The 110,274-nt window shown below is 72.2% G+C and carries 103 protein-coding genes and 1 pseudogene (1 of these 104 only partly in view); 50 read left to right on the forward strand and 54 right to left on the reverse strand.

Annotated elements, in window-relative coordinates; translation table 11 throughout:
- Window positions 1-186 precede the first annotated feature (186 nt).
- From ACLBYG_RS21150 to mscL, 3 genes are all read left to right on the forward strand, one after another.
- Window positions 187-897 carry a phosphatidylserine decarboxylase gene (locus tag ACLBYG_RS21150; protein WP_020092368.1) on the forward strand — a complete coding sequence of 237 codons (711 nt, stop codon included), beginning with the start codon at window positions 187-189 and terminating at the stop codon, window positions 895-897.
- A gap of 7 nt (window positions 898-904) precedes the next feature.
- Window positions 905-1,780, forward strand: a complete 876-nt coding sequence (locus ACLBYG_RS21155; protein WP_020092369.1) for a CDP-alcohol phosphatidyltransferase family protein — start codon at window positions 905-907, stop codon at window positions 1,778-1,780.
- Window positions 1,781-1,849: 69 nt separating this feature from the next.
- Window positions 1,850-2,269: a large conductance mechanosensitive channel protein MscL gene (gene mscL, locus ACLBYG_RS21160; RefSeq protein WP_100252875.1), complete on the forward strand. Its 420-nt coding sequence runs from the start codon at window positions 1,850-1,852 to the stop codon at window positions 2,267-2,269.
- Window positions 2,270-2,273: 4 nt separating this feature from the next.
- Here the strand turns inward: mscL and ACLBYG_RS21165 are convergent, their stop codons facing one another.
- The 14 genes from ACLBYG_RS21165 to ACLBYG_RS21230 form a co-directional block, all read right to left on the reverse strand.
- Window positions 2,274-2,549, reverse strand: coding sequence for a hypothetical protein (locus tag ACLBYG_RS21165; RefSeq protein ID WP_020092371.1), 276 nt, complete (start codon window positions 2,547-2,549; stop codon window positions 2,274-2,276).
- A 132-nt stretch (window positions 2,550-2,681) separates the two neighbouring features.
- Window positions 2,682-3,095 carry a DUF1236 domain-containing protein gene (locus ACLBYG_RS21170; protein WP_020092372.1) on the reverse strand — a complete coding sequence of 138 codons (414 nt, stop codon included), beginning with the start codon at window positions 3,093-3,095 and terminating at the stop codon, window positions 2,682-2,684.
- A gap of 126 nt (window positions 3,096-3,221) precedes the next feature.
- Window positions 3,222-3,962 (reverse strand): NepR family anti-sigma factor, encoded by a 741-nt coding sequence (locus ACLBYG_RS21175; protein WP_020092373.1) that lies wholly within the window; start codon window positions 3,960-3,962, stop codon window positions 3,222-3,224.
- A gap of 163 nt (window positions 3,963-4,125) precedes the next feature.
- Window positions 4,126-4,911, reverse strand: a complete 786-nt coding sequence (locus tag ACLBYG_RS21180) for a class II glutamine amidotransferase (RefSeq protein ID WP_020092374.1) — start codon at window positions 4,909-4,911, stop codon at window positions 4,126-4,128.
- A gap of 78 nt (window positions 4,912-4,989) precedes the next feature.
- Window positions 4,990-5,301, reverse strand: coding sequence for a hypothetical protein (locus ACLBYG_RS21185; RefSeq protein WP_020092375.1), 312 nt, complete (start codon window positions 5,299-5,301; stop codon window positions 4,990-4,992).
- Between the two features lies 1 nt (window position 5,302).
- A complete protein-coding gene (locus ACLBYG_RS21190) occupies window positions 5,303-5,962 on the reverse strand; it encodes a cytochrome c oxidase subunit 3 (protein ID WP_056523414.1) in 660 nt (219 codons plus the stop codon).
- The gene (locus ACLBYG_RS21195) at window positions 5,959-7,635 is read right to left on the reverse strand and encodes a cytochrome c oxidase subunit I (RefSeq protein ID WP_447682746.1); all 1,677 of its coding nucleotides are present in this window, start codon (window positions 7,633-7,635) and stop codon (window positions 5,959-5,961) included. The genes ACLBYG_RS21190 and ACLBYG_RS21195 overlap by 4 nt, the downstream gene beginning before the upstream one ends.
- Complete coding sequence (gene coxB / locus ACLBYG_RS21200) at window positions 7,632-8,621, reverse strand: cytochrome c oxidase subunit II (RefSeq protein ID WP_447682747.1); 990 nt, start codon at window positions 8,619-8,621, stop codon at window positions 7,632-7,634. Before coxB ends, ACLBYG_RS21195 begins: the two co-directional genes overlap by 4 nt.
- Window positions 8,618-9,106 (reverse strand): hypothetical protein, encoded by a 489-nt coding sequence (locus ACLBYG_RS21205; protein ID WP_447682748.1) that lies wholly within the window; start codon window positions 9,104-9,106, stop codon window positions 8,618-8,620. Before ACLBYG_RS21205 ends, coxB begins: the two co-directional genes overlap by 4 nt.
- Window positions 9,103-10,164: a hypothetical protein gene (locus ACLBYG_RS21210; RefSeq protein ID WP_447682749.1), complete on the reverse strand. Its 1,062-nt coding sequence runs from the start codon at window positions 10,162-10,164 to the stop codon at window positions 9,103-9,105. Before ACLBYG_RS21210 ends, ACLBYG_RS21205 begins: the two co-directional genes overlap by 4 nt.
- A complete protein-coding gene (locus tag ACLBYG_RS21215) occupies window positions 10,161-10,691 on the reverse strand; it encodes a c-type cytochrome (protein WP_447682750.1) in 531 nt (176 codons plus the stop codon). The genes ACLBYG_RS21210 and ACLBYG_RS21215 overlap by 4 nt, the downstream gene beginning before the upstream one ends.
- Window positions 10,688-12,685 carry a DUF3341 domain-containing protein gene (locus ACLBYG_RS21220; RefSeq protein WP_020092382.1) on the reverse strand — a complete coding sequence of 666 codons (1,998 nt, stop codon included), beginning with the start codon at window positions 12,683-12,685 and terminating at the stop codon, window positions 10,688-10,690. Before ACLBYG_RS21220 ends, ACLBYG_RS21215 begins: the two co-directional genes overlap by 4 nt.
- A gap of 2 nt (window positions 12,686-12,687) precedes the next feature.
- Window positions 12,688-15,660, reverse strand: coding sequence for a TAT-variant-translocated molybdopterin oxidoreductase (locus ACLBYG_RS21225; RefSeq protein WP_447682751.1), 2,973 nt, complete (start codon window positions 15,658-15,660; stop codon window positions 12,688-12,690).
- Window positions 15,657-16,316: a cytochrome c3 family protein gene (locus ACLBYG_RS21230; protein WP_020092384.1), complete on the reverse strand. Its 660-nt coding sequence runs from the start codon at window positions 16,314-16,316 to the stop codon at window positions 15,657-15,659. Before ACLBYG_RS21230 ends, ACLBYG_RS21225 begins: the two co-directional genes overlap by 4 nt.
- A 354-nt stretch (window positions 16,317-16,670) precedes the next feature.
- On the opposite strand from ACLBYG_RS21230, the gene ACLBYG_RS21235 reads away from it, so the two are divergent.
- The 3 genes from ACLBYG_RS21235 (at window position 16,671) to ACLBYG_RS21245 (ending at window position 21,779) form a co-directional block, all read left to right on the forward strand.
- Window positions 16,671-19,256: an ABC transporter ATP-binding protein gene (locus tag ACLBYG_RS21235; protein ID WP_447682752.1), complete on the forward strand. Its 2,586-nt coding sequence runs from the start codon at window positions 16,671-16,673 to the stop codon at window positions 19,254-19,256.
- A gap of 182 nt (window positions 19,257-19,438) precedes the next feature.
- Window positions 19,439-20,632: a L,D-transpeptidase family protein gene (locus ACLBYG_RS21240; protein ID WP_447682753.1), complete on the forward strand. Its 1,194-nt coding sequence runs from the start codon at window positions 19,439-19,441 to the stop codon at window positions 20,630-20,632.
- A 205-nt stretch (window positions 20,633-20,837) separates the two neighbouring features.
- Entirely contained in the window at window positions 20,838-21,779 is a 942-nt protein-coding gene (locus tag ACLBYG_RS21245; protein ID WP_020092387.1) for an MBL fold metallo-hydrolase, read from the forward strand.
- 9 nt (window positions 21,780-21,788) lie between these two features.
- Here the strand turns inward: ACLBYG_RS21245 and ACLBYG_RS21250 are convergent, their stop codons facing one another.
- Window positions 21,789-21,971 carry a hypothetical protein gene (locus ACLBYG_RS21250; RefSeq protein WP_447682754.1) on the reverse strand — a complete coding sequence of 61 codons (183 nt, stop codon included), beginning with the start codon at window positions 21,969-21,971 and terminating at the stop codon, window positions 21,789-21,791.
- Window positions 21,972-22,242: 271 nt separating this feature from the next.
- Here ACLBYG_RS21250 and ACLBYG_RS21255 point away from each other — a divergent pair, with 271 nt between their 5' ends.
- Window positions 22,243-23,481 (forward strand): complex I NDUFA9 subunit family protein, encoded by a 1,239-nt coding sequence (locus ACLBYG_RS21255; protein WP_020092389.1) that lies wholly within the window; start codon window positions 22,243-22,245, stop codon window positions 23,479-23,481.
- Window positions 23,482-23,507: 26 nt separating this feature from the next.
- On the forward strand, window positions 23,508-24,536 hold the full coding sequence (locus tag ACLBYG_RS21260; RefSeq protein WP_447682755.1) for an NAD-dependent epimerase/dehydratase family protein: 1,029 nt from the start codon (window positions 23,508-23,510) through the stop codon (window positions 24,534-24,536).
- Between the two features lie 27 nt (window positions 24,537-24,563).
- Here ACLBYG_RS21260 and ACLBYG_RS21265 read toward each other — a convergent pair whose 3' ends face one another.
- Window positions 24,564-25,343, reverse strand: a complete 780-nt coding sequence (locus ACLBYG_RS21265; protein WP_447682756.1) for a class I SAM-dependent methyltransferase — start codon at window positions 25,341-25,343, stop codon at window positions 24,564-24,566.
- An 88-nt stretch (window positions 25,344-25,431) separates the two neighbouring features.
- Here ACLBYG_RS21265 and ACLBYG_RS21270 point away from each other — a divergent pair, with 88 nt between their 5' ends.
- Both ACLBYG_RS21270 and ACLBYG_RS21275 read left to right on the forward strand, forming a co-directional pair.
- Entirely contained in the window at window positions 25,432-25,887 is a 456-nt protein-coding gene (locus ACLBYG_RS21270) for an Rrf2 family transcriptional regulator (RefSeq protein WP_210186896.1), read from the forward strand.
- Between the two features lie 74 nt (window positions 25,888-25,961).
- Window positions 25,962-26,339: a PH domain-containing protein gene (locus ACLBYG_RS21275; protein ID WP_020092393.1), complete on the forward strand. Its 378-nt coding sequence runs from the start codon at window positions 25,962-25,964 to the stop codon at window positions 26,337-26,339.
- 31 nt (window positions 26,340-26,370) lie between these two features.
- Here the strand turns inward: ACLBYG_RS21275 and ACLBYG_RS21280 are convergent, their stop codons facing one another.
- Genes ACLBYG_RS21280 through ACLBYG_RS21295 form a run of 4 tightly spaced genes read right to left on the reverse strand, consistent with a single transcriptional unit; the run spans window position 26,371 to window position 30,231 of the window.
- Window positions 26,371-27,579, reverse strand: coding sequence for a CaiB/BaiF CoA transferase family protein (locus tag ACLBYG_RS21280; RefSeq protein ID WP_447682757.1), 1,209 nt, complete (start codon window positions 27,577-27,579; stop codon window positions 26,371-26,373).
- An 11-nt stretch (window positions 27,580-27,590) separates the two neighbouring features.
- Window positions 27,591-28,460 carry an IclR family transcriptional regulator gene (locus tag ACLBYG_RS21285; RefSeq protein ID WP_447682758.1) on the reverse strand — a complete coding sequence of 290 codons (870 nt, stop codon included), beginning with the start codon at window positions 28,458-28,460 and terminating at the stop codon, window positions 27,591-27,593.
- Window positions 28,457-29,194: an enoyl-CoA hydratase-related protein gene (locus tag ACLBYG_RS21290; RefSeq protein ID WP_447682759.1), complete on the reverse strand. Its 738-nt coding sequence runs from the start codon at window positions 29,192-29,194 to the stop codon at window positions 28,457-28,459. The genes ACLBYG_RS21285 and ACLBYG_RS21290 overlap by 4 nt, the downstream gene beginning before the upstream one ends.
- Window positions 29,191-30,231: an NAD(P)H-dependent flavin oxidoreductase gene (locus ACLBYG_RS21295; RefSeq protein WP_447682760.1), complete on the reverse strand. Its 1,041-nt coding sequence runs from the start codon at window positions 30,229-30,231 to the stop codon at window positions 29,191-29,193. The genes ACLBYG_RS21290 and ACLBYG_RS21295 overlap by 4 nt, the downstream gene beginning before the upstream one ends.
- A gap of 337 nt (window positions 30,232-30,568) precedes the next feature.
- Here ACLBYG_RS21295 and ACLBYG_RS21300 point away from each other — a divergent pair, with 337 nt between their 5' ends.
- From ACLBYG_RS21300 to ACLBYG_RS21315, 4 genes are all read left to right on the forward strand, one after another.
- Window positions 30,569-32,638 (forward strand): 3-hydroxyacyl-CoA dehydrogenase NAD-binding domain-containing protein, encoded by a 2,070-nt coding sequence (locus ACLBYG_RS21300; RefSeq protein WP_447682761.1) that lies wholly within the window; start codon window positions 30,569-30,571, stop codon window positions 32,636-32,638.
- Between the two features lie 14 nt (window positions 32,639-32,652).
- Window positions 32,653-33,837, forward strand: coding sequence for an acetyl-CoA C-acyltransferase (locus tag ACLBYG_RS21305; protein ID WP_447682762.1), 1,185 nt, complete (start codon window positions 32,653-32,655; stop codon window positions 33,835-33,837).
- A 2-nt stretch (window positions 33,838-33,839) separates the two neighbouring features.
- A complete protein-coding gene (locus ACLBYG_RS21310) occupies window positions 33,840-35,036 on the forward strand; it encodes an acyl-CoA dehydrogenase family protein (protein ID WP_447682763.1) in 1,197 nt (398 codons plus the stop codon).
- Window positions 35,037-35,110: 74 nt separating this feature from the next.
- Window positions 35,111-36,265: an acyl-CoA dehydrogenase family protein gene (locus ACLBYG_RS21315; RefSeq protein ID WP_447682764.1), complete on the forward strand. Its 1,155-nt coding sequence runs from the start codon at window positions 35,111-35,113 to the stop codon at window positions 36,263-36,265.
- Window positions 36,266-36,381: 116 nt separating this feature from the next.
- Here the strand turns inward: ACLBYG_RS21315 and ACLBYG_RS21320 are convergent, their stop codons facing one another.
- The 4 genes from ACLBYG_RS21320 to ACLBYG_RS21335 form a co-directional block, all read right to left on the reverse strand.
- Complete coding sequence (locus tag ACLBYG_RS21320) at window positions 36,382-37,254, reverse strand: tetratricopeptide repeat protein (protein WP_020092402.1); 873 nt, start codon at window positions 37,252-37,254, stop codon at window positions 36,382-36,384.
- 332 nt (window positions 37,255-37,586) lie between these two features.
- Window positions 37,587-38,699, reverse strand: coding sequence for a 5-(carboxyamino)imidazole ribonucleotide synthase (locus tag ACLBYG_RS21325; protein WP_447682765.1), 1,113 nt, complete (start codon window positions 38,697-38,699; stop codon window positions 37,587-37,589).
- The gene (gene purE, locus ACLBYG_RS21330; RefSeq protein WP_020092404.1) at window positions 38,696-39,196 is read right to left on the reverse strand and encodes a 5-(carboxyamino)imidazole ribonucleotide mutase; all 501 of its coding nucleotides are present in this window, start codon (window positions 39,194-39,196) and stop codon (window positions 38,696-38,698) included. The genes ACLBYG_RS21325 and purE overlap by 4 nt, the downstream gene beginning before the upstream one ends.
- Window positions 39,197-39,274: 78 nt before the next feature.
- Complete coding sequence (locus ACLBYG_RS21335) at window positions 39,275-39,535, reverse strand: YdcH family protein (RefSeq protein WP_447682766.1); 261 nt, start codon at window positions 39,533-39,535, stop codon at window positions 39,275-39,277.
- Window positions 39,536-39,666: 131 nt separating this feature from the next.
- Between ACLBYG_RS21335 and ACLBYG_RS21340 the strand changes: the two genes are divergently transcribed.
- Window positions 39,667-39,849 carry a YdcH family protein gene (locus ACLBYG_RS21340; RefSeq protein WP_012318068.1) on the forward strand — a complete coding sequence of 61 codons (183 nt, stop codon included), beginning with the start codon at window positions 39,667-39,669 and terminating at the stop codon, window positions 39,847-39,849.
- 188 nt (window positions 39,850-40,037) lie between these two features.
- The gene (locus ACLBYG_RS21345) at window positions 40,038-41,966 is read left to right on the forward strand and encodes a propionyl-CoA synthetase (RefSeq protein WP_447682767.1); all 1,929 of its coding nucleotides are present in this window, start codon (window positions 40,038-40,040) and stop codon (window positions 41,964-41,966) included.
- 58 nt (window positions 41,967-42,024) lie between these two features.
- Here the strand turns inward: ACLBYG_RS21345 and ACLBYG_RS21350 are convergent, their stop codons facing one another.
- A complete protein-coding gene (locus ACLBYG_RS21350) occupies window positions 42,025-42,498 on the reverse strand; it encodes a hypothetical protein (protein WP_447682768.1) in 474 nt (157 codons plus the stop codon).
- A gap of 187 nt (window positions 42,499-42,685) precedes the next feature.
- Here ACLBYG_RS21350 and ACLBYG_RS21355 point away from each other — a divergent pair, with 187 nt between their 5' ends.
- Window positions 42,686-43,804, forward strand: a complete 1,119-nt coding sequence (locus tag ACLBYG_RS21355; protein ID WP_447682769.1) for an NADH:flavin oxidoreductase/NADH oxidase — start codon at window positions 42,686-42,688, stop codon at window positions 43,802-43,804.
- Window positions 43,805-43,813: 9 nt separating this feature from the next.
- On the opposite strand, the gene ACLBYG_RS21360 is transcribed toward ACLBYG_RS21355, so the two are convergent.
- Window positions 43,814-44,563 carry a phosphodiester glycosidase family protein gene (locus tag ACLBYG_RS21360; RefSeq protein WP_091927307.1) on the reverse strand — a complete coding sequence of 250 codons (750 nt, stop codon included), beginning with the start codon at window positions 44,561-44,563 and terminating at the stop codon, window positions 43,814-43,816.
- A 223-nt stretch (window positions 44,564-44,786) separates the two neighbouring features.
- Here ACLBYG_RS21360 and ACLBYG_RS21365 point away from each other — a divergent pair, with 223 nt between their 5' ends.
- The 3 genes from ACLBYG_RS21365 to ACLBYG_RS21375 all read left to right on the forward strand — a co-directional run bounded on the left by ACLBYG_RS21365 (window position 44,787) and on the right by ACLBYG_RS21375 (window position 47,627).
- On the forward strand, window positions 44,787-45,311 hold the full coding sequence (locus tag ACLBYG_RS21365; protein WP_020092410.1) for a hypothetical protein: 525 nt from the start codon (window positions 44,787-44,789) through the stop codon (window positions 45,309-45,311).
- A 139-nt stretch (window positions 45,312-45,450) separates the two neighbouring features.
- The gene (locus tag ACLBYG_RS21370) at window positions 45,451-46,755 is read left to right on the forward strand and encodes an MFS transporter (protein WP_447682770.1); all 1,305 of its coding nucleotides are present in this window, start codon (window positions 45,451-45,453) and stop codon (window positions 46,753-46,755) included.
- Between the two features lie 2 nt (window positions 46,756-46,757).
- A complete protein-coding gene (locus ACLBYG_RS21375; RefSeq protein ID WP_447682771.1) occupies window positions 46,758-47,627 on the forward strand; it encodes an amidohydrolase family protein in 870 nt (289 codons plus the stop codon).
- A 102-nt stretch (window positions 47,628-47,729) separates the two neighbouring features.
- On the opposite strand, the gene ACLBYG_RS21380 is transcribed toward ACLBYG_RS21375, so the two are convergent.
- The 3 genes from ACLBYG_RS21380 to ACLBYG_RS21390 form a co-directional block, all read right to left on the reverse strand.
- Window positions 47,730-47,927: a hypothetical protein gene (locus ACLBYG_RS21380; RefSeq protein WP_091682246.1), complete on the reverse strand. Its 198-nt coding sequence runs from the start codon at window positions 47,925-47,927 to the stop codon at window positions 47,730-47,732.
- 68 nt (window positions 47,928-47,995) lie between these two features.
- Complete coding sequence (locus ACLBYG_RS21385) at window positions 47,996-49,315, reverse strand: MFS transporter (RefSeq protein ID WP_447682772.1); 1,320 nt, start codon at window positions 49,313-49,315, stop codon at window positions 47,996-47,998.
- A 118-nt stretch (window positions 49,316-49,433) separates the two neighbouring features.
- Window positions 49,434-49,994 (reverse strand): cupin domain-containing protein, encoded by a 561-nt coding sequence (locus tag ACLBYG_RS21390; protein ID WP_012318079.1) that lies wholly within the window; start codon window positions 49,992-49,994, stop codon window positions 49,434-49,436.
- 165 nt (window positions 49,995-50,159) lie between these two features.
- Here ACLBYG_RS21390 and ACLBYG_RS21395 point away from each other — a divergent pair, with 165 nt between their 5' ends.
- Window positions 50,160-51,494 (forward strand): aminotransferase class III-fold pyridoxal phosphate-dependent enzyme, encoded by a 1,335-nt coding sequence (locus ACLBYG_RS21395; RefSeq protein ID WP_447682773.1) that lies wholly within the window; start codon window positions 50,160-50,162, stop codon window positions 51,492-51,494.
- Between the two features lie 224 nt (window positions 51,495-51,718).
- Complete coding sequence (locus ACLBYG_RS21400) at window positions 51,719-52,780, forward strand: SDR family oxidoreductase (RefSeq protein WP_447682774.1); 1,062 nt, start codon at window positions 51,719-51,721, stop codon at window positions 52,778-52,780.
- A 111-nt stretch (window positions 52,781-52,891) separates the two neighbouring features.
- Here ACLBYG_RS21400 and ACLBYG_RS21405 read toward each other — a convergent pair whose 3' ends face one another.
- Both ACLBYG_RS21405 and ACLBYG_RS21410 read right to left on the reverse strand, forming a co-directional pair.
- On the reverse strand, window positions 52,892-54,184 hold the full coding sequence (locus tag ACLBYG_RS21405; RefSeq protein ID WP_447682775.1) for an ArgE/DapE family deacylase: 1,293 nt from the start codon (window positions 54,182-54,184) through the stop codon (window positions 52,892-52,894).
- Window positions 54,185-54,283: 99 nt separating this feature from the next.
- Window positions 54,284-55,174: a LysR family transcriptional regulator gene (locus ACLBYG_RS21410; protein WP_447682776.1), complete on the reverse strand. Its 891-nt coding sequence runs from the start codon at window positions 55,172-55,174 to the stop codon at window positions 54,284-54,286.
- A 116-nt stretch (window positions 55,175-55,290) separates the two neighbouring features.
- On the opposite strand from ACLBYG_RS21410, the gene ACLBYG_RS21415 reads away from it, so the two are divergent.
- The 4 genes from ACLBYG_RS21415 (at window position 55,291) to ACLBYG_RS21430 (ending at window position 58,325) form a co-directional block, all read left to right on the forward strand.
- Complete coding sequence (locus ACLBYG_RS21415) at window positions 55,291-56,277, forward strand: NAD(P)H-dependent flavin oxidoreductase (protein ID WP_447682777.1); 987 nt, start codon at window positions 55,291-55,293, stop codon at window positions 56,275-56,277.
- Between the two features lie 167 nt (window positions 56,278-56,444).
- The gene (locus ACLBYG_RS21420) at window positions 56,445-57,083 is read left to right on the forward strand and encodes a L,D-transpeptidase (protein WP_020092421.1); all 639 of its coding nucleotides are present in this window, start codon (window positions 56,445-56,447) and stop codon (window positions 57,081-57,083) included.
- 212 nt (window positions 57,084-57,295) lie between these two features.
- Complete coding sequence (locus ACLBYG_RS21425; RefSeq protein ID WP_012318087.1) at window positions 57,296-57,781, forward strand: SRPBCC family protein; 486 nt, start codon at window positions 57,296-57,298, stop codon at window positions 57,779-57,781.
- A 199-nt stretch (window positions 57,782-57,980) separates the two neighbouring features.
- Window positions 57,981-58,325, forward strand: coding sequence for a hypothetical protein (locus ACLBYG_RS21430; RefSeq protein ID WP_020092423.1), 345 nt, complete (start codon window positions 57,981-57,983; stop codon window positions 58,323-58,325).
- 212 nt (window positions 58,326-58,537) lie between these two features.
- Here ACLBYG_RS21430 and fdhE read toward each other — a convergent pair whose 3' ends face one another.
- The 5 genes from fdhE to ACLBYG_RS21455 form a co-directional block, all read right to left on the reverse strand.
- Window positions 58,538-59,533, reverse strand: coding sequence for a formate dehydrogenase accessory protein FdhE (gene fdhE / locus ACLBYG_RS21435; RefSeq protein ID WP_447682778.1), 996 nt, complete (start codon window positions 59,531-59,533; stop codon window positions 58,538-58,540).
- Window positions 59,534-59,537: 4 nt separating this feature from the next.
- Window positions 59,538-60,260 (reverse strand): formate dehydrogenase subunit gamma, encoded by a 723-nt coding sequence (locus ACLBYG_RS21440; protein WP_205833410.1) that lies wholly within the window; start codon window positions 60,258-60,260, stop codon window positions 59,538-59,540.
- A gap of 148 nt (window positions 60,261-60,408) precedes the next feature.
- Window positions 60,409-61,341: a formate dehydrogenase subunit beta gene (fdxH, locus tag ACLBYG_RS21445; RefSeq protein ID WP_447682779.1), complete on the reverse strand. Its 933-nt coding sequence runs from the start codon at window positions 61,339-61,341 to the stop codon at window positions 60,409-60,411.
- Between the two features lie 15 nt (window positions 61,342-61,356).
- The gene (gene fdnG / locus ACLBYG_RS21450) at window positions 61,357-64,437 is read right to left on the reverse strand and encodes a formate dehydrogenase-N subunit alpha (protein WP_447682780.1); all 3,081 of its coding nucleotides are present in this window, start codon (window positions 64,435-64,437) and stop codon (window positions 61,357-61,359) included.
- A gap of 153 nt (window positions 64,438-64,590) precedes the next feature.
- Complete coding sequence (locus ACLBYG_RS21455) at window positions 64,591-64,932, reverse strand: hypothetical protein (RefSeq protein WP_091927263.1); 342 nt, start codon at window positions 64,930-64,932, stop codon at window positions 64,591-64,593.
- Between the two features lie 198 nt (window positions 64,933-65,130).
- Between ACLBYG_RS21455 and ACLBYG_RS21460 the strand changes: the two genes are divergently transcribed.
- The 7 genes from ACLBYG_RS21460 to ACLBYG_RS21490 all read left to right on the forward strand — a co-directional run bounded on the left by ACLBYG_RS21460 (window position 65,131) and on the right by ACLBYG_RS21490 (window position 70,886).
- On the forward strand, window positions 65,131-65,316 hold the full coding sequence (locus ACLBYG_RS21460; protein ID WP_103985477.1) for a hypothetical protein: 186 nt from the start codon (window positions 65,131-65,133) through the stop codon (window positions 65,314-65,316).
- Between the two features lie 411 nt (window positions 65,317-65,727).
- Window positions 65,728-66,738 (forward strand): sulfate ABC transporter substrate-binding protein, encoded by a 1,011-nt coding sequence (locus ACLBYG_RS21465; RefSeq protein ID WP_020092431.1) that lies wholly within the window; start codon window positions 65,728-65,730, stop codon window positions 66,736-66,738.
- Between the two features lie 11 nt (window positions 66,739-66,749).
- Window positions 66,750-67,604, forward strand: coding sequence for a sulfate ABC transporter permease subunit CysT (cysT, locus tag ACLBYG_RS21470; protein WP_012318099.1), 855 nt, complete (start codon window positions 66,750-66,752; stop codon window positions 67,602-67,604).
- Entirely contained in the window at window positions 67,597-68,478 is an 882-nt protein-coding gene (gene cysW / locus ACLBYG_RS21475; RefSeq protein ID WP_020092433.1) for a sulfate ABC transporter permease subunit CysW, read from the forward strand. The genes cysT and cysW overlap by 8 nt, the downstream gene beginning before the upstream one ends.
- Window positions 68,450-69,520, forward strand: coding sequence for a sulfate/molybdate ABC transporter ATP-binding protein (locus ACLBYG_RS21480; protein ID WP_234080988.1), 1,071 nt, complete (start codon window positions 68,450-68,452; stop codon window positions 69,518-69,520). Before cysW ends, ACLBYG_RS21480 begins: the two co-directional genes overlap by 29 nt.
- A 39-nt stretch (window positions 69,521-69,559) precedes the next feature.
- Window positions 69,560-70,609 (forward strand): cysteine synthase A, encoded by a 1,050-nt coding sequence (locus ACLBYG_RS21485; RefSeq protein WP_447682781.1) that lies wholly within the window; start codon window positions 69,560-69,562, stop codon window positions 70,607-70,609.
- 121 nt (window positions 70,610-70,730) lie between these two features.
- Entirely contained in the window at window positions 70,731-70,886 is a 156-nt protein-coding gene (locus tag ACLBYG_RS21490) for a hypothetical protein (RefSeq protein WP_007563230.1), read from the forward strand.
- A gap of 100 nt (window positions 70,887-70,986) precedes the next feature.
- On the opposite strand, the gene ACLBYG_RS21495 is transcribed toward ACLBYG_RS21490, so the two are convergent.
- Window positions 70,987-72,462, reverse strand: a complete 1,476-nt coding sequence (locus ACLBYG_RS21495; protein ID WP_447682782.1) for a serine protease — start codon at window positions 72,460-72,462, stop codon at window positions 70,987-70,989.
- 224 nt (window positions 72,463-72,686) lie between these two features.
- Between ACLBYG_RS21495 and ACLBYG_RS21500 the strand changes: the two genes are divergently transcribed.
- Window positions 72,687-72,863, forward strand: a complete 177-nt coding sequence (locus ACLBYG_RS21500; protein ID WP_012318104.1) for a hypothetical protein — start codon at window positions 72,687-72,689, stop codon at window positions 72,861-72,863.
- A gap of 33 nt (window positions 72,864-72,896) precedes the next feature.
- On the opposite strand, the gene ACLBYG_RS21505 is transcribed toward ACLBYG_RS21500, so the two are convergent.
- Window positions 72,897-73,196 carry an alkylphosphonate utilization protein gene (locus tag ACLBYG_RS21505; protein ID WP_100252845.1) on the reverse strand — a complete coding sequence of 100 codons (300 nt, stop codon included), beginning with the start codon at window positions 73,194-73,196 and terminating at the stop codon, window positions 72,897-72,899.
- Between the two features lie 166 nt (window positions 73,197-73,362).
- Complete coding sequence (ccrA, locus tag ACLBYG_RS21510) at window positions 73,363-74,649, reverse strand: crotonyl-CoA carboxylase/reductase (RefSeq protein ID WP_042672037.1); 1,287 nt, start codon at window positions 74,647-74,649, stop codon at window positions 73,363-73,365.
- 612 nt (window positions 74,650-75,261) lie between these two features.
- On the opposite strand from ccrA, the gene ACLBYG_RS21515 reads away from it, so the two are divergent.
- The 4 genes from ACLBYG_RS21515 (at window position 75,262) to ACLBYG_RS21530 (ending at window position 81,187) form a co-directional block, all read left to right on the forward strand.
- A complete protein-coding gene (locus ACLBYG_RS21515; protein ID WP_020092440.1) occupies window positions 75,262-77,304 on the forward strand; it encodes a protein meaA in 2,043 nt (680 codons plus the stop codon).
- Between the two features lie 110 nt (window positions 77,305-77,414).
- Window positions 77,415-79,100, forward strand: a complete 1,686-nt coding sequence (locus ACLBYG_RS21520; RefSeq protein ID WP_447682783.1) for a methyl-accepting chemotaxis protein — start codon at window positions 77,415-77,417, stop codon at window positions 79,098-79,100.
- Window positions 79,101-79,140: 40 nt separating this feature from the next.
- The gene (locus ACLBYG_RS21525) at window positions 79,141-80,235 is read left to right on the forward strand and encodes a glycosyl transferase (protein WP_447682784.1); all 1,095 of its coding nucleotides are present in this window, start codon (window positions 79,141-79,143) and stop codon (window positions 80,233-80,235) included.
- Window positions 80,236-80,251: 16 nt separating this feature from the next.
- Complete coding sequence (locus tag ACLBYG_RS21530) at window positions 80,252-81,187, forward strand: NAD-dependent epimerase/dehydratase family protein (protein ID WP_447682785.1); 936 nt, start codon at window positions 80,252-80,254, stop codon at window positions 81,185-81,187.
- Between the two features lie 13 nt (window positions 81,188-81,200).
- Here ACLBYG_RS21530 and ACLBYG_RS21535 read toward each other — a convergent pair whose 3' ends face one another.
- Window positions 81,201-82,124, reverse strand: a complete 924-nt coding sequence (locus ACLBYG_RS21535; RefSeq protein WP_447682786.1) for a class I fructose-bisphosphate aldolase — start codon at window positions 82,122-82,124, stop codon at window positions 81,201-81,203.
- A gap of 212 nt (window positions 82,125-82,336) precedes the next feature.
- Here ACLBYG_RS21535 and ACLBYG_RS21540 point away from each other — a divergent pair, with 212 nt between their 5' ends.
- Window positions 82,337-82,861: a SixA phosphatase family protein gene (locus ACLBYG_RS21540; RefSeq protein WP_091927271.1), complete on the forward strand. Its 525-nt coding sequence runs from the start codon at window positions 82,337-82,339 to the stop codon at window positions 82,859-82,861.
- 4 nt (window positions 82,862-82,865) lie between these two features.
- On the opposite strand, the gene ACLBYG_RS21545 is transcribed toward ACLBYG_RS21540, so the two are convergent.
- Entirely contained in the window at window positions 82,866-83,900 is a 1,035-nt protein-coding gene (locus tag ACLBYG_RS21545) for an alpha/beta fold hydrolase (protein WP_447682787.1), read from the reverse strand.
- Window positions 83,901-84,118: 218 nt separating this feature from the next.
- On the opposite strand from ACLBYG_RS21545, the gene ACLBYG_RS21550 reads away from it, so the two are divergent.
- Together ACLBYG_RS21550 and ACLBYG_RS21555 are read left to right on the forward strand one after the other, a co-directional pair.
- The gene (locus tag ACLBYG_RS21550) at window positions 84,119-84,601 is read left to right on the forward strand and encodes an Hsp20 family protein (protein ID WP_447682788.1); all 483 of its coding nucleotides are present in this window, start codon (window positions 84,119-84,121) and stop codon (window positions 84,599-84,601) included.
- A 171-nt stretch (window positions 84,602-84,772) separates the two neighbouring features.
- Window positions 84,773-85,771: a GNAT family N-acetyltransferase gene (locus tag ACLBYG_RS21555; RefSeq protein WP_056523569.1), complete on the forward strand. Its 999-nt coding sequence runs from the start codon at window positions 84,773-84,775 to the stop codon at window positions 85,769-85,771.
- Window positions 85,772-85,909: 138 nt separating this feature from the next.
- Here ACLBYG_RS21555 and ACLBYG_RS21560 read toward each other — a convergent pair whose 3' ends face one another.
- Window positions 85,910-86,359 (reverse strand): RNA polymerase subunit sigma-70, encoded by a 450-nt coding sequence (locus tag ACLBYG_RS21560; protein ID WP_100252838.1) that lies wholly within the window; start codon window positions 86,357-86,359, stop codon window positions 85,910-85,912.
- A 206-nt stretch (window positions 86,360-86,565) separates the two neighbouring features.
- On the opposite strand from ACLBYG_RS21560, the pseudogene ACLBYG_RS21565 reads away from it, so the two are divergent.
- The 4 genes and pseudogenes from ACLBYG_RS21565 (at window position 86,566) to ACLBYG_RS21580 (ending at window position 94,147) form a co-directional block, all read left to right on the forward strand.
- Window positions 86,566-86,980, forward strand: a pseudogene (locus ACLBYG_RS21565) (Kdo hydroxylase family protein).
- Between the two features lie 16 nt (window positions 86,981-86,996).
- Window positions 86,997-87,296, forward strand: a complete 300-nt coding sequence (locus ACLBYG_RS21570; RefSeq protein ID WP_010685588.1) for an antibiotic biosynthesis monooxygenase family protein — start codon at window positions 86,997-86,999, stop codon at window positions 87,294-87,296.
- A 126-nt stretch (window positions 87,297-87,422) separates the two neighbouring features.
- Window positions 87,423-92,729 carry an alpha-2-macroglobulin family protein gene (locus ACLBYG_RS21575; protein WP_447682789.1) on the forward strand — a complete coding sequence of 1,769 codons (5,307 nt, stop codon included), beginning with the start codon at window positions 87,423-87,425 and terminating at the stop codon, window positions 92,727-92,729.
- Between the two features lie 293 nt (window positions 92,730-93,022).
- Window positions 93,023-94,147 carry a mechanosensitive ion channel family protein gene (locus ACLBYG_RS21580; RefSeq protein ID WP_042674797.1) on the forward strand — a complete coding sequence of 375 codons (1,125 nt, stop codon included), beginning with the start codon at window positions 93,023-93,025 and terminating at the stop codon, window positions 94,145-94,147.
- Between the two features lie 103 nt (window positions 94,148-94,250).
- On the opposite strand, the gene rlmN is transcribed toward ACLBYG_RS21580, so the two are convergent.
- A complete protein-coding gene (gene rlmN, locus ACLBYG_RS21585) occupies window positions 94,251-95,525 on the reverse strand; it encodes a 23S rRNA (adenine(2503)-C(2))-methyltransferase RlmN (protein WP_447682790.1) in 1,275 nt (424 codons plus the stop codon).
- Between the two features lie 98 nt (window positions 95,526-95,623).
- On the opposite strand from rlmN, the gene ACLBYG_RS21590 reads away from it, so the two are divergent.
- A complete protein-coding gene (locus ACLBYG_RS21590) occupies window positions 95,624-96,280 on the forward strand; it encodes a class I SAM-dependent methyltransferase (protein WP_447682791.1) in 657 nt (218 codons plus the stop codon).
- Between the two features lie 159 nt (window positions 96,281-96,439).
- Here the strand turns inward: ACLBYG_RS21590 and grxD are convergent, their stop codons facing one another.
- The 5 genes from grxD to recQ all read right to left on the reverse strand — a co-directional run bounded on the left by grxD (window position 96,440) and on the right by recQ (window position 101,820).
- A complete protein-coding gene (grxD, locus tag ACLBYG_RS21595; protein WP_012318124.1) occupies window positions 96,440-96,778 on the reverse strand; it encodes a Grx4 family monothiol glutaredoxin in 339 nt (112 codons plus the stop codon).
- Between the two features lie 39 nt (window positions 96,779-96,817).
- Window positions 96,818-97,312, reverse strand: a complete 495-nt coding sequence (locus tag ACLBYG_RS21600) for a DUF29 domain-containing protein (RefSeq protein WP_447682792.1) — start codon at window positions 97,310-97,312, stop codon at window positions 96,818-96,820.
- Window positions 97,313-97,335: 23 nt separating this feature from the next.
- A complete protein-coding gene (locus tag ACLBYG_RS21605) occupies window positions 97,336-97,572 on the reverse strand; it encodes a BolA family protein (protein WP_007568343.1) in 237 nt (78 codons plus the stop codon).
- A 26-nt stretch (window positions 97,573-97,598) separates the two neighbouring features.
- Complete coding sequence (gene purL / locus ACLBYG_RS21610) at window positions 97,599-99,824, reverse strand: phosphoribosylformylglycinamidine synthase subunit PurL (protein ID WP_447682793.1); 2,226 nt, start codon at window positions 99,822-99,824, stop codon at window positions 97,599-97,601.
- 154 nt (window positions 99,825-99,978) lie between these two features.
- On the reverse strand, window positions 99,979-101,820 hold the full coding sequence (gene recQ, locus ACLBYG_RS21615) for a DNA helicase RecQ (RefSeq protein WP_447682794.1): 1,842 nt from the start codon (window positions 101,818-101,820) through the stop codon (window positions 99,979-99,981).
- An 82-nt stretch (window positions 101,821-101,902) separates the two neighbouring features.
- On the opposite strand from recQ, the gene ACLBYG_RS21620 reads away from it, so the two are divergent.
- Window positions 101,903-102,130, forward strand: coding sequence for a type II toxin-antitoxin system VapB family antitoxin (locus ACLBYG_RS21620; RefSeq protein ID WP_447682795.1), 228 nt, complete (start codon window positions 101,903-101,905; stop codon window positions 102,128-102,130).
- Complete coding sequence (locus ACLBYG_RS21625) at window positions 102,130-102,531, forward strand: type II toxin-antitoxin system VapC family toxin (RefSeq protein ID WP_447682796.1); 402 nt, start codon at window positions 102,130-102,132, stop codon at window positions 102,529-102,531. The genes ACLBYG_RS21620 and ACLBYG_RS21625 overlap by 1 nt, the downstream gene beginning before the upstream one ends.
- A gap of 4 nt (window positions 102,532-102,535) precedes the next feature.
- On the opposite strand, the gene denD is transcribed toward ACLBYG_RS21625, so the two are convergent.
- The 5 genes from denD to ACLBYG_RS21650 all read right to left on the reverse strand — a co-directional run bounded on the left by denD (window position 102,536) and on the right by ACLBYG_RS21650 (window position 107,943).
- Window positions 102,536-103,513: a D-erythronate dehydrogenase gene (gene denD, locus ACLBYG_RS21630; protein WP_447682797.1), complete on the reverse strand. Its 978-nt coding sequence runs from the start codon at window positions 103,511-103,513 to the stop codon at window positions 102,536-102,538.
- A gap of 26 nt (window positions 103,514-103,539) precedes the next feature.
- On the reverse strand, window positions 103,540-104,814 hold the full coding sequence (otnK, locus tag ACLBYG_RS21635) for a 3-oxo-tetronate kinase (RefSeq protein ID WP_447682798.1): 1,275 nt from the start codon (window positions 104,812-104,814) through the stop codon (window positions 103,540-103,542).
- On the reverse strand, window positions 104,811-105,593 hold the full coding sequence (gene otnI / locus ACLBYG_RS21640; RefSeq protein WP_447682799.1) for a 2-oxo-tetronate isomerase: 783 nt from the start codon (window positions 105,591-105,593) through the stop codon (window positions 104,811-104,813). The genes otnK and otnI overlap by 4 nt, the downstream gene beginning before the upstream one ends.
- 12 nt (window positions 105,594-105,605) lie before the next feature.
- A complete protein-coding gene (ltnD, locus tag ACLBYG_RS21645; RefSeq protein WP_447682800.1) occupies window positions 105,606-106,514 on the reverse strand; it encodes an L-threonate dehydrogenase in 909 nt (302 codons plus the stop codon).
- Window positions 106,515-106,620: 106 nt separating this feature from the next.
- Window positions 106,621-107,943, reverse strand: a complete 1,323-nt coding sequence (locus ACLBYG_RS21650) for an MFS transporter (RefSeq protein WP_447682801.1) — start codon at window positions 107,941-107,943, stop codon at window positions 106,621-106,623.
- A gap of 309 nt (window positions 107,944-108,252) precedes the next feature.
- Here ACLBYG_RS21650 and ACLBYG_RS21655 point away from each other — a divergent pair, with 309 nt between their 5' ends.
- Together ACLBYG_RS21655 and otnC are read left to right on the forward strand one after the other, a co-directional pair.
- Entirely contained in the window at window positions 108,253-109,260 is a 1,008-nt protein-coding gene (locus ACLBYG_RS21655) for a LacI family DNA-binding transcriptional regulator (RefSeq protein WP_447682802.1), read from the forward strand.
- Window positions 109,257-109,937, forward strand: coding sequence for a 3-oxo-tetronate 4-phosphate decarboxylase (gene otnC / locus ACLBYG_RS21660; protein WP_447682803.1), 681 nt, complete (start codon window positions 109,257-109,259; stop codon window positions 109,935-109,937). The genes ACLBYG_RS21655 and otnC overlap by 4 nt, the downstream gene beginning before the upstream one ends.
- A 180-nt stretch (window positions 109,938-110,117) precedes the next feature.
- On the opposite strand, the gene glyS is transcribed toward otnC, so the two are convergent.
- A protein-coding gene (glyS, locus tag ACLBYG_RS21665) for a glycine--tRNA ligase subunit beta (RefSeq protein WP_447682804.1) crosses the window boundary here: on the reverse strand, window positions 110,118-110,274 show its 3' end. The gene runs 1,943 nt beyond the window's last position; the window shows 157 of its 2,100 coding nt (coding positions 1,944-2,100); its start codon lies off the right edge, out of view; the stop codon is at window positions 110,118-110,120.

Below are 110,274 nucleotides of genomic sequence, written 5' to 3' on the forward strand. Positions count from 1 at the left end.
CAAGCCGCAGCGTTTCGCGCCCGAATCGGCGCCGGAGCGCCCCCCCGGCCGGAGCGGGCGCCCAAGCCCGCTGCGACCCGCGACCCCTGGAAAGTTGACGGCGGCCCGGCGGACTGCCATCCGCCCGTCCGACACGTCCGCCCGCCCGCGATCCGCGCCCGCGACATCCTCGAGTCCGAAGAGCCCATGACCGACCTGATCGAGACGATCCGCCGGACGCTCGTGCCGATCCACAAGGAGGGCTATCCCTTCATCCTGATCGGCATCGTGCTGACGGTGCTGGCCGGCTACTTCTCCCAGTTCTTCGGCTGGATCTTCCTGATCCTCACCCTCTGGGTCTGCTACTTCTTCCGCGATCCGGAGCGCGTCACCCCGGTGGCGGACGGGCTCGTGATCTCGCCCGCCGACGGCCGCGTGAACCTCATCGCCACCGTCCTGCCGCCGCCCGAGCTCGACCTGCCGCAGGTGCCGACCCTGCGCGTCTCGGTGTTCATGAACGTGTTCGACTGCCACGTGAACCGGGTGCCGGTGGCGGGCCGGATCGGCCAGATCCACTACACGCCGGGCCTGTTCCTCAACGCCGAGCTCGACAAGGCCAGCGACGACAACGAGCGCAACGGCATGGTCATCGAGACGACCCATGCCGGCCAGCCGAAGCGGGTCGGCGTGGTGCAGATCGCCGGGCTCGTGGCGCGGCGCATCGTCGGCTTCGTCGCGGCGGGCGACGTGCTCGGCGTCGGCGAGCGGTTCGGCCTGATCCGCTTCGGCTCGCGGGTGGACGTGTACCTGCCGGCCGGCTCGACCGTGCTGGTCGGCCTCGGCCAGAAGGCGGTGGCCGGCGAGACGGTGCTGGCCGATCTCGGCGGCGGCCCGGAGCGGCTGTTCAAGCGGATCTGAGGCGGCCATGGACGATCTCTTCCCGCCCTTCGCGCCCGACCCGAACGAGCCGCGGCCGCGCCGGTTCAAGCCGGTGCCGTTCCGGATGATCGCGCCCAACATGATCACCCTGATGGCGCTCTGCCTCGGGCTGACGGCGATCCGGCTCGCCTTCGAGGGCAAGTTCGAGCCCGCCGTCATCGCCGTGGTGGTGGCCGGGGTGCTCGACGGCATCGACGGGCGGGTGGCGCGGCTGCTCAAGGGCACGTCGCGCTTCGGCGCGGAGCTCGACTCGCTCGCCGACTTCGTGAATTTCGGCTGCGCCCCGGCCCTGATCCTCTACGGCTTCGTGCTGTTCCACCTGAAGTCGGTGGGCTGGATCGTGGCGCTGATCTTCGCCATCGCCATGGCGCTCCGCCTCGCCCGCTTCAACGCGATGCTGGACGACCCGAACCGGCCGGAATGGAAGAAGGACTTCTTCGTCGGCATGCCGGCCCCGGCGGGGGCGCTCACCGCGATGCTGCCGCTCTACCTGCACTTCCTGGGCTTCGGCATCGAGACCTGGGCGGCGCCCGCGGTGCTGATCTACGTGCTGTGCATCGCCCTCCTGGTGGTCTCCACGGTCCCGACCTACTCGGGCAAGACCATGGGCAAGCGGGTGCCGCGCAGCCTCGTCCTGCCGATCTTCCTGTTCGGCGTCGCGGCCTTCGGCATCCTGATCAGTTACCCGTTCGAGGCGCTGGTGGCGGTGAGCGGCGGCTACCTGCTGACCATCCCGGTCGTCGCCGCCCAGTATCGCCGGCGGCTCAAGGCGGAGCCGGCGCTCCCGGCCGGGGAGCGGCCCGCGGCCGGGGCGGACGCGCAGCCCGAGAGCGGCGCGGAGGCGCGGCCGCCGGCCGTCTAGCCGGACCGGGCGCTGGCCGCCGCGGGATTCTCCCCTACCTTGGCAGCGTTCGCGGAGGGGATCTCGGAGATGCTCGAGGAATTCAAGAAGTTCGCGCTGCGCGGGAACGTGGTCGATCTCGCGGTCGGCGTGATCATCGGCGCGGCCTTCGGGGCCATCGTCAATTCGGCCGTGCAGGACATCTTCATGCCGGTGATCGGCGCGGTCACGGGCGGGCTCGATTTCTCGAACTACTACATCCCGCTCTCGTCCAAGGTACAGGCCGGCCTGCCCTACGTGGACGCGAAGAAGCAGGGCGCCGTTCTCGGCTACGGCCAGTTCCTGACGCTGACGCTCAACTTCGCCATCGTCGCCTTCGTGCTGTTCCTGGTGATCCGGGCGATGAACCGTCTCCAGCACGCCGAGGTCAAGAAGCCCGACGAGGTTCCGGCCGACGTGAAGCTGCTCTCCGAGATTCGCGACCTGCTGGCGACGAAGCCGCGCGTCTGACGGCTCAGCCCGCGCGCGTGTCGTCGTCCGACGGCTTCACCCCGAAGGCGTCGAGGATCTGGTCGAGGGCCTGCCCGACGGCGCCGGTGCCCTCCTCGTGGGTCTTCAGGCGGGTCTCGAGCCGGCGAATCTGCGGCTCGAACGCGTCGGGCACCGGGTCGTCGCCCAGGAAGCGCGGCTTGTCGGTCCCGACCGGCAGGACGCTGCGCAGCTGCTGGCCGAGATGGTCGCGCACCGGTTCCGGCAGGGTGGATTTCGGATCGGTGGGAGTGTCGCTCATGGTCGCCTCACGGGTCGAACCGTCGTCAACGGCCGGACGGATGAAGCGTTGCGCCGGCGGCCGCGTCTGCGAGAATGCCCCCGGAGCCAAGCTCCGGGGGCGTTCGGGCCGGCACGAGACCGGCCCAGGGTCTTAGTCGATGACCTCGACGATGCGGTGACCGCGGTCGACCAGCACCGGGCGGTCGTTCACCACGGTGTAGCGGTAGCCCGGCTGCACGCGGTACTCGCTCGGCACATCGTAGTAGGTCACGCCCGAGTTCGGCAGGGTGGTGCCGACGGCGACGCGGCCGTCGTAGTCGTACGAGCGGACGTTGCGCTCGCGGACGTAGCTGCGGAAGCGCGGGGCCATGTCGACGCCGAGGATGCCGCCCACCGTGCCGGTGGCCGCGCCGACCGCGCCGCCGACGATGCCGCCGATCGGGCCCGCCGCGTCGGCACCCGCGGCCGCGCCGCGCTCGGCGCCTGGGATGGTGCCCTGGGCCTGGGCGGCCAGCGGCAGCGAGAGGGCGAGGGCCGAGGCGGCGATGAGGGTCTTGAAGGTCATGCGGTGCGTCTCCGTTCCGTGGTGTTTCGCCGCGCAGGCGCAGCGAAGCTCGGGCCGGTAACGCCCGATCCCCGGAATCGGATGCATCTTTTTTTGTGGACTGCCGGACCGTGGCGGCCCGGGCGCCTACGCGTCCTTGGGCATCGCCGACTGGATGAACCGGTCAGACCCGAGATCCTCCTCGTCGTAGCCCAGGAGCTCCGCGAGGCGGCCGCGGGCGCGGCTGACGCGGCTCTTCACGGTGCCGACCTTGCAGCCCATGATCGTCGCGGCCTCCTCGTAGGAGACGCCCTCGGCGCCGACCAGCACCAGCGCCTCGCGCTGGTCCGGCGGCAGCTTGGCGAGCGCCGACTGCAGGTCCTCGACGTCGAGCCTGTCACCCTGGTGCGGCGCGGTGGCGAGCCGGGCCGCGTAGGACCCGTCCTGATCCTCGACCTCGCGGACCCGCTTGCGATGGTCCGAGTAGAAGATGTTGCGCAGGATCGTGAACAGCCACGCGTTCAGGTTCGTCCCCGGCTGGAACCGGGCGCGGTGCTGCCAACCCTTCAGCAGGGTGTCCTGGACGAGGTCGTCCGAGCGGGCCGGGTTCGAGGTCAGCGACAGCGCGAAGGCGCGCAGCGACGGCACGGCGGCGAGCAGGCCGTTGCGGAATTCGGGCTCGATCGCCTCGCCCCGGGCGCGCAGCGCCGCCTCGAGCTTCTCGATCAGCTCGGCGAAGCGGGACGGCAGCGTCTCCTCGCCGATCCGGTCGTAGACCGTGCGCAGGTGCTCCCCGAGATGCGTGCGGATGCCGGGCGCCAAGTTCGGGCGGCCATCCCGAGTCCCGTCCTCCTGGGACAGGACGGTGTCGGTGTCGTCGCGGGTCATGCGTATCGCGCTCGTCAACTCATCGTGGCTCGACCTGTGGTCCCGAGCGGGTCGAGGCGGAGCGCTTGCCGGCTCGAACCGGTGGTGAGGTCCGGCCGATGCGCTCCTGTTACCGGGATTCTAGCGCATCGGCCGCGGCCATGCACCCTCGGGCAAAACACACTTAAGCTAAGTTGGCCGGTCTCAACAGCCGGATCGCCCCGTCGCGCAGGGTCAGGACGTCGCCGCGGGCGAGATCGGTCCAGCACTCGTCCCGGGTCAGCGCCTGCGTGGCGATGACCGTCACCACGTCGTGCTCGGTGGTCTCCTGGGCGAAATCCACCTGCCAGTCCTCGTCGATCAGGGTGGCCTTCCCGAATGGGGCGCAGCGGGTGAGGTAGCAGAGGCGCTTGCCGCAATGGGCGTAGAGGGTGCGGCTGTCGGTGAGCAGCATGTTGAACACGCCGAGCGCGTGCAGCTCGCCCGCGAGGTCGGCCACCGCCCGGTCGAGGGTCTCGGGACGGGGCAGGGCGCGGAACCGGGCCTGGAGCCGGCCGAGCATCCAGCAGAAGGCGTGCTCGCTGTCGGTGGAGCCGATCGGCATGAAGCCGCCCAGCGGCAGCCGCTTCACGCCCTTGAGCTGACCGTTATGCGCGAAGGTCCAGCGGCGGCCCCACAATTCCCGGGAGAACGGGTGGGTGTTCTCCAGGCTGACCCGGCCGCGATTGGCCTTGCGGACATGGGCGACGACGATCCGGCTCTTGATCGGCATGTCGCGCAGGAGCCGGGCGAGCTGCGAGCGGGCGCTGGGCTCCGGCTCGTGGAAGCTGCGGCAGGTGCGGCCGTCGTAGAAGCTGATACCCCAGCCGTCGGCGTGCGGCCCGGTCTCGCCGCCGCGCCGGGCGAGGCCCGCGAAGGAGAAGCGGATGTCGGTCGGCACGTTGGCGCTCATGCCGAGCAGTTCGCACATCGTCTTTCAGCCGGGCCATGCGGGGAAGCGGCCCCGTTTAGGAGCGTTCGGCCGTCCCGACAACGGCTTTCGCGCGGGTCAGCGGGCGAGATAGTCGGTCAGCGTCATGCCGACCATGATGGCGACCCAGAAGAAGCCGAGCCCCGAGAACAGCCGGATCAGCGGCGGCTCGTGGATCACCTCCATGGAGACGAGGAGGATCAGCGCCACCATCACGGCGACGACCGCGAGCTCCACGATCCAGACCTGCGCGAAGGGAAGGGTGGCGCCCAGCGTCACGTTGACGGCGAGCAGGGCGAGCAGCGCCAGGAAGGTGAGGACCGGCGTGCGCAGGCGCTTCCGGAGCAGGGCGCGGTCGTCGGCGCTCAGGGTCGCGAGGGGGTTCCGCATCCTACCGGTTCACCACGTAGAGGATCGGGAAGGCGAGGATCCAGACCAGATCGATGAAGTGCCAGTACAGGCCGTAGACCTCGATCCAGTTCTGGTGCCGGGCGAGGAACCCGGCCCTGGCGGCCATCCACGTCATGCCGAGCAGGAGCGCGATGCCGGTGAACAGGTGCAGCGCGTGGAGCAGCGTGGCGACGTAGTAGAGGTTCACGAACAGCCGCGCCGCCGGCGTCTCGGCGAGGGCGAAGGGCCTGTCGCTGAGGAACGGCATCATGTGCTCGGCCCAGTCGGCGTAGTACTCGTAGCCCTTGAGCACGAGGAACAGGCCGCCCAAAGCCGCGGTCGCCAGCATCGCCCGGACCATGGCGCGCTGCCAGCCCATGCGCGAGAACTCGATCGCCATCGACATGGTCAGGCTGGAGCAGATCAGGACCACGGTGTTGGTGGCCCCGATCCAGAACTTCAGATGCTTGGCCGCCGCGACCGTCGCCTCGGGGTGCTGGATCCGGGTGATCAGCGCCACCAGGAACAGGGCCGCGAACAGCAGCAACTCGGTGATCAGCCACGCCCAGATTCCGAGTGTCGCCGCCTCGCGCTGCTGCGCCACGCTCTCGAAATGGTGGGCGCGGGCCACCCCGACGCCGTCGGCGAGGGGCTCGCTCATCCGTGCTGGTCCCGGGCTTCCTGGGCCTGGATCGGGTAGTCGTAGGGGATGCGCGGCACCTCCGGAGGGGACAGGAAGTTGTGCGTCGGCGGCGGGGACGACGTCTCCCACTCGAGCCCCTTCGCGTTCCACGGATTGGCGGGCGCCTTCCGCCCGAACCACAGGGAGTAGACGAGGTAGAGCATCGGGAAGAGGTAGCCCGCCGCCAGGATCGTGGCGCCGGCCGAGGACAGGACGTTCAGGAGTTGGAACTCGGCCGGGTAGGTCGCGTAGCGGCGCGGCATCCCCAGATAGCCGAGGATGAACTGCGGGAAGAAGGTCACGTTGAAGCCGAGGAAGATCAGCAGCGCCGAGACCCGCCCCCAGGGCTCGCTGTACATCCGGCCGGTGAATTTCGGCCACCAGAAGTGCAGGCCGCCGAGGAAGGCCAGCACCGTGCCGCCGACCATAATGTAGTGGAAGTGCGCGACCACGAAGTAGGTCGCGTGGATGTGCTGGTTGATGGCGAGCGTCGCGAGGTAGAGCCCGGTGAGCCCGCCGAGCACGAACAGGCCGATATAGCCCATCGCGTAGAGCATCGGCGTGTCGAGCCGGAGCGCCCCCTTATGGATCGTGGCTGTCCAGTTGTAGACCTTCACGGCCGAGGGCACCGCCACCGCGAAGGACAGGGCGGAGAACACCAGGGAGGCCAGGTCGCTCTGGCCGTTGACGAACATGTGGTGGCCCCACACGAAGAAGGTCACCGAGGCCAGCCCGATCGACGCGTAGGCGACGAAGCGGTAGCCGAACAGCTTCTTCTGCGCGAAGGCCGGGACGATCTCGGAGATCACCCCCATGCCGGGCAGGACCATGATGTAGACGGCCGGGTGCGAGTAGAACCAGAACAGGTGCTGGAACAGCACCGGGTCGCCGCCGTAGGCCGGGTCGAACACGCCGATGTGGAAGGCACGCTCCGCGATCAGCAGGATCAGCGCGGTGGTGATGACGGGGGTGGCGAGCAGGAAGATCAGGCTCGTGGCGTAGTGCGACCAGACGAAGATCGGCAGCTTGAACCACGTCATGCCGGGCGCCCGCATGGTGTGGATCGTGACCACGAAATTGAGCCCGGTCAGGATCGACGAGAAGCCCACGATCGTGACGCCGATCAGCGCCGGCAGCACCCAGGTGTTCGAGAAGGCGGTGGAGAGCGGCGCGTAGAAGGTCCAGCCGGTGTCGACGCCGCCGAGCACCACCGAGACCAGGGTGAACAGGGCGCCGGCCATGAACACGTACCAGCTCGTCAGGTTGAGCTTCGGGAAGGCGAGGTCCTTGGCCCCGATCATCAGCGGGATCAGGAAGTTGCCGAAGGTCGCGGGGATCGACGGGATCAGGAAGAACCAGACCATCACCACCCCGTGGATGGTGAAGGCCTTGTTGTAGGTGTCGTTGGTCATGATCGCGCCGTTCGGCACGACGAGCGCGAGGCGCACCACGCCGGCCGCCAGGGCCCCGATCACGAAGAAGCCGGTGATCGAGGCGAGGTAGAGGATCGCGATGCGCTTGTGATCGGTGGTGAGGAACCACGAGCGCAGGGTCGATTGCGCGTGCAGGTAGTCGGATTTTCGCCCGATCGTGGATTCCGGGGCGTGGGGTTCCCGGCGGGCGGTGCCGCCGACGCTGCCCGATGCGCTCATCGTGTCGCTCCCGGCAGCGTCGCGTCCGCGGCCTTGCCGGAGGCCGGACCCGCGTAGGATTTCAGGAAATCGATCAGCGTGCCGAGCTCGTCCGCCGGGATCCGGCCGGCGAAGCTCGGCATCACCTGCTTGCCACCGCCGGCGAGCCGGTCACCGTTCGGGTTCAGGATTTTCTCGCGCAGCCACGCGTCGTCGGCGGTGACGGTGCGCCCGTCCGCGAGCTTGACTTGGCTGCCGTAGAGGCCCGCGAGGCTCGGCGCCTTCACGGACGAACCGGGCTCGTGGCAGCCGGCGCAGCCATAGGCCTCGTAGAGCGCCCGGCCCGCCGCGACCTTGCCCTGCTGCGCGCCGGCGTGGGTCAGCCAGTCCTGATAGTCGCCGGGATTCATGAAGGTGACCTCGCCGCCCATCACGGAATGGTCGGTGCCGCAATATTCCGAGCAGTAGAGATGGTAGGTGCCGGTCTTCTCGGCCTTGAACCACAGGTCGGTGTAGCGGTCGGGCAGGGCCGCCACCTGCATCCGCACGGCCGGCAGGTAGAGGGCGTGGATCACGTCCTGGCTGATGATGTGCAGCCGGATCGGCTGGCCGATCGGCAGGTGCAGGTTGTTGATCTCGGACTGGCCCGTCGGGTGCTGGAACTTCCACATCCACTGCCGGCCGATCACCTCGACCACCATGGCGTCGGGGGGCGGGTTCTTCGACTCGACGAACAGCCGGGCGCCCCAGACGAAGAAGATCAGCGTCAGCAGGAACGGAATCAGCATCCAGCTGATCTCGATGAGGTTCGACCGGATGCCCGAGGGGCTCCGGTCCGCCTCGGAACCCTCGCGGTAGCGCAGGGCGAAGTAGGTGATCGCCACGAAGACCGGCACGGTCAGCAGCAGCGTCAGCACCGTGAAGGCCAGGATCAGCCAATCGGTCTCGATCGCCGTGGCGGAGACCGCGGCGGGCCAGAGCTGGAGGGAATCGTGGCTCGGCGTCATCGCGCAGCGGGCTCCGCCGGTTCGAGGGAGCGGCCGACGGTCAGGTCCATGGCGCGCCCGATCGGGATGCGGGCGCGGGTGCGGGCCTCGTCCCGGTAGCCGTAGCCGGAGAGGCGCGCCGCGGCCTCGGCCCGCTCGCGGTCGAGGTCGGCGTAGGGGTCGGCCTGCAGGTTCGGCGGCGGCGGCGCCAGCCGCGTCGTCTGCTGCGGCGTCAGGGCGGGCAGCGCCCGGCGCTGGCTCGCCGCGAAGGTACCCATCAGCCAGACCATCGCGCCGACGACCGCCAGCGCCGCGAGCGCGAGGCCCGCCATCACCAGCACGGTGTTGCGGACGTTGACGTCGCGCGTCTCGTGCCCGGGATCGTCGGGATGGCGCTGCGTGTTGGCCGCCGGGCGCGGCGGCCGCCCGTTCAGGAGGCCGCTGCCGCGCAGGGTCAGCCCCGCGAGGATCGCCGGGATCAGGCCGGTGGGTCCGTCCGCGCTCATGCCGGCCTCCCGGCGCGGCGGGCGGTCGCGGCCGCGCGGTCTGCGCGCGGACGCATCAGCGGGCGCAAAGCGGCCGCGAGGCAGGCCACGGCGCCGGCGGCCAGCACGTCGCTCGGCCGGAGGACGAAGCGGTCGCGCACCGCCGGGGTGATCAGCCAGAACATCTCCAGGGCGTGGACGGCGAGCGCCGCGCCGGCCAGTATCCGGGTGGTCGGGCGGCCCGGCCGCAGGGTCGCGAGCCCGGCCAGGACCACGACCGCGCCGGCCACGATCGCCAGCGCCCGCCCGACCCAGCCGCCGCGGGCGAGGTACCACGCCACCTCGGGCGGCAGGTTGGCCGACCAGACGATCAGGAACTGCACGAAGTGCATGTAGGCCCAGAGGCCGAGGAGGACGACGAGCGGGACGAGCCGGCCCCGGCCGGGGGCCGTGCGGCCGCGCCCCACGGGCTCCGGCTCCTCCCAGGCCAGCAGGATCGCCGCCGCGAAGGCGAGGCCGCTCCACGCCGTCATCACCAGGAGACCCAGGAGGGTGGAGTCGAGCCGCGGATCCAGGGAGGCGACGACGTCGGTGACGAACAGCGTGCCGATGACCGCGTGCAGGCCCACCGCCGGCACGGTCCGCCCCTCGCCGGGCGCCTCGAACGGCCTGGCGAAGCGCAGCGCCAGCCAGGTCCAGGCCGCGAGGTAGGCGATGACCCGGACCGCGAAGAACGGCACCGTGAACCACAGGGCGGCCAGCGGCGTGCGCGCCGGGGCGCTCACCCACGGATAGAGCAGCGGCGCGGCGGCCAGCAGCGGCAGCGCCAGCGCGGCCGCGACCGGCATCAGAGCCGTCAGCCGGCGCAGGCCCGCCAGCATCTCGATGCCGCCGCGCTCGCGGACCCGCTTTCCGAAGCGCTCGGCCACGATGACCACCGGCAGGGCGCCGACCGGCAGGGCGAGGAGGACCAGCCACGCCGCGAGATACGAGGCCGCGGCCCCGCGCCAGCCGCCCGCGATCAGGCAGACGGCCAGGAGGACGAGGCCGGCGAGGCCGAGCAGGGCGGGGCGCCTCACCGCGTCGCCTCCAGCCGCGCGCGATCCGCCTCGGGCAGGCTCGCCACCGGGGCGTCCTGGCTGAGCTGGAGGGCGCGGACGTAGGCGACGATCGCCCAGCGGTCGGCCGAGGGGATCATCTGGGCCATGCCGAACATCGCCTTCCGGCCGTTCGAGATCGCGTCGTAGAGGTCGGACGCGGAGGCCGCCCGCACCGGCCCGGCGGTGAGGTCGCCGGCAGACGGGAAGCCCCGGGCCACGATCATCCCGGCGCCGCGGCCGTCCTGCCCGTGGCAGGGGGTGCAGAACACCCCGTAGCGCTCGCGGCCCTGGTCGAGCAGCGCCCGGCTGATCGCCTGCGGCTGCGGCGCAGCGCGGGCCGGATCGCTCCGCGGCACGGTGCCGGCCACCGGCTGGCGCATGGTGATCTCGCGGGGGAAGAACGGGTTCTTGTCCCAGGTCTTGGCCCGCGCCTGATCGGCCATGTCGGCCTCGCCGCAGGCCGCCAGGGGCGCGAGGGCCAGACAGGCGAGGACGGCGCGCCTCATCGCGGGATCCGCCGGATCTCGAGGGGGCGCCCGGCCTCGGCCGGCAGGGAGGCGAGCCGCCGCTCGATCCGCGCCGCGTCGAACCGGTCGCCCCGCGCCTCGGCGGAGAGGAAGAACCGGTCCTCCGAGGCGCGCAGGAAGCCCGGGATGTTGAAGGCCGGGTGGTTCAGGCGCGGCAGGCGGTTGAGCACGAGGAGCGCGAGGTGGATCGCCACGCAGCCGGCCATCATCGCGAAGGAGACGCTCGGGACCACGAAGGACGGCCAGGACAGGCGCGGGCGGCCGCCGATCAGGAACACGTAGTCGTAGGCCGTGGCGTAGATGCACAGCGCGAAGAAGCCGGAGCCGCCGAGCAGGGCGCCTGCCAGGGCGTAGGGCAGGATCGAGCGCCCCTCCAGGCCCAGGGGCCGCAGGGTGCGGGGCATCGGCACCGGGCCGTGCCCGTCGAGATGGACGTGGTCCGGGCCGATCCCGGACACCGCCTGGAGGGCGGCGGCGAGGTCGCCCTGGCTTGCGAAGGTCGCGGACACGCCCCACAGGGGCGCGGTGACCGGGTTCTCCTCGGGGCGACCCGTGGCCCCGGACGCGGCCGCGCGGGCGGCCTCCTGCGCGGCCGGCGACGCCGTCAGGGCGAGGCGGCGGCTCTCGACGATCGAGACGGCCGGCAGATAGCGCAGGAACAGGAGCAGCAGGGTCAGGAACAGCCCGATCGAGCCCGCGAAGGTGGCGATGCCCCAGATGTCGGTCGTGTAGGGCAGCCTCGAGGAGGGCAGGAAGTCCTGCGTCAGGGTGACGACCAGGACCATGACGTGGTCGGCGTAGGCACCGATCGCCACGAGCAGCCCCACCGCCGCGATCGCCGGCGGCGCCGTGCGCGCCCGGGCCGACCAGAGGATCTGCGCGGGCAGGACGAGGCACAGGACCGCCGTCCAGGACACCAGGGCGTGGTCGCCGGTCATGCGCCGGACCAGGACGCCGCGCCCCTCGGCGTCGCCGTTGAGGAAGGTGTCGAAGTACTCGGCCGCGTAGCAGTAGGCGCTGGCGCAGCCGAGGCAGAGCAGCAGCCGCCCGAGGACGTCGAGATGGCGGTCCGTCACCAGGGCGTCGAGGCCGTAGACGAGGCGGATCAGCATCACGGTCACCGCCGTGACGCCGACGCCCGAATAGACCGCGTTGACCAGGAAGCTCACCGGCAGCAGCGTGCTGTGCCAGCCGGGCATCAGCGAGCCCGCCAGCATGACCGAGGCCCCGGTCTGGACCGAGACCACCAGCAGCACGCCGAGGAGCGCCACCGTCCGGTAGGCCTGGACCCAGATCTGCCAGTGGGCCGCCGAGCCGCGCCAGCCCGAGGCGAGGATGCCGTAGACCTGCGCGCGCAGGAGGGCGAGCTTGCGGGTCGGCGCCTTCGCGTCGAACTGGCGGAGCGCCTCGACGTGGGCCCGGTCGCGCAGCGTCGCGAGGTCCGGCAGCAGGCCGATGAACCAGAGGCTGACGCAGATCACCAGGAACGACACGATGTCGATCGCGTCCCACAGGAGCGGCGAGCGGAACTGCGGCCAGAGATCGTAGGTGTTGGGGTAGGGCAGGTTCCAGAAGAAGAACCAGGGCCGCCCGAGATGGATGATCGGGTAGAGGCCGGCGGCCGCGGTGGCGAGCAGCGCCAGGGTCTCGGCGACGCGGTTCACCGCCCCGCGCCACTCCGCGCCGAGCAGGAGCAGAATCGCCGAGACCAGCAGGCTGCCGGAGGCGACGCCGATCCACCAGTCGTAGCTCGCGATGTCCAGCGCCCAGACGACGGCGTTGTTGTTCGCCCAGATGCCGGGGCCGGCGTAGAGCAGGTAGCCGAGGGTGAGGACGAACAGGCCGAGGAGCGAGGCGGCCCCCGCGAAGGCGATCCACCAGCGGCGGTTACCGGGATGCGTCAGCGGGATCTCCGCGACCGCGCCGCCGATGTCCTCGAGGGTCGCGTCGGGCCGGATCAGGGCGCCGGACATGCTCAGCCCTCCCGTCCGTTCGGATCCGCGGCCGGGGCGAGCCCGGCGAGGTAGGTGGTGCGCGGCCGCGTGTTCAGGTGCCCGAGGAGCGCGTATTCCCGCGTGTCCCGGCGGGCGGCCGAGACCTGGCTCCCCGGGTCGGCGACGTTGCCGAAGGTGATCGCCCGGGTCGGGCAGGCGCCCTGGCAGGCGGTCTCGACGCTCCCGTCGGGGATCGGCGCGTGGGCGTCCTTGGCCGAGGTGATCCGCGCCGCCGTGATCCGCTGGATGCAGTAGGTGCACTTCTCCATCACGCCGCGGGACCGGACCGTGACCTCGGGGTTGCGCTGCTGCTGCTCCACCGGGGTCGTGCCGCCGGTATAGTCGCGGTAGTTGAAGCGCCGGACCTTGTAGGGGCAGTAGCTCTGGCAGGTCCGGGTGCCGACGCAGCGGTTGTAGACCTGCAGGTTCAGGCCCTCGCTGTCGTGGAGCGTCGCCTCGACGGGGCAGCCGAGTTCGCAGGGCGCCTGCTCGCAATGCATGCAGGGCACCGGCTGGAAATGCGTGGTCGGGGCGTCGAGGCCGCCCGCGTAGTAGCGGTCGACCCGCAGCCAGCCCATCCAGCGGCCGAGCGCGACCTCCTCGCGCCCGACCACGGGGATGTTGTTCTCCGCCTGGCAGGCGGTGACGCAGGCGTTGCAGCCGATGCAGGCATCGAGGTCGATGGCCATGCCCCACTGCGCAGCGACCCAGCGGTCCTGGCTCTCCGGGGGTGGGTAGAACGAGGCGGGGGTCGGCGCGCCCTTCGGGTCGCCCGCGGGCGCGGCGCCGAGCGCCTGCACGCGCACGAGGTCCTGCCCCTCCATCGTGCCGAGATGCTGGGTAGTGACCGGCTTGCGCACGCGGCCGGTCTTCGTCAGCCGGGCGCCGGCGAGGCGCCAGGTCGAACCGGCCGGGCGCAGGGGCGCGGAATCGTAGCCGAGGCCGCGGGCGAGGTGGTCCGGCACGTCGCGGCCGTAGCCAAGGGTGAGGGTGACGGTGTCGTCGGCCTGGCCAGGCAGGATCCAGGCCGGCCCCTCGACCGCGCGGCTGCCGGCCTCGACCCGCAGGATGTCGCCCGTCGCGATCCCCGAGCGCTCGGCGAGGCGCGGGCTCACCGCGACCACGTTCTCCCAGACCACCTTGGTCAGCGGCTTCGGGAGTTCCTGCAGCCACGCGAGGTCGGCGTGGGTGCCGTCCCAGATCGTCGGATCGGGCCGGAACAGCACCTCGACCTCGCCGGCGGACGCGGGGGATGGGGCGGCCGCGGGGGCCGCCGCCTGCGTCAGCGCGACGGTCTCGGCCGGGCGCGCGCTGCCCGCCCAGAAGCCGAGGCGTAGGGCCTCGGTGAAGCGGGCCTCGAAGGCCGCGTCGTCCTCGCCGGCGCTGCGCGCGCCCGCCTTGAGGAGGTCGAGGGCGTCCTGGCCGCTCTCCCCGCCCTCGCCGCCGGCGAGGAAGGCCAGCATCTCCGAGGGCGTCCGACCGTTGTAGAGGGGCGCGACGGTCGGCTGGATCAGCCCCACGGTCCCGTCGAGGGACCGGATGTCGCCCCAGGATTCCAGCGGGTGGGCGGCGGGCAGGTGCCAGTCGGCGTGCGCGCCGGTCTCGTCGTAGTAGAGTCCCGCGTGGATCTTGAGCGGGACGCGCGCCATCCGGGCGGCAAAGTCGAGGGCGCCCGGCGCCTCGTAGACCGGGTTGGCGCCGAGCACGACGAGCGCCTTGACGGCACCCTGATCCATGGCCTCCGCGAGCTCCGCGAGGGTCCCGGCGCCCGTCTCCTCCGCGGGCGCCGTGTGGACCAGGGTCGCCCCGGTGTTGCCGAGGGCGCCGTTGAGGCGGTGGACCAGCGCGTGCAGTTCCGGGCTCGCGGTCAGGCCGGCGGTGACGATGCCACTTCCCCGGGCCTCGGCGAGCGCCGTGCCGGCACCCCGCGTCCAGCGCGCGACGGGGTCGTCGCCCGCCGGCGCCGCGCCGCCCGCGGCCAGGGCGAGGAGGTCCCGGGCGAGATCCTCCAGCCGGCCGGCCGGGACCGCGAGACCGTAATCCGCCTTGGCGCTGGTCAGCGTCGGCGTCGGCGCCGCCGCGTGGAGGGTGAGGAGGCGCCCCTCCGCGTAGGCCGCGCGCCGCGCCTCGCTCCACCGCCGCGACAGGCCGACCTGGCCCGGCCCGAGGTCCAGGAAATCGCCGTCCAGCGCCACGATGGTGCGGGCGCGGCCGAAATCCGGGATGGTCTCCAGCGGCCGGCCGTAGGCCTGGCGGGCGCCCTCGTAGATCCCGCCGCGGCCGGCCCCGGCGCCGGTGTACCAGCGCAGAGCCGGGTAGGCGGCCCGCAGCCGCGCGATCTGGGCCGCCACGCCGGGCGACGTCACCGGGCCGGTGAGCAGGGCGAGACCCTCGCCCCGGCTCTCGCGCCAGCCCGGCATCCGCGCCTGGAGATCCGCCCGGAACGCCGGCCAGGAGCTCGGCCGGCCGAGATGCTGCACCGCCTGGGAGCGGAACGGGTCGTAGAGCCCGAGCACCGAGGCCTGGGCCAGCACGTCGGTGCCGCCGCGGCTCCAGGGATGCTCGGGGTTGCCCTCGATCTTCAGGGGGCGGCCGTTGCGGGTGGTGACCAGGATGCCGTTGCCGAAGCCGTCGAACACCGCCGAGGAGGCGTAGGACAGGTCCGTGCCGGGCACGATCCGCTCGGGCTGGTTGACGTAGGGCACCTCGTAGTCGCGGCCGTTGCCCCCGCCGCAGGCGGTGAGGCCGCCTAGCGCGAAGGAGGCGGCCATGAGCTTCAGGAAGCCGCGCCGCTCCGGGGCGGCGGCGAGCCGGGACGCCGACGGGAACTCGGCCGCCAGGTAGGCGCGGAACTCGGGGCTGTCGGCCACGGCGTCGAGGCTGCGCCAGAAGCGCGGTCCGTCGCCGCCGGCGAGTTTTTCGCGCAGGGCCGCGATGTCGGGGGCGCCGGTCATCGGTGGCAGATCCCGCATTCGGTCAGCCGCTCCCCGCCGCGGATATGGTACTGGGCCACGAGCTTCGGGCCCAGACTCGCCTGATCGGCCGGCGGCTTCCAGGTCATGTTCCAGACCTGATCCGGCGTGCGGACGTACTTCTCCGGGGCCCGGTGGCAATCGAGGCAGAACTGCATCTCGAAGGCGTTGGCCCGGTAGGTCATCTGCATCGACGTGACGTCGCCGTGGCAGGTCGAGCAGCCGATCCCCTTCGTCACGTGGACGGAGTGGTTGTAGTAGACGTATTGCGGCAGCTTGTTCAGCCGCTTCCATTCCAGCGGCTTGTCCTGCGCGTAGCTGTCGCGCACCGGCTTGAGCATCTCGGAGCCGGTCCAGATCTGCGAGTGGCAGGTCATGCAGGTGTGCGTCGGCGGGATGCCGGCGGTGGCCTCCCGGTCGACCGTGGTGTGGCAGTAGCGGCACTGGATGCCGAGCTCGCCGGAATGGTGCTTGTGGCTGAACGGCAGCGGCTGGGCCGGCGCGATCCCGACGCCCGTGACGTAGTTCGAGCGCACGATCCCGGCCGCCAGGACCGGGACGCCCACCAGGCAGGCCACGCCGGTCATCAGCGCGAGGCGGTAGAGCGCGTCGGCGCCGGGGGTGAACAGCTGCGCCATCAGGCCGTCCCGGACGTCGAGCCGGCCGTGCCGTGCCCTTCGGTCTGCTCAGCCCCTCGCCGCACGCGTCACCCCATCCTCTGGTCCCGCCCGAGATCGGCTGCGCCGGCACGCCCACGCGATGCGGCCCGGGCGGACGCGGCGACCGGACCTCGCGGCACGCTCCGGATCGCGCCGCGTGCAGCGAATCGAACCTAGAGCGCTTCCAGACCAGGGCTAGAACTTGGATCAGTCCGGCCGACATGTCGCACGGGGCCGGGCCGCGCCGGCCGCCCTTTCCGCCGCGGCCCCGAAGGCCTATGCCGCGGACGGCGGCGGACCGCGGCGGACCCGCCCGATGCTGTCCGGAGACGCATGGAATCCGATCCTCTCCTCCTGACGTGGCGCGCCGCGCGGCCGCAGCACACCGTCGCGGCGGCCCTCGCGGTCGGGGTCGGCGCGCCGCTCTGCGCGCTCGCGCTCCTGTGCCTGCGCGACCTGATCGCGGTCCTGCCGCGCGACGAGGCGCCGATCCTCCCGTTCCTGCGCGTGGCGGCGGAGCTCCCGGGCCGGGAATTGGTGCTCGTCCCCGGCATCCCGATGCGCCCCGCCGAACTCGAACTCACGGCTTTCCTGTGCATCGCGGTCTGCGCGCTGGCGCTGGCGGGGGTCGGCTGGTTCGTGGCGCGCCTGTGCTTCAAGGCGCAGAACAAGGCCGGGGACGCCGTCCGCGAGGGCGTGCTGCAGGCGATCCTCGACGCCCCCGCGGGCGCGCGGGACGAGGCGCGCGGCCTCACCCGGATCGTCGGCGAGGTGCTGGCCCGGGCCGACCGCCTGCTGGCCGCCGGCATCGTCCTGCCGGCGATGACCCTCGCGGCCCTGATCCTGGCCCTCGGCTTCGCGGCGCTCGCCGCGCCCCGGCTGGTCCCCGCGGCGGTGATCGGCCTCGCGGCGATCGGCCTCGCCTACGGGCTGGTGCTCGAGCGCGCGCGCGACCGGCACGATCTGCGCCTGCGCTCGAGCGCGCGCGCCGAGGAGAGCCTGAACGACCTCGTCCGGCGGCTGCCCGCCGTGCGCAACCACGGCGCGGCGGCCATCGAGCGCCGCCGGATCGCCGCCCGCGTCGCCGCGATGCGGGCCAATGTCGGGCGCGCCGAGGCGCGGCTGGCCTATGCCCGGGCGCCGGCCCTGGCCCTGGCGGTAATCCTTCCGGCGATCGCCGCCGGCACCGCGCTGTGGCGCTCGGGACCGGGCCAGCCGCCCGCGGCCCCGGTGGATCCGGCCGCCCTCGTGGCGGCCGTGGGCGCCTTCGGCCTCGCCGGCTGGCTCGCGGCGATCTGCGCGCGGCTCTGGATGGTCCGCAGGTCCGTGCGCCCGCGCCTGCGCGACCTCGCCCGCACCATCGCGGCCCTTGAGGGGCGGCGGGCCCGGACCGCCCGCAGCGGCGCCGCCGCCCTGCCGCTGCCTCGGTCCGGAATCCTGGCCACCGAGGGCGTCGGCGCCTTCGATCCGGCCACGGGCGAGCGCCTGACCGGCGTCGACGTGGCCGCGTCGATGCCGGGGCACGTGGCGATCACGGGCAGCCGCGGCAGCGGCGCCCGCGCGCTCGCGGCGGTGCTGGCCGGCCAGGTCGAGCCGACGGCCGGCGCCGTCACCTACGCGGGGACGGACCTGCGCGACTTCGACGCCGCCGAGCGCGCCCGGCGGATCGCCTTCACGTCGGGCGAGGCGATCCTGATGGAGGGCTCCCTCCGGCAGAACCTGCTCTACGGCACCGATCCGGCGACCGCGCCCGACGACATCGCGCTGATCGGCATCAGCCGGCTCACCGGCCTCGACGGCTTCGTGTACGCCCGCGGGCTGACCGGGCGGCTCGACCCGGCCGCCCAGCCGCGGCTCGCCGCCGCGATCGTCGCCGCGCGCCGCACCATGCGGGTGGCGCTGGCCGCCAAGGGCGCCGAGCGCCTCGTCGAGCCCTTCGACCCCGACCGCTACAACAACCAGGCGAGCATCGGCGAGAACATCCTGTTCGGCGAGCCGGTGGGCGGCACCTTCGCGCCCCTGCGCTTCGCCCGCCACCCCTACCTGCGGGCGGTCCTGGAAGCCGAGGGGCTGGTCCGGCCGCTCACCGAGATCGGCCTGTCGGTGGCCCGCAGCACGGTGGAGATCTTCGCCGACCTGCCCAACGACCACCCCCTGTTCGACGCCTACTCGCTGTTCCAGGCGGCCGAGCGGGGCTATTTCGAGGATCTCGTGGCGCGCCTGCCAGGCGCGGCGAGCCTGAGGCGGGGACCGGCGGGCCAGCGCGACCGCGCGCGGCTGATCGGCCTCGCGCTGCGCTACAACGAGTCCCGCCACCGCTTCGGCCTGATCGACGGCCCGTTCGAGGAGCGCCTCGTGCAGGCGCGCCGGTCCTTCGCCCGGATGCTGCCGGCCCACCTCGCCGGCGCGGTGGTCTTCCACGATCCCTCGCGGGTCAATCCGGCCGCGAGCCTGGAGGAGAACCTGCTGTTCGGCCGGATCAGCCTCGGCGAGGCCAATGCCGAGCCGCGGGTGCGCGAGCTCGTGCGCCGGGTGCTGGCCGACGAGGGCCTCGAGGCCTCGGTCTACGGCCTCGGCCTCGACAGCAAGGTCGAGATCCAACCCAGCACCGGGGCGCTGGCGGACGGCGCGATCAACGCCCGCGAGCGGGTGGCGATCGAGCTGAGCCGGTGCCTCGCCCGCGACCCTGACATCCTCGTGGTGGCGGTCGCGATGGACGAGCGGAAGGCCGAGGGCGCGCGCGAGCGTCTCGCCCAGCTGCGGCAGGCGCGGGCCGGGCGCGGCCTCATCGTCTTCCTGTCCGAGACGGGCCTCGCCGAGTGCGCCGCGCCGTTCGACGCGGTGATCGCCGTGGAGAACAGCGCGGTCGTCGCGCCCGTGCCGGCGAATGTCGAGCAGGAGCCGGAACCCGCGGCCTGAGGGGAACCGGCGGCGGTGCCCGTCCGCGGGGGAGGGGGCGCCTCCGCGGAGCGACGGGCGGTGCGACAGGCGGGGCGACGGGCGGACCGGACGCGCAGCCTCACGGCCGCCGCAATACTCCGTCAGGTCGCGAGGCCGCGCCCGTCCGGCAGCCATCCCGGCCGATCCAGCGCGGACGGTTCATGCCCCTGTCGACCTCGCTTCCCCTCGCCGCCGGCCTCGTTCTGCTGGCCCTCGCAGGCCCGGCCGCTGCGCAGGCGGGCAAGGCCGAGGCGCCGATTCCGGCCGCGACCCTCGCGCTGATGGCGCAGAAGGGCGTGACGGCCGCCTCGCCGGTCCTGTTCCGGGCCTACAAGAAGGAATCGGAGATCGAGGTCTGGAAGAAGGGCGCCGCGGGCTACGTCTACATCAAGACCTTCCCGATCTGCCGCTGGTCCGGCCAGCTCGGGCCCAAGCGCAAGACCGGCGACCGTCAGACCCCGGAGGGGTTCTACGCCGTGCCCCGGCGCCAGATGAACCCGAACTCGCACTACTATCTGTCCTTCGACGTCGGCTATCCCAACGCCTACGACCGGGCCCATGGCGGCACCGGCTCCGCCGTGATGGTGCACGGGATCTGCTCGTCCATGGGCTGCTTCGCCATGACCAACGGCACGGTCGGCGAGATCTACGCCATCGCCCGGGACGCGCTGAACGGCGGGCAGGCGGCCTTCCAGTTCCAGTCCTACCCGTTCCGGATGACGGCCGAGAACATGGCCCGCCACCGGACCGATCCCAACATCGCCTTCTGGCGGGAGCTCAAGGCCGGCTCCGACCGGTTCGAGGCCAGCCGGGAGGAGCTGCAGGTCTCGGTCGTCGCGGGCCGGTACGCCTTCGCGCCCGCCCGGGATCCCGCCGTCGAGGCGGCCGTCACCACCCGCCGGGCGGTCGAGGAGGCGCGGATGGTCGCGCTCGCCGAGGCGGGCGAGCCGGCCGTGCGCACCACCTATTCCGACGGCGGGCAGAACGCGTTCTGGGCGGCCTACACGGCCCGGGGCGGCGCGGTGGGGGACATCAGCCGGCCGGAGGCCCTGGCCTTCGCCGGGCAGGAGGTGGTGGTCGTGCCCGGCCATCGCGTCCATCGCCCGGTGCCCGAGACGGTCTGGGCCGGCTGGGCCGCGCCCGGATCGGGCCTGTCGCCGCGGCAGATGGCGGGGTTCGTGCCAGTCTACGAGCGGGCGCCCGACCCGTTCGGGGCCCTGGTCGCGCCGCTCCCGACGCGGTACAGCGACGCACTCCCGTCCTGGCTGGCAGCGGGACTCGCCGGATCGGCGACCGGCCGCCCGATTCTGGCCGGGTCGCCGGCCGGTCTCCTGGCCGCCGCGGAGCCCCTCTGAGCATGCGAAGGCCCTTCGCGGCGGCCCGTGCGTGTGCGCGGACGCACATCACGACCGCGTGCGGCACACCAATTCATGATACGGCAGGGGATGAGCGGTACACCTGCTCCGTCGGCCTGCCGTATTCAAAGCTACCTTCCCGGAACGGCGACGGGGTTTCGATCATAAGTGATCGGGACCGACTGTCCGCGGATTCGTGATCGCCATGTCGAACAGTTCCGAGCCGACCATCCTGGCGGCCGACCAGGACCTCGCACTGCGCTTCTGGGGCGTCCGCGGCTCGACGCCCGTCAGCGGCCCGCAATACGCCGAGTTCGGCGGCAGCACGCCCTGCATCGAGGTGCGGTGCGGCCAGCGCATGTTCATCGTCGACGCGGGCTCGGGCATCTACAACCTCGGGCAGGGTCACCGGACCGATCTGCCCCAGGAAGTCGACCTGCTGTTCAGCCACCTGCATCTCGACCACACCGCGGGTCTGCCCTTCTTCAAGCCGGCGGTCCTCGATCCCGACCGGGTGATCAACACCTATTGCGGCAACCTCGGCGGCGAATCGGCCGGGCCGACCCTCGACCGCCTGTTCGCGCCGCCGCTCTTTCCGGTTACGCTCGACAAGCTGTGCTGCACCTTCCACCACCACGGCTTCGAGGCGGGTCAGACCCTGGCCTTCCCGGACGGCACGCGCGTCGCCACGATCCTGCTGAACCATCCGCAGGGATCGGTCGGCTATCGGTTCGAGCACGGCGGCCGACGCCTGTGCCTGATCAGCGACATCGAGCACAGCGACCCGTGGCCGGATCCGGAGCTCGCCGCCTTCGTCGCCGACGCCGACCTGATGGTCTACGACGGCATGTTCACCGACGGGGAATATCCGACCTGCCGGGGCTGGGGGCACTCGACCTGGCAGAAGGGCGTGGAGCTCGCCCGGAACGCCGGCGTGAAGGCGCTCGGGATCATCCACCTGCACCCGGCCCATTCTGACACGGCGCTGCGCGACATGGAGGCCGACCTCCAGGCCGAGATGCCGACGGCGTTCATCGCGCGCGAGCGCCAGAGCCTCATCGTCGGCGCCCCGCGGGCGGTGAGCGGCCGGCCGAGCGCGCGCCCGGCCGTGGCGCGGGAGATGCGCCGCCGAATCAAGGTCGCCTGAGGCCGGGCGTCAGACGGAGCGCCGCCGGCGCGCCCGGCTGTACCGGGCCCAGGTGAACAGCACGAACAGCGCGACGCCGATGATCAGGATGCTCCAGCCGTAGTTGCTGACGAGTTGCGCGTCGATCGGGTGGCCGACGTACCCGAGCGCCACCAGCAGACCGAGCACCGCGATCGCCGCGGAAACGAGCATCCCTACAATCATCGAAGTCCCCGGCGCGTCCCATCCGCGCGATTCGGCAGGGCCGTATGGTGGGGAAGAATGCACGGCGGCGGCACCCGTTCCAGCCCCGTGATCAGCCTGCCGCGAGCCGGCGCGCGGTCCCTCGGCCGCGATCATCCGCCCCGCGCTGTTCACCGGAATGGCGCGGCGGCGCATTCGGCGGCTCCCATCGCGCCGAAGTTAGGCTAAGTAGGCCGCCTGACGGCGCCCCGAGGCGCGCGAGGAGCTCGAGACCACGGCGATGAGCGGCCAAGACAACACGACGGCGTCCGCGACGGCGCACACCAGCGAGCAGACGCATTCCGCCGCCGCCCCGGGCCCCCTGCGCCCGCAGGACCAGCTCGTGACCATCTACGGCGGCTCCGGCTTCCTGGGCCGGCACGTGGTGCGGGCGCTGGCCAAGCGCGGCTACCGGATCCGCGTCGCGGTGCGCCGGCCGGACCTCGCGCTGTTCCTGCAGCCGCTCGGGAAGGTCAACCAGATCGTCGCCGTCCAGGCGAACCTGCGCTACCCGGACTCGGTGGCCCGGGCCGCCGAGCGGTCGGACGTGCTGATCAACCTCGTCGGCATCCTGCAGGAGACCGGCTCCCAGAGCTTCGCGCGGCTTCAGGTCGACGGGGCCGAGGCGATCGCCCGCGCCGCGGCGCGCCAGGGCGCCCGGATGATCCAGGTCTCGGCGATCGGCGCTGATCCGGCCTCGCCGTCGCTCTACGCGCGCACCAAGGCGGAGGGCGAGGCGCGGGTCTTCGCCGCCTGCCCGGACGCGGTCGTGTTCCGGCCCTCGCTGATCTTCGGGCCGGGTGACAGCTTCTTCAACCGCTTCGCCGGCCTCGCCCGGGCGCTCCCGGTCCTGCCGCTGGCCGGCGGCCAGTCCCGCTTCCAGCCGGCCTTCGTGGGCGACGTCGCCGAGGCGATCGCCCGCGCGGTCGACGGCACTCTGGCGCCCGGCAAGGTCTACGAGCTCGGCGGCCCGGAGGTGGGCACGCTGGAGCATTTCGTGCGCTACATGCTGAAGACGATCCGGCGGAAGCGGGTCGTCGTGGACCTGCCCGTGCCGGCGGCCAAGCTCCAGGCCCGCATGCTGGAGATCGCCGACACGCTGACCTTCGGCCTGCTGCCGGATTCGCTGAAGCTGACCCGCGATCAGGTCACGCTGCTCCAGAACGACAACGTCGTCTCGGAGGCCGCCAAGGCCGAGGGCCGGACCTTCGAGGGGATCGGGATCACGCCGACCGCCGCGGAGGCGGTGGTGCCGGGCTATCTCTGGACCTTCCGCAAGGCGGGCCAGTTCGCCACCGATCGCGACGAGGAAGTCCTGTCCGAGGTGCCCGACACGCTGGCGTCGCAGCCCCTGGCGGCCGGCTCGCAGCACCGGCCGAAGACCGCCTCCGGCCCGGCGATCGGCGCCGATGCCGGCAGCTCGCCGGGGGCCGGGCAGGGCAGCATGGGCGTGCGCTGGGGAACCCGGAACCCGGGCTAGGTGACGCTCCCCGCCCGGATCGCGCCGTGAGCGCGCCCTCTCCCCACGGGTCCGGCGGCCCGGCCCCGCGGCGCGTCCTCGTCACCGGGGCGGCCGGTTTCGTGGGCGGCCACGTCCTGCCGCTCCTGGCGGGGGCGACGGCGGGGTCGGCGGCGCGGGCGGGCGACTGCGTGGCCGGGATCGGGCGGGGGCGGTCGCCGCGCCTGCCGGAAGGCGTCACCTACGCGGCGATCGACCTCCTCGACGAGGCCGCGCTCGGCGGCTTCGTGGCGCGGTTCCGGCCGACCGCGATCCTGCACCTGGCGGGCCTCGCCTCGGTGGCGGATTCCGCGAGCGGCCCGGGCCAGACGTGGCGGGTCAATGTCAACGGCCTGATGAACCTCGTGGCCGCGGTGGAGGCGGTGCCGGGCTGCACCTTCTTCTTCGTCAGTTCCGGCGAGGTCTACGGCAGCGCGTTCCTCGCCGGCCACGCCCTCAGCGAGGCGGTCGAGCCCCTGCCGCGCAACACCTACGCCCGGTCGAAATGGGTCGGCGAGCAACTGCTCCGCGACCTGCTGCCCCGCATCGGCGTGAAGCTCGTCGTGCTGCGGCCGTTCAACCATATCGGTCCCGGGCAGGACGAGCGCTTCGTCGTGGCCTCCTTCGCGGGACAGATCGCCCGGATCGAGGCCGGCCTCGTGCCGCCCTGCCTGGAGGTCGGCAACCTCTCGTCCTACCGCGACTTCCTCGACGTCGCCGACGTGGCGAACGCCTACGCCGACCTGATCGGCCGGGCGGACTCGCTGGCGGACGGGAGCGTGTTCAACATCAGCTCGGGTCAGCCGCGGACGATCGCCAGCGTCCTCGAGGACCTGCGCGCCCGGGCCCGGGTCCCGTTCGAGATCCGCGTCGCCCCGGAGCGGGTGAGGCCGACCGAGATCCCCCTGGCCGCGGGCGATGCCGGCCGCCTCCACGCCGCCACCGGCTGGCAGCCGCGGGTCTCGTGGGACGCAGCCCTGACCCGGGTTCTGGACGACGCGCGGGCGCGGCTCGCGGACGCGCGCGCGACCCGCTGAGGCGCCGGGCCCCGCGCGAAGCGGCGCTCAGCGCTCCGCGACGCCGATCAGCGCGGTGGAGGGGATCGGCAGGACGGGTCGCCCGGCCGCCATGCGCCGCGCCTCCGCAACCACCGCGGCCCGGTCGTCCGCGCTCAGGTCCACCCAGTCCGGCGACAGGCCGAACACCGTGTCGGGGTCGTCGAGCAGGGCGACGTCGAGCGCGTAGTCGAAGGTCACCCGATCGATACGGGGGGCCGCGTACCCGGTCGCGACCAATTCCCGGGTGAAGCCGGCCGGATCGCCGAGCGCCCGCACCCCGTCGGGCATCGCCCGGCTCTCGCGCTCGGGGAACAGCCGGCGGCGGATCTCGCCGAGCAGCAGGAACGTCGCCGCGCCCTGGTCCTGCCACGTCGCCACGACGCCCAGTCCCCCGGGCCGCGTCACGCGCGCCATCTCGGCGAGGCCCTTCCGCCAGTCGGGGAACATGATCACCCCGAAGATCGAGAACACCGCGTCGAAGCCGCCGTCGGGCAGGTCGAGGGCTTGGCCGTCCATGACCCGCGCGTCGACGTTGGGCAGGGCCGCCCCGGCGATGCGCGCGACCATGCCGGGCGCGAAATCGACCGCGAGGACCTGCGCCCCCGTCCGCGCCGCGGCCAGCGCCAGGGCACCGGTGCCGGCCGCGACGTCGAGGACGCGGCTCCGCCCGGTCAGCGGCACGCGCGCGAGCGCAGCCTCCGCAAAGCGCGCGGTGAACGGGTGGGCGGTCGTCGCGTAGTGCTCGGCGACCTTGTCCCACCGATCGGGGTTCTCGAACTCGCGCACCGCTCGGGCTCCGCTCCATCACGTAACTTAATAAGTATCGTGATTGGGCACGGTTGCCAATCCCGGGCCCGGTGTGATGGATCGGCGGGTGCGCACCGACAGCCGCCTTTCCCGGACGCTCCATGTGCTGCTTCACATGGCCCGCCACGACGGACCGATGACGTCCGAGGCGATCGGGCGGATGCTCGGGACGAACCCGGTGGTCGTCCGGCGGACGATGGCCGGGCTCCGGAACGCGGGCTACGTGAAATCCGAGAAGGGGCACGGCGGCGGATGGTCCATCGCGGCGGATCTGAACGCGGTCTCGCTGCTCGACGTCCACCGCGCGGTCGGCGGCCCCCGCATCTTCGCGATCGGCAGCGATCGCGCGAACCCGGCCTGCGCGGTCGAGAAGGTCGTCAACGCGGCGGTCGAGGACACGCTGCGCGAGGCCGAGGCGCTCCTGGTCGCGCGGCTCGGTTCCGTCAGCCTCGCCGAGCTCGCGCGAAGCTTCGACGCCCGGTGCCGGCCCGAAGGGCCGTCGGACGCCTCGACCTGTGCCTGACGGCGGGCGGTTGCCGCGGCGGCGCTCAGGCGCCATCCTCGGCATCGACGCGGACCAGCACGAGATGAGCGGCCATGGGCCTACTGGACGGATTGCTCGGACACGGCTCGGCCGTCGACGCGGCCTCCCTGGAGCGCCGGCTCGACGGCATCCTGATCGAGGGCGAGACGGCGCGGCTCGCCTTCAAGATCATCCGGGACGTGTTCGTGTTCACCGAGCGCCGCGTCATCCTGATCGACGTCCAGGGCGTGACCGGCAGCAAGGTCGAGTTCCTGTCGGTGCCGTACCGCGCGATCGTGCGTTTCTCGGTCGAGACCGCCGGCACGTTCGACCTCGACGCCGAGTTGAAGATCTGGGTCTCGGGGGCGGCGGAGCCGATCCAGCGGACCCTGAAGAAGGGCGCGGATGTCCGGGGCATCCAGCGGGCCCTCGCCGAGGGCGTGCTGCGCTAGCCCGGGGCGCGCGCCGGCGGGCGGCGGCCGCCTAGCGGACCACGCCCTTGGCCCGCAGGGCGTCGCGCGCGGCCTCGGGGTAGTCCAGGTGCTCGGCCAGGATCTCGGCGCTCGAATCCCCGAGGCCGGGCGGCATGCGGCGCACCGGCAGCCGGCGGCCGTCGAGCCGGTAGGGCGGGGCGATGACGTGGGCGGTCGCGGAGGCCGCCTCCGGTGCCGCGACCACCAGCCCGGCCTCCCGGGCGCGGTCGCAGGTGAGCGCCTCGCGCAGGCCCATCACCTCGCCGCAGGGGATGCCCGCCGCCCTCAGCCGCGCGATCAGCGGCGCGCGCTCCCACTTGGCGAGCTCGGCCTCGAGCACGGGGATGAAGGCGGCGCGGTTGCGCGACCGGTCGAGGTTGGTGGCGAAGCGCGGGTCGGCGACCCAGTCCGGCCGCTCCAGCACCTGCTCGCAGAAGCGGCGGTACTGCCCGTTGTTGCCGACCGTGATCACCACCGGCCCGTCGCCGGCCTCGAACACCCCGTAGGGCACGATCGACGGGTGGGCGTTGCCGTAGCGGGGCGGATCGATCCCCCGGGCGAGCGCCTCCAGGCCGTAATAGGAGGTCAGCGCCACGCCGCAATCGAACAGGGCGAGGTCGACGGTCCGGCCGCGCCCGGTCCGCTCCCGCTGGTACAGGGCGGCCAGCACCGCCTGGGCGGCGAACTGGCCGGTGAACAGGTCGACCGCCGCGACCCCGAACTTGAGGGGCGGTCCCCCGGCCTCGCCGTTGAGCGCCATCACGCCGGATTCGCCCTGGACAACGAGGTCGTAGCCGGGCCGGCCGGCCTCGGAGCCGTCGGAGCTGTAGCCGGCGATCGAGCAGTAGATCAGGCCGGAATTCTCCGCCGACAGGTCCGCGTAGCCGAGGCCGAGCTTCTCGGCCCCGCCGGTCTTGAAGTTCTGGACGAGCACGTCGCTCTCGCGGGCGAGCGCCTTGACAATCGCCAGCCCTTCCGGCGTGGCGAGGTCGACGCCGATCGAGCGCTTGTTGCGGTTCACGCTGTCGAAATACGAGGTGTTGCCGGGGCTCGTCGGCACGCCCCAGTCGCGGGTGTCGTCGCCGCGCTCCGGGTGCTCGACCTTGATCACGTCGGCGCCGAGATCGCCCAGCACCTGCGCGCACCAGGGCCCGGCCAGGACCCGGGACAGGTCGAGGACGCGGATTCCGGCGAGCGGCAGGTCGGCAACGGCATCCATCGCGATGGTCCTCAGGCTCCCATGACGCCGTCGAGGCTGCGCACGGCGTCGATCAGTCTCGGGCGCGCCACCTCCAGGAGGAAGCGCGCGTCGGTGATGACGGTGGGGGCACCGCAATTGACCGACATGGGCGGCAGTCCGCCGCCGGGATGGAACCCCACCGCGATGGCGCAGACCGTCTCCTGCCACTCGCCGAACGAGGTGCAGCAGCCGAGTTCCCGGTGCTCCTCCACCGCGCGGTCGAGGCCGGCGCGCAGCACCGGCCAGGCCACGGGATCCAGCGCCTTCAGGTCCTCGTAGATGCCCGCGCGCTCCCGGTCCGGGCAGACCGCCACGTAGGCGCGGCCCATGGCGCTGCGGGCCAGCGAGATGCGCGAGCCGGTGTCGAGGTTGAGCGAGATCGCTGCCGGGCCGCGCTGGCAGTCGACGTAGCGCATGCTGAGCCGGTCCCGCACCCCGAGGCCGACCGAGGCGTTGGCCGCCTCCGCGACCGCGCGCAGCACCGGCCGGGCGATGGCGCGGACGTCGAGGCCGCCCAGGGCGGCCGAGCTCAGCGCGATGGTGGCGGTGCCGAGCCGGTAGCGGCCGAGCTCGGCCATGTGCTGCAGGTAGCCGAGCTTGGTCAGCGTGTAGGTCAGCCGCGACACGGTGGAGCGCGGCAGGCCGCAGGCCTCCGCGATGTCGTGGTTGGCGAGGCTCGTGCGCCCCGGGCCGAAGCAGGCGAGCACCGACAGCCCCCGGGCCAGGGCCGTGACGAAGTGCCGGTCCTCCTTCGCGCCGGCGCCGGCCGCGTCGGGCTCGGCCGGGTCGGGCTCGGCGGTGTCGAGCCCGATGTCGGATCCGGCGCGCGGGCCGGCCTCCACCTCCATCCGCCCGCTCATCGGCGCAGGAACGCCGCGAAGGCCGCCTGCGCCGCCGGACCGCGGCGGAGGGCGTGGAAGACCTCCGCCTCGGCGTCGAGGGCGCGGGCGACGCTGTCGTCGTGGCCGCGCCGCAGCGCCTGCTTGGTGGCGGCGATCGAGACCCGGGGCAGGGCGGCGAGCGCGCGCGCCTTGGCGAGTGCGGTCTCCAGGGCCGTCCCGGCCGGGACGGCAGCGTTGATCAGGCCGGCCGCGGCGGCGTCCGCGGCCGTGAAGGGCTCACCGAGCATCAGCAGCTCGGCCGCGCGCTTCGATCCCGCCACCAGGGGCAGCAGGTAGCTCGACCCGCCCTCCGGGCTGAGGCCCAGGGCCGTGAAGGGCATGCGGAACCGCGCCCCGTCCCCCGCGTAGGCGAGGTCGCAGTGGAGCAGCAGCGTCGTGCCGATGCCGACCGCGTGGCCCTCCACGGCGGCCACGACCGGGAGCGGGCAGGCGCGCAGGGACTTGAGGAAGGTGAGGCCGGGACTGTCGCCACCGGTCTCGACGTCCTGGAAATCCTTGAGATCGTTGCCGGCGGTGAAGCAGCCGCCTGCGCCGGTGAGGACCAGGGCGCGCACCTCCGCGTCCCGTCCCGCGGCCTCCAGGGCGTCGGTCAGGCCCGCGTAGGTCGCCCGGTCGAGGGCGTTGCGCCGCTCAGGCCGGTCGAGCGTCACGAGCCGGATCCCGGGCTCCGGATCGGCGAGGCGGACGCTCACGGAACGGTCCCGCCGTCGCGGTCTGCGACGTAGTCTGCGGCGTAGTCCGCGGAGCTGCCGGCCGTCCGCGCCCGCGCCGCCGCGTATTCCCGGGCGAGCCGGGCGACGAGGTCGGCGGTCGCCGGCGCGTCCGCGATGGTACCGACACCCTGGCCGGCGCCCCAGACGTCGCGCCACGCCTTCACGCTGGCGCTGCCGAAGTTCATCGCGGTCTTGTCGCGCACCGGCAGGGCCTCGGGATCGAGCCCGGCGGCGCGGATGCTCGGCGTCAGGTAGTTGCCCGGAACGCCGGTGAAGTAGGGGGTGTAGAGGATGTCGGCGGCGGCGCTGCCGGCGATCATGTCCTTGTAGGCCGCCGCCGCGTTCGCCTCCCGGGTGGCGATGAAGCGGGTGCCCATGTAGGCGAGGTCGGCGCCCATGGCCTGGGCCGCCAGGATCGCGGAGCCCGAGGTGATCGCCCCCGACAGGATCAGCGGCCCGTCGTAGAACCGCCGGATCTCGCCCACCAGGGCGAAGGGGCTCAGTGTCCCCGCGTGCCCGCCCGCCCCGGCGCAGACCAGGATCAGCCCGTCGACGCCGGCCTCCAGCGCCTTCTCGGCGTGGCGGACATTGGTGACGTCGTGGAACACCACCCCGCCATAGGCGTGGACCGGGCGGATCACCGCGTCCGGCGCCCGCAGCGAGGTGATGATGATCGGCACCCGGTGCCGGACGCAGGCCTCGACATCCTGCGCCAGCCGGTCGTTGGAGGCGTGGACGATCTGGTTCACCGCGAACGGCGCGATCTTCCGCGACGGGTCGGCGGCGCGGGCCTCCACGAGCGTCTGCGTGATCCGCGCGAGCCACGCGTCGAGGAGTTCGGCCGGCCGGGCATTCAGCGCGGGGAAGGAGCCGACAACCCCGGACAGGCACTGGGCGATGACCAGCTCCGGGGCGGAGACGATGAACATCGGGGCGCAGATCACTGGCAGGGCGAGCCGGCCGCGCAGGATCTCGGGCAGGCGCCCGCCCGGGTCGCGCTCGGGACCGTCGCTCACCGCCCGCTCCCCGCTGCCGGAACCCGCGCCGGACAGGCGCCCCCGGGCCGCTCGCCCCGATCCTTGCCGCGCACCGCGATCCTCCCCCGTGCCTCCGGCGGCCCGGCCTTCGCGCGCCGGGCGGCGTCCGCAACCGTGTCTCGTTCAGGGCCGTTGTGATGGCATGGCCCCGGGCCGCGGGTCAAACGGCCGAGGCACTAGTTTTCTGCATTGCAGAACAGTTGGCCGCACCCCGATGACAGACCTTGCCCATCCTTGACGCTGGCGGGCACTCGGACCAACATCCCGCCGAAATGCGGACACTTATTCTGCATTGCAGAACAACAGGGAGTATCGGGTGGTTCGTCAGGAGGTCGACGGCGGCGTGGCCGTGCTCACGCTCGCCAACCCGCCGGTCAACGCGCTGGGCGCTACGCTGCGGGCGGCCCTCGACGAGGCCCTGACGAACGCCGTCGCGGACGCGTCGGTCCGGGCCGTCGTCCTGGCCGCGGAGGGCAAGGTGTTCGTCGGCGGCGCCGATATCGGCGAGTTCGGCAAGCCGCAGCGCCCGCCGAGCCTGCCGGACATCCTGGACCGGCTCGATGCCAGCCCGAAGCCGGTGGTGGCGGCGATCGGCGGCGCGGCCCTCGGCGGCGGCCTGGAGCTGGCGATGGCCTGCCACGGCCGCGTCGCGGCCCCGTCGGCGCGGATCGGCCTGCCGGAGATCAAGCTCGGGATCATCCCGGGGGCGGGGGGCACGCAGCGCCTGCCGCGCCTGATCGGGCCCGACGCCGCCTTCGCGATGATGCTCACCGGCGAGCCGGTCTCCGCCGAGACGGCGGCGGCGCTGGGCATCGTGGACGCCGTGGTGCTCGGCGACCTCGTCGCGGAGGCCCGCAAGCGGGCGCTGGAACTCGCCGATTCCGGCGCCCTGCCGCGGGTGCGCGACCGGTCCGAGACGCTGACAACGGGCGCGCGGGAGAGCTTCGAGGCGCAGGCCGCGGAGGCCGTCAAGCGCGATCCCGACGCCACCAACGTCCACGCCCTGGCGCGGGCGGTGCGCGCCGGCCTGGAGCAGGATTTCGATGCCGCCGTGGCGGTGGAGCGGGCCGAGTTCCGCGCCCTGGTGGAGGATCCGCGGTCGAAGGCCCTGCGCTACGCCTTCTTCGCCGAGCGCGAGGCCGGCCGGGTGCCCGGCCTGCCGAAGGACACGCCCCGCCGCCCCGTCCGCACGGCCGCGGTGATCGGCGCCGGCACGATGGGCGGCGGCATCGCCATGTGCTTCGCCAATGCCGGGATCCCCGTGACGGTGATCGAGACGGAGGAGGGCGCCCTGGCGCGCGGCCTCGACCGGGTGAGGGGGCTCTACGCCGGCTCGGCCAAGCGCGGCTCGATCACCGAGGCCCAGCGCGACGAGCGGGTCGGCCGGATCACGGGCGCGCTCGGCCTGGAGAACGCCGGGGAGGCCGACATCGTCGTCGAGGCGGCCTTCGAGGACATGGGCGTCAAGCGCGAGATCTTCACCAAGCTCGACCAGGTCGCCAAGCCCGGCGCGATCTTGGCCACCAACACCTCCTACCTCGACGTGAACGCCATCGCGGCGGTGACCAACCGGCCGCAGGACGTGCTCGGCCTGCACTTCTTCAGCCCGGCCAACGTCATGCGCCTCGTCGAGGTGGTCCGTGCGGAGAAAACCGCGCCGGACGTGCTGGCCACCGCGCTGGACCTGGGCAAGCGGCTCAACAAGCTGCCGGTGACGGTGGGCGTCTGCTTCGGCTTCGTGGGCAACCGCATGCTGGAGCGCCGCAGCCGGGCCGGCGAGCGCCTGCTGCTCGAGGGCGCGCTGCCACACGAGGTCGACGCGGCGGTGACCGGCTTCGGCTTCCGGATGGGCCCCTTCGCCATGAGCGACCTCGCCGGGCTCGATATCGGCTGGCGCTCGCGCAAGGATTTCGGCGGCCGGGCGCCGGTGGCGGACTCGCTCGCCGAGCAGGGCCGGTTCGGCCAGAAGACGGGCCGCGGCTTCTATCTCTACCCGGACGGCGCCCGCGCCGGCACGCGCGACCCGGAGGTGGAGGCGCTGATCGCGCGCGTCGCCGCCGAGCACGGCGTCGCGCGCCGCAGCTTCACGGCCGACGAGATCGTCGCGCGGCTCATGTACCCGATGGTCAACGAGGGCGCGCGGATCCTGGAGGAGGGCATCGCGGCCTGGCCCGGCGACATCGATACGATCTGGATCAACGGCTACAATTGGCCCGCCTGGCGCGGCGGCCCGATGCACTGGGCCGACACGGTCGGATTGAAGACCGTCGCCGAAGCCTTGTCGCGCTTCGCGGCCGAGACCGGCGACGACAGCCAGGAGCCGGCGCCGCTCCTCAAGAAGCTCGCCGCCGAGGGCGGCAGCTTCGCCGGCCTGAAGAACGCCTGAGCGGGAGAGCGATCATGACCGACGCGGTGATCGTCTCGACCGCCCGCACGCCCATCGGCAAGGCGCATCGCGGCGCGCTGAACCTCACCCGCGGCGCCGACCTCGCGGCCCACGCGATCCGCGGCGCCCTGGACCGGGCGCGCCTGGAGCCCGCGGCCGTCGAGGAGGTGGTGCTCGGCTGCGGCTATCCCGAGAACGCCACGGGCGGCAACGTCGCCCGCCACGCGGCCCTGGTGGCGGGGATCCCCGTCGAGTCGGCCGGCGTCACGGTCTCGCGCTTCTGCGCCTCGGGCCTGGAGGCGATCGCCAGCGCGGCGCGCCGGATCATCCTCGACGGCGTGCCGGTGGCGGTGGCGGGCGGCGTCGAGTCGATCAGCCTCGTCCAACCGAAGGTCCAGCGGGAGCTGACCCGCAACGCGTGGCTGGAGGCCCATCTGCCGGCGATCTACATGCCGATGATCGAGACCGCCGACATCGTGGCGGAGCGCTATCGGATCTCCCGGGAGGCGCAGGACCACTTCGCCCTGGAGAGCCAGCGACGGACCGCGGCGGCGCAGGAACGCGGGCTGTTCGACGACGAGATCGTCCCGATGAGCGCCGTCATGGCGGTGACCGACAAGGCCACCGGCGAGACCCGGGAGGTCGAGACGCGGCTCGCCAAGGACGAGGGCAACCGGCCGGACACGACCCTGGAGGGTCTCGCCAGGCTCAAGCCCGTGCGCGGGGAGGGGGCCTTCATCACGGCGGGCAATGCCAGCCAGCTCTCGGACGGGGCCTCGGCCAGCGTGCTGATGTCGGCCGACGAGGCTGCGCGGCGCGGCCTCGAACCGCTGGGCATCTTCCGAGGCTTCGCCTCCGCGGGCTGCGGGCCGGACGAGATGGGCATCGGCCCGGTCTTCGCGGTGCCGCGGCTCCTGGAGCGCCAGGGCCTGCGCGTCGCCGACATCGACCTGTGGGAGCTGAACGAGGCCTTCGCGTCCCAGTCGGTCTATTGCCGCGACACGCTCGGGATCGACCCCGAGAAGGTCAACGTCAACGGCGGCGCCATCGCGGTCGGCCACCCGTTCGGCATGTCGGGGGCGCGGCTCGTGGGCCACGCCCTGCTGGAGGGCCGCCGCCGCGGCGCGCGCTACGCCGTCGTGACCATGTGCGTCGCCGGCGGCCAGGGCTGCGCCGGCCTGTTCGAGATCGGAGGCTGACGATGGATCTCCGCTTTACGCCGGAAGAGATCGCGTTCCGCGACGAGGTTCGGAGCTTCTGCCGCGAAGAAATCCCGGCGGAGATCCGGAAGAAGGTCTCGGAGGGGCGCAGTCTCTCGAAGGACGATTACGTCACGAGCCAGCGGATCCTCAATGCCAAGGGCTGGGCGGTGCCGCACTGGCCGCAGGAATGGGGCGGCCGGGACTGGACCCCGATCCAGCGCTATATCTACACAGAAGAGCTGTTCCAGGCGGCGGTGCCGCTGCCGCAGCAGTTCAACTGCTACATGTTCGGCCCGGTGCTGGCGACCTTCGGGCGGCAGGACCAGAAGGCGCGCTTCCTGCCGCGCGCCGCCAACCTCGACGACTGGTGGTGCCAGGGCTTCTCCGAGCCCGGCGCCGGCTCGGACCTCGCCTCGCTGAAGACCAGGGCGGTGCGCGACGGCGACCACTACGTCGTCGACGGCCAGAAGACCTGGACGACGCTCGGCCAGCACGCCGACTGGATCTTCTGCCTGGTCCGCACCGATTTCGAGGCCAAGAAGCAGCGCGGCATCTCCTTCCTGCTCATCGACATGACGACGCCCGGGATCACCGTGCGGCCGATCCTGACGCTGGAGGGGCGGCACGAGGTCAACGAGGTCTTCTTCGATTCCGTGCGCGTGCCCGCGGAGAACCTCGTCGGCGAGGAGAACCGGGGCTGGGACTACGCGAAGTTCCTGCTCGCCAACGAGCGCACCGGCATCGCCCGGATCGGCCTCACCAAGGAGCGGATCGCCCGGATCAAGCGGCTGGCCCGCGAGATGCCGGCAGGGCCCGGCACGATGTGGGACGATCCCGCCTTCCGCGCCCGCGTCGCGGAGGTCGAGGTCGAGCTGAAGGCCCTGGAGATCACCCAGATGCGGGTGGCCGCCAAGCAGGGAAGGGCGGATTCGGTAGAGCCGGACCCCGCCTCCTCGCTCCTCAAGATCCGCGGCTCGCAGCTCCAGCAGGCGGCGACAGAATTGCTGGTGGAGCTCGCCGGGCCCTTCGCCCTGGCGGCGCCCGCGCGCGGGGCCGGGGCCAACAACCTGCCCGGCGGCTTCGACTGGGTCGACGCGGCGGCGCCGAGCTACTTCAACAACCGCAAGGTCTCGATCTACGGCGGCTCGAACGAGATCCAGCACAACGTCATCGCCAAGGGCATCCTCGGGTTGTGAGCGGTCGCCTCGCCCCGTCCTCCCCCTCATCCTGAGGCGCCGGGCGCCTCCGACGACATCCGCGAGGGAACACCATGGATTTCGACCTGAACGAGGACCAGTCGCTCCTGCGCGACAGCGTCGAGCGGCTGGCCGCCGACCTCTACCCGTCGCTGGAGAGCCGGCAGGCGCGCCTCAAGGCGCCCCTCGGCTTCCACGAGGACGGCTGGGCGGCCTTCGCGGAACTCGGCGTCGCCGGCCTGCCCTTCTCCGAGGACGAGGGCGGCCTCGGCGGCGGCCCGGTCGAGACCATGCTGGTCATGGAGGCGGTGGGCCGCAACCTCGTGGTCGAGCCCCTGCTCGCGAGCCTCGTGCTGGGCTCGACGGCCCTGCGGCTCGGCGGCAGCGCCGCGCAGCGGGAGCGCCTCGTCCCGGGACTCGTCGCCGGCGACCTCCGCCTGACCCTCGCCCACACCGAGCGCCAGTCCCGCTACGACCTCGCCGACGTGGCGACGACCGCCCGTCGCAGCGGCGACGGCTACGTGCTGAGCGGGGCGAAAAGCGTCGTGCCCAACGCCGACGCGGCCGGCCTGATGGTGGTCTCGGCCCGCGTCTCGGGCGAGCGGCGCGACCCGAGCGGGATCGGCCTGTTCCTCGTCCCGACCGACGCCCCCGGCGTCGCCATCGAGGCCTACCCGACCCAGGACGGCGGCCGGGCCGCCGAGGTGTCCTTCTCCGACGCGACGCTCCCGGCCGACGCGGCGCTCGGCGACCCGGAGGGCGGCCTGCCGCTCCTGGAGCGGGTGGTGGAGCACGGGATCGCGGCGCTCGCCGCCGAGGCGGTGGGCTCCATGGACGCGCTCCACAGGCTCACGGTGGAGTACCTCAAGACCCGCAAGCAGTTCGGCGTCAGCGTCGGCTCGTTCCAGGCGCTGCAGCACCGCGCCGTCGACATGCTGATCCAGCTTGAGCAGGCCCGCTCCATGGCGCTCTACGCCGCCATGATGGTGGACACGCCGGACGCGGGGGCGCGGGCGGCGGCCCTGTCGGCCGTGAAGGTGCAGATCAACAAGGCCTGCCGCTACGTCGGCCAGGAGGCGGTGCAGCTCCACGGCGGCATCGGCATGACGCTCGAGTATATCGGCGCCCACCATTTCAAGCGGCTCGCCATGATCGAGTACCAGCTCGGCGACACCGCCCACCACCTGCGCCGGATCACGCAGGACGAGAACGGCCTGCTGGCGGCGTAGTTCGCCTCAGGCGCCGGCACCGTCCCTGCGGGCGGAGCGGAGCGATCCGGCGGCGCCACGCTCGAACGTGTCGCGCTGCCCTTCGTCGCTCCGCTCCGCGCGCGATGACGGAGCGATCAGTTGAACAGCGTGCCGACCCCGCCCTGGACGCGGCCGAGGCCGGCCCGCGCGACGGTGTTGTTGGGGTCGATCGTCGAGGCGCGCTGGTAGTTCTCCATCGCCTCCTTGCGCTGGCCCTGCTTCTCGTAGGCGAGGCCCCGATAGGCCCAGGACGTGGCGTCCTTGGCGTTCACGTTGAGCGCGGCGTTGTAGTCCTCGATCGCCTTCGCGTACTGGTTGGTCGCGATCAGGCTCTGGCCGCGGGCCGCGTAGGGCGCGGCCACGAACGGGTCGCGGTCGATGGCGGCGTCGAAATCGGCGATCGCCTGGGTGTCCTGGCCCTGCTTCTGCTTCACGAGGCCGCGGGCATGGTACGCCTGCGCGGATTCGGGGCTCAGGCGGATCGCGACGTTGAGGTCGTTCAGCGCCTGGTCGAGGTTGCCCTGCGCGCGCTCGACATTGGCCCGGCCGATATAGGCCGGCCCGTAATTCGGATCGATACCGATCGCCTTGGAAAAGTCCTGCAGCGCCGGGCCGTCGCGGCCGATCTGGCGGTTCGCCAGGGCGCGATTGTTGTAGGCGGAGGCGGAGTTCGGATCGAGCTGGATCGCCTTGGTGAAGTCGCCGATGGCGTCGTTGAACTGGCCGGCGCGGGCGTAGGCCGCGCCGCGGGTGTTGTAGGCCGCCGCGTCGTTCGGGTTGCGCTGCACGACCTCGGTCAGGGAGGCGATGTTGACGTTCGTGGCGCCGGTCGTGTCCTTCTCCAAGACCGCGTATTGCCGCGGGCCGGCCGCGCTGCCGACGGTCTCGCAGCCCGCGAGGCCGGCAGCCGAGACCAAGGCCGCGCCGATCAGTGCCGTCTTCCGTCCCAGCCGGTTGCGTACGTTCATTGCCCCACTCTCCCCGAGGCGTCGCCCGCTCCGCGCGCGTCCGCCCCGCCCCTCACAGTCCAAGAGCCCGCGCCGAGCGCCGGGCACGCCCGAGTTCGGGGCACCGTCGCGCATCACGGTGAAGGCCGGCTTAAGAAGCGCCGCGTCGTGATCCGGCCCCCGCCGGTCCCGGCGGGACCAAGCGGTGCGGGCGGGTTCGAGCGACAGCATACGGAACCGACCACAGTGTCGTGGAAGCGGCGGGATGTGGCGAAGGTATGGCTCGACCGTTCCGCGGGGCCGCGGACGGCCCTCCGGCGATCACGCGGCGACGCGGGTGTGCCCTCGAAGCCTCAGGATCCGGTCGGACCCGGCCCGAGGCGCGTGACGTGGCCCATCTTGCGGCCGGGGCGCGCCTCGCCCTTGCCGTACAGGTGCAGGTGGGCGCCGGGCTCGGCCAGCAGGGCGTGCCAGTCGTCCGCCTGGGCGCCGATCAGGTTGCGCATCTCGACGGGCAGACCGCCGACCCGGCCCGCATCGCCCAGCGGCCAGCCGCAGACGGCGCGGACGTGCTGGGCGAACTGCGAGGTCAGCGCGCCCTCGCTGGTCCAGTGGCCGGAATTGTGCACCCGGGGCGCGATCTCGTTGACCACCAGCCGCTCCGCCCCGTCCTCGCGGACGAGGAACATCTCGACGGCGAGCACGCCGACATAGTCGAGGGCGTCGGCGATCCGCCGGGCGATCTCGACGGCGGCGCGGCCCGTCTCGGCGGACACGCCGGGCGCCGGCACCCGGGTCAGCGCGAGGATGTGGTCGCGGTGCTCGTTCTCGCAGAGGTCGTAGGCCGCGAAGCTGCCGTCGCGCCCGCGCGCGCCCACCACCGAGACCTCGCGCTCGAACGGCACGAAGCCCTCCAGGATCAGCGGCGCGCCGCCGAACTCGGCGAACAGGGCGTTGCGGTCGCCCTCGGCCCGCTCGCGGAGCATGCGCTGCCCCTTGCCGTCGTAGCCGAAGCGGCGGGTCTTGAGCACGGCCGGCAGGCCGATCACCTCGATCGCCCGGTCGAGGTCGTCGGGCGTGTCCACCGCCCGGAACGGCGCCGTCGGGATGCCCAGGCCGTTGATGAACTCCTTCTCGGAGAGCCGGTCCTGCGTGGTCGAGAGCGCGCGCGCGTTCGGGTGCAGGGCGGCGTGCCGGGCGAGGACGTCGGCGGTGGCGTGCGGGATGTTCTCGAACTCGTAGGTCACGACGTCGACGCCGCGGGCGAAATCCGCCAGCGCCGCGGCGTCGTCGTAGGCCGCGCAGATGGTCCGGGCGGCCACGTCGAAGGCGGGGCTGTCCGCGTCGGGCGCGTAGACATGCGCCTTGAGGCCGTAATCGGCCGCCGCGAGCGCGATCATGCGCCCGAGCTGGCCCCCACCGACGATGCCGAGGATCGAGCCGGGGCCGAGGATCTTGTCCGTCACGCGTTCTCTTCCGTCACCGGCCGTTCGGCCACCGAGGCGCTCTGGGCCGCGCGCCACGCCTCCAGGCGCTCCGCCAGGTCCGGATCGGTCAGCGCCAGGACGGCGGCGGCGAGCAGGGCCGCGTTCACTGCCCCGGCCCGGCCGATCGCCAGGGTCCCCACCGGGATGCCGGCCGGCATCTGGACGATGGAGAGCAGGCTGTCCTGGCCGGAGAGGGCCTTCGACTCCACCGGCACGCCGAAGACCGGCAGGCGGGTCATCGCGGCCGCCATGCCGGGCAGGTGCGCGGCGCCGCCCGCACCGGCGATCACCACCTTGAGGCCGGCCGCGACCGCGCCCTTGGCGAAGGCGACGAGCCGGTCCGGCGTGCGGTGGGCCGACACGATGCGCGCGTCGTATGGTACGCCGAGCGCGTCGAGCGTCTCGGCGGCATGACGCATGGTCGCCCAGTCGGACTGGCTGCCCATGATGATCGCGACCGGAGGAGGCGACGCCATCGTTGATCCCGGCAAAAGAGGGCGCTTACAGGCGGCGCGGGCCTGCGGCAAGGCGGGGCCGGAGGGCGTCCACCGGCATCAGGCGATGATGTCCGGCGTGAGCGCGTCCTCAATGTGATAGATGCGGTCGCGCAGCGTGAGCTTGCGCTTCTTCAGGCGCTGGATCTGGAGCTGGTCCCCGGCGACGCTGCGCTCCAGCGCCTCGATGGCGCTGTCGAGATCCCGGTGCTCCTCGCGCAGCCGCGCCAGTTCGCCCAGGAGGTCCGACTGCGTACCCTCACCCGCCTCGTCCGCCATCGTCACCTGAGAACCCGAAGACCGTTCGTCGCCCGAGAGCATGCGTCACGCTCCGGCGCCGGACAAGGCGGCGCGGTAAGCAATCATCAGACTTAGCAGCAGAAAACGCTTCGACAGGTCCGGCATCCTGTGCCAATCTCGTTGTGTCGAAACGATGACAGGAGATTCGACTCATGTCGCTGCAGACGCATCTGAACCAACTCGCCCGGAAGCACGAAGCCCTCGAGCGCGAGATTCAGGAAGCGATCCACAGACCTTCGGCGAACGACCTCCACATCGCCGAGCTGAAGCGACGGAAACTCCTCCTCAAGGACGAGATCAACAAGCTTCAGGCGGGCAACGACACGTTGCACTGACGCCTGAGACGTCCAATCTGATAGCGAATTCAAGCTGACGACCGCCGCATCGGGAGCCCCGGTGCGGCGGTTTTCTTTTGGGGGCACCGAGCCGCGGCCGTCACGCCCGTCGCCACTCCCGCGCGCGCGAGAATGGGCTACTCTGCGGGCCGCCGCCGGAGAGCGGTCCGCGAGGAAACGCCCAACCGATGACGAGAGCCAGCCTGCCGGGCCGCTACCCGGAGATCTACGAATCGGCCTGCCGCGACCCCGAGGCGTTCTGGCTCGGTGCGGCGCGGGCCCTCGACTGGGCGCGGGCGCCGGAGCGGGCCTTCGCGCCGGATTCCGGCCTTTACGGACGCTGGTTCCCGGACGGCACCCTGAACGCCTGCCACAACGCGGTGGACCGCCACGCGGACGGGGCCCGGGCGGATCAGGTTGCGATCCGCTACGACTCGCCCGTGACCGGGACCAAGCGCAGCATCACCTACCGGGCGCTGCGCGACGAGGTGGCGGTGCTGGCCGCCGTGCTGGCCGACCTCGGTGTCGGCAAGGGCGACCGGGTGATCCTGTACATGCCGATGGTGCCCGAGGCGCTGTTCGGCATGCTCGCCTGCGCCCGGCTCGGCGCGGTCCACTCGGTGGTGTTCGGCGGCTTCGCCGCCAACGAGCTGGCGGTGCGGATCGAAGACGCGGCGCCGAAGGTGGTGCTCGCCGCCTCCTGCGGGATCGAGCCGAACCGCGTGGTCGCCTACAAGCCGCTCCTGGACGCGGCGATCGCGGCCTCGCGGCACAAGCCGGAGGCCTGCCTGATCCTCCAGCGCCCGCAAGGGCCCGCGACCCTCGTCGCGGACCGGGATCGCGACTGGGGTGAGACCGTCGCGGCCGCCCGGACGGCGGGGCGGAGCGCGGCGTGCGTGCCGGTCGCCGCCACCGACCCGCTCTACGTCCTCTACACTTCCGGCACGACCGGGAAGCCGAAGGGCGTGGTCCGCGATACCGGCGGCTACCTCGTCGCCCTGGCCTGGTCGATGCCGAACCTCTACGGTGTCCAGCCCGGCGAGACCTACTTCTGCGCCTCCGACATCGGCTGGGTCGTCGGCCACTCCTACATCGTCTACGCGCCGCTCCTGCACGGCTGCACCACGGTCCTCTACGAGGGGAAACCCGTCGGGACGCCCGATGCCGGCGCCTTCTGGCGGGTGGTCGGCGAATACGGGGTGGTCTGCCTGTTCACCGCGCCGACAGCCCTGCGGGCGATCAAGAAGGAGGATTCGAAGGGCGCCCGGATCGCCGATCACGACCTCTCGGCCTTCCGCAGCCTGTTCCTGGCGGGCGAGCGCGCCGACCCCGACTCGGTCGCCTGGGCCGAGCGCGTGCTGGGCCGACCGGTGGTCGACCACTGGTGGCAGACCGAGACCGGCTGGCCGATCGCCGGCAACCCGATGGGCCTCGGCCTCCTGCCGGTGAAGCACGGCAGCACCTGCGTGCCGATGCCGGGCTACCGGGTCGAAGTCCTGGACGAGGGCGGGAAGCCGGTTCCGGCGGGGACCATGGGCACGATCGCGATCCGCCTGCCCCTGCCGCCCGGCTGCCTGCCGACCCTCTGGGGCTCGGACGACCGGATGCGGTCGAGCTATCTCGCCACCTTCCCGGGCTACTACGACACGTCGGATGCCGGGGTGATCGACGCCGACGGCTACATCACGGTCCTGGGACGGACCGACGACATCATCAACGTCGCGGGCCACCGTCTGTCCACCGGCGGCATGGAGGCGGTGCTGGCGAGCCACCCGGACGTGGCGGAATGCGCGGTCATCGGCATCCGCGACGCGCTGAAGGGAGAGGTGCCCTGCGGGTTCGTGGTGCTGAAGGCCGGCGTCGCCCGGCCGACCGAGACGATCGAGCGGGAACTCGTCGCCAAGGTGCGGGACGAGATCGGCCCGGTGGCCGCCTTCAAGCTGGCGCTGACCGTGCCGCGGCTGCCCAAGACCCGGTCGGGCAAGATCCTGCGGGCCACGATGAAGCGCATCGCCGATCACGAGCCGTGGACGATGCCGGCGACCATCGACGACGCGGCGGCCCTCGACGAGATCGGCGACAGCCTGAAGGATCGGGGGATCGGCGCGGCCCGGTAGGGTGCCGGACCGCGCTGGCGGCGCGTCGACGGGCGGTCGCGGCCCGCCTCAATCCGCCTCAATCCGCGTCGGCGCCGTCGTCGTCGGTGTCGATATCGACCGTCGGCGCCGGCCGCATCAGGGCGGGCGCGTAGGTGCCCGCGGTCGGACCGGTGGTGACCGAGGCCGGCACGCGCCGGGCGTTCGGCTCGGAGGGGATCAGCGTCGCGGTGGCGGCCACGAGGCCGGCGAGGGACCGGACATCGTCCGGCTGACGGGGGTCGCGGGAGATCAGCGCGGCCTCCCGCTGCAGGCGGAGATTGCAGGCCTCCGAAGGCAGGCCGCCGTTCGGCGTACAGGCGTCGTGGCGGGCGCAGGCGGCATCGAGGGCGTCGATCGGCGGGAGTGGCGCGTTGTTGCCCGGTCCGCAGTAATTCCCGTGGATCAGCATCTTGGGGCCGCCGAAGGCGGCAGGCTGGGCCTGGGCGGTGCCCGCGAGGGCGGCGCAGCCGGCGGCCAGGGCGAGCGGGACGGCGAGTCTGGTGAGCATCATCTGGACCTCGGGCGATCTCGCCCCCTCAGGCGGTTCGCGTCGATTGCCGCGATGCGGCGACAGGCCAGGAAACGGGCGGCCACATCCGCAAGTTCCCGCAACGCCCGCCCGCAGAGGTGCTCTGCCGCACCGCACTGGCCGCCGCGCCCGTCCTGGGCCAGAGTGAACCCTCCACCAGGAGTTGCCGATGACCGCTCGCCTGTTCGAACCGCTGACACTCGACGCGCTCACGCTCGAGAACCGCATCCTCGTCGCGCCGATGTGCCAGTACTCGGCGCGGGACGGCGAGGCGACCGACTGGCACATGATGCATCTCGGCCAGCTCGCCATGTCGGGGGCCGGCCTGCTGACCCTGGAGGCCACCGCGGTCTCCCCGGAGGCGCGGATCACCGCCTGGGATCTCGGCCTCTACAACGACGGCTGCGAGCGGGCGCTGGGCCGGGTGCTCGACGCCGTGCGCGAATACGCGCCGATCCCGGTCTGCATCCAGATCGCCCATGCCGGGCGCAAGGCCTCCAGCGAGGCCCCCTGGGCCGGTGGCCAGCAGATCCCGCCGGAGCACGCCTACGGCTGGCGCACCGAGGCGCCCTCGGCGGTCGCGCACGGCGAGGGCGAGGTCCCGCCCCACGCCCTCGACGCCGCCGACCTGAAGCGCGTCCGCGACCAGTTCGTGGCCACCGCCAAGCGGGCCGTGCACCTCGGCATCGAGGCCGTCGAGCTGCACGGCGCCCACGGCTACCTGCTGCACCAGTTCCTGTCGCCGATCGCCAACAAGCGGACAGATGAATACGGCGGCAGCCTCGCCAACCGCATGCGCTTCCCCCTGGAGATCTACGACGCGGTGCGGGATGTCGTGCCCGCCGGCAGCCCGGTCTGGCTGCGGGTCTCGGCCACCGACTGGGTCGAGGACGGCTGGGATCTCGACGAGACGGTGGAGCTGGCCCAGGCGCTCAAGCGGGCGGGATCGCCGGCGATCCACGTCTCCACGGGCGGCGTCTCGCCGAAGCAGGCGATCAGGCTCGGGCCGGGCTATCAGGTGCCCTACGCCGAGCGGATCAAGGCGGAGACCGGGCTCACCACCATCGCGGTCGGGCTGATCACCGAGGCCCGGCAGGCGGAGACGATCCTGCAGGAGGGCCGGGCGGACGCGATCTCGCTCGCCCGCGCCATGCTGTACGATCCGCGCTGGCCCTGGCACGCCGCCGCCGAGCTCGGCGCCCGGGTGCGCGCGCCCAAGCAGTACTGGCGCTCGCAGCCGCGGGAGTACAAGGACCTGTTCAAGGACACGGCCTTCGGCCAGCGCTGAGGGCGGCCCTCACCGCGGCAGCGCGCCGACCAGCGGTCCGAGAGGGCGGCTGATGTCGGTGCGGCCGAGGTTCGGCGCGTAGAGGCTGGAGACCGAGCCGTCGAGGAACAGGGCGTTGCGGCAGCCGAGATCGTCGCGGAACAGCCGCGCGAAGGCGCCGAAGGTCACCGGGCGCTCGGAGATCGCGAAGATCGCCACGTGCCCGTCGCCGGGCACGCCGACGCCGTTGCGGATCTTCTGGCTCGGCCCGTCGGCGGCGATCTTCGGGTGGATCTGGCCGTCGATCACCAGCATCGGCCCGGACTGCGTGGCGAAATCCGGCCGGATCTTCGCCCGCAGGTAGCGGGACGTGTCGACCACCCCGGCGCGCTCGCCCTTCAGCCAGAAGATCCCGTTGGGCTTCAGGTGGAAATTGCCCGGCCCGTCCGCCGTGGAGACGCGCTTCAGCTCGTGCCCGTTCTCGACGTAGAGGCCGACCGGCGCCTGGTCCTTGTCGTACATGCCGGCGTTCATCGCGAAGGCGAGGCGGCCGCCCTGCTTCTCGGCGAGGGTGCCGAGGGCGCCGTAGGGCTTGCCGTCGTCCTGGAGCCAGAACAGCCGCAGTCGCTGCTTCCGGAGGTCGATGGTGCAGACCGTGAACGTCTCACCCTGCGCCTCGACCGCCCGGCAGGGCTCCGTCGCGGCCGGGGCGGCCGCCCGGGCCGGGGCCGCGAGGGCGAGCAGCGTGATCAAGAGGGCGTGAGCCGGGCGCAGCATCATCATTCGTTCCAGGCAGCTCGGGGACGGCAAGTCGGGGACGGCGAAGCTCGTTCGGCCCGCCCTTCGCCCTGGAAAGCGGCGAATTTCGTGTCCGAGCCGCGCCCGCATGGGTTCGGACGCGGCCGGGTGCGTCTCGCGACCGCGCGCCGCGGCCGGGACTGGACCGTTTTATCGGTTCGAGCGTTCTTAGCCGCAGAGGGCGTGTTTCCACGGAGATGACGTGATGAAGGGTGCAGTGCTCGGCTCGGCCCTGCTGGCGGCGGGTGCTCTGGCCTTGGCGCCGGCCAGCGCGGACGCGCGCGGCTTCGGCGGCGGCGGCTTCCATGGCGGCGGTTTCGGCGGCGGCTTCCACGGTGGCGGGTTCGGCGGCGGCTTCCGCGGCGGCGGCTTCGGCGGGTTCCGCAACGGCGGCTTCGGCGGCGGCTTCCGGGGCGTCGGCTTCCGTCCGGGCGGCTTCGGCTACGGCCGCGGCTTCTACGGCCGGGGCTACGGCTGGCGCGGCGGTTACGGCTACCGCGGCGGCTACGGCTACGGGCTCGGCGGCCTGGGCCTCGGCGTCGGGCTCGGCCTCGCGGCCGGGGGCCTCTACGGCGGCTACGGCGGCTACGGCTACCCGGGTTACGGCTACGGCGGCTACTACGCCCCGGCGGCCTACGATTACGGCTACGGCGGCGGCTGCTACACGGTCCCGCGGGTGCGCTGGACGCCATACGGCTACCGCCGGGTTCTGGTCGAGCGCTGCTACTGAGCCTCGATCGAGCGTGAAAAGAACGGGACAGGCCGCCTCCGGGCGGCCTTTTCCTTTCCGGTTGCTTGCGTGACCCGCCGCATCGTTGGACAGCTCTGCCCGGGACGCTGATACTGGTATCGGGCGGCGGGAGGCGGTGATGAGTTCAGCAACCGGGCAGGGGCCCACGGGCGTGGACGCGGTCGAGATCCGCGACGCCAGCCTCACCGCTTTCTACCGATCGATGACGCCACCGGAGCGGCACACCTTCTGGGCGTGCGCCGCCGGCTGGTGCCTCGACGGCATGGACTTCATGATCTACCCGCTGGTGATCGGGACGATCATGGCCCTGTGGCACGTCGATGCCGGCACAGCCGGGCTCGCCGCCACGGTGACGCTGCTGGCCTCGGCGCTCGGCGGCTGGCTCGCGGGCTTCGTCGCCGACCGCATCGGCCGGGTGCTGACGCTGCAGATCACGATCCTCTGGTTCTCGCTGTTCTCCCTCCTCTGCGCCTTTGTGCAGAACTTCGAGCAGCTGCTCATCGCGCGGGCGCTCCTCGGCCTCGGCTTCGGCGGCGAGTGGGCGGCCGGCGCGGTGCTGATCGGCGAGACGATCCGGGCCGAGTATCGCGGCCGGGCGGTGGGCTCGGTCCAGTCCGGCTGGGCGATCGGCTGGGGCCTCGCGGTCCTGTCGCAGGCGGTGCTGTTCTCGGTCCTGCCGCCCGAGACCGCGTGGCGCTGGATGTTCGCGGTGGGCGCCCTGCCGGCGCTGCTGGTCTTCTACCTGCGCCGCTACGTGAAGGAGCCGGAGGTCGCCGCCGAGTCCCGCGCCCGGGCCGCCGCCACGGGCGACCGGCCGCAGATCTGGGAGATTTTCTCCGGCCCGATCCTCAAGACCACGCTGCTCGCCTCGCTGGCGGCGGCGGGCTGCCAGGGCGGCTACTACGCGATCACCACCTGGGTGCCGCGCTTCCTGACCACCGAGCGCCACCTGTCGATCGTGTCCTCCACCGGCTACCTCGCGGCCCTGATCATCGGCTCGTTCACCGGCTACCTCGTGGGCGCGTGGCTCGCCGACCGGCTCGGCCGGCGGCCGCTCTTCCTGATCTTCTCGGTGGGCGCCATCGCGGTGATCGTCGCCTACACGCAGATCCCGCTGTCGAACGGTGTGCTGTGGGTGCTGGGCTTTCCCCTCGGCTTCTTCGCCTCCGGCTACTTCTCCGGCATGGGCGCGTTCCTGACCGAACTGTACCCGACGCGCCTGCGCGGCTCGGGGCAGGGGTTCTGCTACAATTTCGGCCGCGGCGTCGGCGCCCTGTTCCCGGCGCTGGTCGGCTACCTCGCGGAGCGCGCCGGCCTCGCCTCCGCCATCGCGATCTTCGCGGCCGTCGCCTACGGGATCTTCTTCCTCGCGGCCTTCGCGCTGCCCGAGACGCGCGGCAAGGTCCTCCACGCGGATTCCTGATCATGTCCGAGATCCGAGACTGCCCCGCCCCGGACCCGCATCCGGAAGGCCCGACCCGCTACGCCGTGCCGGAGGGCGCGGTCGACACGCACGCCCACGTCATCGGCCTGCCGCCGGACTATCCCCTGGTGGCGGACCGCAGCTACACGCCCCCGGCGGCGCCGGCCGAGCGGTATCTGGCGATGCTCGACGGGACCGGCATGGCCAACGGCGTGCTGATCCAGGTCAGCGTGCACGGCACCGACAACCGGCTGATGGTCGAGACGCTGCGCGCCCACCGGCAGCGCCTGCGCGGCGTCGCGGTGATCCCGCTCGGCCTGCCCGACGCGGAGCTCGCCGCGCTGAAGGAGGCCGGCGTGGTCGGCCTGCGCCTCAACGTCCTGTTCGGCGGCGGGGTCGGGCTCGACGCGGTCGAGTCCTACGGGGCGCTCGCCCGCGAGATGGGCTGGCACCTCCAGTTCCTGCTCGATGCCCGCGAGTTGCCGCCGATCGCCGGCCGCCTGGCGCGGCTGCCCGTGCCGCTGGTCTTCGACCATATGGGCCACATGCCGACCTCGGCGGGCGTGGACCATCCGGGGTTCCGGGCGCTGCTCGGCCTCGTCGCCGACGGCAACTGGGTGAAGCTCTCGGGTGCCTTCCGGGATTCCGTGACCGGGCCCCCCTACACCGACACGATCCCCTTCGCCCGGGCGCTCAACGACGCCGCGCCGGACCGCTGCCTCTGGGGCTCGGACTGGCCGCACGTGGCCGCCTGGGACGGGCCGCCGCGGACGCGCGAACTCCTCGACCTGATGGCCGACTGGGTGCCGGACGCGGCCAGGCGCCGGATGGTGTTCGTGGACAACCCAAGGCGGCTCTACGGCTTCGGGTAGGGGCGGCCGTTCAACGGCCGCCGGAGAGCCCGCCGAAATCGCGCGCGCAGCGAAGCACCCCAGGTTCGCGCGAGGCCCGGAAAGCGGAGCGCGGCGTCTTCGTCAGACCCGAAGGTCGACGCTCTGGCCCTGTCCGGGAGGGGCCGGTGGGCCGGCGCTCGCCGCCTGGGCGGCGCTGTCCGCCACCAGCCCGGCGACCGCCTTGTCGGCGGAGAGCTGCTGCTTGGCGACGGCGATGCCGATCTGCTGGTTCTGGGACGAACCCAGCATCTGGACGGCGGCTGCGGCGATCGAATCCATGCCGCCGATCCTGGACCACCGGCCTGAATCCCGCGTTACCCGGATCCGGCGCCTTTGACCGGTCGCGCTCACCCGTCGAGGAAACCCCGCTGCCGCGCCCGGTAGCCGCCGATCGCCGTGACGCACAGGAACGACACGCCGGCCAGCGCCGTGCCGAACACCGCGATCGGCCACCAGTGGCCCTGGAAGCGCTCGGCCAGCACGGTGCCGACGATCGGGGTGAGGCCGCCGGCGAGCGCGCCGCAGAACTGGTAGGCGATGGAGATCGCCGTGTAGCGCACCCGCGTCGGGAACGCGCCCGCGAGGTAGCCGGCGATCACCGCGTAGAAGGTCGCGCTGCCGACCACGTTGAGGGCGAGACCCAGCACGATCAGCGGCACAGACTTGGTCTCGACCAGCCAGAACAGCGGGTAGGGGGCCAGCATCGCCCAGACCAGCGTCCCCTGGAGGAACAGACGCTCGTTGCGGATCAGCTCGGCGATCCGGGCGCCCACCGGGGTCATCACCAGCTGGACCACGGCGGCGATCAGCAGGGCGTCGAGGATCGTCGCCCGCGCGATGCCGAGATACTGCGTGGTGAACGCGATCATGAAGGTGTTGAACAGGTAGACCGAGGCGATCGCGAAGGTGTTGGCCCCCGCCGCCAGCAGCACCGGCTTCAGGCAGGTCGTCAGCACCTCGCGCACCGGCGCCGGCGGCGGCCCGCCGGCGGCCCGGGCCTTCTCGAAGGCCGGGGATTCCGCGACGCCGAGGCGGATCGCGAGCCCGACGCCGAGCAGCAGGATGCTGACGAGGAACGGCACCCGCCAGCCCCAGGTCAGGAAGCTCTCCTTGTCGAGGAGGCCCGCGAGCCGGAAGGCCAGCAGCGACAGGATCTGCCCGGCCGGGCTGCCGAGCTGCGCGAAGGAGGCGAAGAAGGTGTTGCGCCCGGCCGGCGCGTGCTCGGCCGCCATCAGCACCGCGCCGCCCCACTCGCCGCCGACCGCGAGCCCCTGGATCAGCCGCAGGACGACCAGCATCACCGGCGCCCAGAGGCCGATCGACGCGTAGGTCGGCAGCAGGCCGATGCCGGAGGTCGCGATGCCCATCATCACGAGCGTCGCCACCAGGGCGCGCTTGCGCCCGAACCGGTCGCCGAGATGGCCGAAAATCAGGCCGCCGAGTGGTCGTGCGAGGAAGCCGACCGCGAAGGTGCCGAAGGCCGAGAGCGTCGCGATGTAGGGCGATTCCGCCGTGAAGAAGAGCGGCCCGAACACCAGGGCCGCCGCCGTGCCGTAGATGAAGAAATCGTACCACTCGATCGTGGTGCCCACGAAGGCCGCGAGCGCCGCGCGCGCCGACTGGTTCTGTCCGGGCCCGGCGGCCGGGCTTGCGGTCGTGACGGCCATCGATCCTCGCGCGGCATTATGAATTCAAACGCCGCCCTGCATGCGCCAGTCTGCCGGCCGACCGCAACGCCTGCACGCGACAGGGCGGGCGTTTCATCCGCCGCAGCCGGGCTTCGTCTCAGAAGCTCGGCGGCGTGCAGGCGCTCACCACCTCGCAGGGGTTGGGCCCGACACAGCGGAACCGGTGCGGGCGGCGGCTGTCGAAGCTGTAGGCGTCGCCGGGGCCGAGGATCCGGCGCTCGGCATCGACCGTCACCTCCAGGCGCCCGGAGAGCACGATGCCACCCTCCTCGCCCTCGTGGGAGAGCGGCACCCGGCCGGTATCGGCGCCGGGCTCGTAGCGCTCCTTGAGGATCTGGAGCTTGCGCCCGAACAGGCTGTCGCCGACCTGCCGGTACGAGATCGCCCCCTTGGCGGCCCGGCGGCCGATCTCGGTGAGCTCCTCGGCGGCGAAGAACGCCTTGCGCTCCGGCTCCGGCTCCAGGGCGAAGAACTCGGCCATGCCAATCGGCACCCCGTCGAGGATCCGCTTCAGGGCGCCGACCGACGGATTCACGCGATTCGCCTCGATCAACGAGATCGCGGAATTGGTCACCCCGGCCCGCTTGGCGAGGGTCCGCTGCGACAGGCCGTGGCGGGCCCGAACGAAGCGCAGGCGCGCGCCGACATCGATGCTCATCCGGCCAGGGCCCGTTTCAGGTGTTGCGGATCCCGCAACGGTGCCACCCGCGGCCCCGATCCTGCAAGGGGTTGGCGGCGACCAGAAAAGGACTTGTTGCCCGATCGGCGAAGGTGTCCCCTGGTCCCGCCGCCGATCCGCGTCGCCCGTCCCGGAGAACCGCCCATGACCGACCATCCGCTCCGCAACACGCCCGCGATGGACGCCTTCTGGATGCCGTTCACGGCCAACCGCCAGTTCAAGGCGGCGCCGCGCCTGCTCGTCTCGGCCGAGGGCATGCACTACACCGCCGACGACGGCCGCAAGGTCCTCGACGGCTCCGCGGGCCTCTGGTGCGTCAATGCCGGCCACGGGCGCCGGGGCATCGCCGCGGCCGTTGAGCGCCAGCTCGCGACCCTCGACTTCGCCCCGACCTTCCAGATGGGCCACCCCGTCGCCTTCGAGTTCGCCGAGCGGCTGGCCGAGATCGCCCCGGGCGGTCCGGACAAGCGCCTCGACCGGGTGTTCTTCACCAATTCCGGCTCGGAATCGGTCGACACCGCCCTCAAGATCGCGCTCGCCTACCAGCGGGCGATCGGGCAGGGGACCCGCACCCGGCTGGTCGGCCGCGAGCGCGGCTATCACGGCGTCGGCTTCGGCGGCCTGTCGGTCGGCGGCATCGTGTCGAACCGGCGGGTCTTCCCGACCCTCAACGGCACCGACCACCTGCGCCACACCCACGATCCGGCCCGCAACGCCTTCGTGAAGGGCCAGCCCGAGCACGGGGCCGAGCTCGCCGAGGATCTGGAGCGGCTGGTGGCGCTCCACGGGGCCGAGACCATCGCGGCCTGCATCGTCGAGCCGGTGGCGGGCTCCACGGGCGTGCTGATCCCGCCGAAGGGCTACCTCGAGCGCCTGCGCGAGATCTGCACGAAGCACGGCATCCTGCTGATCTTCGACGAAGTCATCTCCGGCTTCGGCCGCCTCGGCGCGCCCTTCGCGACCGACTTCTTCGGTGTCGTCCCCGACCTCGTGACCAGCGCCAAGGGCCTGACCAACGGCACGGTGCCGATGGGCGCGGTCTTCGCGAGCCGCGCGGTCCACGACGGCCTGATGCAGGGCCCGGACGGGATCGAGCTGTTCCACGGCTACACCTATTCCGGGCACCCGATCGCCTGCGCGGCCGGCCTCGCGACGCTCGACATCTACCGGGAGGAGGGGCTGCTGACCCGTGTCGCCGACATCGCCGACGACTGGGCAGCGGCGATCCACGATCTGCGCGGGCGCAAGGGCGTCATCGACATCCGCACCATCGGGCTCGTCGCCGGCGTCGAGCTGGCGCCGCGGCCGGACGCGCCGGGCAAGCGCGCCTACGAGGTGTTCGTGGACTGCTTCGAGCGCGGCCTGCTCACCCGGGTGACCGGCGACATCATCGCCCTGTCGCCGCCGCTGATCATCGAGCGCGACCAGATCGGTGAGATCGTCGACATCCTCGGCGCCGCGATCGACCGGGTCGCCTGAGGGCGTCCGTCTTTGCGAGCGGAGCGAAGCAATCCAGGGTCGCGCCATGGTCCGAAACCGCACGCTGCCCTGGGTCGCTTCGCTACGCTCGCGATGACGTGGGGCTCGCGATCACACAACCCTTGCGCGCCGCACAGGCGTCCCCGCCGCGCGGCGGGGTTGTCGCGACACCACCCGCGCCCATCTGCCCCGGACCCGGATTTAAGCCGGGCACGAGGGTTTCCATGTCGAACACTGCCCTGATCGTCGGCGCCAGCGGGATCGTCGGCAGCGCCACCGCGGCGCTGCTGACCCAGGAGGGCTGGACGGTCGCCGGTCTCGCCCGCCACCCGGTGCGGCAGGACGGAGTCGTGCCGGTGGCCGGCGACCTGCAGGATCCGGCCTCCTTGGAGGAGGCGCTCTCCGACCTCGCCCCGAGCCACGTGTTCCTGGCGACCTGGCAGCGGCGCCCGACCGAGGCGGAGATGATCCGCGTCAACCGGGCGATGGTCGAGAACCTGCTCGACGCGCTCCGCCCGAAGAAGAGCGTCCGCCACGTCGCCCTGGTGACCGGGCTGAAGCACTATCTCGGGCCGTTCGAGGCCTACGGCAAAGGCACCCTGCCGCAGACGCCGTTCCGCGAGGACCAGGGCCGCCTCGACATCGAGAACTTCTACTACGCGCAGGAGGATGCCGTGTTCGCGGCCGCCGCGCGCGACGGCTTCACCTGGAGCGTCCACCGCCCGCACACGATCATCGGCAAGGCGGTGGGCAACGCCATGAACATGGGCACGACGCTCGCCTGCTACGCCACCCTGTGCCGGGAGCTGGGACGCCCGTTCATCTTCCCGGGCTCGGCCGCGCAGTGGAACGGCCTCACCGACATGACCGACGCGCGGCTGCTCGCCCGCCAGCTGCTCTGGGCATCGACGGACCCGAGGGCCGCCAACGAGGCGTTCAACGTCGTGAACGGCGACGTCTTCCGCTGGAGCTGGATGTGGGGCCGGATCGCCGACTGGTTCGGGATCGAGGCGGTGACGTTCGACGGCACGCACCGGCCGCTCGAGCCCCGGATGGCGCAGGACGGCCCGGCCTGGGCGGAGATCGCGGCGCGCCACGGGCTCGCCGAGCCGAACCTCGAGAAGCTGGCCTCGCCCTGGCACACGGATGCCGATCTCGGGCGGCCGATCGAGGTCGTCACCGACATGAGCAAGAGCCGCCGCCTCGGCTTCACCGCCTACCAGCCGACGGACGACGCGTTCTACGACCTGTTCGCCCAGCTCCGCGCGGACCGGCTGATCCCCTGACGGCGAGCACCGCCGTCATCGCGAGCGCAGCGAAGCGACCCAGGGCGGCGCGACCTTGGCGTGCGTGGTGCTGCTGGATTGCTTCGCTCCGCTCGCAAAGACGGCGGCGGATCAGGAGACCTTCCGCTCCGTCCCGCACCACTCGGCCACGAACAGCGCCATGGTGGTCGTGATCCGCTTCACCGAGGCGAGGCTCACGCGCTCGTCGAAGCCGTGGATGTTCTGGGAGGTCGGGCCGTAGCAGAGGGCCGGCACCCGGTCGTAGAGGGCATGCACCCGGGTATCGAGGTAGCCCGCCGTCATGAAGCTCTGGAGCGGTGAGCCGATCGCCCGCTCGTGGGCGCGGCCGAGCACGGCCTCGGCCTTCGAGCCTTCCTCCAGCACGTAACCCTCGGCGAAGAAGCCGTTGAACACCACCCGTGGCGGGCTGTTGGCCAGGAACGGGTCGGTGCGGGAGAAGCCCGCCACCGCGGCCTCGATCTCGGCGGCGGCCTGCGCGGCGGTGACGCCCGGGTAGAGCGCCACCCGGCAGTGGATCCGGCACCAGGCCGGGACCGAGGAGGCCCAGTCGCCGCCCTCGATCTTGCCGATGTTGAGGTTGATCGGGTGGTCCTCGGTCTCGAAATGCGGGTGCGCGGCCTTCTCGGCGTTCCAGCGGGCCTCGACGGCGCGCAGCGCGCCGATCACCCGGTAGGTGGCGTCGATGGCGTTGGCGCCGGCGCCCATCTCGCGCACGTGGACTGGGACGCCCCGCACCTCCACGGTGAACCAGAGCACGCCGGTATTGGCGCGCACGAGCTTCTCGTCCTCCGGCTCGGGGATCAGCACGGCGTCCGCCCGGTAGCCGCGCAGATGGGTCATCAGGGCGCCGTTGCCGGTGGATTCCTCCTCGACCACCGACTGCACCGTCACGGCGGCCGCCGGCTGCAGGCCGAGGCGGGCGAGCGCGTCGAGGGCGAACAGGTTGGCGGCGTGCCCGGCCTTCATGTCGCCGGCGCCGCGGCCGTACATCCAGTCGCCCTGGATCACCGGGTCGAAGGGCCGATGGGTCCAGAGGTCGGCGGGTCCCGGCGGCACCACGTCGACATGGGCCTGCAGGATCAGCGAGCGGCCCGTCTCGGTCGCCGGCCGGTGGTGGCAGACCACGATCGGCGCGTCAGAATGGTGGGCCTCGTCGATCTTCGAGCCGCCCGGATGGGCCGCGATGGCGTCCCGATCCATGGCGAAGCGCTCGGTGGCGTAGCCCCGGGCGCGGAACTGATCGAACACGTAATCCTGGCAGGCATGCTCCTCCCCGCGCAGGGAGGCGAACCGGACCAGCGCCTGCGTGTGGGCAACCTGATCGGCGAAGCCCTCCGCCACGGAGGCTTCGATCTCGGCGGCGAGGGTGGGGTCGAGGGCCATGGGAACTCCGAACCGTCTGCGGCCGGGAGGAAGCGCCGGGGCCCGGGCCGCTGTCAACCGGCGGTTGCCAAGGGCACGGTCCGTGCCGGAGCCGGGAGCCTAAGTCACATCCGGGAGCGCCGTCCGCACCTGCTCGGCGAACCGCGCGAAGGCCGCGCTCGGCCGGTCGTCGGCGCGGTGGACCAGCAGCGTCGGGGCGTGCCCGTCCCCGTCGGGCACGGGGTGGATCGAGACCCGGCCGGCGCGGTGCGCCGGCGCCGCCACGGCCCGCGGAACCAGGGTCACGCCCAGGCCGGCCGCCACGCAGCCGAGGATGCCGTCGAGGGTCCCGAACTCCATGCGACGCACATGCACGAGGCCCTGGCGGGCCAGGAACGCCTCCAGGCGCCTCCGGTACGAGCAGCCGGCCCGGAACACGAGCACCTTCGCGTCGCGCGCCCGGGCCAGCCGGTCGAGCAGCGCCGCGAGGTCGCCGACGGCCGGGTGCGCCACCAGCACCAGTTCCTCCGTGAAGACCGGGATCCCGACGAGGTCGGCCTGCGCGACCGGGCCGGCCACGAAGGCCCCCTCCAGGCTCCGGTCGAGGACCCGGGCGATCAGGTGCTCGGTCGGACCGGTCTCCAGCTCGATATCGACGTCCGGGTGGCGCGCGGCGAAATCCGCGAGCGGGCCGGGCAGGCGCAGGGCCGCGGTCGTCTCCATGGCGCCGATCCGCAGGGGTCCGCGCGGCTCGCCCTCGGCCAGCAGGGCGTGGCGCGCCTCCGCGAGCAGCTGTCCGACCTGGAGCGCGTAGGGCAGGAGCCGCTCACCCGCCCGGGTCAGCGTCACACCGCGGCTGCCACGGTGGAACAGCGGCACGCGCAGGGCCTGCTCCAGGGCGCGGATCCGGCCGGTGACGTTGGACTGGACGGTGTTGAGCCGCGCCGCCGCGCGCCCGATGCCGCCGGTCTGGGCCACCGCCGCGAAGAACATCAGGTCGGTGCTGTTCATGCCATCTGCTTTTCCGATGCCTTCCTTCAGAAGGAATCATTTTTTCCGCCGCTGCGCGAGCGTTAAGCCCCAGCGGGCGGCGCGCGCAACCGAGACGCTTCCCGGGGAGGGGACCCATGGCCTTGAGGACGAGACTCACCGACGCCTTCGGGCTGCGGCACCCGATCGTGCTGGCCCCGATGGACCCGGCCTCGGGGGGCGCCCTCGCGGCGGCGGTGACCGCCGCCGGCGGCCTCGGACTGATCGGCGGCGGCTACGGCGACCACGCGACGCTCGACCGGGAATTCGCCCGCGCGGGCAATCAGCGGGTCGGCTGCGGCTTCATCACGTGGTCGATGGCCCGGGACCTGTCGCTCCTCGACGCGGCTCTCGCCCGGTCGCCCGCGGCCCTGATGCTCTCCTTCGCGGATCCCGCGCCGTTCGCGGACCGGATCCACGCCTCCGGCGTGCGGCTGATCTGCCAGGTGCACACTCTGGCCCAGGCCCGACGCGCCCTGGAGGTCGGCGCGGCGGTGGTGGTGGCGCAGGGGACGGAGGCCGGCGGCCACGGCCTCACCGCCCGCGGCACCGCGGCGTTCGTCCCGGCGGTCGCCGACCTGATCGCCCGCGAGCGCCCCGAGACGCTGCTCCTCGCGGCGGGCGGCATCGCGGACGGGCGCGGCCTCGCCGCCGCCCTGGCGCTGGGGGCCGACGGTGTCCTGATGGGGACCCGGTTCTGGGCCAGCCGGGAGGCGCTGATCCACCCGGCCGCGAAGCAGCGGGTTCTCGCCGCGACCGGCGACGACACGATCCGCACGCAGGTCTACGACATCGCCCGCCAGCGGGCCTGGCCGGAGCCCTATACCGGCCGACTCCTGCGCAACGCTTTCATCGAGACGTGGCACGGCCGCGAGGACGCGCTGCGCGCGGCCTCGGCCGAGCGGCGCCGGGACGTGGAGGATGCCGACGCGGCGGGCGACTACGACGTCGCCAACGTCACGGTCGGCGAGGCCGTCGGGCTCATCGCCGACCTGCCGGGCGCCGGCGACCTCGTCCTACGCATCGTCGAGGAGGCCGAAGCCGCGATCCGCCGGATCTCCGGCATGGCCGCGGCTGCGCCGTGAGGGCGCCGCCAGGGTGCTGTGAGGGTGCTGTGAGGGTGCTGTGAGGGTGCTCAGCAAAGCGTGACTACGCAGGGTTGCCGCGGACCGGAACCTCGGTGTTGCCGACGGTTTAGCGTGTCGGCAAACCGTCGCGGTTTCTCGAGGCGCGTCTCGAGTCGGAGTCGCTCATGCGTATCGGTCTGATCTCCGTCCTGTCCGGGCTGCTCCTGTGCGCGGGGATCCCCGCGACGGCCAGCGCGGACGTGCTCGTCAACGTCGACAAGACCACCCAGCGCATGGAGGTCTCCGTCGACGGCCAGCCGCGCTATTCCTGGCCGGTCTCGACCGGCGTCGCGAGCTACGACACCCCGTCCGGCGCCTACCGCCCGTTCCGGATGGAGCGCACGCACTTCTCGAAGGAATGGGACGACGCGCCCATGCCCTTCGCGATGTTCTTCACGACCCAGGGCCACGCCATCCACGGCACCAACCACGTCCGGAGCCTCGGGCGCGCGGCCTCGCACGGCTGCGTGCGCCTGTCGGTGCGCAACGCCGCGACCCTGTTCAACCTCGTGAAGAGCCAGGGCATGGGCCGGACGCGGGTGGTGATCGAGGGGGCGGATGTCCCGATGGCGGACCGCGGGCGGCGCGGCACCCGGCTCGCCCGGAACCGCAGCCCCTACGAGCCGGACGACCTGCTGGCGAACAGCGATCAAATGGGGCGCCGGTCGGTGCCGGCCTATTACCGCCCGGCGGCCCGGCCCGCCTATGCGCCCGCGACGGTCTACGGCTACCCGGCCGACGCCGACGAGACGGACGGCTGGTAGGCCTGATCGCGGCCCAGGCCCCGAGTATCGGCCGATCGGCGGCACGACAGCCCCTGCGCGCAGACGATCACCGGCCGCGTCGTCTGAGCGCGAAAGTCATGCGCCGCCGCTCCCGCCCATTGCCGAGCGCCCCCTCCCGGCCTAGCTCCTGCGCGGCCATCAGAGCCTGCGCGGCCCCTGCCGCGACCTGAGACGGACGGAGACACCCCGAGATGCCCTTCGCTTTCTGCCGGTCCCTTCCCCTCGCCGCCCTGGCGCTCGCCGCGGCCACCGTGCCGGGCTACGCCCTCGAGGTGACGCGCTCGGCCGACATCGCCGCGCCGCCGGCCAAGGTCTGGCAGACGATCGGCGAGTTCTGCGGCATCGGCGACTGGCACCCCGCCATCGAGAAGTGCGTCCTGTCGGACAAGGACGGCATGAAGGTCCGCACCCTCAGCCTCAAGGGCGGCGGCACCATCAAGGAGGAGCAGGTCTCCCGCGACGACAAGGTGATGAGCTACACCTACACGATCTTGGAGAGCCCGCTGCCGGTCTCGGACTACAAGTCGACCCTCTCGGTCGCCCCCGCCGGCTCCGGCTCGAAGGTGACCTGGACCGGGACCTTCAACGCCAAGGGCGCGCCGGACACGGTCGCCACCGACGCGATCCAGGGCATCTACGATTCCGGCCTGAAGGCGCTCGCCGACAAGGCGAAGTAAGCCCGTCACGATTCGGAGCGCGCCGCCGACGCCGGATGCCGGCGGCGCGCACCAAGTCCCTCCGGCAACAGCGGAATCGCGCGTTCGCGGCGAACCGCGTCCCGCGCTTCGCGCCCCTTCGGCATGTCGCCGGGGCGATTGACCCACCGCCAAGCTCGGCCCAGAACCTCGGCGGCGCGGCCCCTCGCGCCCCAACAGGATGATCGCCGTGCCCGCGTCCCGCCTCCCGATGCGCCTCAGCCTCGTCGCCCTCGCCGTCGCGGCGTTGGGCGCCTGCCAGCAGCGCGCCACGCCCGCGGTCACCGAGCCCTCGCCGATCGTGCCGGCGCCCCTGGCCCTGCCCACGGGCAGCGGTTGCGGCCCGGAGATCGCCCGCACGAAGGCGATCGTCGACAGCGACGTGGCCACCGGCAACCTCAACAAGCCGGTGGGCGACCGCTTCAGCGCCGACCTCGCCCACGCCGCCGCGGAGTGCTCGGCCGGCAAGTCGGGCGAGGCCCTGCACCTGCTCGCCGCCGCCAAGAGCCGCTACGGCTACCGCTGAGCGCGGGGCTTTCCTTTCCCGCCGCGCCTGCAGGATCGCGCTGTCGATCCTGCAGGCGCGTCCGACCCGGCCCCTCATCCCGCGGTGCGGAGCGCGGCGGAGGTCTCGAAGGCGGCCTCCAGGCGCCGCGCGCTCTCTGGAACTCGCCCTCGAAGGCCCCCGACACGGCCACCTCGGGACGAGGCCGTCGGTCGGGATGGGCGCATCCCGCGCTAGATCACGAACAGCAGGTTCAGTCCGGCGCGCCGGAACCCGTCCTCGGCGATCTTCAGGTCGAGCCCGTAGGACGCGATGTCGTCCGCCACCGGGTCGAGGGCCGGCGCTCGGTGCTGGTGGAGGTGCTTGATGTAGCTGTGGCAGGTCGTGCAGGTCTCGACCTGGACGTCCTTCGACACCTCGTCGAGCCCGTAATAGCTGACACTCTCGCCGTCGCCGCAGGCGGTGCAGCGGATCCGGACGTGGTTCCAGTACGTGCCGCAGACCGAGCAGCTGAGATACCGGGCCTTGTCGGCCGGGGTCCAGGAGACGATGACGCTCGCCACCGGCGCGCCGCCGCAGCACGGGCAGACTCCGTCCGCGACGGGCTTCAGCGTCCGCGTGTCGAGGCGCGCGGCCCGCTCGGCGAAGCGCACCTGCAACGCGGCCGAGACGAACAGGCATTCGGCGATCCGGTCGACCGGCAGCGCGCCCTCGAAAACCTGCACGGCGAGATCGCGGCGCTCCTCCGGCGCGGCGGCCCGCAGGGCATCCCGCGCCGCGGCCGAGGCCTCGGGCGCGGTCGCGAGATCCAGCGCGTCGAGCAGCGCCAGGAGGCACGCGTCGAAATCCTGGTCGGCCTCGAGGCTGTGCCGCGACAGCGGCGGCATGCCGTGCTCGCTCCGCAGCGCCTGATCGGCGGGATCCGGCGCCGGCGGGGCCGGAAACCGTGCCTGGATCGCCGCCTGGGCGCGGGCGACCTCACCGACGAACCGGAGATAGGCCTCCAGCGGGTGCCCGGGCGCGGCCTCCGCTAGGCGCGCGGCCCGGTCGGCGAACAGCGTCGCGGGATCGGGCAGGCGCACGAACGGGACCGAGCCCGAGATCCCGATCTTGTCGGGATCGGGCTTGAGCTCGCTGAAATCCCGGCGGCGGGGCTTCGGGGCCTCGGCGGGTTTCGGGCTCCTGTCCGCGGCCGGAGCCGCGGGTTTCCGCCTGAAGAAGTTGGCCACGCGATCAGGATCCGCGCTTGTCCACCGAGCCGCGGCGCGCCGGGCCGCCGGCCATCTGACGGAACCACTTGCGGTGATGCCGGTAGGCCCAGCCGCCCGTGACCGTGCCGCGGACCATCGCCCGGCCGGTGCCGCGCACCCAGATGCCGGCGTAGACGTGCACCACGATGATCGCGATGGCGATGACGGCGGCCAGCGAGTGCGCGAGCAGCGCCCAGCGCTGGGTCTCGATCGAGGTGAGGCCGCCGAAATAGGTGTTCCAGATCACGAGGCCGGTCACGAACATCACGCCGATCAGCGCGGTCTGGCCCCAGAACACGCCCTTCTGGCCGGCATTGTACTTGCCGAGCTCCGGCAGCCGGTCCTCGCGGTTGGTGACCACGTCGCCGATCTTCTTCGACCACTCGACATCGTCCTTATTGGGGATGTTGAGCCGCCAGAAGCGCACGAACAGGAAGAGGAAGCTGATCGCCAGCGCCACGCCGAACCACGGGTGGATCGCTCGGGTCGCCTGCCCGCCGCCGAACAGGCCGGTCAGCGAGAACAGGTAGGGCGTGAACATCGCCAGCCCCGAGAGGGTCAGCAGCGTGAACAGGATCGCGGTGATCCAGTGGTTCACGCGCTGCACGCCGGTGTAGCGCGGGACGTACATCACCTCCGGCGCCTCGGACTTGGCGTGGTGGAGGGGGCGGGAATCGCCGTCCCGGACATCGTTCTGGATCGTCATCGGCCTTCACTCGCCTGACGGGGCCACCCGTCGCGGCGGGCGGGCCGTGAAACTCGAAATCGGGTCTGGCGCCCGAGCCGTCTCCGCCCTGCCGAAACCGTTCGGCGCGGCGCTCCCTCCCCCCGCGGGGGAGGGAGACCGTCGCGTCTCAGTGCGGCCGGGCCTCGCCGCCATTCTCCCGGCGCTTGGCCTCGTCGTACTCGACCGCCTCTTCCTCCTCCTCGGGCACGACCTCGTTGGGGCCGGCCGTGACGTAGTGGAAGAAGCCCGCCACCGCCGCGAAGCCCATCGCGGCGAGACCGAACACCTTGGCGCCGCCCTTCCAGAAGGCGACGAGCGGCGAGATCTTCGGATCGTTCGGCAGGCCGGCGTAGAGGCTCGGCTGATCAGCGTGGTGCAGCACGTACATGACGTGCGTGCCGCCGACGCCGGCCGGGTCGTAGAGGCCGGCATGGGCGAAGCCGCGCGACTTCAGGTCCTCGACGCGGTCGTGGGCCTGATCGATCATGGCCTGCTTGGTGCCGAACATGATCGAGCCGGTCGGGCAGGCCTTGGCGCAGGCCGGTGCCTGACCCACCGCCACCCGGTCCGAGCACAGGGTGCACTTGTACGCCTTGTGGTCGGTCTGGCTGATGCGCGGGATGTTGAAGGGGCAGCCCTTCACGCAGTAGCCGCAGCCGATGCAGTTCTCCTCGATGAAGTCGACGATGCCGTTGGAGTACTGCACGATCGCGCCGGGGGACGGGCAGGCCTTCAGGCAGCCCGGCTCGGTGCAGTGCATGCAGCCGTCCTTGCGGATCAGCCATTCGAGGTTGTTGGTCTCCGGGTTCTCGTACTCGGTGAACCGCATCAGGGTCCACGACTTCGGCGTGAGGTCGTGGGGGTTCTGGTAGGTGCCCGTGTTGACACCGATGTCGTCGCGCAGGTCGTTCCACTCCTCGCAGGCCGACTGGCAGGCCTTGCAGCCGATGCACTTCGACACGTCGATGAGTTTGGCGACCTCCACCTGGCGGCGGATCTCCGGTGGCGTCTCCGTGGAGGCGGAGCGCTGGCGGATGTCGAGGGAGCTGTAGTCAGCCATGTCTGCCGCTCCCCCTTACGCGACCGCGTCCGACGGAGGCGTGGTCGGCTCGATGTTCACGAGCCAGGCCTTGAACTCCGGCGTCTCGGTGTTCGCGTCGCCGACGACGGGCGTCAGCGAGTTCGGGTGCCATCCTTTCTTGGTGTGGCCCATGAAGCCCCAGTGCTGCGGGATGCCGACGACGTGGACGGGCTTGCCGTCGCAGATCAGCGGCTTGATCCGCTTCGTCACCACCGCCTTGGCCTTCAGGGAGCCGCGCTTCGACCAGACGCGGACCCAGCCGCCCTTGGCGATGCCCTTCTCCTTGGCGAGTTCCTCCGAGATCTCCACGAAGGCCTCCGGCTGGAGGATCGCGTTGATCCGGGCGTGCTTGGTCCACCCGTGGAAGTGCTCGGTCAGGCGGTAGCTCGTCGCCGCGTAGGGGAACTCCTTCGCGTCGCCGAGATCGGCCAGATCGTCCTTGAAGATGCGGGACGCGGGCGCGCCCTTGATCTTCGGGAAGGCGAGGTTGGCCACCGGGGACTCGAAGGGCTCGTAGTGCGTCGGGAACGGTCCGTCGCGCATGAGACCGCGGGTCCACAGGCGGGCGACGCCCTCCTGGTTCAGGATGAACGGGCCGACGCCCTTATCGGGGGCGACGGTGACGCCGTAATCCGGCACGTCGAAGCCGATCCACTGCTTGCCGTTCCACTCGATGAGCTTCTTCTTCTCCGACCACGGGCGACCCTCGGGGTCGCACGAGGCGCGGTTGTAGAGCACGCGCCGGTTGGCCGGCCACGCAAAGGCCCAGTTCGGCGCGATGCCGCGATCGCCGGGATCGGTGTTGTCCCGGCGGGCCATCATGTTGCCCTTCTCGGTGTAGCAGCCCGAGTAGATCCAGCAGCCGCAGGCGGTCGTCCCGTCGTCCTTGAGCTGGGCGAAGCCGTCGACCTGCTTGCCCGCCGGGATGATCGTCCCGTTGAGGTCCGGCGTCGGCGCCAGCGTGTAGCCGTTGAGCTCGCGGGCGAGCTCGGTCGGCGTCGGCGACTCGGCGATCGCGTAATCCCACTTCAGATTGACGATCGGGTCCGGGAAGGCCCCGCCATCCTTCTTGTAGGCCGCCTTCATGCGGAGGAAGATCTCCGACATGATCTCGATGTCGGAGCGGCACTCGCCCGGCGCCTCCTGCGCCTGCCAGTGCCACTGCAGCCACCGGCTGGAGTTCGACAGCGAGCCTTCCTCCTCCACGAACAGAGTGGTCGGAAGCTCGAACACCTCGGTCTGGATCTTGGTCGGATCGACGTCGTTGTACTCGCCGTGATTCTCCCAGAACCGGGCCGTCTCGGTCTTGAGCGGATCCATCACCACGATGAACTTCATCTTGGAGAAGGCTTCCGTCATCTTGGCGCGATTGGGGAACGACAGCAGGGGGTTGAAGCCCTGGATGACGTAGCCGGTCATCTTGCCCTGCTTGGCGAGCTCGAACCCGCGCAGCACGTCGTAGGTCGGCACGTCGAGCTTGGGCAGGTAATCGTACGCCCAGTCGTTCTCCTTGGTGGCCTTGTCGCCCCACATCGCCTTCTGGAACGAGACGAAGAACTTGTTGTAGTTCTGCCAGTAGCTCGTCTGTCCGGGACGCAGCGGCTTGAACTGCCGCTTGGCGATGTAGCTCGCGTAGTCGGGCTCCTTCTCCACCGGGATGTTCAGGTACCCGGGGATGAGGTTCGACATCAGCCCGATATCGGTCAGCCCCTGGATGTTGGAGTGACCGCGCAGGGCCTGCATGCCGCCGCCGAGCACGCCGATATTCCCGAGCAGCGTCTGCACGATGCACATCGAGCGGATGTTCTGCGAGCCCTTGGAGTGATGGGTCCAGCCGAGCGCGTAGAGCGAGGCCATCGACTTCTCGGGGGAAGCCGTCGTCGCCATCAGCTCGCAGACCTTCAGGAAGGTCTCCTTGGGCGAGCCGCAGATCTTCTCGACCATCTCCGGGGTATAGATCGCGAGATGCTTCTTGAGGAGCTGCATCACGCAGCGCGGATGCTGCATCGTCTCGTCGACCACGGCGTAGCCGTCGGGGCCGATCTCGTAGTCCCAGGTGGTCTTGTCGTAGTCGCGCTTGTCCGCGTCGTAGCCCGTGAACAGCCCCTCGCTGAAGTCGTAGCCCTCGCGGACCACGTACCCGGCGTTGGTGTAGGCGGAGACGTAGCGGTGCTGCAGCTTGTCGTTGTCGAGCAGGTACTTGGCCACCCCCGACAGGAACGCGATGTCGGTCCCCTGCCGGATCGGGCAGTAGAGATCGGCCACCGACGCCGTGCGGGTGAAGCGCGGATCGACGACGATCAGCTTGGCATTGTTATGGGCTTTCGCCTCCACGACCCACTTGAAGCCGCAGGGGTGCGCCTCGGCGGCATTGCCGCCCATCACGGTGATCACGTCCGCGTGCTTGATGTCCATCCAGAGGTTGGTCATCGCACCGCGTCCGAAGGAGGGCGCCAAACTGGCGACCGACGGACCGTGTCAAACCCTGGCCTGATTATCGAAGACCAGGGCCCCCATGCTTCGGACTGTCTTGTAGGTCAGCCACGCCGTCTCGTTGGTGGTGGCCGAGGCCCCGAGGAAGCCCATCGTGGTCCACCGGTTGACCGTGAGGTCGCCGTTCTTGGCCACGAAGTTCTTGTCCCGGTCCTCCTTCATGAGCTGCGCGATGCGGTCGAGGGCGAAATCCCAGGACACGCGCTTGAACTCGGAGGAACCCGGGGCGCGGTGGAGCGGGTACTTGGTGCGGGTCTCGGCGTGCACGAAGTCGAGCAGCGCCGAGCCCTTCGGGCAGAGCGTGCCGCGGTTGACCGGATGATCCGGGTCGCCCTCGATATGCATGACCGAGGAGCGCGCGTTCTTCGAACGGTCCCCCAGGCTGTAGAGGATCACGCCGCACGCGACCGAGCAGTACGGGCAGGTGTTGCGGGTCTCGCGCATCTGCGCGAGCTTGAACGGCCGCACCGCGGCGGCCATGGCGGGCTCGAGTCCGCCGAATCCGAGCGCGCCCAGCGAGCCGCCAGCGAGGCCGGCGCCGGCCCCCTTGAGCAGGCCACGCCTTGAGACCTGGACCGTCATCTCCGCTCCGTAAAAGCGATCTGGTATAATTCCAAGCTGTCCCAAAAAAGCGTGCGCGAGGCAAGTGCGGTTGCGTGACACAGCAAGTTGCCGTGTCTCAGCCGAAGCAACACGTTTGTCGCACCGGCATCATCCTGCATGAGAACGGTTTTTTTACTTGCTGGGATTGGCCGGATTGGTGCCTGACGGGCCGGCCGTGCGGTGCTCCAGGGGCGCCTGCGGCTCGGTCGCGGAAGTGCCGCCGGGCTGGGCCGGCGGCACGGGACGGTCGGCATTCTCCTTGATCGAGTTGCCGCCCGGGTCCGGCGCGTCCTTGGCGGCCGACTGCTCGCGCGGCACCGGGGCCTGGCTCCAGCCGTCCTGCGCGCTGCGGGACTTGTCGCCCATCGCGTCGATGCCCTTGATCTCGCCAGGCTTCGTCTGCGCGAGACAGGGCGACGCGGCCGCCGCGAGGCCGAGGAGCACCGATATCGTCAGGGGGATCGAGCGGGACACGGGGCGCCTCCTGGCAGCGGGGGAACGGCAGCGGGGAATGCCCGGGCAACGTAGCCTTCGCGGCCGCAGTTCCGGCCTGCGACACCGACCGGGGACCGGGCACCCGGGTCGCGCGGCGGGGTCGCGGTGTCGGCGGTGACGGCTCCTTAACCAAACCTTGCAACCGTACGTGTCCACAGGTGCGAGGATTTTCCGGTCATGTCGAAGCCGCATCCCGAGCGCCCCTGCGAGAACGAGCGGTCGGTCGACGCGCCGCCGCTGAGCTCCGACATCCGGCGCCATCTCGGCCAGAACCTGCGCGCGCTCTTCACCGACACGCTGGCGGCCCCGGTCGACAAGCGGCTGGAGGCCCTGATCGCCCGGCTCGACAAGCCGAAGCGCTGACCCGGACCGCCGCCGGCAGGGGAGCGGAGGATCGCCGTCTTGCGGGCAACCGCGTGCGGCGCAACCACGGACGGCTCTCGCCGGCCCGCGGAATGCCGCCCGATGTGCGCTAGAGCACTTAAGATCGTTCGTTCTGAGAAACCCGATTCCGCGCACGAAATATTCTCCATCGGCGACGCCACAGAGAAGATCCATGCGTTCTGATCGTCTACCGCCCTGAGTTATCTTGCATTTCCGGCACGATCGTCGATCCTGATCACGTTACGGCATCACGCGGGTCCACACCCGAGACTTGACTTCGTTCGGTAAAAAGAACGATTTCGCGCCTCCCGGGGACGCCTGTCCCCTGCGTCGCAACCGCGGATGGCTGGGGGATCGGACGTGATGACGAACGCTTCAGGTCTGGGCCGGATGGCTCGGGCGATCGGGCTGACCCTTTTGGCCGGAGCCGGCCTGCTGACCTGCGCGCTGCCGGCCGCGGCCGAGACCGCGCTCCTCAACGTCTCGTACGATCCGACCCGCGAGCTCTACCGCGAGATCAATGCCGCCTTCGCGGAAGAGTGGAAGGCCAAGACCGGCGAGGCCATCACGGTGCGGGCCTCGCACGGCGGCTCGGGCGCGCAGGCGCGCACGGTGATCGACGGGGTGGACGCCGATGTGGTCACCCTCGGCATCCCGTCCGACATCGACGCGATCGCCAAGCTCACCCGCAAGATCCCGGAGGATTGGCGCAGCAAGCTGCCGAACCAGGGGACGCCCTACACCTCGACGGTGGTGTTCCTGGTCCGGAAGGGCAACCCGAAGGGCGTCAAGGACTGGGACGACCTGGTCAAGCCCGACGTGAAGGTGATCACCCCGAATCCGAAGACCTCGGCCGGCGGGCGCTGGAACTTCCTCGCCGCCTGGGGCTACGCCTACGGGAAGGACAAGGACGCCGCGAAGGCCGACGCCTTCGTCGGGCAGGTCTACAAGAACGTGCCGGTGCTCGACACCGGCGCCCGCGGCTCGACGGTGACGTTCGCGCAGCGCGGCCTCGGCGACGTCCTGCCGACCTGGGAGAACGAGGCCTACCTCGTGCTCCAGGAATTCGGCGCCGACAAGTTCGACATCGTCTCGCCGCCGACCTCGATCTACGCCGAGCCGCCTGTGGCCCTGGTGGCGGTCAATGCCGAGCGGAAGGGCACCACCAAGGCGGCCCAGGCCTATCTCGACTTCCTCTACGGCGACCGCGCCCAGGCGATCTTCGCCAAGCACCATTACCGGCCGATCCGGCGGGAGGCGGCCGCCCCGGCGGACCTCGCCCAGTTGCCCGAGATCAAGCTGTTCAAGATCGAGGACCTCCAGGGATCCTGGGACGAGATCCAGAAGCGGAACTTCGACGCCGGCGGCCTGTTCGACCGTCTGAGCCGGGCCGGCCGCTGAGGCTTCAGATCATGGTCCAGACGCCCCGTCCCCGTCGGACGTTCCGACGGCCGAGCGTGATCCCGGGCTTCGGGATCAGCTTCGGCTACACGCTGACCTGCCTCGGCCTGATCGTCCTGCTGCCGCTGGCCGGACTGGTGGTGAAGGCCTCGGGGCTCGGCCTGTCGGGCATCTGGGAGGTCGCCACCGATCCGCGGGTCGCCAGCGCCCTGCGGATCAGCTTCGGCGTCTCGGCCATCGCGGCGCTCGTCGCCTCGGCCTTCGGCTTCCTGGTGGCCTGGGTGCTGACCCGCTACCGCTTCCCGGGCCGCAAGCTGGTCGACGCCGCCGTCGACCTGCCCTTCGCGCTGCCCACCGCGGTCGCCGGCATCGCGCTCGCCTCGCTCTACGCGCCGGACGGTCTGCTCGGCGCGCCGCTCGCGCGCCTCGGCATCCAGGCGGCCTACACGCCGGTCGGCATCTTCATCGCCATGGTGTTCATCGGCCTGCCCTTCGCGGTGCGGACCGTGCAGCCGCTGATCGCCGAGATCGACAAGGAGATCGAGGAGGCCTCGGCCACCCTCGGGGCGACGCGCCTCGTCACCCTCACCCGGGTGGTGCTGCCGCCCCTGATCCCGGCGGTGCTCACCGGCTTCGCGCTCGCCTTCGCCCGGGGTGTCGGCGAGTACGGCTCGATCATCTTCATCGCCGGCAACCTGCCCTACGTATCGGAGATCGCGCCGCTGCTCATCGTCATCAAGCTCTCCGAGTTCGACTACGGCGGCGCGGCGGCCATCGCGACGATCATGCTCGGGATCTCGTTCCTGACGCTGCTCGCCATCAACCTCATCCAGGCCTGGTCACGGCGGCGGTTCGGCTATGTCTGAGATCTTCTCCCCCGCCTTCGTGCCGGCCGCCAAGCCGGCCCCGGTCGCCTCGGAAGGGGTCGGCGTCCGCGCGGTCCTGATCGGGATCGCCGTGGCGTTCCTGGCGCTGTTCCTGGTGCTGCCGCTGTTCGCGGTCTTCCTCCAGGCCTTCTCCAAGGGGCTCGGGGCCTTCCTGGACGCGTTCCGGGAGCCCGACGCCTGGAGCGCGATCCGCCTGACGCTGACCGTGGCGGCGATCGCGGTGCCGTTCAACGTCGTGTTCGGGCTGGCCGCCTCCTGGGCGATCGCCAAGTTCGAGTTTCCTGGCAAGTCGCTGCTGATCACCCTGATCGACCTGCCGTTCTCGGTCTCGCCGGTGGTCTCCGGGATGATCTACGTGCTGCTGTTCGGGTCCCAGGGCCTGTTCGGCTCCTGGCTCGTCGATCACGGCATCCAGATCCTGTTCGCCCTGCCGGGGATCGTCCTGGCGACGGTGTTCGTGACCTTCCCGTTCGTCGCCCGCGAGCTGATCCCGCTGATGCAGGAGCAGGGCACCGCCGAGGAGGAGGCGGCGCTGACGCTCGGCGCCTCGGGCCTGCACGCGTTCCGGACGGTGACGCTGCCCAATATCCGCTGGGGCCTGCTCTACAGCGTGCTCCTCTGCAATGCCCGGGCGATGGGCGAATTCGGAGCGGTGTCGGTGGTGTCGGGCCACATCCGCGGCCTGACCAACACCATCCCACTCCACGTGGAGATCCTCTACAATGAGTACAACTTCGTCGCCGCATTCGCCGTCGCTTCGCTCCTCGCCGTCCTTGCCCTCATCACCCTCGTCCTCAAATCCGTCCTCGAATGGCGCTTCGCGGGTGAGCTCGCGCACGGCCGGGCACACTGATCGCCCCTCCACGGCGATCCGGGTCGAGAACGTCTCGAAGACGTTCGACACGGCGGCGGTGCTGCACGACCTGTCGCTGGACGTGCGGGCGGGCGAGCTGATCGGGCTCCTCGGCCCGTCGGGCTCGGGCAAGACGACGCTGCTGCGGATCATCGCCGGGCTCGACGCGCCGGACCGGGGCCGGATCCTGTTCGGCGGCGACGACGCCACCGGCCTGCCCGTGCAGGAGCGAGCCGTGGGCTTCGTGTTCCAGCACTACGCCCTGTTCAAGCACATGAGCGTGGCCGACAATATCGCCTACGGGCTGAACGCGCGGCGCCGCGCCGACCGGCCGGCCAAGGCTGAGATCAAGCGCCGGGTCGGCGACCTGCTCGACCTGATCCGCCTCTCCGGCTTTGGCGACCGCTACCCGTCGCAGCTCTCCGGCGGCCAGCGGCAGCGGGTGGCGCTCGCCCGGGCCCTCGCGGTCGAGCCGCGGGTTCTCCTGCTGGACGAGCCCTTTGGCGCGCTCGACGCCCAGGTCCGCAAGGACCTGCGCCGCTGGCTGCGCGAGATCCACGACCGCACCGGCCAGACCACGATCTTCGTCACGCACGACCAAGACGAGGCGCTGGAGCTGTCCGACCGCGTGGCCGTGCTCGATCGCGGCCGCCTGGAGCAGGTCGGCACGCCCGACGAGGTGCAGGAGAACCCGGCCTCCGCCACCGTGATGAAGTTCCTGGGCGATTCCGTCGAGGTCGAGGCGATCGCCGAGGGCGGCCGGGTGCTGGTCCGGGGCCGGGAGACGCCGGTCGCGGCGCCCGCCAGCCTGTTCGGCCCGGTCAAGCTCTACGTCCGGCCCTGGCAGCTGCAGCTCGCCGAGCCCGAGGCCGCGCACCTATCTGGCACCGTGCGCAGCTCGTACCGGACGCAGGGGCGCCAGCGGATCGAGGTGGCCGACGCCGAGGGGCGCGTCCTCGCCGTGGAGGACTTCGACGGCGTGCGCTACCCGGCCGGCCACCCGGTCGGCCTGCGGATCAACGGCGGGCACGTGTTCGGGTGAGGCTCGCCAGCGGCCGCGCGGCACCCTAGGCTCCCGACCATGACCGTACCGAGTCGCGAACCCGCCCCCGACGTCCTGGCCGCCATCGGCCAGACGCCGCTGATCCGCCTGCGCCGCGCCTCCGAGGAGACCGGCTGCACCATCTACGGCAAGGCGGAGTTCCTGAATCCCGGCCTGTCGGTGAAGGACCGGGCGGCGCTCTCGATCGTGCGGGCCGCGGAGGCGCGGGGCCTGATCCGCCCGGGCGGCACGATCGTCGAGGGCACTGCCGGCAACACCGGCATCGGCCTCGCCCTGGTGGCCTCGGTGCGCGGCTACCGGACGCTGATCGTCATCCCGGTCACCCAGTCCGAGGAGAAGAAGCAGACCCTGCGGCTCGCGGGCGCCCGGCTGGTGGAAGTGCCGGCGGTGCCCTTCGCCAACCCGAACAACTACGTCCACGTGGCTCGGCGGCTCGCGGAGAAGCTCGCCGCCACCGAGCCGGCGGGCGCCTTCTTCGCCGACCAGTTCGACAACGTCGCCAATCGGCAGGCCCATGTCGACGGCACCGGCCCGGAGATCTGGGCGCAGACCGGTGGCCGGGTCGACGGCTTCGTCTGCGCGGCCGGCACCGGCGGCACGCTGGCCGGCACCGCCGAGGCCCTGCGCGCCCGCAATCCGCAGGTGCGGATCGCGCTGTCGGATCCGGAGGGCTCGGCCCTCTACGCCCACTACACGACCGGCACCCTGAAGGCCGAGGGCTCCTCGATCACCGAGGGGATTGGCCAGGGGCGGATCACCCGGAACCTCGAGGGCTTCACCCCCGACCGCGCCTTCCGGATCCCGGACCGCGAGGCTCTCGACATCGTCTTCGGGCTGATGCGGGAGGAGGGGCTGTCGCTGGGCGGCTCGTCGGGCATCAACGTCGCCGGGGCGATCCGGCTGGCCCGGGACCTCGGGCCCGGTCACACGATCGTGACGATCCTCTGCGACGGGGCGGCCCGCTACGCCTCGAAGCTGTTCAATCCGGCCTTCCTCACCGAGCGCGACCTGCCGGTTCCGGGCTGGCTCGACGCGCCGGCGGGGGCTCTGCCGGACTGGCACGCCTGAGGCCGGGGTCTCATCCGGAATTTTCCTCACAAAAGCGTGGCTTGGCGTTGAACGGAACGGAATGTCGCAGCGTTTGAACGGTCACGCTCGCACCAGCGCGACCGTCCGGAGAACGCGACCGATGTCCCTCGTCACCATCCTGCTCATCATCCTGATCATCCTGGCCTTCGGCGGCGGCGGCTTCCTCGGCGGCGGCGCGTATCGCGGCCCCGGCTTCGGCCTGGGCGGCATCCTGCTCATCGTGCTGATCGTGCTCCTGGTCACCGGGCGGCTCTGAGCGGCAGCCCGTCGCCTGGGCGGACGGCTCGTCCGCCCAGGCTCGTGAACGCCGGCGGATCCCGCGCGAGCGACAGGGGATCCGCCGCGCGACCCACATCTCAGCGGCAGGTGATCCCCACCACGGCGGGCGCGACCGCGCCGGGCCCGCCACCCGGGTGCGGCGCCGCCGCGGCGATGCCCTGGGCGGCGAGGAAGGCGGAGATCGCCCGCGCCGAAACGACCGGCAGGCGTGCCGGCGGCACCACCCCGGCGACCCGGCGCGGCGCCGCGGGATAACGGGCGACGAGACCGACGAGGGCCCCCGACCGGTCCAGCACCAGCGCGCCGCCGGAACCCGGCTGGAGCGCCGCGATCACGTCGCCGCCCCGCGTCTCACCGGGAGCTGCCTGGACCCCGTCCGCACCCGGCGCCAGGGCGATCACGCTCTCCTCGGCACCGACGGGCTCGGTCCGGAGCGCGGGCCGGAGCGGGGCGGGGGCGCCGGGCACATCGAGGAGGGCGAGGCCGGCGGGATCGGTGGCGAGCACCCGCGCCGATGCCGCGCCGATCCTGGGCTGGGCGCAGCCCTCCAGCACGGCGGCGGCGGTCAGCACGCGTCCCGGCGCCACCGCGAGACCCGCGCCCGAGGCCGGCGCGAAGGAGAGGCTCGCCGGCCTCAGCGGCGCGGCCTGCGGCTGGGGCGCCGGGTGGGCGGCGACGCGGGCCGCCTGTGCCGGACCCGGGCTCGGGGGTAGCTGCGCGGCCGGCGGCGCGGCGGGATCGGGAAACGGCACGAAGGCGTTCGCCACGGCGATCACGAGCCGGTCGACCTCCGGCGCAAGGGCGCGATCGTAGCCGAGCAGGAACCCCCGCACGCCCTCCGGTCCGGACGCGTAGCGGATGTAGGACAGTCCCGGCCCGGTCTCGGCGGTGACCACCACGGTGTCCGGCCGCCGCAGCTTGTAGGTCACCTTGCGGCCGGGGAGCGGCGCGGTCGCCTTCTCGAACAGCGCGTCGAGGCTCTCGGCCCCCGGCGGGAAGGCGCGGGATTCCAGGGTGACGCGGCCGTCCTGGCTCTGCCAGCGGGTTCCGGAGGGCAGGGCGGTCCGTTTCGCCAGGAGTCTCTCGGGCACGCCCATCACGGCGCCGGTCCCGGGATCGACCGCGACGCGGAAGCGCGCCGCGTTCCGCGCCGCCACGCCGGCGGCCAGCAGCGCCGCCCGGCCGCGCGGATCGAGGGGGTCGGCCCCGCCGGTCCGGGCGCCGTAGGCGGTGAGCGCCTCGAAGGTCCGGCGTCCGAAGGCCCCCGACACGACGGCGTTGAAGTCGCCGGTCCAGACCAGGGCGTCCTGGACGGCCTTGCGGTCGGCCTCCGGCAGGGCCTCGAAGCCCGCCCGCATCGCCTCGAAGACGGGGTCGGCCGGCGCGCCGGCCGCCGGCGCGGGTCTGGGGGCGGCCCGGGCGGGCGCCGGCCGGTCCTGGGCCCCGACAGGCCCGGTGCCGAGGGCGATCAGGATCGCGAGGGCCGCCGCGCGCCGGGCGCGGCCGCGCAGGGTATCCGGGTTCCGACACCGCGACGCGTCACCCGAATCCATGCCCGCCCCCGACCCTCTCTGCACCGCGTCGTCCCGATCCTGGCAGAGGCCGCCGCGACAGGCCAGATCAATCCGGTGCCGGGCCGGTGTCGGCCCGGTCCCGGCAGCCGTGCGTCCGGCGCCGCGATGCGCTACAGGGCGGATGTCCGGCCCTGGGCGGCGGCCGGATCCCGGATCGGTCGTCCGGCCACGCGATGCCGCCACGGTTCGACGCGGAGCCCGGCATGAGCGACACGAACAACACCTTCAAGAAGGCGCCCAAGCGCAAGGCCGCCAAGGGCAAGAGCATCAGCGTCTCGCCGGAGATGCGGCAGGCCTACGCCGACCTGATCCAGGAGCGCGCCGAGAAGCAGGAGGCCTACGGCCGCCACCTGCCGCAGGACGAGACGCGGCGGCGGTAGCGCGGCCGGGAGAAGCGCCGCCCCGCATCGGCCTCAGCGCTTGCGCACGAACTCGGTGCGCAGCACGAGGCCCTTGATGGTGTCGTGGCGGCAGTCGATCTCCTCCGGATCGTCCGTGAGCCGGATCGACCGGATGACCGTGCCCTGCTTCAGGGTCTGGTTCGCACCCTTGACCTTGAGGTCCTTGATCAGCGTGACCGAATCGCCGTCGGCCAGGACGTTGCCGGCCGCGTCGCGGACGGCATGCGCCTCGGCGGGCGCGGCCGCGGACCCGGGCGGGAGCCACTCGCCCGTCGCCTCGTCGTAGACGTAAGCCTCGTCGTCGCCGCTCAAAACCGTGCCCCTTGTCCGGATCGGGGCCGGGTCCTGTGAGGATCGCGTGGGCCCGTCATCAGCGCCCCGGCACACCGAATCGGTCGCCGAGTCGGCGCGGGACGCCGCGAGCCTAGCCGATCGGGCCGGCCCCGCGCGAGAGCGGGAACCGGCCCGACGGAGCGCCTTACCGCTTCAGCGGACCGGCCTCGATCACGTCCTCGACCGTGCGCAGGCCGGCGCGCGGGGAGTTGACGAGGCAGGCCATGTTGCCCGGCGGGTGCTGGTTCTTCCACATCTTGGTGTGGGCCTGGGGGATCTTGTCCCAGGGGAAGACCTCGCTCATGCACGGGTCGATCCGCCGGTCGAGCACGAACTGGTTCGCCGACGAGGCCTGCTTGAGGTGGGCGAAGTGCGAGCCCTGGATGCGCTTCTGCCGCATCCAGACGTAGCGGGCGTCGAAGGTGATGTTGAAGCCGGTCGTGCCGGCGCAGAACACCACCATGCCGCCGCGCTTCACCACCAGCGCCGAGACCGGGAAGGTCGCCTCGCCCGGATGCTCGAACACGATGTCGACGTCCTGCTTGCCGGTGATGTCCCAGATCGCCTTGCCGAACTTGCGCGCCTCCTTGGTCCAGGCGTGGAACTCGGGGCTGTTGACCTTGGGGAGCTGGCCCCAGCAGTCGAAGTCCTTGCGGTTGATGACGCCCTTGGCGCCGAGGCTCATCACGTAGTCGCGCTTCGACTCGTCCGAGATCACCGCGATGGCGTTGGCGCCCGAGGCCGCGCAGAGCTGCACGCCGAACACGCCGAGGCCGCCGGAGGCACCCCAGATCAGCACGTTCTGGCCCGGCTTCACCGTGTGCGGGGCGTGGCCGAACAGCATGCGGTAGGCGGTGGCGAGCGTCAGCGTGTAGCAGGCGGCCTCCTCCCAGGTGAGGTGCTTCGGCCGGACCATGAGCTGGCGGGACTGCACCCGGCAGAACTGCGCGAACGAGCCGTCGCCGGTCTCGTAGCCCCAGATCCGCTGCGAGGGCGAGAACATCGGGTCGCCGCCGTTGCACTCCTCGTCGTCGCCGTCGTCGCGGTTGCAGTGGACGATGACCTCGTCGCCGACCTTCCAGCGCTTCACCTTGGAGCCGACCTTCCAGACGATGCCGGAGGCGTCGGAGCCCGCGATGTGGTACTCGCCCTTGTGGACGTCGAAGGGCGAGATCGGCTCGCCGAGGCCGGCCCAGACGCCGTTGTAGTTGACGCCCGCCGCCATGACGTAGACCAGCACCTCGTCGTCGCCGATCTCCCAGACCGGCAGCACCTCGAGCTGGTGGGACTGCTCCGGGGGTCCGTGCCGCTCGCGCCGGATCGCCCAGGCATACATCTTGGCCGGCACATGACCCAGCGGCGGGATCTCACCCATCTCGTAGAGGTCCTTGACCTCCCCGCCCGTCGGACTGATCGCAGCGCTCGCCGCCATCTCGCTCTCCTCTCGTCCCGCGTGTTTCTCACGGCCGCGGTTCTCCATCGCGCTATACCGGCGATGCCGGAGGCGTCCAAGTGGGCCGAAAGTCGAAAGCCGACGGTTTCCGACATGAAAAAAGCGCGAGCACAGGGCGCGCGACCACGTATTCAAAATCGGCTTTCCGGCAGACCAAGTATTATTCGGCGCCGGCCTCGGTCGCCCCGGCCCCGAGACCTTGCCCGACTCCACCGCCGCGCGCCCGAGCTGCCCCGGGCCGTCCGGCGAGCACATGCACCTCTAAGTCATTGGTTCGGCTTGCTCTCTCGCGCCTGAACAGCGGCAAGTCCCGCTAAGAACAGTTCAGGTGGACATTATACCAGAACTGACAAAGCGGGTCGGGACCGTCGCGCGGCACCGTCCGGACCGCGGGTGCGGGCGGCGCGCGGGCGGCGGCGCGCCGCGGCGCCTTCAAATCCCGCTGTTCCGGCGGGCAAGTTTTTTCATGAGCCGCGGATGCCCGCGCGGGCGTCTTGCACTTCCGTCCCGGATGACGCGTGCTCAAGCCTTCGCTACGGTGACCGCAAGGCCGCGCCCCGCGCGGATACAAAGATCACACGGAGGCGAGGAATGGGCGCGAGCGTCGCCGAGACCAGGAGCGACAAGTCGAGCCGCGACAAGCCCTGGATCATCCGCACCTACGCGGGGCACTCGACCGCGGCGGAGTCCAACAAGCTCTATCGGGGCAACCTCGCCAAGGGCCAGACCGGCCTGTCGGTTGCCTTCGACCTGCCGACCCAGACCGGCTACGACCCCGACCACGAGTTGTCCCGCGGCGAGGTCGGCAAGGTCGGCGTCTCGATCGCGCATCTCGGCGACATGCGGACCCTGTTCCAGGACATCCCGCTCGCCCAGATGAACACCTCGATGACGATCAACGCCACGGCCCCGTGGCTGCTGGCGCTCTACCTCGCGGTGGCCGAAGAGCAGGGCGCGCCGATCGCCGCCCTCCAGGGCACGACCCAGAACGACATCATCAAGGAATACCTGTCGCGCGGCACCTACGTGTTCCCGCCCGCGCCGTCCCTCCGGCTCACCAAGGACGTGATCCTGTTCACGACCAAGAACGTGCCGAAGTGGAACCCGATGAACGTCTGCTCCTACCACCTGCAGGAGGCGGGTGCGACGCCGGTCCAGGAGCTGTCCTACGCGCTCGCCATCGCCATCGCGGTGCTCGACACCGTGCGCGAGGACCCCGAGTTCGACGCCGCGAGCTTCCCCGAGGTGTTCGGCCGGATCTCGTTCTTCGTGAACGCGGGCCTGCGGTTCGTCACCGAGATCTGCAAGATGCGGGCGTTCTCGGAGCTCTGGGACGAGATCGCCCGCGAGCGCTACGGCATCGACGATCCGAAGAAGCGCATCTTCCGGTACGGCGTGCAGGTGAACTCCCTGGGGCTCACCGAGCAGCAGCCGGAGAACAACGTCCACCGCATCCTGATCGAGATGCTGGCGGTGACGCTGTCCAAGCGCGCCCGCGCCCGCGCGGTGCAGCTCCCGGCCTGGAACGAGGCGCTCGGCCTGCCGCGGCCCTGGGACCAGCAATGGTCCATGCGCATGCAGCAGATCCTGGCATTCGAGACCGACCTCCTCGAGTACGACGACATCTTCGACGGCAGCCACGTGATCGAGGCCAAGGTCGAGGAGCTGAAGGCGCAGACCCGCGCCGAGCTGGAGCGGATCGGCGGCATCGGCGGCGCGGTGGCGGCGGTGGAAACCGGGGCGCTCAAGCGCGCGCTGGTGGAGTCGAACGCGCGCCGGATCTCGGCCATTGAGGCCGGCGATCAGATCGTGGTCGGCGTCAACAAGTGGCAGCAGGGCGAGCCGTCGCCGCTCACGGCCGGGGAGGGGGCGATCTTCTCCGTCTCCGAGACCGTCGAGATGGAGGCGCAGAGCCGGATCCGCGAGTGGCGCGGCCGCCGCGACGAGAACGCCGTGGGCCAAGCCCTCGACGCCCTGGAGCAGGCGGCGCGCTCCGGCGCCAACATCATGCCGCCCTCGATCGAGGCCGCCAGGGCCGGCGTCACGACCGGCGAGTGGGGCGCGCGCCTGCGCGCGGTGTTCGGCGAGTACCGGGCGCCCACCGGCGTCACCGTGGAGACCGTCTCCAGCGGCGCGGCCGAGGAGGCCAAGCTCCTGATCGCCGATCTCGGCGAGCGGCTCGGCGAGACGCCGAAGCTCGTGGTCGGCAAGCCCGGCCTCGACGGCCACTCCAACGGCGCCGAGCAGATCGCGCTCCGTGCCCGCGACGTCGGCTTCGACGTCACCTACGACGGCATCCGCCAGACGCCGGCCGAGATCGTCGCGAAGGCCAAGGAGACCGGCGCCCACGTGGTCGGCCTGTCGATCCTGTCCGGCTCCCACGTGCCGCTGGTACGGGAGGTCCGCGCCAAGATGCGCGAGGCGGGGCTCGACCACATCCCGGTGGTGGTCGGCGGCATCATCTCGCCGGAGGACGAGCTGGTCCTCAAGAACATGGGCGTGCGCGCCGTCTACACACCGAAGGACTACGCCATCGACCAGATCATGGTCGGGCTCGCCAAGGTCGTGGAGAAGGGTCTGGATCGACGGGACGGCCCGGCGGATCCGCCGCGCGCCGAGGCCCAGGTCTACTAGCGGACCGAGCCTGCCCGGACCGCGCGCGGTCCGGGCAGGACCAAACAACCTTAATATTTCTCAGACAAGCATAGGCCCCGGTCCCACGTGCGGGACCGGGGACGATTCCTATGCGCGCCGGTATATCCATCGCGGCCAAGCTCGGCCTGTGTCTCGCGGCCCTGGTGCTGCTGATCGCCGCCACGAGCGGCCTCTCGCTGGCCGAGCTCGGCCGCATCGAATCCGCCGCCGCGCAGCTGCGCGACACGCGCATCCCGGCCACCGACGCCCTCGGCCGGATCGGCATCAACTTCATGCGGCAGCGGGTCAACGCCGTCCGCCTGATCACCGCCGACACGCCGGCGCTGCGCGCCGAGGTCGCCGACCAGATCGCCAAGCGCGACGCGCTGCTCGCCGCCCAGTACGCCCGGTACGAGGCCCTGCCGCTGACCCAGCCCGAGCGCGAGGCCTACGCGGCCTTCCGCCAGCACGTGGCCACCTACGCCGAGCAGCAGCGGGAGGCGGTGGCCAAGGCCGAGGCGGGCGACGTCGCCGGCGGGCAGCGGATCTACAACACGGTGATGTCGGACAGCATCCGCGCCATCATGGCCGACTGGGAGAAGCTCGTCGCCCTGAACGGCGACGGCTCGCAGGCGAGCGGCACGCTGATCGCGCAGACCTACGACGCCGCCAAGCGGAACGTGCTGGCGCTCGCCGGCCTCGCCCTGCTGGTGGCGCTCGGGGCCTTCGTGCTGGTGACCCGCGGCGTCAGCGGGCCGCTCCGCAAGATCGCCGCCGTCACGCAGCGCCTCGCGGCGGGCGACGCCGAGGTGGCGATCTCCGGGCAGGAGCGCCGCGACGAGATCGGGGCGCTCGCGGGCTCCGTGGTGGTGTTCCGCGACAACCTCGTCCGCGCGCGAGCCCTGGAGGCCGAGACGGCGCTGGCCCGCGCCGATGCCGAGACGCAGCGCCGGGCCGCGACCCGGGCCATGGCCGACGCCTTCGAGCAGGCGGTGGGCGGCATCGTCGGCGGCGTGTCGGCGGCCGCGACCGAGCTGGAGGCCACCGCCCGGACCCTGACCGGCAGCGCGACCGAGGCCGCCGGGCAGTCCGGCACCGTCGCGGACGCCGCGAGCGACGCCGCCGCCAACGTCAACACCGTCGCGGCCGCCGCCGAGGAGCTCGGCTCCTCGGTGCAGGAGATCGGCCGGCAGGTCAGCAGCTCGGCGGAGCTCGCGCGGGTCGCCGTCGCCGAGGCGACCAACACGGTGGCGCTGGTCCAGGACCTGAGCGGCGCGGCCGCGAAGGTCGGCGACGTGGTGGCGCTGATCTCCGGGATCGCCGCCCAGACCAACCTCCTGGCGCTCAACGCCACGATCGAGGCGGCGCGCGCCGGCGCCGCGGGCCGCGGCTTCGCGGTGGTGGCCTCGGAGGTCAAGGCGCTCGCCGAGCAGACCGCCCGGGCCACCGAGGAGATCACCGGCCAGATCGGCCGGATCCAGTCCTCCACCGGGCAGGCGGCGTCGGCGATCGACGGGATCGGCCGGCGCATCCGCGAGATCGACGGCGTGGCCTCCAGCATCGCGGCCGCCGTGGAGCAGCAGGGCGCGGCCACGCAGGAGATCGTCCGCAACGTCGCCGAGGCGGCCGCCGGCACCGGCGCGGTCACCGGCACCATCGCGAGCCTCGCCCAGTCCGCCGAGGAGACCGGCGCCGCCGCCGCCCAGGTGCTCGGGGCCGCGAGCGAGATGTCGCGCCAGTCCGAGCATCTCGGGGCCGAGGTCGCGCGCTTCCTCGCCACGGTGCGGGCGGCGTAGCCCCCTCACGGTCGGGCGGCGGATCGCGTAGGACGGCGCCATGCCGCCCAACTTGCCGCCCAACTTGCCGCCCGACGCGCCGCCCGCCCTGTCCGCCCTGCCGTCCGCCCTGACCGCGATCCTGCTCCTGGCGGTGCCCCTCGCCGCCGCGCTCTCGGCGGGCCTGATCCTGCGGCTGCGCCCGCTGCTGCAGCGCTACGCCCTGGCCCGGCCGAACGCCCGCTCCAGCCACACCGTGCCGACCCCCCAGGGGGGCGGGATCGCCGTGGTGACGGCGCTGGTCACGATCTCGGGCCTGCTGATCGCGGCGCCGGAGATCGGCGGCCGGCCGGACTGGATCTGGCTCGCCGGCGGCGCCCTGGCCCTGGCGCTCCTCGGCGCCGTGGACGACGTCCGGCCGCTGCCGGCCGCCCTGCGGCTCGCCGTGCAGGCCGTCGTGGTCGGCCTGCTGGTCTGGCACCTGGACGGGCGCCTGCTGCCCGGCCTGCCGCTCTGGCTGGAGCGCGGCCTGGCGCTGCTGGCGGGCCTGTGGTTCGTCAACCTGACGAACTTCATGGACGGGCTCGACTGGATGACGGTGGCGGAGATCGTCCCGGTGGCGGGCGCGCTCCTGCTCGTCGGCCTCGCCGGGCACCTGCCGCCGCTGCCGACCCTGGTGGCGGCGAGCCTGCTCGGCGCGGTGCTGGGCTTCGCGCCGTTCAACCGGCCGGTCGCGCGGCTCTTCCTCGGGGATGTCGGCTCGCTGCCGGTCGGGCTCGTCACCGCGTGGCTGCTGTGCCAGCTCGCCCTGGCGGGCGGACTCGCCGCCGCCCTGCTGCTGCCGCTCGTCTACCTCGCCGATGCCAGCCTGACTCTCGCCGCGCGGGCGGCGCGGGGCGAGCGGGTCTGGGAGGCCCATCGCGGGCACTACTACCAGCGGGCCACCATCAACGGGCTGACCGTGCCCGGCGTGGTCGGACGGGTGTTCGCGGCCAATCTCGCCCTGGCGACGCTCGCCGCCGCGACCTTGTTTTGGCCGTCCTGGCCGGTCACGCTCGCCGCATCGGCCGCCGGGCTCGCCCTGGTCGCCGTCCTGCTCCGCCGCTTCGCCCGCGCCCCGGCGCCGGCCCCAGCCGAAGGTGCCGCCCAGCCGTGACAGAGGCCGCCCAGCCGTGACCGGACTCATCGCGCTCACCGGGGCGACCGGGTTCATCGGCCGCCACCTGCTCGCCGACCTCACCGCGCGCGGCTACCGGGTCCGCGTGCTGCTGCGCCGGCCCACGACCGTGCCGGAGGGCGCGGCGAGTGCGGTCGTCGGCGACCTGACCCGCCCGATCAACATGGCGGCGGCCCTCAGCGGCGTCGACGCGGTGGTGCACTCGGCCGGCCTCGCCCACGCCAATCTCGGACCGGCGGCGTCGGGGGCACCGGAGGACGATTACCGCACGCTCAACACCGAGGCGACGCGCCGGCTGGCGGAGGCCGCGGCGCGCGCGAAGGTGCGCCGCTTCGTGTTCCTGTCGTCGATCCGCGCGCAGGTCGGGGCGAGCGCGCCGGGCGTGGTCGGGGAGGGCGATCCGCCCCGGCCCACCGACGCCTACGGCCGCTCCAAGCTCGAGGCCGAGGCGGCGCTCGCCGAGACCGGCCTGGACTGGGTCGCGCTCCGCCCGGTCCTCGTCTACGGCGCCGGCGTGAAGGGCAACATGGCCGCGCTCCTGCGGCTGGCGCGCAGTCCCTACCCGCTGCCGCTGGGCGGCCTCGCGGCGCGACGCTCGCTGATCGCGCTGGAGAGCCTGTCGGGTGCCGTGGACGCGGTGCTGGCGGCGCCCGCCCCCCTGAACCGCGCCCTCGTCGCGGCCGACCCGGACCCGCTCAGCCTGCCCGAGATGATCGCGGCCCTCCGACAGGGTCTCGGCCGCGGCCCGGGCCTCGTCCCGGTCCCGGCCGGGCTCCTCCGGCTGGCCTGCCGGCTGACCGGCCGGGACGCGCAGTTCGCCCGCGTCGCCGAGGGTCTCGTCGCCCGCGCCGACGGGCTCGCGTCCCTCGGCTGGCGGCCGGCCGGGCCGACCCGCGACGGGCTCGCCCGGCTGGCCCGCGACGGCGGCTGAACGCGGGGCTGCCTCAGCGGCCCGCGTAGATGTCGGTGATCTTGCCGAGCAGCGACAGGGCGTCCGCCTTCGAGCGCTGGAACGCGTTGCGGCCCACGATCGAGCCGAATCCGCCGCCCGCCTGGATGGCGCGGATCTCGTCGAGGAAGCTGACCTCCTCGGCCTGGGCGCCGCCGGAGAAGATCACGATCCGCCGGCCGTTGAAGGCGCACTGCACCACGTGGCGGACGCGCTCGGCCGCCGTGCCGATCGGGATGCCGGTCGATTCGTAGACCTTCTTCGCCGCCGGCTGCTCGATATGGGCCGAGGGCAGCTTCACCTTGATGATGTGGGCGCCGAGCTGCGCGGCGATCTGGGCCGCGTAGCCGATCACGTCGATGGCGGTCTCGCCCTCCTTCGACAGGGCCGAGCCGCGGGCGTAGGACCAGATCACCACGGCGAGGCCGACGCTCTTGGCCTCCTCGGCGATCGCGCGGATCTGCCCGTACATGGCGTTGCGGTGGGCGGAGCCCGGGTAGATCGTGAAGCCGATGGCGCAGGCGCCGAGCCGCAGGGCGTCGGCCACCGAGCCGGTGATCGCCTGCTCGGGATCCTCCTCGTCGGCCAGGAGGTCGTGGTCGTTGAGCTTCAGGATGAGCGGGATGCGCCCGGCATAGTCGCGCGCGCCCGCCTCGAGGAAGCCGAGCGGCGCCGCGTAGGCGTTGCAGCCCGCCGCCAGGGCCAGCTCGAAATGGTAGTGCGGGTCGTAGGCCGGCGGGTTCGGGCCGAAGCTGCGGGCGGGCCCGTGCTCGAAGCCCTGGTCGACGGGCAGGATCAGCATCTTGCCGGTGCCGCCGAGCTTGCCGTGCTCCAGCATCCGGGCGAGGTTGGTGAGGGTCCCGGGGCTGTCGGCCCCGTACCACGACAGGATCTCGGTGACGCGGGCGGATCGGTCCATCGGGCAGCCTCCTGGCCAGAGACCGTCGCGCCGCGGATCGGGCCGCGGGCCGTGCTGCGGACGGCTCCCGGTCGGAACGGTGCGGGCAAAGCCGAGGTTCCCGCACGCGGCGCTTTCGGCTAACCGGGCGGGAGCGGGCGCCGCCCGGTCCGGCCGCGCGCGCCCGAACCGGCAGCCCGAGACCGGCCCACGAGACCGTCAGAGGTTCGCTCATGCGCAGGCTGATCCTGCTGCGGCACGCCAAGTCCGACCGTCCGCCGGGCGTGGCGGACCACGAGCGCCCGCTCAACGCGCGCGGGAAACGGGCCGCCCCGGCGGTGGGCGCCCACCTCGCGCGGGAGGGCCTGTGCCCGGACCTCGCCCTGGTCTCCACCGCCGCGCGGACCCGCGAGACCTGGGCCGCGATGGAGGCGGCCCTTGGCAGCCCCGAGACGCGCTGGCATTCCGAGATCTACGAGGCGCCGGCGGACCGGATCCTCGGCGTGATCCGGCAGGCGCCCGACGCGGCCGCCACGCTGATCGTCGTCGGCCACAATCCGGGCCTCGGCGACCTCGCCGCAATCCTCGCGGGCTCGGGACCGCGGGCGGCCCGGGACCGGCTGGCCCTGGAATTCCCGACCGCGGCCTTCGTGGTGATCGACTTCGACGGCGACCGCTGGGCGGAGATCGCGCCGGACCGCGGGCACCTCGACCGGTACGTGCGCCCGCGGGACATCGACCCGGATCTCGGCGGCTGACGCCTCAGAGGACCGGCACCGCCACGGCGTGCGCCTCGACCTCCGCGTGGGTCGGCAGGGGCGAGCCCGGCACGAAGGCCTCGAAGGCCGCCCAGAAATCCTGCCGGATCGCGTCGCGCTCGGTCAGGATCTCGTGCCGGGAATCCGGCAGGACCAGGATATGGCCGGCCTTCAGCCGGGCGGCGAAGCGCTCGGTTTCCGCCGTGCCGCAGACCGGGTCGGCGCCCGCCGCGACGATCAGGGTCGGCAGCCCGATCCGCGGCGCCGCCCGCGGGTCGCGCAGCCGCGCCATCGCGCGGAACGCCTCGGCGAGCCACGCGATCGTCGGGTCGCCGACCGCGCCGGCGCCGACCTGCCGCGCCGCCGCGGCGTTGCGGGCGTAGCGGATGGGATCGCGCGACAGGCGGTTGCCGGCGTACGGGTTGGTGGCGATCGAGACCGGCTTGCCGAACGGGATGTAGCGGCTCCCGAGGCCGAGCCGCTGCAGGCCCCGCGACAGGATCGCGGCGCCGGCCGGCCAGCGGACCATCCGGATCGACAGCATCGGCGCCAGGGTCACCAGCCGCCGGAACGGCAGCGCGCCGTCGAGGGCCGCGAGGAGCGCGATGCATCCGCCCATGGAATGCGCGAGGCCGACATGGGGCTCGGGCATCAGCGGCACCAGGATCGTCTCGGCCACCGCCCGCAGGTCGAGCCGGTAATCGTCGAACCGGGCGACGTGGCCCTTGTGGGGGTCGTCGACCCGGCGGTCCGATTCGCCCTGGCCGCGCCAGTCGAACGCCACGACCGCGAAGCCCCGGGCGCGCAGCTCGTGGATCGTCTCGTAGTACTTCTCGATGAACTCGGCCCGGCCCTGGAGCAGGCAGACCGTGCCCCGGCAGGTGCGCGCCGTGGTCTGCCAGTAGGCCGCCCGCAGGGTGCAGTCGTCGCGCGTGCCGACGGCGATCAGCGTGCCGCCCGGCGGGACCGGGTTGTCGGGGGTGCTGCGCAGGGTCAGGAGCGGCGGCTCGCGCCCGGTGTCACCGTCGAAGCGTCTCACTGGCCTCACCTCAGCGCCTCCGCGCATCGTCCGATACACGCCCGGATGCACTCTGCGACCCTAGCGAAAAAAATCTCGTTTCCGACCCTCGCCGGGGGTCTTGAAGCGCGATTTTCCCCCTCCGATATCTCGTCTGTGCCGGCCGTCAGGCGGCACGAGAGACGGGTCCGGCCCATCGGGCGGACCGGAATTGCATGTTGCTCAGACGAGGATATGTCATGCGTCAGTTCGATCTCGCTCCCCTGTACCGCTCCACCGTCGGCTTTGACCGCCTGTTCTCCGCCCTCGACCAGTTCGCGAGCGCCGAGGCGGCCCCGACCTACCCGCCCTACAACATCGAGCGGACCGGTGAGAACGCCTACCGCATCACCGTCGCGGTCGCCGGCTTCACCGAGTCCGACCTGTCGATCGAGGTGCGGGAGAACGCGCTCACGCTGAAGGGCGAGCGCAAGGCCGAGGGCAGGGCGGAGTTCCTGCACCAGGGCATCGCGGCCCGCGCCTTCGAGCGGCGGTTCCAGCTCGCCGACCACGTCCAGGTGACGGGTGCGGCGCTCGAGAACGGCCTCCTCCACATCGACCTCGTCCGCGAGGTTCCGGAGGCGAAGAAGCCCCGTCGCATCGAGATCGCCTCGGCGGGGCGCCCCAGCGCCCCGGTGATCGAGGGCGACGTCCGCAAGGACGCGGTCCAGCAGGCCGCCTGACCCCGCCCGCGCGGGAACCGTCGGGTCCACATCAGGTACCGATCAGGTTGTTGGAGCGCCCCGGCCCCGGCCGGGGCGCTTTCTCGTGGCGGCTGTCATAATGGCGTGTGGCCGTCGTGCTCTCTGTCGGATTCGACGGTGCACGGACGCGCACCCGGAGTGAACCCGACGATGGTCGCCAATCTCGCCCGCGGAGCCTACAGCGCGCTCGGAGCCGGCTGGCACAGGGGCGTGCAATGGGGCGTCGGCGCGCCGATCGCCAAGCTGCGCCGCCGGTCGGTCCCGCTGCCGGGCGTCGAGGGCGTGGGCGGAATCGACGACGTGCTCTCGGCCGAGCGGGCGATCCGCCTGCCCGAGCCGTTCGAGGGCCGCAGCCTCGGCCGCATCGGCAGCCTTGAGGTCCGGCTGGCGACGCGGAAATCGGAGATCCGGCGGGCCCAGCGGCTGCGCTACAAGGTCTTCTACGAGGAGATGTCGGCGGTGCCCTCCGGGCTCGCCGCCCTGTCCCGCCGCGACGTCGACGGCTACGACGCGGTCTGCGACCACCTCCTCGTCCTCGACCACGCGGCGCCGCGGCGGAAGAAGCCCTTCGTCGAGCCGCGCCCGAAGGTCGTCGGCACCTACCGGCTGCTGCGCGGCGAGGTGGCCGAGCGGCATACCGGCTTCTACTCGGAGAGCGAGTACGACCTCGCGCCGCTTCTCGCCGCGCAGGGGCACCGGCGGCTCCTGGAGCTCGGCCGCTCCTGCGTGCTCAAGCCCTACCGGAGCAAGCGGACCGTCGAGCTGCTGTGGCAGGGGATCTACGCCTACGTCCTGCACCACAGGATCGACGCGCTGATCGGCTGCGCGAGCCTGGAGGGCACCGATCCGGACCGGCTAGCCCTGCCGCTCGCCTTCCTGCACCACCACGCCCGCGCGCCGGAGGGCTGGCGGGCCCGGGCGCTGCCGGAGCGGGCGGTGGCGATGGACCGGATGCCGCGCGAGGCGGTGGACGCCAAGGCGGCCCTGCAGGCGCTGCCGCCCCTGATCAAGGGCTACCTGCGCCTCGGCGCCACCTTCGGCGACGGCGCGGTGATCGACCGCCAGTTCGGAACGACGGACGTGTTCGTCGCGCTGCCGGTCGAGGTGATCGGGGCGCGCTACCGGGGCCATTTCGCGCCGGCCGGGTGAGAGCGCGGGCCCTCGGAGGCGGGAGCCCGCACCGTCCTCGCGAGCGGAGCGGAGCGATCCAGCGTCGCCTCGCTTCGCAGGGTCGCGCTGCCCTGGGTTACTCCGATCCGCGCGCGAGGACGACGGCGCGGCCGCCCCTCAGAGATCCCCCAGCGCCAGCTGACCCTGGTTGCGCGCCTTCGGCGGCGCGGTTTTGCGCTCCTTGGCCCGCCCGGAGGCGGGGCGCGCGGCGGCCGCCTTCCTGGGCTTCGGGTCGCCGCGCATCCGGGCCACCGCCTTGTCGCGGGCCACGGCCTCCGGGGCGTTCGGGTCGTCGCTCAGCCACTTGCCGCGCTTGATCACCTCGTTCACGCGGCCCTGGTTGACCCCGACCTTGAAGGCGATCTCCTGCTGGGTCATGCCCGTCGTGGCGTGCAGGTCCAGGATCGCCCGGGCGAGTTCCGGGGTCATCTTCTGTCCGGTCAGCCGCCGGGCGGGCTTCACCGTCCGGGTGGCGCGGTCGCGCTCGCGCAGGCGCTCCAGCAGCGCCAGCGCCATGTTCATGCCGTGCTCGCGCAGGGCCTCCTCGAATTCCTTCAGGGTCGCCATCGGCGCCATCCTCCGCCGGGCTCTCGGGCCGGGTGCTGGCCGGGGAACGTGCCGGGAACGAAGCGGTTGCGCAAGCCGATCCGGCGGGTGCCCTCCGCCGCGCCGGTGGATGACACCCGCCGTCCACCGGAAATGCGCGGCCCTGGCCTCCCCCCGGCGGCTCCGCTAGAGGGGGCCGGACCGTGACGGCCGCCGGCGCGCAGACGATGATCACCCCGATCCGCAGAATTGTCCCCGGCGAGGCGTCCGGCTCCCGGGCGCTGGAGGCCGCGGCGGTGCTGCTGTTCCCCGATCTGCCCTTCCCGTTCAGCGCGTTCGAGCGCCGGTTCACCGAGCGGCCCTTCGCGGACGGCAGGGCCGAGAACGACAGCATCCGCGGCGAGGCCGCCGAGCTGCGCGGTGCGACCGGCACGCCGGAGGAGCAGGAGTTCCTGCGCCGGCTGCTGATCCGCTACCCCGCCTTCACCCGGGCCCCTCTCGGACCTCGTGATGCTCGGCGCCATGGGCGGCCGCTACATGCTGGAGCAGACCGCCTACCTGCCGGTCGCCGCCCAGGCCGACCCCACCTTAAGCCCGCAGCGCATCCTCGCGGCCAAGCTCGGCCGCGCCCTTCGCACCTGAGACAGGAACCGCACCGATGATCCTCGAAATCGCGCAGATCGAGATCAAGCCCGGCCTCGAGGCCGAGTTCGAGAAGGGCATCACCGAGGCCTCGGCGATCTTCAAGCAGGCCAAGGGCTGCCGGCACTTCGAGGTTCGGCGCTCGATCGAGCATCCGCAGCGCTACCGCCTGCTGATCCACTGGGACACGCTGGAGGCCCACACCAAGGACTTCACCGGCTCGCAGCCCTGGCAGGATTACCGCGCCCTGGTCTCCCACTGCTTCGCCGGCCCGGTCGCCGTCGAGCACGCCGAGCAGGTGCTGAAGGCGTTCTGAGCCTCGGCGCGAGGCCGGGCGGGGCCTACAGCGATCCGAAGCGTTGCGAGCCCGACCGCCGGTGCTAGGCTCCCGCGCGACGGGACCCGGAACGAATCATCGGGATTGCGGGTGGGGAACAGGCTGATGGCGCGGCTCGGACGGCTCGCGGGTGCCCTGGCGCTCCTCGGAGGAATCGCCAGCAATCCGGCCCTCGCCCAGACCGCGCCGGGCCAGTCCCCACCTGCGGCCCGCACCGCGCCCCGCCCGGCGACGGCTGTCGCCGCGCCGTTCGCCAGGACCTTCGTCCGGGCCGACCTCGCCAGCGCGGCGGTCCGCCTGGAGACCGCGCTGAAGGCGGAGGCCGGGGGCCCGCTGCGGCCCGCCGGCCAGTCCCGCGCGGCCGGGCTGGCCCTGCTCGCCGCCGACAAGCCCGACGAGGCGCTGGCGCCTTTGACCGCCGCGGTGGCGGCCGATCCCGCCGACGCGCGCAACTGGCAGGCCTATGCCCGGGGGGCCGCGGCGGTCCTGGGTGCCCTCGAGGACAACGACTACCAGGGCCGGTCGCGCCTGCGCGGGCGGGTGACGGCCGCCGCCTACCGCGCCTACGAGCGCGCCGGCACGGCGGCCGACGCCGCGGCCGCGCTGGCGGCGCTCGGCGCCGCCGAGGCCGAGCAGGAATCCTGGCGCCCGGCGCTCGACGCCTACGCGGCGAGCCTCGCGCTGGCCGAGACCGGTTCGGTCCGGGAGACCTACGAGACCGTGCGGGCGCAGCACGGCTTCCGCATCCTCGACTACAAGGTCGATTCCGACGCGGCCGCTCCCCGGGCCTGCTTCACCTTCTCGGAGGCGATCCGCCCGAAGACCGACTACGCCCCCTTCGTCGCCGTCTCGGGCAGCAGCGCGGCCGCCGTGACCGGGGAGGGCTCCCAGGTCTGCGTCGACGGGCTCAAGCACGGCGGCCGCTACGCCATCGTGGTCCGCCAGGGCCTGCCCTCGGCGGTGGGCGAGAGCCTGCTCAAGGCCGCCGATTACGAGATCTACGTCCGCGACCGCGCCCCGCAGGTGCGCTTCACCGGGCGCAACTACGTCCTGCCGCGGACCGGCCAGGCGGGCGTGCCCCTGGTCTCGGTGAACGCGCCGAAGCTCGACGTCGAGGTGCTGCGGATCGGCGATCGCGGCCTGCTGCCGACCCTGCGGTCGGAGGATTTCCTGGGCCAGCTCAGCGGGTCCACCGCCCGGACGATCGCGTCCGAGAAGGGTCAGCGCGTCTGGAAGGGCACCCTCGACACCGCCAAGGCCGAGCTGAACCAGGAGGCCGTCACCGCCTTCCCGGTCCTCCAGGCCGTGGGCAAGCTCGAGCCCGGCCTCTACGTGATGCTGGCCCGCCCCTCCGGCACGGCCGCCGCCGACGAGGAGTACGACACCCAGGCGACCCAGTGGTTCGTGGTCTCCGACCTGGGGCTCACCGCCACCAAGGGCCGGGACGGGGTCACCGTGGTCTTGCGCTCGCTCGCCTCCGCGCAGGTGATGCCGGGCGCCGAGATCCGGCTGGTCGCCCGCAACAACGAGGTGCTGGGCACCCGGACCACGGACGCGCAGGGCCACGTCGCCTTCGATCCCGGGCTCGCCCGCGGGGAGGGCGGCCTGGCGCCGAGCCTCGTGGTCGGCCAGGCGGGCGGCGATTACGGCTTCCTCGACCTCAACCTCGGCGCCTTCGACCTCACCGACCGCGGCGTGAAGGGACGGCCCGAGACCGGCGGCCTCGACGCCTACCTGTTCCCGGAGCGCGGGGTCTACCGCACGGGCGAGACCGTCCAGCTCACCGCCCTGCTGCGCGACCCCCGCGGCGCCGCCGTGCCGGACCTGCCGCTGACCCTGGTGGTCAAGCGGCCGGACGGCGTCGAGTACCGGCGCGTCTCGGTGCCCGACCAGGGGCTCGGCGGCCGGGCCCTCCCGCTGCCGCTCCTGTCGGGGGCGATGCACGGCACGTGGCGGGTCTCCGCCTACACGGACCCGAAGGCGCCCGCGATCGGCGAGACCAGCTTCCTCGTGGAGGATTACGTCCCCGAGCGGCTGGAGGTGACCCTCAAGGCTCGGCAGGCGGCCCTGAACCGGGGCGAGGCCGCGCAGGTCGACGTCGCCGCCCGCTACCTCTACGGCGCCCCGGGCGCCGATCTCGACGTGTCGGGCAGCGTCACCGTGCAGGCGGCGGCCACCAGCGGCATCAAGGGGCTGGAGGTTTATTCCATCGGTCTCGACGACGAGGCCGTGGAGCCGACGACCCAGGAGTTGCAGGACCACGCCACCACGAACGCGCAGGGCGGCGCCACCGTCACGGTGCCGGTGCCCCAGGTCGCGGCACCGCGAGCGCTGGAGGCGAAGATCACGCTGGCGGTCGGCGAGCCCGGCGGCCGGGCGCTGTCGCGCAGCCTGACCCTGCCGATCCTCCCGGCCAACCCGGTCCTCGCCCTGCGCAAGGGCTTCACCGACCTCAAGGAGGGCGGGGTCGCGGGCTTCGACGCGGTGTTCGCGCGCCCCGACGGAGCGCTCCTCGCCCGGCCGGGCGTGAGCTGGACCCTGTCGCGGATCGACTCCTCTTACCAGTGGTACCGGGCGGACGGGCGCTGGTCGTTCGAGGCGGTGAAGTCCGCGCGGCGCGTCGCCAGCGGCACTGTCGACCTCACGGCCGCCGGCCCGAGCCGGATCGAGGCGCCGGTCGGCCTCGGCCGCTACCGGCTGGAGGTCTCGACCGCGGGCGCCCCGGAGGCGGGTGCGAGCCTCGGCTTCGAGGTGGGCTGGGGTGGCTCCGAGACCGCGGAGGCGCCCGACCTGCTCGACCTGACCCTCGACAAGGCCGCCTACCCGGCCGGCGACACGCTGCGGGCCAAGCTCAGCCCGAAGTTCAAGGGTCAGGCCAGCCTGATGGTCGTCAGCGACCGCGTGCACCAGACCCTGGAGGTCAGCGTGCCGGAGGGCGGCACCACGGTCAGCATCCCGGTGAAGGCCGAGTGGGGCGCCGGCGCCTACCTGGTGGCCACCGCCTACCGGCCCCTCGACCAAGCGGCCAAGCGCCTGCCCGGCCGGGCGCTGGGTCTGGCGTGGTTCTCGGTGGACCGGGAGCGGCGCAGCCTCGGGGTCGCCCTTAAGGCGCCGGAGCGGGCGCGCCCGCGCCAGGACCTGACCCTGCCGGTCCAACTCACCGGGCTGAAGGCCGGCGAGCCGGCGCGGATCACCGTGGCCCTCGTCGATGTCGGCATCCTCAACCTGACCCGCTACGCGGCGCCGGACCCGACCCAGTACTTCCTCGGCCAGCGGGCGCTCGGACCGGAGGTCCGCGACCTCTACGGCTACCTGATCGACGGCATGCAGGGCTCGGCCGGGGCGATCCGCTCCGGCGGCGACGCGGGCGGCGGCGAACTCGCCGATTCCCCGCCGACCCAGGCGCCGCTGGCGCTCTATTCCGGCGTGGTGACCGTGGGGCCGGACGGCGCGGCCAGCGTCACCTTCCCGATCCCGGCCTTCAACGGCACCGGCCGCGTCATGGTCACCGCCTGGAGCGGCGACCGGGTCGGGCAGGCCCAGGCCGACGTGATCATCCGCGACCCGGTCGTGCTCAGCGCCACGCTGCCGCGCTTCCTCGACACCGGCGACCGCTCGCGCCTGTTCGTGGCCCTCGACAACGTCGAGGGGCAGGCGGGCGAGTACACGGTCGACCTGAGCCCGACCGGCCCTGTGGTGGTCGGCGCGAGCGCGCTGCGCCAGACGCTGCGGCTGGAGGCCGGCGCGAAGGGCCAGTTCGCGATCCCCCTCACCGCCGCCGGACCCGGCACGGCCCGGCTCGACCTCGCCCTGTCGGGGCCCGGCCTCCCGGCCGCCCTCAACCAGAGCTTCGCCCTCGGGATCTCGCCGGGGACGGGCGCCCTGCTGCGCCGCTCGGTGCGCAGCCTCGCCCCGGGGGCGAACCTGACGCTGACCTCGGACCTCCTCGCCGACCTGCAGCCGGGCACCGGCAGCGTCTCGCTCTCGGCCACGGCCCTGCCGGGGGTCGACGTGGCGGCCCTGCTCCGGGCGCTTGACCGCTACCCCTACGGCTGCTCCGAGCAGGTGGTGAGCCGGGCGATGCCGCTGCTCTACGTCAACAAGCTCGCGGCGCTGGAGAAGCTCGCCCTCGACAACGGCGCCGACGAAAGGGTGCGCGAGTCGATCGAGCGCCTGCTCGCCCGCCAGGATTCGAGCGGGGATTTCGGCCTGTGGTCGGCGCAGGGATCGAGCGACCTCTGGCTCGACGCCTACGTGACCGACTTCCTGACCCGCGCCCGCGAGCGCAACTTCGCGGTGCCGCAGAAGGCCTTCGCCCAGGCCCTCGACTACCTGCGCAACGCGGTGGCCAACGCCACCGAGGTGCGGGGCGGCGGCGCCGACCTCGCCTACGCGGCCTACGTGCTCGCCCGGAACGGCCGGCCGGTGATGGGCGACCTGCGCTACCTCGCCGACACCAAGATCGGGGACTTCTCCTCCGCCCTCGGGCGCGCGCAGCTCGCCGCCGCCCTGGCGCTGCTCGGCGACCGCGGCCGGGCCGCCAAGACCATGGAATCGGCGCTCACCGTCCTTCGCGCCGAGCGCGACAAGGGTGTCTACCGCGCCGATTACGGCTCCCGCCTGCGCGACGGGGCCGGGCTGATCACGCTCGCCGCCGAGAGCGGGCTGGCGCAGGGGGCGCTGGGCCCCGCGGCTTCCGTGCTCGGCGAGGAGCAGCAATCCGAGCGCTCGACGAGCACGCAGGAGAATGCTTGGCTGGTGCTCGCCGCCGAGAGCCTGTCGAACGAGGCGGGCGCCCTCTCGTTCACCCTGGACGGCGCCCCGCAGACCGGGATGCTGGCCCGGGTCTATCGGGAGGCGGCCCTGGCCGACCGGGGCGTTCAGCTCACCAATACCGGCCGCGCGCCTGTGCAGGTGGCCGTGACCGTCAACGGCAGCCCCCTGGTGCCGGAGCCGGCGGCGCAGCAGGGCTACACGATCGAGCGCAGCTTCCGGCGGCTGGACGGCAGCGTCGTCGATCCGGCGAGCGGCCTGCGCCAGAACGACAGGCTGGTGGTGGTGCTCAAGGTCACGGAGGCCAAGGCGGAGGCGGCGCGGCTCCTGCTGGTCGATCCGCTGCCGGCGGGGCTGGAGATCGACAATCCGAAGCTCCTCGACGCCGACGCGCTCCAGGGGCTCGCCTTCGCCAAGTCCGACGTGCAGCCGGTCCACACCGAGTTCCGGGACGACCGGTTCGTGGCGGCCTACGACCGCGACCCGAGCCAGTCGGCCTTCTTCACCGTGGCCTACACGGTGCGGGCGGTCTCGCCCGGGACCTACGTCCATCCGGGCGCCACCGTGGAGGACATGTACCGGCCGGCGCGGTTCGGCCGGACCGCCTCGGGCAGCGTGACGGTCGGGGCGGCCAAGTAGGGCGGACGACGTTCGCGCGCTCCGCTCGTCGGGGTCCGCCCGTCATCGCGAGCGCAGCGAAGCGACCCAGGACAGCGCGCCATCGGTGAGCGTGGCGCTACCCTGGATTGCTTCGCTGCGCTCGCAAGGACGGGGGTGCGGAGGCCGTCGTCCGGGGTTCAGCCTCGGACGCGGCGGAGCAACCAGCCGAGCCGGGTCGCTGCGTTGCGGCGGGCACATGGTGCGCTGCGGAACCGCCGCGAGCGCCCATCCATTCCCACATGTCCCGTTCGGAACCCGTGGAGCGATGCCCGATGCCGGACCTCGACGCGCTCGCCGGCTCCGCAGCCCGCGCGCTGGCCTACCTGCCCTGGTGGGCCGAGAGCCTGATCCTCATCGTCGCCTGCTGCGCCGTGGTGATGCCCCTGCATGGGGTTGTCTACCGGGCGATGAAGCGGGCGGTCGCGGGCAAGAGCCTGTTCTGGCGCTCGCTGGTGTCGCGCACCCGCGGGCCGAGCCGCCTCGGCCTGATCGTGGTGGCGATCAGCCTCGCTTCGACCACCGTGCACCTGTCCTGGGAGGTGCGGATCGCCCTCAACCAGATCCTGCTGGTGGCCTTCGTGACGCTGACTGGCTGGTGCTGCGCCACGGCGCTGCACATCGCCACGGTGATCTACCTGCGGCGGTTCAAGCTCGACGCCGAGGACAACCTCCTGGCGCGCAAGCACTTCACGCAGATGCGCATCCTGGAGCGGGCCGGCGTGACGCTGGTGGCGCTCGTCACCCTGTCTGTGGCGCTGATGACCTTCGAACCGGTGCGCCAGTACGGCGTCAGCCTGCTCGCCTCGGCGGGCGCGGCGGGCCTCGTCCTCGGTCTCGCCATGCAGCCGGTCCTGTCGAACCTCGTGGCCGGTATCCAGATCGCCATCACCCAGCCGATCCGGATCGAGGACGCGATCATCGTCGAGAACGAGTGGGGCTGGGTCGAGGAGATCACCGCGACCTACGTGGTGGTCCGCCTCTGGGACTGGCGCCGGCTGGTCCTGCCGCTGACCTACTTCATCCAGAAGCCGTTCCAGAACTGGACCCGCGACGGCGCCTCGCTGATCGGCAGCGTGTTCGTCTACGTCGACCACCGGGCGCCGGTCGCGGCGATGCGCGAGAAGCTCGCCGAGATCGCCGGGGCCACGCCCCTGTGGGACGGCAAGGTGGTCAACCTTCAGGTCTCGGACGCGAAGGAAGCGACGATCGAGATCCGGATGCTGGTCAGCGCCCGCAACGCGCCCCAGGCCTGGGACCTGCGCTGCGTGGTCCGCGAGGCGATGATCACGTGGCTCCAGGCCGAGCACCCCGAGGCCCTGCCGCGGCACCGCACGGAATGGGTCGGGGCCGCGGAGATGCCGCTTCGCCGTGCGGAGGAGCGGCGGTTTGCGGCGTGAGCCACCTCGTCATCGCGAGCGCAGCGAAGCGACCCAGGGCTGCGCGCCATCTGTGCGCGTGGCGCTACTCTGGATTGCTTCGCTGCGCTCGCAAAGACGGGTGTCAGTCGTCGGCGCCGGCGTAGAAACTCTCCACGCCGATGCCTTCCTCCTGCATCAGCCGGGCGCGGGCGCGCAGCTTCTCGGTCTCGCTCTTGAGCTGTCCGCAGGCCGCCAGGATGTCCCGGCCCCGGGGCGTGCGGACCGGCGAGGCGTAGCCGGCGTTGAACACGATCTCGGAGAAGCGCTCGATCCGGTCCCAGTCCGAGCACTCGTAGCGGCTACCCGGCCAGGGGTTGAACGGGATCAGGTTGATCTTGGCCGGGATGCCCTTGAGCAGGCGGACCAGCTCCCGCGCGTCCGCGTCCGAATCGTTGACGCCCTTCAGCATCACGTACTCGAAGGTGATCCGGCGGGCGTTGCTCAGGCCCGGATAGGCCCGGCAGGCCGCGAGCAGCTCGGCGATCGGGTATTTCCGGTTGAGCGGCACCAGCTCGTCGCGCAGGTCGTCGCGCACGGCGTGGAGCGAGATCGCCAGCATGGCGTTGGCCTGCTCGCCGAGCCGCGGGATCTGCGGCACGACCCCCGACGTCGAGACCGTGATCCGGCGGCGCGAGAGGCCGAGGCCCTCCTGATCCGACATCACCCCGACCGCGTCGACCACGGCGTCGAGATTGTAGAGGGGCTCGCCCATGCCCATGAACACGATGTTGGTCACGAGCCGGCCGACCTCGCCGGAGCCGCCGGCGTCGCGGCTCGGCATCTGGCCGGGCCAGTCGCCGAGCTCGTCCCGGGCGGTGACGAGCTGCTGCACGATCTCGGCGACCGACAGGTTGCGCACGAGGCGCTGCGTGCCGGTGTGGCAGAACGAGCAGGTCAGCGTGCAGCCGACCTGGGAGGACACGCAGAGCGTGCCCCGGTCCGGGCCGGGAATGTAGACGCACTCGATCTCGGCGCCGCGGTTGTGCTCCTGCCGGTTGGTCGGCGCCATGCGCAGCAGCCACTTGCGGGTGCCGTCGCGCGAGACCTGCCGGCTCGCCACCTCCGGCCGCTCCAGGGTGAAGTGCTCGGCGAGCTGCGCCTTCAGCGCCTTGCCGACATTGGTCATCTCGGCGAAGTCGGACGCCCCGCGGAAATTGACCCAGTGCCAAACTTGGCCGGCGCGCATCCGGCTCTCGCGCTCGGGCACGCCCATGCCGATGAGTTGCGCCTTGAGGGCGTCGCGGGTCAGGCCGACCAGCGAGGGGCGGCGGCCGGGCAGCGCCTCGGGGAGGAGATCCGGCGCCTTCTCGATCGCGGCATCGGCCGCGCGGGCGCTGTCGAGCGACGGCGTCGCCATGGCGTTCAAACGATCCATACGTTGGAAAGGGTCTGATATACGCGATCGCGGCGGCGAAGGCGAATGCGCGCCGCCCACAGGGGGCCTGACGGAGAGCCATGGCGACCGACACCCGAGCCGGGCAGGCGATCTACAATCCGCGGACGCTACAGATCTACGACCTCGTGGTGCTGCGCCTGTCGAACCCCCTGATCTGGCGCTGCCCCACGGCGCGGATCCTTGATCTCTACGACCGGCACGCGGGCCTCGCGCATCTCGACGTCGGGGTCGGGACCGGCTGGTACCTCGACCGATGCCGGTTCCCGGCGCCCGCGCCGCGGGTCGGCCTGATGGACCTCAACGCCGACAGCCTCGCCTTCGCGGCCGACCGGATCGCGCGCTACCGGCCCGAGACCTACCGGGTCGACGTGCTCGGTGCGCCGGCCAGCGGCATCGCGCCGTTCGACTCGATCGGGATGACCTACCTGCTGCACTGCCTGCCGGGCGACATCGCCGCCAAGGCGAGGGCCTTCGACACGGTGCGACCGTGCCTGGCCGACGACGGCGTGGTGTTCGGCGCCACGATCCTCGCGGGCGGCGTCCCGACCACCGGCGCGGCGCGGGCGCTGATGCGGATCTACAACCGCAAGGGGGTGTTCTCGAACGCCGCCGACACCCTGCCGGCGCTGCGCGCGGCGCTGGATCAGCGGTTCCGGTCGGTCGGGATCACGGTCGTCGGCTGCGTGGCGCTGTTCGTCGCGCGGGAGCCGCGCTGATCCATTCGCCGTCTTTGCGAGCGGAGCGAAGCAATCCAGCCGCGCCACACCCGCCAACCTCGCGCTGCCCTGGGTTGCTTCGCTGCGCTCGCAAAGACGGGCACGAAAAAGGGCGCCCGCGGGCGCCCTGATCCGTCCCTCAAAAGCCGCGAAAAAAAATCAAGCGGCGGCGGTCTTCACCGGCACGCCCTTCTCGGACAGGAAGGTCTGCAGCTCGCCCGACTGGAACATCTCGCGGGTGATGTCGCAGCCGCCGACGAACTCGCCCTTCACGTAGATCTGCGGGATGGTCGGCCAATTCGAGAAGGCCTTGATGCCCTCCCGGATCTCCTGATCGGCCAGGACATTCACGCCCTTGAACGGCACGCCGAGATAATTGAGGATCTGCACCACCTGCCCCGAGAAGCCGCATTGCGGCATCTGCGGCGTGCCCTTCATGAACACCACCACGTCCTGGGAGGCGATCTCGTTCTGAATGGTCGTGTTGACGTCGGTCATCGCTCTGTCCTTGTTCGTCGGTCGTATGTGAGGTCTGAGTCAGCGGCGCGCAACCGAAGCGGCGATCGTACGAAGTGCGCGCTCAATATCGAAAGTCTCGGTCAGCAGATCCTCAAGACGGATCGGGCAGGCTTCCGGCAGCCCCGGGAGCAGCGCATTCCTATAGGCGCTAAGACCAGCCTCGGCCGCCGTGACGGCCGATTTCCAGATCCTGCTCCAGTTCAGCCTTTGCCGCATCGACGCTTCGTAGGCGTTCCAGGCGGTGATCTGGAAGGTCGCGACCTCCTCCCGCCAATGCAGGCTGGCCGGCGCGAGCGGGGCGGAGGCGCGCTTGAGGAGGTGGGCAAGCGTCTGGATCAACAGCCCCTCGACGGCCCGCAGATGCGAACGCCCCACGCTCGCGATCTCCTCGGCAACGTTCTCCCAATCGACCGCGTTCGACAACTCAGGCCGTTCGGCCAGCGCGCGCAGGGCCGCCGCCTGCTCCTCGGCCCAGGTCACGATGTCGTCGTCGTAGAGACTCGGTCGATCCATCGGGAGCGCTCCCGCGAGAAGGCTCAATCCTGCGGGACGCCCGTGGTCAGCGCAAGGGCGTGGAGCACGCCGCCCATCCGGCCCTGGAGGGCGCCGTAGACCATCTGGTGCTGCGCCACCCGGGTCTTGCCCTTGAAGGCCGCCGACAGGACGGTGGCGGCGTAGTGGTCGCCGTCGCCCGCGAGGTCGCGGATCTCCACCTGCGCGTCCGGCAGGGCCTCGCGGATCATGCGCTCGATCTCGCCCGCATCCATCGGCATCGGGAAACTCCTCGTCAGAACGGGGCTCAGGCGGCCGGCGCGGCCGGCTGGCTCGCCATGTAGTCGGGCAGCCAGCCCTCGTGCGCCGCATTCAGGTCGGCGAGCGATATGGTCTCGCCGCCCGGCAGGGTCAAACGGTCGGAGCCGGCGACGCCGACCGAGGCCGCGGCCACGCCCTGGGCCGCGGCAGCCGCGAGGAGATCGGTGGCCGCCTCCGGCCGCAACGCCAGCAGGTAGCGGCCTTGATCCTCGCCGAAGAGGTAGGCGTGGGCCGGCAGGTCCACCGGCACGTCGGAGAGCGCCGCGCCGATCCGGCCCGCCATGGCCATCTCGGCGAGCGCCACGGCAAGGCCGCCATCCGCGAGGTCGTGGACCGTGTCGACGGTGCCGGCCTGGATCAGGCCGCGAACGAAGTCGCCGTTGCGGCGCTCCAGGGCGAGGTCGACGGGCGGCGGCGCCCCCTCCTCGCGGCCCTCGATCACCGACAGGTAGGCGGACTGACCGAGCCAGCCCTCGCTGTCCCCGATCAGCACCAGCACGTCGCCTTCGCGCTTCAGGGCGATGGTCGCGTGGCGCGCCACGTCGTCCAGCACGCCGACGCCGCCGATGGTCGGGGTCGGCAGGATGCCGACGCCGTTGGTCTCGTTGTAGAGCGAGACGTTGCCCGACACGACCGGGAAGTCGAGCGCCCGACAGGCCTCGCCGATGCCCTGGAGGCAGCCGACGAGCTGGCCCATCACCTCGGGCTTCTCGGGGTTGCCGAAGTTCAGGTTGTCGGTGATGGCGAGCGGCTTGGCGCCGACCGCCGTGATGTTGCGCCACGCTTCGGCCACGGCCTGCCGGCCGCCCTCGACCGGGTCGGCCTCGCAGTAGCGCGGGGTCACGTCGCAGGTGAGCGCGAGGCCCTTCGGCCCGTCCTCGACCCGCACGATGGCGGCGTCGCCGCCGGGCTTCTGCACGGTGTTCCCTAAGATGAAGTGGTCGTACTGCTCGAAGACCCAGCGCTTCGAGGCGAGGTCGGGGGAGCCGACGAGGCGCTTCAGCGCGTCGGTGAGCGAGGCCGGGGCCGCCACATCGGCGGCCGCGATCACCGGCTGGTGGGTGTTGGCGAGGTGCGGCCGGTCGTAGAGCGGGGCCTCGTCGCCGAGCTCCTTGATCGGCAGGTCGGCCACGGTCTCACCGTGCCATTTGATCACGAAGCGCAGCGTGTCGGTGGTCCGGCCGATGACCGCGAAGTCGAGCCCCCACTTCACGAAGATGGCTTCGGCCTCGGCCTCCATGCCGGGCTTGAGCACCATGAGCATGCGCTCCTGGCTCTCCGAGAGCATCATCTCGTAAGGCGTCATGCCCTCCTCGCGGGCCGGCACCTTGTCGATGTCGAGCTCGACGCCGAGGTCGCCCTTGGCGCCCATCTCCACCGCCGAGCAGGTGAGGCCCGCCGCGCCCATGTCCTGGATGGCGATGACCGCGCCGGAGGCCATCAGCTCCAGGCAGGCCTCCAGCAGCAGCTTCTCGGCGAAGGGGTCGCCGACCTGCACGGTCGGGCGCTTCGACTCGGATTCCTCGTCGAACTCGGCCGACGCCATGGTGGCGCCGTGGATGCCGTCGCGGCCGGTCTTGGAGCCGAGATAGACGATCGGGTTCCCGACGCCGGCGGCGGCCGCGTAGAAGATGCCGTCGGTGCGGGCGAGCCCCACCGCCATGGCGTTGACCAGGATGTTGCCGTCGTAGCGCTTGTGGAAGCCGGTCAGGCCGCCGACGGTCGGCACGCCGAAGGAGTTGCCGTAGCCGCCGACGCCCGCGACCACGCCCGAGACGAGGCTGCGGGTGCGCGGGTGGTCGGGGGAGCCGAAGCGCAGGGCGTTGAGCGCCGCGATCGGCCGCGCGCCCATGGTGAAGACGTCGCGCAGGATGCCGCCGACCCCGGTCGCCGCGCCCTGGTAGGGCTCGATGTAGCTCGGGTGGTTGTGGCTCTCCATCTTGAAGACGCAGGCGTGGCCGTCGCCGATGTCGATGACGCCCGCGTTCTCGCCCGGTCCCTGGATCACCCACGGCGCCGAGGTCGGCAGCCCGCGCAGATGCTTGCGGGAGGACTTGTAGGAACAGTGCTCGTTCCACATGGCCGAGACGATGCCGAGCTCGGTCAGCGTCGGGTCGCGCCCGATCAGGCCGCGGAAGCGTTCGTACTCGTCCGGCGTCAGGCCGTGCTGGGCCACGAGCTCGGGGGTGATCGGAACGTCGTTGCGGAACATGGGCGGTCTCGACGAGGGCGGTCCGGGAGCCCCGGCAGGGCCCTCGACCCGATGCGCGACCCGAACCGGGCCGCGCGCGGCGACGGTGACGGATTAGTGCGTTCCGCCACCGCGTTGCAATACGCCGGCCCTGCTGGCCGTGTATGGGTGCCGGTCACGCGGCCGGCGGATGGGCCAGAAAATCGGCGATCGCGGCCACGAACCTGTCGCCGTAGGCCTCGCGCTTGCGCTCGCCGACCCCGTGGACGGTGCGCAGCGCCCAGAGATCGACGGGCTTCTGACGGGCCATCTCGATGAGGGTCCGGTCCGGGAAGACCATGAAGGCAGCGATGCCCTCGGCCCGGGCGAGCGTGGCGCGCAGGCCGCGCAGGTGCTGGAACAGCGCCTCGTCGGTCTCCGAGAGGGCGATCTCGCCGTCCTCGCGGGCGGCGGCCCGGCGGCGATCGCGGGATTCGGCCTTCGGCTCCGGATCGGGGCGGAGCTGGACCGGCTCCCGGCCGAACAGGATCGCCTCGCCCTTCTCGGTCATGGACAGGCCGCCGTAGCCGTCGGCGTTCTCGGCGATCGCCCCGGCGGCGAAGAGCTGGCGCAGGATCGCCCGCCACGCCGCCACTGGCTTGTCCGCCCCGACCCCGAAGGTCTTGAGGCTCGCGTGGCCGTTGCGGCGGATCTGGTCGCTCTCCTTCCCGTGGACCACGTCGCAGATATAGGCCGCGCCGAAGCGCTGCCCGGTGCGCACGATCGCCGAGAGGATCTTCTGGGCCGGGACGGTCCCGTCCACGAGGGTGACGCCGCCACGGCACAGGTCGCAGCGGCCGCAAGCGCCGCTCGACTCGCCGAAATAGGCGAGCAGCGACTGGCGGCGGCAGGTGGCGCCCTCGCACAGGGTGATCATCGCCTCGAGCTTGCGCCGCTCGACCCGGCGGCGGTCGTCCGAGATCTCCTTCTCGTCGATCTGGCGGCGGCGGAGCGCCATGTCGTCGAGGCCGTAGAGGGTCAGGGTGTCGGCGGGCAGCCCGTCGCGGCCGGCGCGGCCGATCTCCTGATAGTAGCCCTCGACGTTGTTGGGCATGTCGGCGTGGCAGACGAAGCGCACGTCCGGCTTGTTGATGCCCATGCCGAAGGCGACTGTGGCGGTCATCACCACCCCGTCCTCCTGCAGGAACCGGTCTTGGTTCGCCATCCGCGTCGCTTGGTCGAGGCCGGCATGGTAGGGCAGGGCGTCGAACCCGTCCTTCCGAAGGGTTTCGGCGAGCTGCTCGGTGCGCTTGCGCGACGAGCAGTAGATGATCCCGCTCTCCGCGCGCCGGTGCTTCAGGAACCGCTCGATCTGCCGGGCCGGGTTGTCCTTGGGCTGGAAGGTCAGCCGGATGTTCGGCCGGTCGAAGGAGTGGACGAAGATCTTCGGGGGCCGGTCCTGCGGGAACAGGCGCTCGGCGATCTCGGCGCGGGTCGCGGCGTCGGCGGTGGCGGTGAGCGCCAGGGTCTGGACGTTGCCCAGCGCCGTCCGGGCGCGGGCGATCTCCCGGTACTCGGGCCGGAAATCGTGGCCCCACTGCGAGACACAGTGGGCCTCGTCGACGGCGAGCCGCCGGACGCCGGCGCCGCGCAGGGCGTCCATGCAGCCGTCCATCAGCAGGCGCTCGGGGGAGACGAACAGCAGCCGCAGGTCGCCGGAGCGCAGGGCGCGCCACGTCTCGCGAGACTCCGACTCGGCCACCGTCGAGTTGAGGGTCGCGGCGCGGATGCCGACGCTGCGCATCTGCTGGACCTGATCGTGCATCAGCGCGATCAGCGGCGAGACCACCACGGTGAGTCCCGGATCGACCAGGGCCGGGAGCTGGTAGGTCATCGACTTGCCCGAGCCCGTGGGCATCACGGCGAACACGTCGGTCCCGTCGAGCACCGCGCCGATCACCTCGTCCTGGCCGGGGCGGAAATCCTCGTAGCCGAACGTCTTCTTCAGCGCGGCGCGGGCCTCGTCGAGGCGGGTCATCGGGATCCTTGGTCGGGGTCTGGCCGCCCTTGCGGCAGGGGTGTGTAGACACTAGCCTCCCTGTGTCTACACGGGGGCCGCCATGCCGCTCAACATCCGCAGCGAAGAGGTGAATCAGCTGGCCGAGAAGCTGGCATCGCGGGCCGGCGTGAGCAAGACCGAGGCAGTGCGACTCGCGCTCTCGAACGAGCTGGCGCGACGCGTGCCCCTTGCAGAACGGCTGAAGCCCCTCCTCGACAGGATGGATGCCGTGCCGCGCACGGGCCTCGAGGCCGACAAGGCATTCTACGACAGCCTGAACGACGAGTGATGTTCGTCGACGCCTCGGCTCTCGTCGCGATCCTGACCGCGGAGCCGGAACGCCCCGTCCTGCTGGACTGCCTCGACGGCGCGGTGACGCCGCTCACCTCGGGCCTCGCCATCTTCGAGGCGGTGATCGCGGTGGCTCGCAAGAAGGCGATGTCGGTCGCGGATGCCGAAGCGGAAGTCGCGGAGCTCATCCGCATCGCCGGTCTGCGCATCGTTCCCATCGCCGAGGCCGTGAGCGCCCAGGCCGTCACGGCCCATGCTCGCTACGGCAAGGGCCGCCACCCGGCGCGCCTGAACCTCGGCGACTGCTTCGCCTATGCCTGCGCACAGGTGCACGGCGTGCCGCTGCTCTATGTCGGCGACGATTTCCCGCAGACCGACATCCGTTCGGCCCTCGGCTGAGGCTTCAGCCCCCGTGGAACTCGGCCACGTGCTGGGCCAAGATCGCGTCGAAGGATTCATCCGCCCGGAAGCCCAGGGCCAGGGCGGCCTCCGGCTCGAACGCCTCCGGCCAGGAGCCGACGATCCGCGCGATGGTGGCGTCGGGTTCGTGCCGGATCAGCGCCACGGCCTTGTCGCCCGCCGCGCGGCGCAGAGCCTCGATCTCCTCCGCCACCGTCGCCGAGACGCCCGGCATGGTCAGGCTGATCCGCGGGCCGATCGCCGCGAGGTCGAGCCCGGCCGCGTGCGTGAGGAAGCCCACCGCCGCCGCCGGGCTGGCGAACCAGTGCCGCACCGTGTCGGGCACCGGCAGGATCGCCTCCTGGCCGGCGAGCGGCTCGCGGATGATGCCCGAGAAGAAGCCCGAGGCCGCCTTGTTGGGCTTGCCCGGCCTCACGCAGATCGTCGGCAGCCGCAGGCCGATCCCGTCGAGGAAGCCGCGGCGCGCGTAGTCGGCGAGCATGAGCTCGCCCATGGCCTTCTGGACCCCGTAGGAGGAGGCCGGGCGCAGTATGTGGTCGTCCGGGATGACCTTGGGGAAGGGCGGCCCGAACACCGCGAGCGAGGAGGTGAAGACCAGCTTCGGCCGGTAGCCGTCCGCCGCGCTGGCCGCCCGGATCGCGTCGAGGAGCAGGCGGGTGCCGTCGAGGTTGACCCGGTAGCCCAGCTCGAGGTTCGCCTCGGCCTCGCCGGAGACCACGGCGGCGAGGTGGAAGATGACCCCCGGCCGCTCGGCGATGGCGGCCTCGGCGGCGCCGGGCGCCGTGAGGTCGGCGGCCTCGGCCCGCACCGGACCGGAGAAGCCCTCGGGCGCCGCGGGCGGGACCACGTCGAGGAGGGTAAGGGCGGTGAGCGGCTGTCCGCCGACCCGGCCATCCCTCACCAGGGCGTCCACGAGGCGGCGGCCGATCATGCCGGCGGCGCCGAGAATCAGGGCGTGCATGGAAAACCTCCCGTCGGGTTGTGGCGTCAGGCCATCATGTCGAGGGCGCGGCCGAAGAAATCGGCGCCGCCGAAATTGCCGGATTTGAGGGCGAGCAGCATCGGCTCGGGCCGGCCCGCGGTGCGCAGCACCGGCACGCCCGCGGCGATCTCGGGCCCGAGCAGGAAGGCGGTGAGGCCCAGCCGGTCGACCACCGCGCCGGAGGTCTCGCCGCCGGCGACCGCGAGCCGGCGCACCCCGCGGGCGACGAGGCCCTCGGCGATCGCCGCCAGCGCCGCCTCGATGGCGTGGCCGGCCGCGTCGACGCCGTGGGCGGCCTGGAGCGCGCGCACCGCCTCGGGCGGGGCCGAGGTGGCGATCAGTACCGGGCCCGAGGCCAAGTGCTTGTCCGCGAAGGCCAGGGCCTCGGCGACCACGTCGTCGCCCGCGAGCAGCCGCGCCGGGTCGAGGCGCAGCACCGGCATGATCGTTTCCGCGGCGGCGACCTGCTGGAGGGTCGCCTGCGAGCAGCTGCCGGCGAGGCAGGCGGAGGCGCCGCCCACCGGTTCGCCCACAGCCGCGCCGGCGGCGTCCTTGGTTCCCCGCCCGTCGGCCGCGAGCGCCCGGGCGAGGCCGAGGCCGAGGCCGGACGCGCCCACCGAGAACTTGCGGCCGACGATCGCCCGGCCGAGCACCTCGAGGTCGCTGTCGAAGATCGCGTCCGCGATGGCGGCGCCCTTGCCCTCCTGCGCGAGGGCGTCGAGGCGGGCGGCCACGGCCTCCGCGCCCTTCGCCACCGTGGCGGTGTCGATCAGGCCGACGGGACTGCCGCTCTGGCGCCCGAGCACGCGCACGAGGTTGGCGTCGCGCATCGGGTTCAGCGGGTGGTCCTTGAGCGGGCTCTCGTTCAGCGGCACCGAGCCGACGAACAGGTTGCCCTGGTAGACGCTCCGCCCGGTCTCCGGGAAGGCCGGGGTGACGAGGGCGACGGTCTCGCCCGCCTCCGCCCGCAAGGCGTCCATCACGGGACCGATATTGCCCGCATCGGTGGAGTCGAAGGTCGAGCAGACCTTGAACATCACGTGGGCCGCGCCCCGGGCCCGCAGCCAGGCCTCCGCCTCGCGGGAGCGCGCCACGGCCTGGTCGGCGGGGATCGAGCGGCTCTTGAGGGCCACCACCACCGCGTCGGCCTCCGGCAGCGACCGGCCGTCCTCAGGCACGCCGATGGTCTGGATCGTGCGCAGGCCCGCCTTGGTCAGCGTGTTGGCGAGGTCCGAGGCGCCCGTGTAGTCGTCGGCGACACATCCCAGCGCGAGGCTCATCGGGCGCTCCCCTTGTAGGCGGCGAGCCAGCCGAGGCCCGCGACGGTGTCGGCGGCCGGAATGTACTCGCAGCCGACGAAACCGCGGTAGCCGAGCCGGTCCAGCTCGTCGAACAGGAAGAAGTCGGCCATCTCGCCGGTGCCGGGCTCATGCCGCTCGGGCACGCTCGCGGTCTGGACGTGGCCGATGAGCGGCATCAGGGCGCGCAGCCGCACGGTCACGTCACCGTGCAGGATCTGGCAATGGTAGAGGTCGAACTGGAGCTTCAGGTTCGGCAGGGCGAGGTCGCGGATCAGGTCGGCCGCGCGGCCGAAATCGTTGAGGAAGTAGCCCGGCATGTTGCGGCCGTTGATCGGCTCCAGGACGAGGTCGAGGCCGGCCGGCGCCAGCCGCTCCGCCGTCCAGGTCACGGCCCGGCGGTAGGATTCGACCGCCCTGGGATCGTCCCAGGGGGCGAGGCCCGCCATGAGGTGTAGCCGGCCGACGCCGGTCGCCTCGGCGTAGGGAAGCGCCGTGTCGACCCCCGCCTTCAGCTCGTCGAACCGCTCGGGGAAGGCCGCGATCCCGCGCTCGCCCTGGGCGAAGTCGCCCGGCGGCAGGTTGAACAGGGCCTGGGTCAGGCCGTTCGCGCGGAGCCGCGCGCCGATGTCGTCCGGCGCGTGCTCGTAGGGGAACAGGAACTCGACGGCGTCGAACCCGGCCCGGGCCGCGGCCTCGAACCGGTCGAGGAACGGCACCTCGTTGAACATGAGGCTCAGGTTGGCGGCGAAGCGCGGCATGGTTCTGTCCCCTCAAGCTTTCTCGGGCAGCTTCGCCCCCGAGACCTGGGCGTAGAGCCGCGCCACCGAGGCGTCGTCGTCCCGGCCCATGCCGGCGCCCGACGCCATCAGGAACATCTGCAGGGCCGCCGCCGCCACCGGGACCGGGTACTTCTCGGCCCGAGCCATGTCCTGCACGATGCCGAGATCCTTGACGAAGATGTCGACCGCGCTCTTCGGGCTGTAGTCGGCGTCGAGGATGTGCGGCACCCGGTTCTCGAACATCCAGGAATTGCCGGCCGACTTGGTGATCACCTCGTAGACGCGCCGGAGGTCGAGCCCCTGCTTGGCCGCGAAGGCCATCGCCTCCGAGGCGGCGGCGATGTGCACGCCCGCGAGCAGCTGGTTGATCATCTTGAAGGCCGCGCCCTGGCCGGCCGCGTCGCCGAGCTCGTAGAGCGTGCCCGCCATGGCATCGAGGGCGGGCCGCGCCTTCGCGAAGGCCGCCGCCGAGCCCGAGGCCAGGAAGGTCAGGCCGCCCTCGGCCGCGCGGGCGGCGCCGCCGCTCATCGGGGCGTCGAGGTAGTGGCGGCCGGTGGCCTCCAACCGCGCCGCCAGCGCCCGGGCGACGGCCGGATCCATGGTGGCGGAGGAGACGAACACCGCGCCCTCCGGCATCGCGGCGGCGCCGCCGTCCTCGCCGAACAGGACCGCCTCGGTCTGGGCGGCGTTGACCACCACGCTCACCACCACGTCGGCGTCCCGCGCCGCTTCGGCGGGGTTCGCGGCGCCCCGGCCGCCGGCGGTCACGAAGCGCGCCACCGCCTCCGGGTTCACGTCGCAGGCAGAGACCGCGAAGCCCGCCCGCAGGAGCGAGCCGGCCATCCCGGAGCCCATGGAGCCCAGGCCGATCACCGCGGCGCGGGGTGTTGCGTTGGTCATCGGGGACGGCTCCTGAAGCTGGGAAAGGGCGCCTCGGCGTCGCCGCTCGAAGCGCGGGTCCCCTCTCCCGTGCGGGAGAGGGGCCAGGTCGCGCCTGGATCAGAGGTCAGCGGTTGACCATCCGGGCGGGCGTCACGAACACGCAGACCGCGCCGACCACCAGCATGGCGGCCAGCGCGTAGAGGCCCATGGCGGTGCTGCCGGTGGCGTCCCGCAGGGCGCCGATCACGTAGGGGCTGACGAAACCCGCGAGGTTCCCCACCGAGTTGATCAGCGCGATGCCGGCCGCCGCGCCCGCGCCGCTGAGGAACGCCGTGGGCAGCGACCAGAACAGGGGCGAGCAAGTCAGCACGCCGGCCGCCGCCACCGACAGGGCCGCGATGGCGAGCGTCGTCGAGCCGGCATTGGCCGAGACCACGAAGGCGACCGCGCCGATCAGCGCCGGGATGATCAGGTGCCAGCGGCGCTCGCGCATCCGGTCGGCGGAGCGGCCGAGCAGGATCATCACGATCGCCGCGCAGACGAACGGGATCGCGCTGATCAGGCCGATGTTGAAGTTGCCCTGCACGCCCGACGCCTTGACGATCGTCGGCATCCAGAAGGTCAGCCCGTACTGGCCGGTGACGAAGGCGAAGTAGATCAGGCTCATGAACCACACGCGGCCGTTGCGGAACACGGTGGCGATGGAGTGCGGGCTCGATTCCTTGCCCTGGTTGTCGGCCGCGATGTCGCGCTCGAGGAGCTGCTTCTCGGCGTCGGTCAGCCACGTGGCCTCGGCGGGGCGGTTGTCGAGGTAGAAGAACACCGCGAGGCCGATCAGCACCGCCGGCACCGCCTCGATCAGGAACATCCACTGCCAGCCCGACAGGCCGTGGGCGCCGTTGAACGCGTCCATGATCCAGCCGGAGAGCGGGTTGCCGAAGATGCCGGAGATCGGGATCGCCGCCATGAACACGGCGATCACCCGGGCCCGGCGATGGGCCGGGAACCACGAGGTCGTGTAGAAGATGACGCCCGGGTAGAACCCGGCCTCGGCGAGACCGAGGAGGAAGCGCATCCCGTAGAAGCTCCACTCGGAGTTCACGAACAGGAACGCCCCGGAGATCACCCCCCAGGTGATCATGATCCGGGCGATCCACACCCGGGCGCCGACCCGGTGCAGGATCACGTTCGAGGGCACCTCGAACAGGAAGTAACCGAGGAAGAAGATGCCGGCGCCGAGACCGTAGACCGTCTCGGAGAACTTCAGCTCCTGGGACATCTGGAGCTTGGCGAAGCCGACATTCACCCGGTCGAGATACGCCACGACGTAGCAGAGCATCAGGAACGGCACGAGGCGCCAGAACACCTTCGCGTAGGTGCGGTCGGCGAAGGACTTCTCGTCCGCGGGTGCGGTGGCGCCCCCCAGCGGGGCGGCTTGAACCGGCATGGCGTGCTCCCTGGTCCGGGCCGCACGGCTGCCGGACATTGCTCTTCACCGCTCGTCGGGCGGCGCTGGGGCGGTGCCATATCGCCTTTTGGCAGCGCTGCCAATCCGGTTGTGCGAGATAATGCAGGCGGCTATGTCAGTCGTGGATCGACGCGGACGGTCTTCCCATCTCCTGCCTTATGCCGAGGCGCCGCAGCGCGGCGGAGGCCTCCTTCGGGGCCCGCTCCGCGGTCGTCTCAGGATGAGGGGAGGACGCCGGGAGGCTCGACGGGCGTCGTGGAAAAAAAACAGCGCCGGGAGAGCGGGGCCATGGACGACATCCAGCCGCCGGGGCGGCTCGTCACCCTCACCGACGTCGCCCGCGAGGCCGGGGTCGGCGAGAGCACGGTCTCGCGGGTCCTGCGCAACCACGGTTCCTACTCCAAGCGCGCCGGCGAGCGGGTGGCGGAGGCGGTGGCCCGGCTCGGCTACGTGCCGAATCGCCTCGCCGGCAGCCTCGCCGGCCAGGGGGCGAGCGCGCGGCTCGTGGGCGTCGTCATCCCGTCGCTCGCCAACGTGGTCTTCCCCGACCTGCTGCGCGGCCTCACCGCCGCCCTCGACGCCGACGGCGTCCCCTGCGTGATCGGCGTCAGCGACTACGACCCGGACCGGGAGGAGGCGCTGGCCGCCGCGCTCCTGTCCTGGCGGCCGGCGGCGCTGCTGCTCACCGGGCTGGAGCACAATCCCGGCACCGTCGCCCTGGCGAAGGCCGGGGGCGTGCGCGTGGTCGAGATGATCGACACGGACGGGGAGGGGATCGACGCCGTGGTCGGCTTCTCCAACCGCGCCGTCGGGGCGGCGAGCGCCCGCCACCTCGTGGCGCGCGGGTACCGGCGGATCGGCTATCTCGGCCACGACCTCGCGGTCGACCTGCGCGCGGGCAAGCGGCTCGCCGGGTTCGAGGCCGCGCTCGGGCAGGCGGGTTTGGCGCTCCACGGCAAGGAGATCCGGACGGGACCGTCCTCGCCGGCCTCGGGCCGGGCCGGGCTGGAGGCGCTGCTGGCGCGCGTGCCCGATCTCGACGCGGTCTACTTCTCCAACGACGACATGGCGCTCGGCGGCTACTTCTCCTGCCTGTCGACGGGGCTGGCGGTGCCGGGACGGATCGCGCTGTTCGGCTTCAACGGGCTCGACTTCGCGGCGGCGATGCCGCAGCCCCTGTCGACGGTGCGCACGCCGCGCCTGGAGATCGGCCGGCAGGCCGCCGCCTGCCTGACCGGCGCAGGCCCGAGAAGAATCGATCTCGGATTCGAGCTGATCGAGGGAGCGACCGCATGAGCGACGAGAGCCGGCTGCGCGAGGAGATCTGCCGCTACGGCCGCTCGCTGTTCGAGCGCGGCCTGACGCCGGGCTCGTCCGGCAACATCTCGCTGCGCCTGCCCGACGGGGGCTGGCTGGTGACGCCGACCAACGCGTCGCTCGGGTTCCTCGACCCGGCGCGGATCTCGCGGCTGGACGATGCGGGGCGGCTGGTCTCCGGCGACAAGCCCACCAAGGAGATCCCGCTGCACAGCGCACTCTACGAGAGCCGGAACGAGGCGAAGGCCATCGTCCACCTGCACTCGACCCACGCGGTGGCGGTCTCGATGCTGCCGGAGGTCGACCCGAAGCAGGTGCTGCCGCCTCTGACGCCCTACTACCTGATGCGCACCGGCGGCACGGCGCTCGTGCCCTACTATCGCCCGGGCGACCCGGCCGTGGCGGACGCGATCCGGGGCCTCGCGGGTAAGTACAGCTCGGTGCTGCTCGCCAATCACGGACCGGTGGTGGCGGGCGACAGCCTGGAGGGCGCGGTCTTCGCCACCGAGGAGCTGGAGGAGAGCGCCAAGCTCTACCTGCTCCTGCGCAACCTCAACCCGCGGCAGCTGAGCCCCGGGCAGGTGGCCGATCTGGTGAGCCATTTCGGCCTGACCCTGCCGGAGCCGGACGACCATGCCGGGCACGATCACGGGTGAGGGCGGTGGGTCCGCTCTCCCATCAGACCACCTCATCCTGAGGTGCGAGCGCAGCGAGCCTCGAAGGAGGGCTTTAGACGCCGCCGCGATCAAGGAGCCCTCCTTCGAGGCCTTCGCGATGCTCCGGCACCTCAGGATGAGGGGGGAGGAGGATAGGATGGGGCTGCGGTGGTCTCCGCCTCACCCCTCGATCTTCGCGAACTCCGCCACTTCCCGCGTCGCGGCGCGCAGCGCGTTGAGCAGAGCCAAGCGGTTCTCGCGGAGCTTCGGATCGGGGGCGTTGACGGTCACGTCTTGGAAGAACGCGTCGACCGGCGCGCGCAGCGTCGAGAGCGCC

It is taken from the genome of Methylobacterium sp. D53M, from assembly GCF_053345625.1.

What these genes read in the sequence shown, in the direction of transcription:
- ACLBYG_RS21560 (WP_100252838.1), bottom strand. Translation starts at nt 86,359, where the DNA reads ATGGCGACCCTGAAGGAATTCGAGGAGGCCCTGCGCGAGCACGGCATG.
- ACLBYG_RS21600 (WP_447682792.1), bottom strand. Translation starts at nt 97,312, where the DNA reads ATGGATCGACCGAGTCTCTACGACGACGACATCGTGACCTGGGCCGAG.
- ACLBYG_RS21375 (WP_447682771.1), top strand. Translation starts at nt 46,758, where the DNA reads ATGTCCGAGATCCGAGACTGCCCCGCCCCGGACCCGCATCCGGAAGGC.
- denD (WP_447682797.1), bottom strand. Translation starts at nt 103,513, where the DNA reads ATGCACGCCCTGATTCTCGGCGCCGCCGGCATGATCGGCCGCCGCCTC.
- ACLBYG_RS21255 (WP_020092389.1), top strand. Translation starts at nt 22,243, where the DNA reads ATGAGCGGCCAAGACAACACGACGGCGTCCGCGACGGCGCACACCAGC.
- otnK (WP_447682798.1), bottom strand. Translation starts at nt 104,814, where the DNA reads ATGAGCCTCGCGCTGGGATGTGTCGCCGACGACTACACGGGCGCCTCG.
- ACLBYG_RS21360 (WP_091927307.1), bottom strand. Translation starts at nt 44,563, where the DNA reads ATGATGCTGCGCCCGGCTCACGCCCTCTTGATCACGCTGCTCGCCCTC.
- ACLBYG_RS21380 (WP_091682246.1), bottom strand. Translation starts at nt 47,927, where the DNA reads ATGGATTCGATCGCCGCAGCCGCCGTCCAGATGCTGGGTTCGTCCCAG.
- ACLBYG_RS21620 (WP_447682795.1), top strand. Translation starts at nt 101,903, where the DNA reads ATGCCGCTCAACATCCGCAGCGAAGAGGTGAATCAGCTGGCCGAGAAG.
- ACLBYG_RS21490 (WP_007563230.1), top strand. Translation starts at nt 70,731, where the DNA reads ATGTCCCTCGTCACCATCCTGCTCATCATCCTGATCATCCTGGCCTTC.
- ccrA (WP_042672037.1), bottom strand. Translation starts at nt 74,649, where the DNA reads ATGGCGGCGAGCGCTGCGATCAGTCCGACGGGCGGGGAGGTCAAGGAC.
- otnI (WP_447682799.1), bottom strand. Translation starts at nt 105,593, where the DNA reads ATGCCGCGCTTCGCCGCCAACCTGAGCCTCATGTTCAACGAGGTGCCG.
- ACLBYG_RS21245 (WP_020092387.1), top strand. Translation starts at nt 20,838, where the DNA reads ATGTCGAACAGTTCCGAGCCGACCATCCTGGCGGCCGACCAGGACCTC.
- ACLBYG_RS21550 (WP_447682788.1), top strand. Translation starts at nt 84,119, where the DNA reads ATGCGTCAGTTCGATCTCGCTCCCCTGTACCGCTCCACCGTCGGCTTT.
- ACLBYG_RS21225 (WP_447682751.1), bottom strand. Translation starts at nt 15,660, where the DNA reads ATGACCGGCGCCCCCGACATCGCGGCCCTGCGCGAAAAACTCGCCGGC.
- ACLBYG_RS21150 (WP_020092368.1), top strand. Translation starts at nt 187, where the DNA reads ATGACCGACCTGATCGAGACGATCCGCCGGACGCTCGTGCCGATCCAC.
- ACLBYG_RS21235 (WP_447682752.1), top strand. Translation starts at nt 16,671, where the DNA reads ATGGAATCCGATCCTCTCCTCCTGACGTGGCGCGCCGCGCGGCCGCAG.
- otnC (WP_447682803.1), top strand. Translation starts at nt 109,257, where the DNA reads ATGAGCGACGAGAGCCGGCTGCGCGAGGAGATCTGCCGCTACGGCCGC.
- ACLBYG_RS21395 (WP_447682773.1), top strand. Translation starts at nt 50,160, where the DNA reads ATGACCGACCATCCGCTCCGCAACACGCCCGCGATGGACGCCTTCTGG.
- ACLBYG_RS21205 (WP_447682748.1), bottom strand. Translation starts at nt 9,106, where the DNA reads ATGAGCGCGGACGGACCCACCGGCCTGATCCCGGCGATCCTCGCGGGG.
- ACLBYG_RS21285 (WP_447682758.1), bottom strand. Translation starts at nt 28,460, where the DNA reads ATGAGCGGGCGGATGGAGGTGGAGGCCGGCCCGCGCGCCGGATCCGAC.
- ACLBYG_RS21540 (WP_091927271.1), top strand. Translation starts at nt 82,337, where the DNA reads ATGCGCAGGCTGATCCTGCTGCGGCACGCCAAGTCCGACCGTCCGCCG.
- ACLBYG_RS21650 (WP_447682801.1), bottom strand. Translation starts at nt 107,943, where the DNA reads ATGCCGGTTCAAGCCGCCCCGCTGGGGGGCGCCACCGCACCCGCGGAC.
- ACLBYG_RS21410 (WP_447682776.1), bottom strand. Translation starts at nt 55,174, where the DNA reads ATGAACAGCACCGACCTGATGTTCTTCGCGGCGGTGGCCCAGACCGGC.
- ACLBYG_RS21605 (WP_007568343.1), bottom strand. Translation starts at nt 97,572, where the DNA reads ATGCCGATGGATGCGGGCGAGATCGAGCGCATGATCCGCGAGGCCCTG.
- ACLBYG_RS21175 (WP_020092373.1), bottom strand. Translation starts at nt 3,962, where the DNA reads ATGACCCGCGACGACACCGACACCGTCCTGTCCCAGGAGGACGGGACT.
- ACLBYG_RS21575 (WP_447682789.1), top strand. Translation starts at nt 87,423, where the DNA reads ATGGCGCGGCTCGGACGGCTCGCGGGTGCCCTGGCGCTCCTCGGAGGA.
- ACLBYG_RS21195 (WP_447682746.1), bottom strand. Translation starts at nt 7,635, where the DNA reads ATGAGCGCATCGGGCAGCGTCGGCGGCACCGCCCGCCGGGAACCCCAC.
- ACLBYG_RS21535 (WP_447682786.1), bottom strand. Translation starts at nt 82,124, where the DNA reads ATGGACCGATCCGCCCGCGTCACCGAGATCCTGTCGTGGTACGGGGCC.
- ACLBYG_RS21165 (WP_020092371.1), bottom strand. Translation starts at nt 2,549, where the DNA reads ATGAGCGACACTCCCACCGATCCGAAATCCACCCTGCCGGAACCGGTG.
- ACLBYG_RS21280 (WP_447682757.1), bottom strand. Translation starts at nt 27,579, where the DNA reads ATGGATGCCGTTGCCGACCTGCCGCTCGCCGGAATCCGCGTCCTCGAC.
- ACLBYG_RS21580 (WP_042674797.1), top strand. Translation starts at nt 93,023, where the DNA reads ATGCCGGACCTCGACGCGCTCGCCGGCTCCGCAGCCCGCGCGCTGGCC.
- ACLBYG_RS21345 (WP_447682767.1), top strand. Translation starts at nt 40,038, where the DNA reads ATGACGAGAGCCAGCCTGCCGGGCCGCTACCCGGAGATCTACGAATCG.
- ACLBYG_RS21440 (WP_205833410.1), bottom strand. Translation starts at nt 60,260, where the DNA reads ATGACGATCCAGAACGATGTCCGGGACGGCGATTCCCGCCCCCTCCAC.
- ACLBYG_RS21190 (WP_056523414.1), bottom strand. Translation starts at nt 5,962, where the DNA reads ATGAGCGAGCCCCTCGCCGACGGCGTCGGGGTGGCCCGCGCCCACCAT.
- mscL (WP_100252875.1), top strand. Translation starts at nt 1,850, where the DNA reads ATGCTCGAGGAATTCAAGAAGTTCGCGCTGCGCGGGAACGTGGTCGAT.
- ACLBYG_RS21340 (WP_012318068.1), top strand. Translation starts at nt 39,667, where the DNA reads ATGTCGCTGCAGACGCATCTGAACCAACTCGCCCGGAAGCACGAAGCC.
- ACLBYG_RS21305 (WP_447682762.1), top strand. Translation starts at nt 32,653, where the DNA reads ATGACCGACGCGGTGATCGTCTCGACCGCCCGCACGCCCATCGGCAAG.
- ACLBYG_RS21405 (WP_447682775.1), bottom strand. Translation starts at nt 54,184, where the DNA reads ATGGCCCTCGACCCCACCCTCGCCGCCGAGATCGAAGCCTCCGTGGCG.
- ACLBYG_RS21215 (WP_447682750.1), bottom strand. Translation starts at nt 10,691, where the DNA reads ATGAGGCGCGCCGTCCTCGCCTGTCTGGCCCTCGCGCCCCTGGCGGCC.
- ACLBYG_RS21250 (WP_447682754.1), bottom strand. Translation starts at nt 21,971, where the DNA reads ATGCTCGTTTCCGCGGCGATCGCGGTGCTCGGTCTGCTGGTGGCGCTC.
- ACLBYG_RS21275 (WP_020092393.1), top strand. Translation starts at nt 25,962, where the DNA reads ATGGGCCTACTGGACGGATTGCTCGGACACGGCTCGGCCGTCGACGCG.
- purE (WP_020092404.1), bottom strand. Translation starts at nt 39,196, where the DNA reads ATGGCGTCGCCTCCTCCGGTCGCGATCATCATGGGCAGCCAGTCCGAC.
- ACLBYG_RS21465 (WP_020092431.1), top strand. Translation starts at nt 65,728, where the DNA reads ATGGCTCGGGCGATCGGGCTGACCCTTTTGGCCGGAGCCGGCCTGCTG.
- recQ (WP_447682794.1), bottom strand. Translation starts at nt 101,820, where the DNA reads ATGACCCGCCTCGACGAGGCCCGCGCCGCGCTGAAGAAGACGTTCGGC.
- ACLBYG_RS21495 (WP_447682782.1), bottom strand. Translation starts at nt 72,462, where the DNA reads ATGGATTCGGGTGACGCGTCGCGGTGTCGGAACCCGGATACCCTGCGC.
- ACLBYG_RS21365 (WP_020092410.1), top strand. Translation starts at nt 44,787, where the DNA reads ATGAAGGGTGCAGTGCTCGGCTCGGCCCTGCTGGCGGCGGGTGCTCTG.
- ACLBYG_RS21320 (WP_020092402.1), bottom strand. Translation starts at nt 37,254, where the DNA reads ATGAACGTACGCAACCGGCTGGGACGGAAGACGGCACTGATCGGCGCG.
- ACLBYG_RS21230 (WP_020092384.1), bottom strand. Translation starts at nt 16,316, where the DNA reads ATGGCGCAGCTGTTCACCCCCGGCGCCGACGCGCTCTACCGCCTCGCG.
- ACLBYG_RS21515 (WP_020092440.1), top strand. Translation starts at nt 75,262, where the DNA reads ATGGGCGCGAGCGTCGCCGAGACCAGGAGCGACAAGTCGAGCCGCGAC.
- ACLBYG_RS21170 (WP_020092372.1), bottom strand. Translation starts at nt 3,095, where the DNA reads ATGACCTTCAAGACCCTCATCGCCGCCTCGGCCCTCGCCCTCTCGCTG.
- ltnD (WP_447682800.1), bottom strand. Translation starts at nt 106,514, where the DNA reads ATGACCAACGCAACACCCCGCGCCGCGGTGATCGGCCTGGGCTCCATG.
- cysW (WP_020092433.1), top strand. Translation starts at nt 67,597, where the DNA reads ATGTCTGAGATCTTCTCCCCCGCCTTCGTGCCGGCCGCCAAGCCGGCC.
- coxB (WP_447682747.1), bottom strand. Translation starts at nt 8,621, where the DNA reads ATGACGCCGAGCCACGATTCCCTCCAGCTCTGGCCCGCCGCGGTCTCC.
- ACLBYG_RS21335 (WP_447682766.1), bottom strand. Translation starts at nt 39,535, where the DNA reads ATGCTCTCGGGCGACGAACGGTCTTCGGGTTCTCAGGTGACGATGGCG.
- ACLBYG_RS21180 (WP_020092374.1), bottom strand. Translation starts at nt 4,911, where the DNA reads ATGTGCGAACTGCTCGGCATGAGCGCCAACGTGCCGACCGACATCCGC.
- ACLBYG_RS21485 (WP_447682781.1), top strand. Translation starts at nt 69,560, where the DNA reads ATGACCGTACCGAGTCGCGAACCCGCCCCCGACGTCCTGGCCGCCATC.
- ACLBYG_RS21415 (WP_447682777.1), top strand. Translation starts at nt 55,291, where the DNA reads ATGGCCTTGAGGACGAGACTCACCGACGCCTTCGGGCTGCGGCACCCG.
- fdxH (WP_447682779.1), bottom strand. Translation starts at nt 61,341, where the DNA reads ATGGCTGACTACAGCTCCCTCGACATCCGCCAGCGCTCCGCCTCCACG.
- ACLBYG_RS21500 (WP_012318104.1), top strand. Translation starts at nt 72,687, where the DNA reads ATGAGCGACACGAACAACACCTTCAAGAAGGCGCCCAAGCGCAAGGCC.
- ACLBYG_RS21655 (WP_447682802.1), top strand. Translation starts at nt 108,253, where the DNA reads ATGGACGACATCCAGCCGCCGGGGCGGCTCGTCACCCTCACCGACGTC.
- ACLBYG_RS21525 (WP_447682784.1), top strand. Translation starts at nt 79,141, where the DNA reads ATGCCGCCCAACTTGCCGCCCAACTTGCCGCCCGACGCGCCGCCCGCC.
- ACLBYG_RS21240 (WP_447682753.1), top strand. Translation starts at nt 19,439, where the DNA reads ATGCCCCTGTCGACCTCGCTTCCCCTCGCCGCCGGCCTCGTTCTGCTG.
- ACLBYG_RS21425 (WP_012318087.1), top strand. Translation starts at nt 57,296, where the DNA reads ATGCCCTTCGCTTTCTGCCGGTCCCTTCCCCTCGCCGCCCTGGCGCTC.
- rlmN (WP_447682790.1), bottom strand. Translation starts at nt 95,525, where the DNA reads ATGGCGACGCCGTCGCTCGACAGCGCCCGCGCGGCCGATGCCGCGATC.
- ACLBYG_RS21390 (WP_012318079.1), bottom strand. Translation starts at nt 49,994, where the DNA reads ATGAGCATCGATGTCGGCGCGCGCCTGCGCTTCGTTCGGGCCCGCCAC.
- ACLBYG_RS21590 (WP_447682791.1), top strand. Translation starts at nt 95,624, where the DNA reads ATGGCGACCGACACCCGAGCCGGGCAGGCGATCTACAATCCGCGGACG.
- ACLBYG_RS21350 (WP_447682768.1), bottom strand. Translation starts at nt 42,498, where the DNA reads ATGATGCTCACCAGACTCGCCGTCCCGCTCGCCCTGGCCGCCGGCTGC.
- grxD (WP_012318124.1), bottom strand. Translation starts at nt 96,778, where the DNA reads ATGACCGACGTCAACACGACCATTCAGAACGAGATCGCCTCCCAGGAC.
- ACLBYG_RS21310 (WP_447682763.1), top strand. Translation starts at nt 33,840, where the DNA reads ATGGATCTCCGCTTTACGCCGGAAGAGATCGCGTTCCGCGACGAGGTT.
- ACLBYG_RS21355 (WP_447682769.1), top strand. Translation starts at nt 42,686, where the DNA reads ATGACCGCTCGCCTGTTCGAACCGCTGACACTCGACGCGCTCACGCTC.
- ACLBYG_RS21570 (WP_010685588.1), top strand. Translation starts at nt 86,997, where the DNA reads ATGATCCTCGAAATCGCGCAGATCGAGATCAAGCCCGGCCTCGAGGCC.
- ACLBYG_RS21155 (WP_020092369.1), top strand. Translation starts at nt 905, where the DNA reads ATGGACGATCTCTTCCCGCCCTTCGCGCCCGACCCGAACGAGCCGCGG.
- ACLBYG_RS21220 (WP_020092382.1), bottom strand. Translation starts at nt 12,685, where the DNA reads ATGTCCGGCGCCCTGATCCGGCCCGACGCGACCCTCGAGGACATCGGC.
- ACLBYG_RS21370 (WP_447682770.1), top strand. Translation starts at nt 45,451, where the DNA reads ATGAGTTCAGCAACCGGGCAGGGGCCCACGGGCGTGGACGCGGTCGAG.
- ACLBYG_RS21625 (WP_447682796.1), top strand. Translation starts at nt 102,130, where the DNA reads ATGTTCGTCGACGCCTCGGCTCTCGTCGCGATCCTGACCGCGGAGCCG.
- ACLBYG_RS21385 (WP_447682772.1), bottom strand. Translation starts at nt 49,315, where the DNA reads ATGGCCGTCACGACCGCAAGCCCGGCCGCCGGGCCCGGACAGAACCAG.
- ACLBYG_RS21460 (WP_103985477.1), top strand. Translation starts at nt 65,131, where the DNA reads ATGTCGAAGCCGCATCCCGAGCGCCCCTGCGAGAACGAGCGGTCGGTC.
- purL (WP_447682793.1), bottom strand. Translation starts at nt 99,824, where the DNA reads ATGTTCCGCAACGACGTTCCGATCACCCCCGAGCTCGTGGCCCAGCAC.
- ACLBYG_RS21315 (WP_447682764.1), top strand. Translation starts at nt 35,111, where the DNA reads ATGGATTTCGACCTGAACGAGGACCAGTCGCTCCTGCGCGACAGCGTC.
- ACLBYG_RS21400 (WP_447682774.1), top strand. Translation starts at nt 51,719, where the DNA reads ATGTCGAACACTGCCCTGATCGTCGGCGCCAGCGGGATCGTCGGCAGC.
- ACLBYG_RS21420 (WP_020092421.1), top strand. Translation starts at nt 56,445, where the DNA reads ATGCGTATCGGTCTGATCTCCGTCCTGTCCGGGCTGCTCCTGTGCGCG.
- ACLBYG_RS21555 (WP_056523569.1), top strand. Translation starts at nt 84,773, where the DNA reads ATGGTCGCCAATCTCGCCCGCGGAGCCTACAGCGCGCTCGGAGCCGGC.
- ACLBYG_RS21430 (WP_020092423.1), top strand. Translation starts at nt 57,981, where the DNA reads ATGATCGCCGTGCCCGCGTCCCGCCTCCCGATGCGCCTCAGCCTCGTC.
- ACLBYG_RS21520 (WP_447682783.1), top strand. Translation starts at nt 77,415, where the DNA reads ATGCGCGCCGGTATATCCATCGCGGCCAAGCTCGGCCTGTGTCTCGCG.
- ACLBYG_RS21185 (WP_020092375.1), bottom strand. Translation starts at nt 5,301, where the DNA reads ATGCGGAACCCCCTCGCGACCCTGAGCGCCGACGACCGCGCCCTGCTC.
- cysT (WP_012318099.1), top strand. Translation starts at nt 66,750, where the DNA reads ATGGTCCAGACGCCCCGTCCCCGTCGGACGTTCCGACGGCCGAGCGTG.